Source organism: Bradyrhizobium sp. DOA9 (assembly GCF_000617845.2).
GTDB lineage: Bacteria > Pseudomonadota > Alphaproteobacteria > Rhizobiales > Xanthobacteraceae > Bradyrhizobium.
The window spans coordinates 5382130-5491162 of sequence record NZ_DF820425.1 but is presented as its reverse complement, the minus strand read 5'-3'; the positions used below and the strand labels follow the sequence as shown (position 1 = coordinate 5491162).

119 protein-coding genes (2 of these 119 running past the window's edge) are annotated in these 109033 nt (G+C 65.5%); 64 read left to right on the top strand and 55 right to left on the bottom strand.

Going from position 1 to position 109033, the window contains the following annotated elements; translation table 11 throughout:
• The 5 genes in view from mdcE to BDOA9_RS25790 are tightly spaced (at most 9 nt apart) and all read left to right on the top strand, a layout consistent with a single transcriptional unit that may run on beyond the window.
• Nucleotides 1–359, top strand: partial view of a biotin-independent malonate decarboxylase subunit gamma gene (gene mdcE / locus BDOA9_RS25810; protein ID WP_025036852.1) — the end only. The gene continues 364 nt to the left of window position 1, outside the view; the window shows 359 of its 723 coding nt (coding positions 365–723); the start codon falls outside the window, past its left edge; the stop codon is at nt 357–359.
• Nucleotides 334–1014 carry a malonate decarboxylase holo-[acyl-carrier-protein] synthase gene (mdcG, locus tag BDOA9_RS25805; RefSeq protein ID WP_025036851.1) on the top strand — a complete coding sequence of 227 codons (681 nt, stop codon included), beginning with the start codon at nt 334–336 and terminating at the stop codon, nt 1012–1014. The genes mdcE and mdcG overlap by 26 nt, the downstream gene beginning before the upstream one ends.
• The gene (gene mdcB, locus BDOA9_RS25800; RefSeq protein WP_025036850.1) at nt 1011–1892 is read left to right on the top strand and encodes a triphosphoribosyl-dephospho-CoA synthase MdcB; all 882 of its coding nucleotides are present in this window, start codon (nt 1011–1013) and stop codon (nt 1890–1892) included. Before mdcG ends, mdcB begins: the two co-directional genes overlap by 4 nt.
• The gene (locus BDOA9_RS25795) at nt 1889–2839 is read left to right on the top strand and encodes an AEC family transporter (RefSeq protein ID WP_025036849.1); all 951 of its coding nucleotides are present in this window, start codon (nt 1889–1891) and stop codon (nt 2837–2839) included. The genes mdcB and BDOA9_RS25795 overlap by 4 nt, the downstream gene beginning before the upstream one ends.
• A gap of 9 nt (nt 2840–2848) precedes the next feature.
• Complete coding sequence (locus BDOA9_RS25790) at nt 2849–3784, top strand: malonate decarboxylase subunit epsilon (RefSeq protein WP_025036848.1); 936 nt, start codon at nt 2849–2851, stop codon at nt 3782–3784.
• Nucleotides 3785–4004: 220 nt separating this feature from the next.
• Here the strand turns inward: BDOA9_RS25790 and BDOA9_RS25785 are convergent, their stop codons facing one another.
• The 3 genes from BDOA9_RS25785 to BDOA9_RS25775 form a co-directional block, all read right to left on the bottom strand.
• Entirely contained in the window at nt 4005–4382 is a 378-nt protein-coding gene (locus BDOA9_RS25785; protein WP_025036847.1) for a response regulator transcription factor, read from the bottom strand.
• A gap of 101 nt (nt 4383–4483) precedes the next feature.
• Nucleotides 4484–5152, bottom strand: a complete 669-nt coding sequence (locus BDOA9_RS25780; RefSeq protein ID WP_025036846.1) for a response regulator transcription factor — start codon at nt 5150–5152, stop codon at nt 4484–4486.
• Nucleotides 5149–7026, bottom strand: coding sequence for a PAS domain-containing sensor histidine kinase (locus tag BDOA9_RS25775; protein WP_244521523.1), 1878 nt, complete (start codon nt 7024–7026; stop codon nt 5149–5151). The genes BDOA9_RS25780 and BDOA9_RS25775 overlap by 4 nt, the downstream gene beginning before the upstream one ends.
• 452 nt (nt 7027–7478) lie before the next feature.
• On the opposite strand from BDOA9_RS25775, the gene BDOA9_RS25770 reads away from it, so the two are divergent.
• From BDOA9_RS25770 to BDOA9_RS25755, 4 genes are read left to right on the top strand one after another with little or no spacing between them, the layout of a single operon-like run.
• Nucleotides 7479–8330 carry a helix-turn-helix domain-containing protein gene (locus BDOA9_RS25770; RefSeq protein ID WP_025036844.1) on the top strand — a complete coding sequence of 284 codons (852 nt, stop codon included), beginning with the start codon at nt 7479–7481 and terminating at the stop codon, nt 8328–8330.
• Nucleotides 8327–8581 (top strand): hypothetical protein, encoded by a 255-nt coding sequence (locus tag BDOA9_RS25765; protein ID WP_025036843.1) that lies wholly within the window; start codon nt 8327–8329, stop codon nt 8579–8581. Before BDOA9_RS25770 ends, BDOA9_RS25765 begins: the two co-directional genes overlap by 4 nt.
• Nucleotides 8582–8594: 13 nt before the next feature.
• Nucleotides 8595–8924 (top strand): hypothetical protein, encoded by a 330-nt coding sequence (locus BDOA9_RS25760; RefSeq protein WP_152033471.1) that lies wholly within the window; start codon nt 8595–8597, stop codon nt 8922–8924.
• 31 nt (nt 8925–8955) lie between these two features.
• Entirely contained in the window at nt 8956–9564 is a 609-nt protein-coding gene (locus BDOA9_RS25755) for a cysteine hydrolase family protein (protein ID WP_025036841.1), read from the top strand.
• Between the two features lie 44 nt (nt 9565–9608).
• Here the strand turns inward: BDOA9_RS25755 and BDOA9_RS25750 are convergent, their stop codons facing one another.
• The 6 genes from BDOA9_RS25750 to BDOA9_RS25725 all read right to left on the bottom strand — a co-directional run bounded on the left by BDOA9_RS25750 (nt 9609) and on the right by BDOA9_RS25725 (nt 15382).
• On the bottom strand, nt 9609–10391 hold the full coding sequence (locus BDOA9_RS25750; RefSeq protein WP_025036840.1) for a Crp/Fnr family transcriptional regulator: 783 nt from the start codon (nt 10389–10391) through the stop codon (nt 9609–9611).
• A gap of 130 nt (nt 10392–10521) precedes the next feature.
• Entirely contained in the window at nt 10522–11676 is a 1155-nt protein-coding gene (locus tag BDOA9_RS25745; RefSeq protein WP_025036839.1) for a DUF305 domain-containing protein, read from the bottom strand.
• A complete protein-coding gene (locus BDOA9_RS25740) occupies nt 11673–11852 on the bottom strand; it encodes a hypothetical protein (protein ID WP_025036838.1) in 180 nt (59 codons plus the stop codon). The genes BDOA9_RS25745 and BDOA9_RS25740 overlap by 4 nt, the downstream gene beginning before the upstream one ends.
• A gap of 164 nt (nt 11853–12016) precedes the next feature.
• The gene (locus tag BDOA9_RS25735; protein WP_025036837.1) at nt 12017–13621 is read right to left on the bottom strand and encodes an alpha-amylase family glycosyl hydrolase; all 1605 of its coding nucleotides are present in this window, start codon (nt 13619–13621) and stop codon (nt 12017–12019) included.
• Nucleotides 13602–14195: a hypothetical protein gene (locus BDOA9_RS25730; protein ID WP_025036836.1), complete on the bottom strand. Its 594-nt coding sequence runs from the start codon at nt 14193–14195 to the stop codon at nt 13602–13604. Before BDOA9_RS25730 ends, BDOA9_RS25735 begins: the two co-directional genes overlap by 20 nt.
• Before the next feature lie 11 nt (nt 14196–14206).
• The gene (locus tag BDOA9_RS25725) at nt 14207–15382 is read right to left on the bottom strand and encodes a zinc-dependent alcohol dehydrogenase (protein ID WP_025036835.1); all 1176 of its coding nucleotides are present in this window, start codon (nt 15380–15382) and stop codon (nt 14207–14209) included.
• A gap of 165 nt (nt 15383–15547) precedes the next feature.
• Here BDOA9_RS25725 and BDOA9_RS25720 point away from each other — a divergent pair, with 165 nt between their 5' ends.
• Nucleotides 15548–16330 (top strand): SDR family NAD(P)-dependent oxidoreductase, encoded by a 783-nt coding sequence (locus BDOA9_RS25720; RefSeq protein WP_025036834.1) that lies wholly within the window; start codon nt 15548–15550, stop codon nt 16328–16330.
• 375 nt (nt 16331–16705) lie between these two features.
• Here BDOA9_RS25720 and BDOA9_RS39045 read toward each other — a convergent pair whose 3' ends face one another.
• Nucleotides 16706–16882: a hypothetical protein gene (locus tag BDOA9_RS39045; RefSeq protein WP_192859610.1), complete on the bottom strand. Its 177-nt coding sequence runs from the start codon at nt 16880–16882 to the stop codon at nt 16706–16708.
• A 70-nt stretch (nt 16883–16952) separates the two neighbouring features.
• Nucleotides 16953–17348, bottom strand: coding sequence for a response regulator (locus BDOA9_RS25715; protein ID WP_025036833.1), 396 nt, complete (start codon nt 17346–17348; stop codon nt 16953–16955).
• Between the two features lie 87 nt (nt 17349–17435).
• Between BDOA9_RS25715 and BDOA9_RS25710 the strand changes: the two genes are divergently transcribed.
• The 6 genes from BDOA9_RS25710 to BDOA9_RS25685 all read left to right on the top strand — a co-directional run bounded on the left by BDOA9_RS25710 (nt 17436) and on the right by BDOA9_RS25685 (nt 23685).
• The gene (locus tag BDOA9_RS25710) at nt 17436–18443 is read left to right on the top strand and encodes a chemotaxis protein CheB (RefSeq protein ID WP_025036832.1); all 1008 of its coding nucleotides are present in this window, start codon (nt 17436–17438) and stop codon (nt 18441–18443) included.
• 11 nt (nt 18444–18454) lie between these two features.
• Nucleotides 18455–18721, top strand: coding sequence for a hypothetical protein (locus tag BDOA9_RS25705; RefSeq protein ID WP_025036831.1), 267 nt, complete (start codon nt 18455–18457; stop codon nt 18719–18721).
• Nucleotides 18722–19056: 335 nt separating this feature from the next.
• Nucleotides 19057–22227 (top strand): CheR family methyltransferase, encoded by a 3171-nt coding sequence (locus tag BDOA9_RS25700; RefSeq protein WP_025036830.1) that lies wholly within the window; start codon nt 19057–19059, stop codon nt 22225–22227.
• On the top strand, nt 22227–22985 hold the full coding sequence (locus BDOA9_RS25695; protein ID WP_025036829.1) for a Crp/Fnr family transcriptional regulator: 759 nt from the start codon (nt 22227–22229) through the stop codon (nt 22983–22985). Before BDOA9_RS25700 ends, BDOA9_RS25695 begins: the two co-directional genes overlap by 1 nt.
• Before the next feature lie 185 nt (nt 22986–23170).
• Nucleotides 23171–23350 carry a hypothetical protein gene (locus BDOA9_RS25690; RefSeq protein ID WP_025036828.1) on the top strand — a complete coding sequence of 60 codons (180 nt, stop codon included), beginning with the start codon at nt 23171–23173 and terminating at the stop codon, nt 23348–23350.
• A 134-nt stretch (nt 23351–23484) separates the two neighbouring features.
• The gene (locus tag BDOA9_RS25685) at nt 23485–23685 is read left to right on the top strand and encodes a hypothetical protein (RefSeq protein WP_025036827.1); all 201 of its coding nucleotides are present in this window, start codon (nt 23485–23487) and stop codon (nt 23683–23685) included.
• Between the two features lie 119 nt (nt 23686–23804).
• Here BDOA9_RS25685 and BDOA9_RS25680 read toward each other — a convergent pair whose 3' ends face one another.
• A complete protein-coding gene (locus BDOA9_RS25680; protein ID WP_025036826.1) occupies nt 23805–24089 on the bottom strand; it encodes a hypothetical protein in 285 nt (94 codons plus the stop codon).
• 264 nt (nt 24090–24353) lie between these two features.
• Between BDOA9_RS25680 and BDOA9_RS25675 the strand changes: the two genes are divergently transcribed.
• Genes BDOA9_RS25675 through BDOA9_RS25655 form a run of 5 tightly spaced genes read left to right on the top strand, consistent with a single transcriptional unit; the run spans nt 24354 to nt 27047 of the window.
• Nucleotides 24354–24563 (top strand): hypothetical protein, encoded by a 210-nt coding sequence (locus BDOA9_RS25675; RefSeq protein WP_025036825.1) that lies wholly within the window; start codon nt 24354–24356, stop codon nt 24561–24563.
• Nucleotides 24563–24763, top strand: coding sequence for a hypothetical protein (locus tag BDOA9_RS25670; protein ID WP_042336768.1), 201 nt, complete (start codon nt 24563–24565; stop codon nt 24761–24763). The genes BDOA9_RS25675 and BDOA9_RS25670 overlap by 1 nt, the downstream gene beginning before the upstream one ends.
• A 60-nt stretch (nt 24764–24823) precedes the next feature.
• Nucleotides 24824–25900: a flavodoxin family protein gene (locus BDOA9_RS25665; protein WP_025036823.1), complete on the top strand. Its 1077-nt coding sequence runs from the start codon at nt 24824–24826 to the stop codon at nt 25898–25900.
• Nucleotides 25897–26799, top strand: a complete 903-nt coding sequence (locus BDOA9_RS25660; protein WP_025036822.1) for an NAD(P)/FAD-dependent oxidoreductase — start codon at nt 25897–25899, stop codon at nt 26797–26799. Before BDOA9_RS25665 ends, BDOA9_RS25660 begins: the two co-directional genes overlap by 4 nt.
• A 59-nt stretch (nt 26800–26858) precedes the next feature.
• Nucleotides 26859–27047, top strand: a complete 189-nt coding sequence (locus BDOA9_RS25655; protein ID WP_025036821.1) for a hypothetical protein — start codon at nt 26859–26861, stop codon at nt 27045–27047.
• 23 nt (nt 27048–27070) lie between these two features.
• Here BDOA9_RS25655 and BDOA9_RS39040 read toward each other — a convergent pair whose 3' ends face one another.
• Nucleotides 27071–27328, bottom strand: a complete 258-nt coding sequence (locus BDOA9_RS39040) for a hypothetical protein (RefSeq protein ID WP_025036820.1) — start codon at nt 27326–27328, stop codon at nt 27071–27073.
• Nucleotides 27329–27613: 285 nt separating this feature from the next.
• Between BDOA9_RS39040 and BDOA9_RS25645 the strand changes: the two genes are divergently transcribed.
• On the top strand, nt 27614–27988 hold the full coding sequence (locus BDOA9_RS25645) for a hypothetical protein (protein WP_025036819.1): 375 nt from the start codon (nt 27614–27616) through the stop codon (nt 27986–27988).
• A gap of 4 nt (nt 27989–27992) precedes the next feature.
• Here BDOA9_RS25645 and BDOA9_RS25640 read toward each other — a convergent pair whose 3' ends face one another.
• Both BDOA9_RS25640 and BDOA9_RS25635 read right to left on the bottom strand, forming a co-directional pair.
• Nucleotides 27993–29333 carry a polysaccharide deacetylase family protein gene (locus BDOA9_RS25640; protein ID WP_025036818.1) on the bottom strand — a complete coding sequence of 447 codons (1341 nt, stop codon included), beginning with the start codon at nt 29331–29333 and terminating at the stop codon, nt 27993–27995.
• 158 nt (nt 29334–29491) lie between these two features.
• Complete coding sequence (locus BDOA9_RS25635; protein WP_152033470.1) at nt 29492–30298, bottom strand: polysaccharide deacetylase family protein; 807 nt, start codon at nt 30296–30298, stop codon at nt 29492–29494.
• An 80-nt stretch (nt 30299–30378) separates the two neighbouring features.
• Here BDOA9_RS25635 and mgtE point away from each other — a divergent pair, with 80 nt between their 5' ends.
• The 4 genes from mgtE to BDOA9_RS25615 all read left to right on the top strand — a co-directional run bounded on the left by mgtE (nt 30379) and on the right by BDOA9_RS25615 (nt 34236).
• A complete protein-coding gene (gene mgtE, locus BDOA9_RS25630; RefSeq protein WP_025036816.1) occupies nt 30379–31800 on the top strand; it encodes a magnesium transporter in 1422 nt (473 codons plus the stop codon).
• A 231-nt stretch (nt 31801–32031) separates the two neighbouring features.
• Entirely contained in the window at nt 32032–32349 is a 318-nt protein-coding gene (locus BDOA9_RS25625; RefSeq protein ID WP_025036815.1) for a helix-turn-helix domain-containing protein, read from the top strand.
• Between the two features lie 167 nt (nt 32350–32516).
• Complete coding sequence (locus BDOA9_RS25620) at nt 32517–33335, top strand: aldo/keto reductase (protein WP_025036814.1); 819 nt, start codon at nt 32517–32519, stop codon at nt 33333–33335.
• Nucleotides 33336–33384: 49 nt separating this feature from the next.
• Nucleotides 33385–34236 carry a hypothetical protein gene (locus tag BDOA9_RS25615; RefSeq protein WP_025036813.1) on the top strand — a complete coding sequence of 284 codons (852 nt, stop codon included), beginning with the start codon at nt 33385–33387 and terminating at the stop codon, nt 34234–34236.
• 811 nt (nt 34237–35047) lie between these two features.
• Here BDOA9_RS25615 and BDOA9_RS25610 read toward each other — a convergent pair.
• Nucleotides 35048–35761: a DUF599 domain-containing protein gene (locus BDOA9_RS25610; RefSeq protein ID WP_025036812.1), complete on the bottom strand. Its 714-nt coding sequence runs from the start codon at nt 35759–35761 to the stop codon at nt 35048–35050.
• Nucleotides 35762–35917: 156 nt separating this feature from the next.
• Here BDOA9_RS25610 and BDOA9_RS25605 point away from each other — a divergent pair, with 156 nt between their 5' ends.
• The 4 genes from BDOA9_RS25605 (at nt 35918) to BDOA9_RS25590 (ending at nt 38729) form a co-directional block, all read left to right on the top strand.
• Entirely contained in the window at nt 35918–36580 is a 663-nt protein-coding gene (locus tag BDOA9_RS25605; RefSeq protein WP_025036811.1) for a glutathione S-transferase family protein, read from the top strand.
• 308 nt (nt 36581–36888) lie between these two features.
• Entirely contained in the window at nt 36889–37092 is a 204-nt protein-coding gene (locus BDOA9_RS25600) for a hypothetical protein (protein WP_152033469.1), read from the top strand.
• A gap of 155 nt (nt 37093–37247) precedes the next feature.
• Entirely contained in the window at nt 37248–38246 is a 999-nt protein-coding gene (locus BDOA9_RS25595; RefSeq protein WP_025036809.1) for a hypothetical protein, read from the top strand.
• A 42-nt stretch (nt 38247–38288) separates the two neighbouring features.
• A complete protein-coding gene (locus BDOA9_RS25590) occupies nt 38289–38729 on the top strand; it encodes a DUF1489 family protein (protein ID WP_025036808.1) in 441 nt (146 codons plus the stop codon).
• On the opposite strand, the gene panC is transcribed toward BDOA9_RS25590, so the two are convergent.
• Complete coding sequence (gene panC, locus BDOA9_RS25585) at nt 38726–39577, bottom strand: pantoate--beta-alanine ligase (protein WP_025036807.1); 852 nt, start codon at nt 39575–39577, stop codon at nt 38726–38728. The two genes, BDOA9_RS25590 and panC, sit on opposite strands and share 4 nt — an antisense overlap.
• 285 nt (nt 39578–39862) lie before the next feature.
• Between panC and BDOA9_RS25580 the strand changes: the two genes are divergently transcribed.
• The 4 genes from BDOA9_RS25580 (at nt 39863) to BDOA9_RS25565 (ending at nt 43665) form a co-directional block, all read left to right on the top strand.
• Entirely contained in the window at nt 39863–40786 is a 924-nt protein-coding gene (locus BDOA9_RS25580) for a division plane positioning ATPase MipZ (RefSeq protein ID WP_025036806.1), read from the top strand.
• Nucleotides 40787–41128: 342 nt separating this feature from the next.
• A complete protein-coding gene (locus BDOA9_RS25575) occupies nt 41129–41989 on the top strand; it encodes an alpha/beta fold hydrolase (protein WP_025036805.1) in 861 nt (286 codons plus the stop codon).
• 129 nt (nt 41990–42118) lie between these two features.
• Entirely contained in the window at nt 42119–42868 is a 750-nt protein-coding gene (locus tag BDOA9_RS25570) for a hypothetical protein (protein ID WP_025036804.1), read from the top strand.
• Between the two features lie 71 nt (nt 42869–42939).
• Nucleotides 42940–43665 carry a DnaJ domain-containing protein gene (locus tag BDOA9_RS25565; protein ID WP_025036803.1) on the top strand — a complete coding sequence of 242 codons (726 nt, stop codon included), beginning with the start codon at nt 42940–42942 and terminating at the stop codon, nt 43663–43665.
• Nucleotides 43666–43895: 230 nt separating this feature from the next.
• Here BDOA9_RS25565 and BDOA9_RS25560 read toward each other — a convergent pair whose 3' ends face one another.
• A complete protein-coding gene (locus BDOA9_RS25560) occupies nt 43896–45761 on the bottom strand; it encodes a D-alanyl-D-alanine carboxypeptidase (protein ID WP_025036802.1) in 1866 nt (621 codons plus the stop codon).
• Between the two features lie 387 nt (nt 45762–46148).
• Between BDOA9_RS25560 and BDOA9_RS25555 the strand changes: the two genes are divergently transcribed.
• Nucleotides 46149–46487: a phasin family protein gene (locus BDOA9_RS25555; protein WP_025036801.1), complete on the top strand. Its 339-nt coding sequence runs from the start codon at nt 46149–46151 to the stop codon at nt 46485–46487.
• A 70-nt stretch (nt 46488–46557) separates the two neighbouring features.
• Here the strand turns inward: BDOA9_RS25555 and BDOA9_RS25550 are convergent, their stop codons facing one another.
• Nucleotides 46558–47910: a TadE/TadG family type IV pilus assembly protein gene (locus BDOA9_RS25550; protein ID WP_025036800.1), complete on the bottom strand. Its 1353-nt coding sequence runs from the start codon at nt 47908–47910 to the stop codon at nt 46558–46560.
• Nucleotides 47911–48387: 477 nt separating this feature from the next.
• On the opposite strand from BDOA9_RS25550, the gene clpS reads away from it, so the two are divergent.
• On the top strand, nt 48388–48720 hold the full coding sequence (gene clpS, locus BDOA9_RS25545) for an ATP-dependent Clp protease adapter ClpS (RefSeq protein ID WP_025036799.1): 333 nt from the start codon (nt 48388–48390) through the stop codon (nt 48718–48720).
• Nucleotides 48721–49005: 285 nt separating this feature from the next.
• Nucleotides 49006–51414 (top strand): ATP-dependent Clp protease ATP-binding subunit ClpA, encoded by a 2409-nt coding sequence (gene clpA / locus BDOA9_RS25540; protein ID WP_025036798.1) that lies wholly within the window; start codon nt 49006–49008, stop codon nt 51412–51414.
• Between the two features lie 49 nt (nt 51415–51463).
• Here clpA and BDOA9_RS25535 read toward each other — a convergent pair whose 3' ends face one another.
• From BDOA9_RS25535 to BDOA9_RS25520, 4 genes are all read right to left on the bottom strand, one after another.
• Nucleotides 51464–51925: a PEGA domain-containing protein gene (locus tag BDOA9_RS25535; RefSeq protein WP_025036797.1), complete on the bottom strand. Its 462-nt coding sequence runs from the start codon at nt 51923–51925 to the stop codon at nt 51464–51466.
• 119 nt (nt 51926–52044) lie between these two features.
• Entirely contained in the window at nt 52045–53466 is a 1422-nt protein-coding gene (locus BDOA9_RS25530; protein WP_025036796.1) for an MFS transporter, read from the bottom strand.
• A gap of 129 nt (nt 53467–53595) precedes the next feature.
• The gene (locus tag BDOA9_RS25525) at nt 53596–54621 is read right to left on the bottom strand and encodes an aldo/keto reductase (RefSeq protein WP_025036795.1); all 1026 of its coding nucleotides are present in this window, start codon (nt 54619–54621) and stop codon (nt 53596–53598) included.
• A gap of 122 nt (nt 54622–54743) precedes the next feature.
• The gene (locus tag BDOA9_RS25520; protein ID WP_025036794.1) at nt 54744–55649 is read right to left on the bottom strand and encodes a LysR substrate-binding domain-containing protein; all 906 of its coding nucleotides are present in this window, start codon (nt 55647–55649) and stop codon (nt 54744–54746) included.
• Between the two features lie 228 nt (nt 55650–55877).
• On the opposite strand from BDOA9_RS25520, the gene BDOA9_RS25515 reads away from it, so the two are divergent.
• Both BDOA9_RS25515 and BDOA9_RS25510 read left to right on the top strand, forming a co-directional pair.
• On the top strand, nt 55878–57200 hold the full coding sequence (locus tag BDOA9_RS25515) for an aspartate aminotransferase family protein (protein WP_025036793.1): 1323 nt from the start codon (nt 55878–55880) through the stop codon (nt 57198–57200).
• A 20-nt stretch (nt 57201–57220) separates the two neighbouring features.
• Nucleotides 57221–58123 (top strand): amino acid ABC transporter substrate-binding protein, encoded by a 903-nt coding sequence (locus tag BDOA9_RS25510; protein ID WP_025036792.1) that lies wholly within the window; start codon nt 57221–57223, stop codon nt 58121–58123.
• Between the two features lie 5 nt (nt 58124–58128).
• Here the strand turns inward: BDOA9_RS25510 and BDOA9_RS25505 are convergent, their stop codons facing one another.
• Entirely contained in the window at nt 58129–59085 is a 957-nt protein-coding gene (locus BDOA9_RS25505) for an AraC-like ligand-binding domain-containing protein (protein ID WP_025036791.1), read from the bottom strand.
• 188 nt (nt 59086–59273) lie between these two features.
• On the opposite strand from BDOA9_RS25505, the gene BDOA9_RS25500 reads away from it, so the two are divergent.
• Together BDOA9_RS25500 and BDOA9_RS25495 are read left to right on the top strand one after the other, a co-directional pair.
• Complete coding sequence (locus tag BDOA9_RS25500) at nt 59274–60290, top strand: carbon-nitrogen hydrolase family protein (RefSeq protein WP_025036790.1); 1017 nt, start codon at nt 59274–59276, stop codon at nt 60288–60290.
• Nucleotides 60291–60318: 28 nt separating this feature from the next.
• Nucleotides 60319–61359: a phenylacetaldoxime dehydratase family protein gene (locus BDOA9_RS25495; protein WP_025036789.1), complete on the top strand. Its 1041-nt coding sequence runs from the start codon at nt 60319–60321 to the stop codon at nt 61357–61359.
• Nucleotides 61360–61363: 4 nt separating this feature from the next.
• On the opposite strand, the gene BDOA9_RS25490 is transcribed toward BDOA9_RS25495, so the two are convergent.
• Complete coding sequence (locus BDOA9_RS25490; RefSeq protein WP_025036788.1) at nt 61364–62002, bottom strand: HAD family hydrolase; 639 nt, start codon at nt 62000–62002, stop codon at nt 61364–61366.
• Between the two features lie 88 nt (nt 62003–62090).
• On the opposite strand from BDOA9_RS25490, the gene BDOA9_RS25485 reads away from it, so the two are divergent.
• From BDOA9_RS25485 to tsaA, 4 genes are all read left to right on the top strand, one after another.
• On the top strand, nt 62091–63044 hold the full coding sequence (locus BDOA9_RS25485; protein ID WP_025036787.1) for a lytic transglycosylase domain-containing protein: 954 nt from the start codon (nt 62091–62093) through the stop codon (nt 63042–63044).
• Between the two features lie 231 nt (nt 63045–63275).
• Nucleotides 63276–64016, top strand: coding sequence for an AzlC family ABC transporter permease (locus BDOA9_RS25480; protein WP_025036786.1), 741 nt, complete (start codon nt 63276–63278; stop codon nt 64014–64016).
• Nucleotides 64013–64363, top strand: coding sequence for an AzlD domain-containing protein (locus BDOA9_RS25475; protein WP_025036785.1), 351 nt, complete (start codon nt 64013–64015; stop codon nt 64361–64363). Before BDOA9_RS25480 ends, BDOA9_RS25475 begins: the two co-directional genes overlap by 4 nt.
• A gap of 32 nt (nt 64364–64395) precedes the next feature.
• Nucleotides 64396–64887 (top strand): tRNA (N6-threonylcarbamoyladenosine(37)-N6)-methyltransferase TrmO, encoded by a 492-nt coding sequence (tsaA, locus tag BDOA9_RS25470; protein ID WP_025036784.1) that lies wholly within the window; start codon nt 64396–64398, stop codon nt 64885–64887.
• Nucleotides 64888–65005: 118 nt separating this feature from the next.
• Here tsaA and BDOA9_RS25465 read toward each other — a convergent pair whose 3' ends face one another.
• The 4 genes from BDOA9_RS25465 to BDOA9_RS25450 all read right to left on the bottom strand — a co-directional run bounded on the left by BDOA9_RS25465 (nt 65006) and on the right by BDOA9_RS25450 (nt 68150).
• Entirely contained in the window at nt 65006–65434 is a 429-nt protein-coding gene (locus BDOA9_RS25465; RefSeq protein ID WP_025036783.1) for an HIT family protein, read from the bottom strand.
• Between the two features lie 53 nt (nt 65435–65487).
• A complete protein-coding gene (locus BDOA9_RS25460) occupies nt 65488–66729 on the bottom strand; it encodes a GNAT family N-acetyltransferase (protein WP_025036782.1) in 1242 nt (413 codons plus the stop codon).
• A gap of 200 nt (nt 66730–66929) precedes the next feature.
• Nucleotides 66930–67676: a glycerophosphodiester phosphodiesterase gene (locus tag BDOA9_RS25455; protein WP_025036781.1), complete on the bottom strand. Its 747-nt coding sequence runs from the start codon at nt 67674–67676 to the stop codon at nt 66930–66932.
• Nucleotides 67677–67682: 6 nt separating this feature from the next.
• Nucleotides 67683–68150, bottom strand: coding sequence for a RidA family protein (locus BDOA9_RS25450; protein ID WP_025036780.1), 468 nt, complete (start codon nt 68148–68150; stop codon nt 67683–67685).
• 228 nt (nt 68151–68378) lie between these two features.
• Between BDOA9_RS25450 and BDOA9_RS25445 the strand changes: the two genes are divergently transcribed.
• The 3 genes from BDOA9_RS25445 (at nt 68379) to BDOA9_RS25435 (ending at nt 70343) form a co-directional block, all read left to right on the top strand.
• Nucleotides 68379–69224: a cell envelope integrity EipB family protein gene (locus BDOA9_RS25445; RefSeq protein WP_025036779.1), complete on the top strand. Its 846-nt coding sequence runs from the start codon at nt 68379–68381 to the stop codon at nt 69222–69224.
• Nucleotides 69225–69442: 218 nt separating this feature from the next.
• Nucleotides 69443–69844 (top strand): RidA family protein, encoded by a 402-nt coding sequence (locus tag BDOA9_RS25440; protein WP_018646938.1) that lies wholly within the window; start codon nt 69443–69445, stop codon nt 69842–69844.
• A 58-nt stretch (nt 69845–69902) separates the two neighbouring features.
• Entirely contained in the window at nt 69903–70343 is a 441-nt protein-coding gene (locus BDOA9_RS25435; RefSeq protein ID WP_025036778.1) for a MerR family transcriptional regulator, read from the top strand.
• Here the strand turns inward: BDOA9_RS25435 and BDOA9_RS25430 are convergent.
• Together BDOA9_RS25430 and BDOA9_RS25425 are read right to left on the bottom strand one after the other, a co-directional pair.
• A complete protein-coding gene (locus BDOA9_RS25430; protein WP_025036777.1) occupies nt 70320–70730 on the bottom strand; it encodes a nuclear transport factor 2 family protein in 411 nt (136 codons plus the stop codon). The two genes, BDOA9_RS25435 and BDOA9_RS25430, sit on opposite strands and share 24 nt — an antisense overlap.
• A gap of 68 nt (nt 70731–70798) precedes the next feature.
• Nucleotides 70799–71206 carry an ACT domain-containing protein gene (locus BDOA9_RS25425; RefSeq protein WP_025036776.1) on the bottom strand — a complete coding sequence of 136 codons (408 nt, stop codon included), beginning with the start codon at nt 71204–71206 and terminating at the stop codon, nt 70799–70801.
• Nucleotides 71207–71350: 144 nt separating this feature from the next.
• Between BDOA9_RS25425 and BDOA9_RS39035 the strand changes: the two genes are divergently transcribed.
• Nucleotides 71351–71506 (top strand): hypothetical protein, encoded by a 156-nt coding sequence (locus tag BDOA9_RS39035; RefSeq protein WP_192859609.1) that lies wholly within the window; start codon nt 71351–71353, stop codon nt 71504–71506.
• A gap of 16 nt (nt 71507–71522) precedes the next feature.
• On the opposite strand, the gene BDOA9_RS25420 is transcribed toward BDOA9_RS39035, so the two are convergent.
• Nucleotides 71523–72812: a DNA polymerase IV gene (locus BDOA9_RS25420; RefSeq protein WP_025036775.1), complete on the bottom strand. Its 1290-nt coding sequence runs from the start codon at nt 72810–72812 to the stop codon at nt 71523–71525.
• Entirely contained in the window at nt 72809–73120 is a 312-nt protein-coding gene (locus tag BDOA9_RS25415) for a DUF3572 domain-containing protein (protein ID WP_025036774.1), read from the bottom strand. The genes BDOA9_RS25420 and BDOA9_RS25415 overlap by 4 nt, the downstream gene beginning before the upstream one ends.
• Before the next feature lie 241 nt (nt 73121–73361).
• Between BDOA9_RS25415 and BDOA9_RS25410 the strand changes: the two genes are divergently transcribed.
• Nucleotides 73362–73727 (top strand): response regulator, encoded by a 366-nt coding sequence (locus BDOA9_RS25410; RefSeq protein WP_008566616.1) that lies wholly within the window; start codon nt 73362–73364, stop codon nt 73725–73727.
• A gap of 14 nt (nt 73728–73741) precedes the next feature.
• On the top strand, nt 73742–75115 hold the full coding sequence (locus BDOA9_RS25405) for a PleD family two-component system response regulator (protein ID WP_025036773.1): 1374 nt from the start codon (nt 73742–73744) through the stop codon (nt 75113–75115).
• 274 nt (nt 75116–75389) lie between these two features.
• Here BDOA9_RS25405 and BDOA9_RS25400 read toward each other — a convergent pair whose 3' ends face one another.
• The 3 genes from BDOA9_RS25400 to BDOA9_RS25390 form a co-directional block, all read right to left on the bottom strand.
• Nucleotides 75390–76058, bottom strand: a complete 669-nt coding sequence (locus tag BDOA9_RS25400) for a transposase (RefSeq protein ID WP_025036772.1) — start codon at nt 76056–76058, stop codon at nt 75390–75392.
• A gap of 47 nt (nt 76059–76105) precedes the next feature.
• Complete coding sequence (locus BDOA9_RS25395; protein ID WP_025036771.1) at nt 76106–76414, bottom strand: transposase; 309 nt, start codon at nt 76412–76414, stop codon at nt 76106–76108.
• A gap of 160 nt (nt 76415–76574) precedes the next feature.
• A complete protein-coding gene (locus tag BDOA9_RS25390) occupies nt 76575–77180 on the bottom strand; it encodes a TetR/AcrR family transcriptional regulator (protein ID WP_025036770.1) in 606 nt (201 codons plus the stop codon).
• Between the two features lie 131 nt (nt 77181–77311).
• Between BDOA9_RS25390 and BDOA9_RS25385 the strand changes: the two genes are divergently transcribed.
• Complete coding sequence (locus BDOA9_RS25385; protein ID WP_025036769.1) at nt 77312–78544, top strand: MFS transporter; 1233 nt, start codon at nt 77312–77314, stop codon at nt 78542–78544.
• A gap of 24 nt (nt 78545–78568) precedes the next feature.
• On the opposite strand, the gene BDOA9_RS25380 is transcribed toward BDOA9_RS25385, so the two are convergent.
• A complete protein-coding gene (locus BDOA9_RS25380; RefSeq protein WP_025036768.1) occupies nt 78569–79477 on the bottom strand; it encodes a LysR substrate-binding domain-containing protein in 909 nt (302 codons plus the stop codon).
• Nucleotides 79478–79584: 107 nt separating this feature from the next.
• Here BDOA9_RS25380 and BDOA9_RS25375 point away from each other — a divergent pair, with 107 nt between their 5' ends.
• Nucleotides 79585–80958 carry an FAD-binding oxidoreductase gene (locus BDOA9_RS25375; RefSeq protein WP_025036767.1) on the top strand — a complete coding sequence of 458 codons (1374 nt, stop codon included), beginning with the start codon at nt 79585–79587 and terminating at the stop codon, nt 80956–80958.
• A gap of 83 nt (nt 80959–81041) precedes the next feature.
• On the opposite strand, the gene BDOA9_RS36895 is transcribed toward BDOA9_RS25375, so the two are convergent.
• The 8 genes from BDOA9_RS36895 to topA all read right to left on the bottom strand — a co-directional run bounded on the left by BDOA9_RS36895 (nt 81042) and on the right by topA (nt 90106).
• On the bottom strand, nt 81042–81371 hold the full coding sequence (locus tag BDOA9_RS36895; protein WP_340162398.1) for a DUF3551 domain-containing protein: 330 nt from the start codon (nt 81369–81371) through the stop codon (nt 81042–81044).
• Nucleotides 81302–81532 (bottom strand): DUF3551 domain-containing protein, encoded by a 231-nt coding sequence (locus BDOA9_RS25370; protein ID WP_025036766.1) that lies wholly within the window; start codon nt 81530–81532, stop codon nt 81302–81304. Before BDOA9_RS25370 ends, BDOA9_RS36895 begins: the two co-directional genes overlap by 70 nt.
• Before the next feature lie 358 nt (nt 81533–81890).
• The gene (rpmG, locus tag BDOA9_RS25365; protein WP_007603295.1) at nt 81891–82058 is read right to left on the bottom strand and encodes a 50S ribosomal protein L33; all 168 of its coding nucleotides are present in this window, start codon (nt 82056–82058) and stop codon (nt 81891–81893) included.
• A gap of 207 nt (nt 82059–82265) precedes the next feature.
• The gene (locus BDOA9_RS25360) at nt 82266–83591 is read right to left on the bottom strand and encodes an LLM class flavin-dependent oxidoreductase (RefSeq protein WP_025036765.1); all 1326 of its coding nucleotides are present in this window, start codon (nt 83589–83591) and stop codon (nt 82266–82268) included.
• Nucleotides 83592–83766: 175 nt separating this feature from the next.
• A complete protein-coding gene (locus BDOA9_RS25355; RefSeq protein WP_025036764.1) occupies nt 83767–84519 on the bottom strand; it encodes an NUDIX hydrolase in 753 nt (250 codons plus the stop codon).
• 27 nt (nt 84520–84546) lie between these two features.
• The gene (locus BDOA9_RS25350; protein ID WP_025036763.1) at nt 84547–84987 is read right to left on the bottom strand and encodes a DUF983 domain-containing protein; all 441 of its coding nucleotides are present in this window, start codon (nt 84985–84987) and stop codon (nt 84547–84549) included.
• Entirely contained in the window at nt 84981–87329 is a 2349-nt protein-coding gene (gene rnr / locus BDOA9_RS25345) for a ribonuclease R (RefSeq protein ID WP_025036762.1), read from the bottom strand. The genes BDOA9_RS25350 and rnr overlap by 7 nt, the downstream gene beginning before the upstream one ends.
• A gap of 20 nt (nt 87330–87349) precedes the next feature.
• Nucleotides 87350–90106 (bottom strand): type I DNA topoisomerase, encoded by a 2757-nt coding sequence (gene topA, locus BDOA9_RS25340; RefSeq protein WP_025036761.1) that lies wholly within the window; start codon nt 90104–90106, stop codon nt 87350–87352.
• A 324-nt stretch (nt 90107–90430) separates the two neighbouring features.
• Between topA and BDOA9_RS39500 the strand changes: the two genes are divergently transcribed.
• Nucleotides 90431–90574, top strand: coding sequence for a hypothetical protein (locus tag BDOA9_RS39500; protein WP_244521521.1), 144 nt, complete (start codon nt 90431–90433; stop codon nt 90572–90574).
• A 131-nt stretch (nt 90575–90705) separates the two neighbouring features.
• Here BDOA9_RS39500 and BDOA9_RS25330 read toward each other — a convergent pair whose 3' ends face one another.
• On the bottom strand, nt 90706–91173 hold the full coding sequence (locus BDOA9_RS25330; RefSeq protein ID WP_025036759.1) for a winged helix-turn-helix transcriptional regulator: 468 nt from the start codon (nt 91171–91173) through the stop codon (nt 90706–90708).
• A gap of 122 nt (nt 91174–91295) precedes the next feature.
• Between BDOA9_RS25330 and BDOA9_RS25325 the strand changes: the two genes are divergently transcribed.
• Both BDOA9_RS25325 and BDOA9_RS25320 read left to right on the top strand, forming a co-directional pair.
• Complete coding sequence (locus BDOA9_RS25325; protein ID WP_025036758.1) at nt 91296–92069, top strand: SDR family oxidoreductase; 774 nt, start codon at nt 91296–91298, stop codon at nt 92067–92069.
• 176 nt (nt 92070–92245) lie between these two features.
• On the top strand, nt 92246–92428 hold the full coding sequence (locus BDOA9_RS25320) for a hypothetical protein (protein WP_025036757.1): 183 nt from the start codon (nt 92246–92248) through the stop codon (nt 92426–92428).
• Nucleotides 92429–92481: 53 nt separating this feature from the next.
• On the opposite strand, the gene BDOA9_RS25315 is transcribed toward BDOA9_RS25320, so the two are convergent.
• Nucleotides 92482–93087, bottom strand: coding sequence for an FMN-dependent NADH-azoreductase (locus BDOA9_RS25315; protein ID WP_025036756.1), 606 nt, complete (start codon nt 93085–93087; stop codon nt 92482–92484).
• Between the two features lie 83 nt (nt 93088–93170).
• On the opposite strand from BDOA9_RS25315, the gene BDOA9_RS25310 reads away from it, so the two are divergent.
• A complete protein-coding gene (locus BDOA9_RS25310) occupies nt 93171–93611 on the top strand; it encodes a winged helix-turn-helix transcriptional regulator (RefSeq protein WP_025036755.1) in 441 nt (146 codons plus the stop codon).
• A 162-nt stretch (nt 93612–93773) separates the two neighbouring features.
• Here the strand turns inward: BDOA9_RS25310 and dprA are convergent, their stop codons facing one another.
• Nucleotides 93774–94916, bottom strand: a complete 1143-nt coding sequence (gene dprA / locus BDOA9_RS25305) for a DNA-processing protein DprA (RefSeq protein WP_042336758.1) — start codon at nt 94914–94916, stop codon at nt 93774–93776.
• Nucleotides 94917–95007: 91 nt separating this feature from the next.
• Between dprA and BDOA9_RS25300 the strand changes: the two genes are divergently transcribed.
• Nucleotides 95008–96252, top strand: coding sequence for an amidase (locus tag BDOA9_RS25300; protein WP_025036753.1), 1245 nt, complete (start codon nt 95008–95010; stop codon nt 96250–96252).
• On the opposite strand, the gene BDOA9_RS25295 is transcribed toward BDOA9_RS25300, so the two are convergent.
• From BDOA9_RS25295 to BDOA9_RS25280, 4 genes are all read right to left on the bottom strand, one after another.
• On the bottom strand, nt 96244–97449 hold the full coding sequence (locus tag BDOA9_RS25295) for a patatin-like phospholipase family protein (protein WP_025036752.1): 1206 nt from the start codon (nt 97447–97449) through the stop codon (nt 96244–96246). The two genes, BDOA9_RS25300 and BDOA9_RS25295, sit on opposite strands and share 9 nt — an antisense overlap.
• Nucleotides 97450–97661: 212 nt before the next feature.
• Nucleotides 97662–98258 carry a glycerol-3-phosphate 1-O-acyltransferase PlsY gene (gene plsY / locus BDOA9_RS25290; protein WP_025036751.1) on the bottom strand — a complete coding sequence of 199 codons (597 nt, stop codon included), beginning with the start codon at nt 98256–98258 and terminating at the stop codon, nt 97662–97664.
• Nucleotides 98259–98305: 47 nt separating this feature from the next.
• Nucleotides 98306–99607: a dihydroorotase gene (locus tag BDOA9_RS25285; protein WP_025036750.1), complete on the bottom strand. Its 1302-nt coding sequence runs from the start codon at nt 99605–99607 to the stop codon at nt 98306–98308.
• A gap of 5 nt (nt 99608–99612) precedes the next feature.
• Nucleotides 99613–100560 (bottom strand): aspartate carbamoyltransferase catalytic subunit, encoded by a 948-nt coding sequence (locus BDOA9_RS25280; protein WP_025036749.1) that lies wholly within the window; start codon nt 100558–100560, stop codon nt 99613–99615.
• A 162-nt stretch (nt 100561–100722) separates the two neighbouring features.
• Between BDOA9_RS25280 and BDOA9_RS25275 the strand changes: the two genes are divergently transcribed.
• From BDOA9_RS25275 to BDOA9_RS25260, 4 genes are read left to right on the top strand one after another with little or no spacing between them, the layout of a single operon-like run.
• Nucleotides 100723–102132, top strand: a complete 1410-nt coding sequence (locus BDOA9_RS25275) for an NADase-type glycan-binding domain-containing protein (protein ID WP_082847872.1) — start codon at nt 100723–100725, stop codon at nt 102130–102132.
• Complete coding sequence (locus tag BDOA9_RS25270) at nt 102129–102893, top strand: M15 family metallopeptidase (RefSeq protein WP_025036747.1); 765 nt, start codon at nt 102129–102131, stop codon at nt 102891–102893. Before BDOA9_RS25275 ends, BDOA9_RS25270 begins: the two co-directional genes overlap by 4 nt.
• Nucleotides 102894–102914: 21 nt before the next feature.
• On the top strand, nt 102915–104558 hold the full coding sequence (locus tag BDOA9_RS25265) for an acyl-CoA dehydrogenase family protein (protein WP_025036746.1): 1644 nt from the start codon (nt 102915–102917) through the stop codon (nt 104556–104558).
• A gap of 22 nt (nt 104559–104580) precedes the next feature.
• On the top strand, nt 104581–105345 hold the full coding sequence (locus tag BDOA9_RS25260) for a CPBP family intramembrane glutamic endopeptidase (protein ID WP_025036745.1): 765 nt from the start codon (nt 104581–104583) through the stop codon (nt 105343–105345).
• A 129-nt stretch (nt 105346–105474) separates the two neighbouring features.
• Here the strand turns inward: BDOA9_RS25260 and BDOA9_RS25255 are convergent, their stop codons facing one another.
• Together BDOA9_RS25255 and ruvX are read right to left on the bottom strand one after the other, a co-directional pair.
• Nucleotides 105475–106398, bottom strand: a complete 924-nt coding sequence (locus tag BDOA9_RS25255; protein WP_025036744.1) for an AEC family transporter — start codon at nt 106396–106398, stop codon at nt 105475–105477.
• Nucleotides 106399–106402: 4 nt separating this feature from the next.
• Nucleotides 106403–106888 (bottom strand): Holliday junction resolvase RuvX, encoded by a 486-nt coding sequence (gene ruvX, locus BDOA9_RS25250; RefSeq protein WP_025036743.1) that lies wholly within the window; start codon nt 106886–106888, stop codon nt 106403–106405.
• 47 nt (nt 106889–106935) lie between these two features.
• Here ruvX and BDOA9_RS25245 point away from each other — a divergent pair, with 47 nt between their 5' ends.
• Nucleotides 106936–107151 carry a hypothetical protein gene (locus tag BDOA9_RS25245; RefSeq protein ID WP_025036742.1) on the top strand — a complete coding sequence of 72 codons (216 nt, stop codon included), beginning with the start codon at nt 106936–106938 and terminating at the stop codon, nt 107149–107151.
• On the opposite strand, the gene BDOA9_RS25240 is transcribed toward BDOA9_RS25245, so the two are convergent.
• A complete protein-coding gene (locus BDOA9_RS25240) occupies nt 107138–108028 on the bottom strand; it encodes a LysR family transcriptional regulator (RefSeq protein WP_025036741.1) in 891 nt (296 codons plus the stop codon). The two genes, BDOA9_RS25245 and BDOA9_RS25240, sit on opposite strands and share 14 nt — an antisense overlap.
• Before the next feature lie 96 nt (nt 108029–108124).
• Here BDOA9_RS25240 and BDOA9_RS25235 point away from each other — a divergent pair, with 96 nt between their 5' ends.
• Nucleotides 108125–109033 carry the 5' portion of an NAD(P)H-dependent flavin oxidoreductase gene (locus BDOA9_RS25235; RefSeq protein ID WP_025036740.1) on the top strand. Its footprint extends 69 nt past the window's final position, so the window shows 909 of its 978 coding nt (coding positions 1–909); it begins with the start codon at nt 108125–108127; its stop codon lies off the right edge, out of view.

The following is a 109033-nucleotide window of genomic DNA, read 5'->3' as shown; positions in this document are numbered from 1 at the left end:
GCGCTCTGCTCGCGACGGGACTTGCAACCCGCGTACTGATCGGATTGCCCGGTGCATACCCTGCAGTGATGGACCTGCCGTCGATGGCGAAGGTCACCAAGCTGTCGATGGAAGCGCTCGAGGAGAAGGCGAAGTCGACGCCGGTGTTCGCGCCGGGGCTGTCCAATCTCGTGCAGATGGGCGCGGTTCACATGACATGGAGCAATGACGTCTCGCTCGCCGATCAACTCAAGGTGCTGCTGGCCGACCTGCCGGCCGCGCGAGACCAACGGGATGCGCTTGGCAAGGCGCGTGGTGGCCGGCTGAAGGCCGCCGATATTGCGGAGCGTGTTCGTGACCTGGCCCTGCAAGCACTGTGAGCGTTCGCCGGGTCGTCACGACCTCGTTTTCGTCAGCCCGGCGGGATGGCGCGCGATGCTGGAAGCGCGCGGCGATCTCGCTGCCGATGCGTTGGTCGCACGTTGGCCTCAAAGGGGCTGGCCGGCGATCAGGCGGCGCGCCCTGCCATGCGAGGATGTCGGTCTTGCCCTGGGCCTGCCATTGCCGCCCTCGGCCGGCAAGAAGCGGATCTCCCTCCTGGTTGATATCGACCACGTCCTCTCGGTGGCGAGGCCGCCGTCGCTGCCGCAGGCGCGCGCTTACGCGCCGCGCAACTGGTGGCCGACGCTCGATCGGCTCGACCGGTTGAAGCTTCGTCACTCGGTGGACACGCGCGTCTTCGGCAGCCTGGCCTGGCAATCACTGACCGGGCTCGACTACGTGACGGACCGATCGGACCTCGATGTGCTGTTCGAGTTCAGCGGTGAAACCGACATCGATCGTCTCGTTGCCGATGTGGCTGCGATCGAGAACGAAGCGCCGATGCGGATCGATGGCGAGCTGATGCGCGCGGATGGTGCTGCCGTGAACTGGCGCGAGATCCACGGCGACGGCAGCGAGCTTCTGGTGAAAAGCACCGAGAGCGTGATTCTCCTCGGCAGGAATCGATTCATTGCCGGAGCGAGGGGATCATGATCACCGCGGCCGTGCGAGGTTTTGAAGGGTCGGTTCAGCGTCGAACGCGCATCACGCCCGACGTCTCCGCCATCGGCGCCATCGCCACCCGCTGCCTCGTCGAGGAGCTGGAGACCTGGCCGAAGCCGGGGCTCGTGAGTCATGTCGACAATGGCAGTCACGACGACATGGACGCCGGCACGTTCCGGCGCAGCGCCGGGGCGATCAGGCCCCATCTTCAGCGCCTGGCCGATGCAGGCGCGAGAGGCTGCGGCATGGGGCGGCTGCGGATCATCGGCCTCGAGGCCGAGCGCGCGATGTTCGCCGCGACCGCGGGCGTCAACACGCATCGCGGTGCGATCTTCGGGCTTGGTCTGCTGTGCGCCGCGGTCGGCGCGAAAGCCGGCGGCTTGGTCGATCCGACACTTTCGCTCGGCGATACCGTGGCATGTCTGTGGGGCGATAGCATCCTCGGTGGACCGGTGTTGCTGCACAGCCATGGCAGCGTCGCACGCCGCCGCTTTCGCGCGGGCGGTGCGCGCATCGAGGCCGCGGCGGGGTTTCCCAGTGTCTACCGGATCGGTCTGCCGGGCCTGCGAAGAGCCAGGGCTGTCATGCCGGAGGATAGGGAAGCCGCCCGGGTCGAGGCTTGCTTTGCGCTGATCGCCTCCGTCGAGGACACCAACCTCCTGCACCGCGGCGGGCTCGATGGACTTCGCTTTGCGCATGAGGAGGCGCGTCGATTCATCGCTTCAGGCGGGGTTTCCGCGCCGGGCTGGCGTGAGCGAGCGCAAACGATCCATCAGAGCTTCGTCGCCCGCCGTCTCAGCCCGGGCGGATCGGCCGATCTGCTGGCAATGACGCTCTTCGTCGACGCCCATGAGGCGTTGAGCTCATGACGTCGAACGTCATATTGATGGCGCTGGTGCCAGTCTTGTTCGTGCTGCTGCTCGGGTTCGCCGCAGGCAAGGCGCGGATCGTCGACAATGGCCATGTCGAAAGCCTCAATGCGCTGGTGATGGATTTCGCGCTGCCGGCCTCGCTGTTCGCGGCGACCGCATCGGCGCCGCGCGACCGGATCACCGATCAGGTTCCAGTCTTCCTCGTGTTCGGCGTGACCATGCTGGTCATCTATCTCGCCTGGTACTGGTTCGAGCGCACATGCTTCGCGGTGGCGCGGTCCGATGCAGCAGTGCAGGCTCTGACGGTCGGCTTCCCAAATCTTGCCGGCGTCGGTCTGCCAATCCTGTCGACGCTGCTGGGGCCTGCCGGGGTGGTCCCGGTTGCTGTCGCGCTGGCAACGGGATCGATCCTCGTCAGCCCCCTGACCCTCGTGATCGCCGAGATGAGCGCCAGCAAGGCCCGCGGCACCGATGCGCGGGCAGCACCGCTCCTGACGGCCATCGGCCGCGCGTTCGCCAAGCCTGTCGTGTGGGCGCCTGCGCTCGGCGTCGCACTCTCGTTGTCCGGCCTGCATCTCGATCCACTTGTCCATGCCTGCCTCGTCCTGATCGGCAATGCGGCTGCGGGCGTCGCGCTGTTCTTGACCGGACTCGTGCTGTCGGCCCAGTCGCTGCGGATCGATTGGCGCGTCGTTGCGGCGACGGGAGCTGCGGACATCCTGCGTCCGTTGCTCGCAGTCGCGATCGCCCATGGCCTTCAGCTCGGTCCCGAAGTCGCGAAGACGGCGATTCTGCTTGCGGTATTACCGTCGGGCTTCTTCGGGATCCTGTTTGCGGTCAACTACCGGCTGGATTCCGCGACGGCGGGATCGATGGTCATTGCGAGCACCGGCGTCAGCGTCGCGACCCTGGCGATTGCGATCGCAACGCTGTTCTCTCACTAGGCGGCGACCATGACACTGGCGATACTCTGTTCGGGGCAGGGCAGGCAGCACCGGAACATGTTCGACCTCACGGGCGATGCGCCTGAGGCCGCACATTTGTTCGAGCGTGCGGCGGCATTGCTCGGCAGGGATCCGCGCGAGTTGGTCCGCGCCGAAGGCGATGAGACTCTGCATCGCAATCGCGCTGGCCAGATTCTCTGCACCCTGCAACCGCTCGCGGCGGTGAGCGCGCTCGCAGATGCAATTTCACGTGGCGTCATCATTGCCGGCTATAGCGTCGGCGAGGTCGCTGCATGGGGCGTCGGCGGCCTGTTCGATGCGACCGCCACGCTCGATCTCGTGGCGCGCCGGGCCGAGGTCATGGATGCGGCCACGCGCGCCGGCGACGGATTGATCTTCGTCCGCGGTCTTTCGCGAGAGGAGCTCGAACGCCTTTGCGAGCGCCACGACGCGGCGATCGGCATCGTCAATCCGGGTGGTGCCTTTGTCATTGGTGGTGGCCGCGAGGCTCTGAGCGGGGTTGCCGGCGAGGCGAGGGCGATGTACGCCGCAAGGGTCGTCGCACTGCCGGTCGAGGTCGCCTCCCACACCAAGTGGCTCGCCGGAGCATCGTCGGCGTTTCGCGAGGCGTTGCGCCAGATGCAAGTGATGTTCCCGCCAGCGGAGGGTGTGCGCATTCTGAGCGGTATCGATGCCGCGCCGGTCCTCTCGGCCGAGAGCGGCCTCGACAAGCTCGCGGCGCAGATCTCGCACACGGTGCAATGGGCCGATTGCCTGCAAGCCTGCGTCGAAGCGGGCGCGACGGGCTTTCTCGAACTCGGGCCGGGGCATGCGCTGAGCGGAATGGCGGTCGAAATCGCACCTACGCTTCCGGCGCGCGCGCTGGATGATTTCAGGAGCCTTCAGGGCGTGCGCGCCTGGGTTGCGCGTCATCTGAGCGCCTAGGCTAGAGCATGATCCGGACCCGAAGGGCCGCGCTAGCGCAAAGTGCGTAGCGATCTTCCGCAAAGATCATGCTCAAACAATAACCCAAAGCGCGATGAGGATTCATCCTAATCGCATCGCGCTTAGGCTGAGCGCGCTGTCGAAAAATGGGGCCGTCGTTGGGGAGGGGACGGCGCAAGTCGCATCCAGGCGTCATCGGGGCGACATTGGGGCGTATGGGCTACGGCGCCTGGCCTGCCAGCGCCTGTTCGAGGTAACGGATGATCTCGTCGCCGCTGGAAGGCTTACCGAGGTAGCAATGCGCGCCCGCCGCCATTACGCGCTGACGCATGGATTCGCTCGGAAATGCCGTCATGAAGATGATGGGGAAGCGCCTGCCGGAGGCGATCAACTGCGCCTGAAGCTCATCGCCGGCGATGACCGGCATCTGGATGTCGGCGATCATGCATGCCGGATCGTCATCCGGGGCCTTCCGCAGAAAGTCTACGCCGGACTCGTAGGCCTGGGCATCATAGCCGAGCGAACGCACCAGGCTCGCAAGCGATGCGCGAACGCCTTCGTCGTCATCCACGATCGCGATCACCGGGGTTTTGGCCATTGGCACACAATCCTGACCGCGGTGTTCCGCAAGGAGGGCAGCTCCCTTTGCGCGGTCGATGGCGTCTTATGCACCGGGGGGCGGTGCCGCCGGAATTATACTCAGGTGTGATCCGTAGTCCTGCGGGCTTGGGATACCCTGAGCGCCTCGGCCTTGCGGACGAGATCGGCCAGCGACCGGACCCCCATCTTGCGCATGACGTTCCCGCGGTGGATCTTGACCGTGATCTCGCTGAGGCCAATCAGGGCGGCGACCTGCTTGTTCATCAGGCCGGCGGTGACATGGCCCATCACCTCGCGCTCGCGCGCCGTCAAGGTCTCGTACTGGACGCGGATGTCCTCCTCGGTCGCAGCTTCGGCGCGCTGCTGCGCATCGCGTTCGAGCGCGGCCGTCACGGCATCGAGCATGTCCTGATCGCGAAACGGCTTGGAGAGGAAGTCGACCGCGCCGGCTTTCATGGCACGCACCGACATCGGAATGTCCCCATGGCCCGTCATGAAGATGATCGGATGGCTGATGCCCTGCCGTACCAGCTGGCTCTGGAGATCGAGCCCGCTGACGCCGGGGAGGCGGACGTCCAGCACGATACAGGCGGGGCCGTCGGGCAGCGAGCCGCCGAGCAGTTCCGCCGGCGAGCCGAACAGGCGCGTCTCGAGGCCGACGGATCGGAACAGGCTATCGAGCGAGGCGCGGATGCCGGCATCGTCGTCGACGATGATGACGGTAGCGCTGGAGGGGGCCGGCGGCGGAGCCTGGTTTGGTCGTGTCATGGCGAATAATGGACTTGGCTATATGGCAATGTCAGGTGGAACGTCGCTCCCGAACCCGGGGGGCTGGCCACCGACAACCGGCCGCCGTGAGCTTCCACCGTCGTTCGGCAGATGGCAAGCCCCATGCCCATCCCGCCCTCTTTCGTCGTGAAGAACGGATCGAACAGGCGCGGCAGGTCATCAGGATGAATTCCCGGGCCGTTGTCCTGGACCGTGACGGCGATGCTCTCGCCGTCGGCGATGTCGGCGCGCAGTGTGATGGTGCGGGAACCGGCCCGGCCCGCCATGGCTTGGCCGGCATTCACCAGAAGATTGACCAGGACCTGCTGCAGCTGGATCCGGTCGCCGCGAACCGGCGGCAGGTCGTGCCGCGACTCGACGACGAGGACGACATCGTCCTTGGCGAGCTCGCGCGCGACGAGGGCCGTCGCCTCCTCGATGACCTCGCCGATCTGCAGCATATCCTGCTGGGGCGAAGCCTTTTTCAGGAAGGTCCGGATGCGGGTCACGATTTCGCTGGCGCGGCGGCCCTGGGCAACGACATGGCCAATCGTCGTCGCGACCTCCTCGAGATCGGGGACGTCGCGTCGCAGCCACCGCAAGCCTGCTTCGCCGCTGGTGACGATCGCCGCCAGCGGCTGGTTCACCTCGTGTGCAATGGACGCGCTGAGCTCGCCAAGGGTCGCGACACGCGCAGCATGGGCCAGCTCGGCTTGCGCCGCGAGAAGTGCATCCTGAGCCTGCCTGCGCTCGGTGATATCGACCACGAAGATGAGCACGTTTTGATCCCGGTCGGATCTTGGCGGAAATGTGATCGTGAACAGCACGGGCACCTTGCGCCCGTCGAGACGCACGAGCTGGGTTTCTCCTTCGTGGAACCGCTGTCCTTCGGCGAATGCGACCAGCGCCTCGAGGAAGCTGCGACCGTTTTCGTCCAGCAGCTTGTCCACGTTCTCGATGAAGGTCGCAGAGCTGCTCGCCCCTGCCATCTTCTGCATGGCCGGATTGACGTCGGCAATCCTGGCGAGGCGGCGGGCATGAGCGACGAAATCGGGATTTCGCGCCAGATGGTCGCGCAGATCCACCCCTTCGGTCTGCAGCGAATCCAGCGCCGTCCGCAGTCCGCTCCAGTCCTCCTCGACGACGCCGATCCGGCTTGCGTCGAACATCCGGCGGTATCGCTGCTCGCTCTGCACCAGCGCGTTGTGCGCCGCCACGCGGTCCGTGACGTCCGTATGGGTTTCGAGCACCCCGACGGGTGCACCGAGATGATCATGCTGGAGGGCCCATCGGGCATCGACGGTGAGCACGGCGCCGGCCTTGGTCCGTTGCTCCACCCTGCCTTCCCATCGTCCGGTATCAAGCAAACCGGCCTCGATGGCTTCCCGCCGGTCGGGATAGCTCGTTCGGAGCAGCTTGTCGGCGAGTTGCCCGAGCGCCTCGTCGGCCGACCAGCCGTAGGTCTGCTCCGCGGTCTTGTTCCAGAACGTGATCACGCCGCCGCGATCCCTGACGAAGATCATGTCATGCGAGAGATTGAGCAGGCGTGCCTGCGCCGCAAGGCGCGTCGTCGCCGCGTGATTTTGCAACACCAACAAGGTCGTGATCCCGATCGCAGCAAGGCTCACCAGCGCGCGAAGGGCTGGCGAGCCGATCGCCTCGAGATAGTGCGACAGCAGATAGGCGGTGATGGTCAGGACGATGCAGCCGGTCGCGGCGACGATGATGTCAGTGCGCCGGTTCGTCCTCGCCGCAAGCAGGATAGCGATGACATAGAGGACCGCGACCGCACCCTCGAGCGGCGTCAGCACGTCAATCATGAAGACCGCGAGGGCGAGGGCTGCGGACGAGAACCGCAAGCCGGCACGGCTCATGGTTGAACCCGTGGGCCGATCAAGATCTGTCATTGTCGCAAGCGGAGTTTCCTCTCATCCCAACGGTGTTGATGCCGCGGTTTCAGCGTCCCCACAATATCCGGACGGGGCAATTTTTGTGCTCTTCTGGAAGACTGCGCGGGACGTCGTAACCGGCGCGGGATCCGGAGGTCAATTCCGGCCGGAACAAGGCTCTGCGACGGTTCTGCCGATCGCGGCGCGTCAAACTACCGCAGGCGTGGCCAGGGGGCCGTCCCCGCGCGTCCGGTCGCGCTCTCGCCGGGGTAGATGCGCCGCGATCATACCTAGGTATGACGTGGTCAACCCGAGACCTTATCCATGCACCCGCGCGTAGAATGGAGCGCGCGGATCGCCGGACTACTCTGCTCGCATCGCAATCGGCCAAGTCGCTCAGGCTTTGCCGGCGCGTATTGGGACAAGGAGATTCGACGATGTTGCTGCAGATGTCACGTCCGCAAAACGCCAAGGATCATGTCGCCACCGCGATCGATGTCTCGTCAATCGATGGCGCGCGGCTGGGGCCGCCGAGACGTACCCGCCGGTCCGGCGAGGAGGCTATGACGCTCTCTCTCGTTCATCTCGATGTTGCGCTGGCCATCCAGCCGCCTGCGTTGGACGTGTGCGGCCCCGCCGACAGTGCGCCGAGCTTCAGGGTGTCCGCGAAACGTCTTGCGCGCGCCCCGGCAGGATCGGATCGGGAGGTGGCTACAGAGGGATTGACCGATCCGGTGATGCGGCGTCTCTCGGATGCACTTGCAGCCACCAGAGCCATGCAACATCCAGATTCCGCCATCCTTGTCGATGCATTGCGTCTGGCCATTCTGACCCGTAAGGCGAGCGGGCGGACGACGGGCGGACGAGAGCAGCCCGAGCCGGCCTGCGACCATGAAGGCCAGGCCTGCCGGACGGTCCGATCGTTGCAGAAATGGCGCCTCAAGCGCGTCATGCAATATATCGACGATAATCTGGCCGCGAAGGTCACCTTGCAGAATCTGGCCGCCGTTGCCGGCCTGAGCCGGATGCATTTCGCTGCGCAGTTCCGGGCGGCCGTCGGACTCAGGCCGCACGAATATCTGCTGAAGCGGCGGATCGAACGCGCTCAGGATTTGCTGCGGCATTCGGATGTCTCGCTCGTCGACATCGCCCTGACCGTCGGGTTTCAGACCCAGGCTCACTTCACGACGGTGTTCAAACGCTTCGTGGGAGATACGCCGTATCAATGGCGGAGCGCGTATCTTGCTCAATTCCTGCCGCTGCCGCGCCCCGAGGCGAGGCCGTCATGAACAGCGTTGGTCTTCAGGCCTTGTTGCTGCAGCTGCTCGGCATCCACTCGGGGACGGCGCACCACGAAGTCATGGGATTGTTCGAGATCGCTCGCGGTCTCGGAGCCTCCTATCGTTTCGCATCTTCGGCCCCCGGGGCAGGCGCCTTCTACGGTCGTATCACCCTAAGCTTCTGCAGGCTCATTGCTGCTGGCATCGCGCGCTATGCAGCGCTGCCAGCGGCGATCGAAGAAGCGGGCACGCAAGGCTGAGCCCGTCGGGCTCATGACGCGCGGGCCGGTGCAAGGCTCCGAAGGCTTAGGAACTTACGATTGCATTTCGGGTTTTGGTGCGGGGCCTGCAATCAAAGGACGCATCATGCGGCGGAAGGCGAAGGTCGAGAACTTTGATGCTCCGGCCGGAGGATGGGGCTCGCTCAACGCTCTTGCCCACAGGCTCACGCAGGAAGAGGTTGCGGTTCTCGGCAGCGAGATCCTGCTCGTGCACGACAAGTCCGACGGATATGTGCGCGTGAGCTGCTCCTTGGCCAAGCTGTTCAAGGGCGTTCCGCCCCAGATCATCGACGCGCGAGAGGCGTCGATCTCTGCGTCATGAACGAGTGCCACATGATCGGGGGTCGAGAACAATGAGGGACAGCACGTCGGATGTCGCCGACATCATCGGCGCGGTTCACTTGTGCATCGACATGCAGAGCATTTTCGCGCCCGACGGCCTTTGGGCGACGCCCTGGATGGAGCGCGTCCTGCCGACGGTCGTCTCGGTCGTTTCGCGCCATGCGGAGCGAACGATCTTCACACGCTTCATCACTCCGCAGGATCCGGAGGATCGCCCGGGGCAATGGCAGAGCTATTTCCGCCGCTGGCGCCAGGCGACGCGCAGGCATCTGCCTGCATCGGCTCTGGAGCTCGTGCCGGCCTTGGCCCGGTTCGTTCCGCCGGCGGCCGTGATCGACAAGCCGGCCTATTCCGCGTTCAGCAATCCCGGTCTTGCGCGCCTCTTGGTCGAGAAGAACGTCGGCACCGTCGTGATATCGGGGGCGGAGACGGATGTCTGCGTGCTCTCGACCGTCCTGAGCGCCGTCGATCTCGGCTTCAGGATCGTCATCATCGAGGACGCGCTGTGCAGCTCCTCCGACGTCGGTCACGATGCGCTCATGACGATGTATCGCACGCGCTTCCACGGTCAGGTCGACCTGGTGACCGCAGAAGAGCTGGCCGAGGTTTGGCGGGAGTAGGGAACTACGATCCGAGTTCACTGAGCCGCATCCCATGAGGCGGCTCAAGCGACCGCGACGTCGGCCGCCACTGGTCTCGCATGTAGCGGCCGAGCATCGTCCGCGTCGGATCGCATGCTCAGATAGGCCGGATCGAAGCCGGCGAGCCGGACCAGGCCCGGCCAGTCCGTGATGGTCAAGGTCTTGCCCTGCCATTGCAGCAGGTTGCAGCGGCGCAGCTCCTGGATGGTGCGGTTGGCATGGACCGGGGAGATGCTGCAGGCCGCGGCGAGGTCGGACTGGGTGAAGGGCGAGGACAATCTGAAGTCCCTGGCGAGCCCGACGGTCTGCAGGCGAACGGTGATCTCGCAGAGCAGATGGGCCACGCGCGTCAATGCGTCCCGGCTGCCGAGGTTCACCGTCCAGTTGCGCTGGATGGCGTGATCGGCAAGCAGCATCAACAGCAGGGCGTGCGACATCGCCGCAGAACGCGCCGCGAGCTCGCGAAAGAAGCGGTGCGGCACGAGCGCGACGATTGCGGGGCCGAGTGCGGTCAAATTGCCCTCGATGCGCGGGCGATACAGGCTTTGCAGGTTGGCGATGTCGCCGGGCACGCAGATCGCGGTGATCTGGCCATCTGCGCTCTCGTCATTCTGCCAAGACAGATATCCCTGGAGCACCAGGCAGCATTGCGTTGCCTGATCGCCGTGCCGCAGGATGGTCTGATGCGCGCCGAAATGCGCGATGCTGCTCGGCATGTCCGCAAGCAGCTCGAGATGTTCCGGGGTCAGTTCGACGAGGCTCGTCAGGCGGTCGGCGAGCTTCGAGAAAGCAAATCCTGCCTGCATTTGATCTCCGACGGCCCCCATCAGCTTCAAGTGTGGCCGATAACGACGACGGATTGCATTAACGTTTGATAGGTTCGTCTGGGGGATCGGCGAGGCCGCAGGCCGCTCGCCGATCCAAGCCTCCTCGCGCTCAGTTGACGTTGTCACCGAGCATGTTGCGGACGCCTGTGGTGACGGCGGCGAGGCCGCGCGTGCCGTGCATCAGCGCGATCTCGCCCTGCTGTCCGTGGCGGATGGCGTGCGCCATGATGCGCAGCCGAGGGTCGCCTCGGCTGTGCCACATCCGGTCGGCCATCCTGACCGCACCGCGGTGATGCCGGCTCATCGCCGCGACGAACAGCGTGTCGAACTGGTCAGGCGGCGCGGTCTTGACCTGGCGCATCGCGGCCGGTGTCAGGAAGCCCGGCATCGCCGCACGCTCCTCAGTGCTGCAATCGGGCATCTCCGTGTCGAACCAGCTCAGCCACCAGTTCTCGAAGATCCTGACCTCACCGGTCTGGCTCGCGACCATCAGCATCGCGAGCTTGCGCAGATGGGGATCCTGCGCGCGCTCGGCAGCCGTCCGTGCCAGCTCGATGCCCTGGGCATGATGCGCGGTCATGTGTCGGATGTAGGCCTGGTCCTGATCCCTGTCGCGGCCCATCCACGGCAGCTCGTAACCATGACCGCCGAACATTGCGATCGCCCCGAGCACCGCGACCACGGCGAGCGCGCCCGTCATCCACATGTTGGTGAACCGCACGTCGCGCACAGGCGCAGTCCCGCGCCGCCAGCGCAGGCGCGCGAACAGGGGATACATCACGGCCGAGGAGCCATGGACCAGCAGGCCGATCCAATAGGGTTGTTGCAGCGTGAACAGCGGCTGCCAGAACGGAAACAGCGGCACCAGCACGAACCATTCCATGCTTGATGAGAACACGGCCCAGGGCAGCGCCAGCACCAGGATCGTCATCGGCCGCAAGTCGGCCGTCCAGCGTCCGAGCACGCCGAAGAAAACCAGCGCCCAGGAAAAATCGGCCCATTGGTGAAAGGCGATCCCGGCCAGGATCGCGCTCCAGGACGGCTCGGAGCCGATCGCCCAGTCGCGCGCAGGAATTGCGGCAACCGTCATCCAATCGACGGCGGCATCGCGGCCGATGCGGGCAGCGAAGAGTTGGCTGACAATGGTGGAGAAGGTGCTGCTGATCAGGCCGAGTGCGGCCGCGGCAATCCAGCGCGAACGCCGCCGCTCGCCGGTGGTGCGCCGCGCCCCACTCGCGAGTGCTGGCCGCGGCTCCGCGTTCACGTCAGCTGCTTGAGCTTCTTCAGCGGATTGAGCTCGCTCGGCTTGTCCTGTTCGGCGCGCCCGCGCTCGGCTTGCGCCTTGCCGTCATCGTGCAGATCCTGGTCGCCGATGATCTCGCCGACGGCCTGCTTGGTCTTGCCGGCGATCCGCTGCTGCAGAGCTTTGGTCTTGCCCATGAGCTGCCTCCGATATGTCCCGCCGTTGAGCTCACGCCGCTACCCCGGCGCCTGAAGGGGGCGTGGGCGCCGGGGCTGCGGTCTTGCAAATTGCCTCCGGCGGCGGGGGGAGACGCCGGAAGCCTTGATGAGACTCTTCGAAACGCGGATGGTTCCTGCTGACGTCACCGGGGTTCGAGCGCGATGATCACGCCTTCGTTGCCTCGGAGCAGGACGGATGCGTCCGGCACCGTCTCGGTTCGCCGATCCAGATGCGTCGACATCAAGAGACGGCCGCTTCCTTGCCAGTGGAATTTCCGCGGCTCGGCCGCGATATTGAGGGCGACCAGAATCTCGTGGCGGCCATCCCTGCGCTTGTAGGCCAGGACATCGTTCTGCGACCGCAGCGGTTCGTATTCGCCCCGTTGCGGGCCGGCGTGTTCGCGCCGCAGTGCCATCAGCGCACGAAACAGCGCGAGCATCGAGCGCTCGTCGCGCTGCTGCCCAGCGACATTGGCCGCACCATCGGACGGCTCCAGCGGCAACCATGGGCGGCCCGTGGTGAAGCCGCCATCGGGGCTGTCATCCCACCGCATCGGTGCGCGTTCGGGATCGCGGCACAGGCCATAGCCGGGCACGAGCTTCTCGAAGGGATCGCGAACGCGATCGGGCGGGATCGGCACGCGCTTGCGGCCGATCTCGTCGCCCATGAAGAAGAACGGCGTTCCCCGCAGCGTCAACAGCAGCATCGCCAGCACGCGCATCTGCGCCTCGCCGATCTTGCTCGCGATCCGCTGCTTGTCATGGCCGCCGATGACCCACACCGGCCAGCCATCGTCGGGGATGGCGTTGAGATAGGCGTCGATCGTGGCCTGCAGCGAGAGGGCGTCCCATTTGGAATCGAGCAGGGCGAAATTGAGCGGCAGATGCAGGCGCGGCCGGTCGTTGCCGTAGAAATGGCCGATGCGGTCGGTCTTGCCCTGGACCTCGCCGCACAGCATCCGCCCGGGATAGGCATCGATCACCTCCCGGATGAACTCGATGCAATCCATCGTCTCGGGCCGGTCGTCGGTGAACACCGGCGTCTGCCGCTGCGGCGGCGGCTTGCCCTCGGCGTTGGGGTTCGGCGGGTTGTCGCGCAACAGCTTGTCCTTGATCAGGACCGCGCTGGCGTCGACACGAAAGCCGTCGACGCCGCGGTCGAACCAGAACCGCATGGAATCGGCGATCGCCTCGCGCACTTGCGGGTTGCGCCAGTTGAGGTCCGGCTGCTCGACGAGGAAGGAATGATAGTAATATTGCCGCCGCGCCTCGCACCATTCCCAGCCGCTGCCGCCGAACCGGCTCAGCCAGTTGTTGGGCGGCCCGCCGTTCTCGGCCGCATCGGCCCAGATGTACCAGTCGGCCTTGGCGCTGTTGCGCGAGCTCGCGCTCTCGACGAACCATGCATGATCGTTCGCGGTGTGATTGGGGACGAGGTCGAGGATGAGCCGGATGCGAGCGGCGTGCAGCGCCTCGAGCAGGCGATCGAATTCCTCGAGTCTGCCGAAGGCCGGGTCGATCGAACAATAGTCGGAGATGTCGTAGCCGAGGTCGCGGAACGGGCTCTTGTAGATCGGCGTCAGCCACACCGCGTCGACGCCGAGCCATTTCAAATAGTCGATGCGCGACATCAATCCGGCAAGGTCGCCCTTGCCGTCGCCGTTCGAGTCCTGAAAGGAGATCAGCGCGATCTCGTAGATGACGGCGGATTCCCACCACGCAGCTTCATCACGGGACGCGACGCTCATCACCTTGCTTCACCTCGTTTGTCTCGGCATGTGTCTTGAGATGTGTCTTGGCATGGGCTGCGATTTGCCTTGCCGCAGTGCGGACGCTCTCGATACCCTTCGGGAAACCACTGCGGTTCGGATAGAGCTTGCGCCGTGCGTCGCGCGGCGGGCGGCGCGGCTTGGTGTCCTGCGCGGCGCGGTAGTCGAGCACGGCGATGCCGCCGACCATCAGCAATGCCAGCGCGATATTGCCCTTCTTGGGATTGTCCGACGTCAGCCCGGACAGCAGCGCGGCGGCATCGAGCCCGTCGCCGCCGACACGGGTCCACAGGCCGGCGTTCTTGTCGACCGAGAGCGACATGATCCCGGACATGATCTCGCGCACGCCGAAGGCGCGGACCATCGTCTCGCGGCCTTCCATGCCCAGCGTTTCCGTGACGCGCCTCGGTGCGAACAGCTCGACCACGCCAAGTCCGATGCTGAACCAGCCGAGCGCACGCGCGAGCTGGTCCGCCGGCTGTTTCAGGCTGGGTCCGCCCTTGACGATCTCAGGGTCGCCCTTGGTGCGCACGATGTTGGAGAAATGAAACATGGCTGGCTCCTTCAGGGCTTCAGAACGACCTTGACGCAGGACTCGCGCTTGTCGCGAAACACCTGGTACATCTCCGGTCCCTGGGCGAGCGGGACGGTGTGGGTGATGACGAAGGACGGGTCGATCTCGCCTTCTTCGATGCGGCGGAGCAGGTCGTCGGTCCAGCGGTTGACGTGGGTCTGGCCGGTCCGCATCGTCAGGCCCTTGTTCATGAAGGCGCCCATCGGGAGCATGTCGGACAGGCCGCTGTACACGCCCGGCACCGAGATGATGCCGCCGGGACGGCAGACATAGATCATCTCGCGCAGCACGTGGGGCCGGTCGCTCTCGGCCATCACCATCTGCTTGGCGCGGTCGAGCAGGGTGTCGGGCAGCGATGGCATCACATGCGCCTCCATGCCGACGCAGTCGATGCATTTCTCCGGGCCCCTGCCGTCGGTCAGCTCCTGGAGCCGCTCCACCACGCTCTCGGTCTCGAAGTTGATGGTGGTGGCGCCGCCGGCCTCGGCCATGCTGAGCCGCTCGGGCAGGCAGTCGATCGCGATCACCCGATTGGCGCCGAGCAGGATGGCGCTGCGGATCGCCATCTGCCCGACCGGGCCACAGCCCCAGATCGCGACCGTGTCGGTCGGCTCGATGTCGCATTGCGCTGCGGCCTGCCAGCCGGTCGGGAAGATGTCGCTGAGGAACAGCAATTGCTCGTCGGGAATGCCCGCGGGCACCTTGATGTGGGTGGCGTCGGCAAAGGGAACGCGCAGATATTCGGCCTGGCCGCCGGGATAGCCGCCGGTCAGATGAGTGTAGCCGAACAGCCCCGCGGTCGTGTGCCCAAACACCTTGTCGGCCAGGTGACGCTTACGGTTGGTGGTCTCACAGACAGAGAAATTGCCGCGCTTGCACTGCTCGCATTCACCGCAAATGATCGTGAAGGGCACGACAACGCGGTCGCCCTTCTTCAGCTTGCCATTGACGCCCGAGCCGACCTCGACGACTTCGCCCATGGTCTCGTGGCCCATGATGTCGCCGGGCAGCATGCCCGGAATGAAATTGTGGAAGAGGTGCAGGTCGGAGCCGCAGATGGCGCAGCTCGTCACCTTGATGATGGCATCACGTGGGTCCTGGATCTCCGGATCGGTGACGGTGTCGCACCTGATGTCCTCCTTGCCGTGCCAGACCAGCGCCTTCATCGTCCGTCCTCCGGGTTGAGCCACGTGGCATCTAAGTCCAGGCACGATCGATGGTTGCTATCGCTGCGCGCAAATTCTTCGCACCGCGCAAGTTGGAACGAGAGGGCAGGGCAGCGATTGAGCGTGATAACCGCGATCTCAGGATCTCATCGCAAGGATGTGCCTATGCCCGCCAATCAACTCGCCGTCGTCACGGGTGCTTCAACCGGTATCGGTCTGGAACTCGCCAGGTGCTGCGCGCAGGCCGGATTCAATCTCGTCATCGCCGCGGACGAGCCTCAGATCGAGCGCGTGGCGGTCGATCTGCGCCGCCACGGCGGCAGCGTGGAGCCGGTCGAGGCCGATCTTGCCACCACCGAGGGTGTCGACAAGCTGTGTGCGGCGGTCGGCGACCGGCCGATCGATGCGCTGCTGGCCAATGCCGGAATCGGCCTCGGCAAGGCATTTCTCGATCAGGACTTTGCCAGGGTGAAACACCTGATCGACACCAACATCACCGGCACGCTGTATCTGATCCACCGGGTCGGCAATGAGATGCTTCGCCGCAAGGCCGGCCGCATCCTGATCACCGGCTCGATCGCCGGCTTCATGCCGGGCAGTTTCCAGGCCGCCTACAACGGCAGCAAGGCATTCCTCGATTCCTTCTCGTTCGCCCTGCGCGAGGAGCTGCGCGACAGCGGTATCACCGTCACCTGTCTGATGCCGGGTCCCACCGAGACCGAGTTCTTCCGTCGCGCCGACATGATGGACACCAAGGTCGGCACCGAGAAGAAGGACGGCGCCTACGATGTCGCCAAGGCCGGCTTCGATGCGATGCTGCGCGGGGAAGCGGACATCGTCGCCGGGCTGAAGAACAAGATCCAGACCACGGTCGCGAACGTCACGCCCAACGAGATGCTGGCCAAGCAGCACCGCAAGATGGCCGAGCCGGGTACGGCAAGGTCGTAGGCGACGCGCTCGCGATTGTGGAGCGGCGCGAGCCTGGTGCGGAGAGAAAGCAGACCCCGATTCACATAGCCTAATGCGCCGTGGCCCTCAAGCCGTCAAATTGCAACGGCTGAAACACGAGGGGGCTGTGATGGCGATGGATCGTATCGAACAGGCCTTTGTCGCGACTGCGGTCACGGGTTTTGTCGTGATGATGGTCGCAATCGTCTGGATGATGATGAGCTGAAGTGGGGGAGCTTGCCGTCTTGCGCATCGCGCTACCTTACGCCGCAGTCATCCTGTGCCTGGCCGTAACCGCCTGGCTCGCTTTCGCGCATGTCTTCTGATTGCGATCGACTAAGACCAAGTCAGCAGTCTTGACCGGATTTCCGGTCGTCATCTCCGGTCGTCCTGGCGCCGCGACATGTCTTGCGCTTCCACGATCTCGTCGCGCAGGCGTTGCTCGGTGACGAGATGATCGCTCTTGCGCAGCAGTGCCATCGCCTTGCGAACCAGATCGTGGGAATGCTTCACGAGCTGCTTGTCGACGGTAGGATTGGGTGTGTAGATCATCGAGCATTCCCCTGAATCTTGCGAAGGAGCCGAAGGAACACGCGTCGTTGCGTGGTCAAACCCCGCGTGATCAAGCTCTCGGCTCGGCGATGAGCCCAGCCAGCTTCTGTGCCATCGCCGGAAGATCGATCGGCTTTTCCAGCAGCGGGACGTCCTGAAACTCCGGACCGAGCGTGATCTTGTCGTATCCCGTGGTGAAAATGAAGGGTACGTTCCGTGCCTTCAGTTCGCGGGCGATCGGAAAGATCATCTCGCTTCGAATGTTGACGTCGAGCACGGCGGCATCCAGGACACCGCCGTCGTTCAGGAGCTTGAGCGCGTCTTCGAAATGACCAACGGGACCTGCGATCTCCGCGCCCATGGCGCGGAATGTCTTGCCGATGTCATCGGCGAGGAAATACTCGTCCTCGACGACGAAGATGCGACGCCCTGCGAGTGGTCCGCGCTGATGCGACGATGCCGCCATGGTGTCTCAGCCTCCAAACGCGTAGGAACATAAGCCGGCGATCCGCCTTGGTGCAAACTGCAAACGATGCAATCGGAGGCCGGTTCCATGAGCAACCGCGACATCATTGTCATCGGGGGCTCGGCCGGAGCGACCGCGCCGCTGAAGCAGATTTTGGGCCGCCTGCCCGCAGACTTGCCCGCGGCGGTCTTCGTCGTGCTGCACATTCCGGCCCAGGGCATCGGCATTCTCTCCACCGTCGCCAGCAGCGCCGGGCCGCTTCCGGTGCGCCAGGCCCAGAACGGCATGAAAATCGAGGCGGGTCATGTCTATCTGGGTGCGCCGGACCATCATCTGCTGCTGTCCGGAGATCACATTTTCCTCGGCCGAGGACCGCGCGAAAACATGGTGCGGCCGGCGGTCGATGCCCTGTTCCGCTCCGCCGCCCTCTATCACGGGCCGCGGGTGATCGGCGTACTCCTGAGCGGACTGTTGTCGGACGGCGCGGCCGGACTCAATGCCATCAAGCGCTGCGGCGGAATGGCCGTGGTCCAAGACCCCGCGGACGCGATCTCCGACGAGATGCCGCGGCGCGCCATGGAGGCGACCACGGTCGACCTCTGCGTTCCCGGCGCCGCCATGGGCGACGTGCTGTCCGAGCTGGTCAAGGAGCAGGCCGGCGCCGCGCTGCCGATCCCGCCCGAGATCAGGCTCGAGGTCGAGATTGCGGCCGGAGAGCGGATCGGAAGCGACAAGCTCCTCTCTGTGGCCGATCCTGTCGCCCTGACCTGTCCAGCCTGCGGCGGGGTGCTCTCGGAGGTCAAGAACGCTCGCCCGATGCGTTTCCGCTGCCAGGTCGGCCACGGCTTCACGGCCGATGCGCTCGCCAAGGAGCAGGAGGGGCGCGTTGACGAAGCCCTGCGCGTGGCGCTGCGCATCATCGAGGAGCGCGCCGAGCTGGTGCAGCGCATGGCAGCGGACGGCCGTCGCAGCGGGCGGGCTGCCGTGGCGGAGATGTACGAGGCTCGGTCACGCGAATACCGCGAATATGCCGACATGATCCGGCGTGTCGTGCTAAAATCGCTCGATCCTCCCACCGGCGAACGGGAGGCTTGAAGGCTTTGGCTATGGCCATCCCCCTTGCCGACCGCACCGCGCAGCTCGAGGCCGAGCAACGCCTCCTGGTGAAGGCCGATCAGGACATCGAGGAGGGCTGGAAGCGCATCCGCGATCAGGAAGATCGGGTGCGCGAGCTCATGGCGGGCGGACACGACACGCGCCAGGCCGAGCGGCTGGTCAGCCTGCTCAAGGAGACCTTGGTCGAGTGGGAGCGCCACCGCGTCCTGATCGAGGAGCGGGTCGCGTATCTCCGGCAGGAGGTCGCGCTTGGATAGCGGGGGGGGGCGGTCTCCTGAACGCTGCGCTCAGCTCGAACAATAGATCGAGCTGCCGCTCCACGTAGCGGCGCCGGCGATCGTTCTCGGCCAGCAGGCGGCGGGCGTCCGCGGTCGCGCGTTCGGCGCGCTCGGTCAGCGCGGCGAGTTCCTCGGAGATCGGCATGGCTGGTCCTCCGGTGCGCGGGGGAGTATGGCCCTTGCCGCCCCGAGCTGACAACGCGGAAAGCCCGGGGACATTTCTGTGTTTAATGTGTTGGGATAATATCGATTTCTGCTATTTGCAGGAGCCGGGCGCCCATTGGTCCCGGCAGCGAACGAGAGCCAGCAGAGCCATGCATGACGTCGGCGACCAGCCGGTCGATGGAGAGCGCCAGGTCAAGACTCCTCTGATCATCGGGGTCGGCGCCTCGCCCGGCGCGCTCGACAGCATCGAGCGGTTCTTCGGCAAGCTGACCGTCGGCGCCGATCAGGCCATCGTGCTGGCGCTTCAGCATCACGAGGCTTACGACGAGCCGCGGTTGCGCGGCATCCTTCAGGCGTCCAATGGCGGCAAGCTCGCGGATATCGGCGACGGCCACCCGATCGAAGGCGGCACTGTCTATCTTTGCCCTCAGGCGATGATCACCACGATCCAGAGCGACCGGTTCGCGCTACGCAAGGCGGAGCAGGCGCCCGGCGAGCGCGCCACGATCGACAGCTTCCTGGTCTCGTTGGCGGAAGAACGTGCCGAGCAATCGATCGGCGTGATCCTGGCCGGTACCGGCGGCGACGGCACGCTCGGCACCGCGGCCCTGAAAGACCACGGCGGACTTGCCATCGCCGAAAAGCTCCCGGGGCCGGAAGAGGCCGAGCATCTCCGCGACGGCAACACGCCCGCCGCCATCGCCGATTATGTGCTGCCGCCGGAAGACATCCCTGAGCACATTCAGGTCTATGCCCGCCATCTCAGGCGCCTGGAGGAAAAACAGGGCTTCGACGAGGTGCTGGCGGCCGCCGCGACCTCGCTGTCGCGCATCGCCGACATCCTGCGCAACAAGACCGGCAATGACTTCCACGGCTACAAGCAGAACACCTTCCTGCGCCGCGTGCAGCGGCGCATGCAAGTGGTCCAGATCGATGACATCGGCGCCTATGTCGACTACTTGCGGAACGACAAGGACGAGACCCAGCACCTCTTCAACGACCTCCTGATCGGGGTCACCGAATTCTTCCGCGACAAGCGCGAATTCGAGGTGCTGGAAGGCCAGATCGTCCCGAAGATCTTCGAGGGCAAGGGCGCCGGCCAACAGGTGCGTATCTGGGTGCTCGGCTGTGCTACCGGAGAGGAGGCCTATTCGATCGGCATCCTCCTGCGCGAGCACATGGCGCGGATGGATTCGGTGCCCCAAGTCCAGATCTTCGCCACCGACATCGACGGGCGGGCGCTGGCGACCGCGCGCGTCGGGCGCTATCGCACCAATATCGAGGCGGACATGACCAGCGAGCGCCTGGCGCGCTGGTTCGTGCGCGAGGGCGATACCTATTGCGTGGTGAAGGAGCTGCGCGAGATGTGCATTTTCTCGCAGCACAACGTCATCAAGGATGCGCCGTTCTCCAAGCTCGATCTCGTCTCCTGTCGTAATCTGCTGATCTATCTCAATGCCGAATTGCAGAACCGGGTGATCCCGCTGTTCCACTTCGCGCTGCTGCCGGAGCGCTATCTGTTCCTCGGCAATTCCGAGAACGTGACGCGGCATCCCAAGCTGTTCGCGCCGGTCGACCGCCGCGCCCGGATATTCAAGAAGCTGGAGACGGGAACGCGGCTGCCGCCGGAATTTCCGATCGCGACCGCAGCCGGCCGGGTGCCGGTCGAGGTGCCGTCGGCGCGTGCATTCGGCCCCGACGTCGGCCTGGAGCGGCGGGCGCAACGCATCGTCGAGCGCTATGCGCCGGCATATGTCATCACCGACGACCATTTCCAGGTCCTGCATTTCTCCGGGCGCACCGGCCGCTATATCGAGCCGACGGCAGGCGCCGCCACGCTCGACCTGCTGCAACTCGTGCACCGCGATCTCCGTCTGGAATTGCGCACCGCGCTCAGCCGCGCTGCCGAAACCAACGAGCCCGTTCATGCCGAGCAGGTACCGCTCGGGGTCAACGGTCACCGCGTCCTGGTCGACATTACAGTCGAGCCGATCCAGGAGGGAGGGGGCGGCCATCGCAATTTCGTCGTTCTGTTCAAGGACGGCCCGGCACGAGGCGCCGAAGCCGATAACGGCAATCCCAATTCGCTGGTGCGTACCGAGCACGTCGAGCGCCTCGAAAATGACCTGCGCGCCACGCGCGAACGCCTCCAGGCAACCATCGAGGAGCTCGAGAGCACCAACGAGGAGCTGAAATCCTCCAACGAGGAATACCAGTCGCTCAACGAGGAGCTTCAGTCGGCGAACGAGGAGCTGGAGACCTCGCGCGAGGAATTGCAATCGGTCAACGAGGAGCTGACAACCGTCAACGGCGAGCTGGCGCACCGCGTCCAGGAGCTGACGCGCGCCACCAGCGACCTCAAGAATTTCCTCGAGAGCACGCAGATCGCAACGGTGTTCCTCGACAATGACCTGCGCGTGATGAACTTCACGCCCGCGATCACGCAGCTCCTCCACCTGGTCGAAACCGATACGGGCCGGCCGATCAGTCATATCAAGGCGCGCATCCCGATCGAGGAGCTCTACGAGGACGTCCGCAGCGTGTTGCGCACGCTCGCGAGCGTCGAGCGCGAGCTCAGCGCGCCGGACAGCGGCACCCGCTACATCGTGCGCATCCTGCCCTATCGCAGCATCGACAATTTCATCGCGGGCGTCGTCATCACCTTCATCGACGTCACCGCGATCACGCGCGCCGAGGAGCGGCAGCGTCTTCTCCTTGCCGAGCTTCAGCACCGCGTCCGCAACACGCTCGGCGTGGTGCGCTCGATCGCCCGCCGCTCCGCGGAATCCAGCACCACCGTCGAGGAATATGCCTCCCATCTCGATGGGCGTCTCAACGCGTTCGCCCGCACCCAGGCGCTGGTGACGCGCGATCCCGAAGGCGGCGTCGATCTCGAATATCTCGTGGTCGAGGAGCTGCTCGCCTACAATGCCCGCGAGGGCGAGCAGATGCGCGTCTCCGGTCCCAAGGTGCGCTTCCAGCCCAAAGCCGCCGAAACCTTCGCGCTCGCCATCCACGAGCTCGCGACCAATGCGCTCAAATACGGCGCCTTGAGCCAGCCCAGCGGGCGCGTCGAGGTGGCCTGGCGCGTCGATGAGAGCACCGAGCCGGCGGAGCTGGTGTTCGAGTGGCGGGAGCGCGGCGGGCCGCCCGTGACCGCGAGGCCACGGAAGGGATTCGGGACCGAGCTTCTGGAGCGCACGCTGGCGTTCGAGTTGAAGGGGCAGACCACCCTGGCGTTCCACCCTGCCGGGCTGCAATGCACCATCACCATTCCGCTGAGCAAGCGCGCCTTCCACACACCGGTGGTGGCCGCCTGATGCCGTTGTCGACAGCAGATCGCAGCCTGCTGGAGCCGGCCATTCGGCGGCTGAGCGCGCTGCGGCCGTTGTCGAGCGAGGCCCGTGCATCGCTGGAATACGCCATGCTCGAGGGCCTGCAGCGTGCCGGATCGGGCGAGGATCTGATCGTCGAAGGCGATTCCGTCGACGCCGTCCGTATCCTGTTGTCGGGCTGGCTCGGCCGCTACAAGACGCTGGAAGACGGAAGGCGACAGATCGTCAACTTCATCTTCCCGGGGGAAAGCTGCGACGCACGTGCCTACCTGCTTGCGGAGATGGACCATTCGATCGTGGCGCTGACGCCTGTAGTCTATGCCGAGATCAAGCGCGCCCGGTTCGAGAGCCTCCTGGCCAGCAACCCCACGCTTTCGGAAGCGTTCTGGTGCGAGACGCTGCTCAACAGTGCAATCCAGCGGGAATGGGCGATCAATCTCGGCCGCCGCGTGGCACTGGAGCGCGTCGCGCACCTGTTCTGCGAAATCGTCGAGCGCCTGCGCCCGGTGGGAATGGTCGACGGCAATTCCTGCCTCATGCCGGTGACGCAAATGGATCTCGCCGATGCCACGGGGCTTTCCGTCGTTCACCTCAATCGGACGCTCCAGGAGCTACGGAGCTCGGGGCTCATCGTCTTGCGTGAGCGGACGCTGACCATCCCGGACCTCGATGCACTCAAGAACGCGGCGCTGTATTCGCCGAGCTATCTGCGTCTGTATCGAGGGACTGAATCGGCGCTATGAGGGAGCGTTTGCGGCGCGGAAAGCCACGTCGATCCCTGTTCCGGCCACGGCTGACGGTTGAAGAGCGCTCCGCAAAGGTTGCGGTCGCTTGATCCAGGTTAACTCACGAAAGCTTTTTGAGCCACTGGCTGGATTTGAGTAACCTATGCAAGTGCACGCTCGGCAGGCTGGGCGCATCATGACGCATGCCCGACCTGCTTGCCCGCGCGACACGCGCCATCGAAGAAAGCCGCGCTCTCCGAGAGCGGCACAGGCATGTCATCGGTCGCTACGATGAAACCGTCAAGGATTTGCGGGTGGCCGTCATGGAGAGTGCCATGCTGCGCTCCGAGATCAAGGCGCGCCGGGATAACGAGGAATCGTAACTCCGGTGTTTTCGCAGAAGCAGGCAACCGTTCCCTCGCCGGAACGTTGAATCGTTGCCAGGCAACGAGGCCAGGCTCGATCCACCACGTCAGAACGCAACGGCGCGCTCGGCTCAGCACCAGGGAGACGCCTGATGACGACGCGACATCGCTTCAAGCCCGTCGACACGCTGGAGGCGCGGCTCGCCGCCGAGGCGGAGCGGCTGCGCCAACACGCCAGCACGCTTCCGCATGGCCCGGCGCGCGACGAGGTCTTGCGCAAGGCGCGTCAGGCGGAAACAGGGTCTCAGATGAGCGAATGGCTGAGGTCGCCGGGCCTGCAGCCGCCGAGCTAGAGCATGATCCGGAAAAGTGTGCAGCGGTTTGCCGAAAAGATCATGCTCAAACAATAACCTAAAGCGCGATGACGATTCATCCTCATCGCATCGCGCTTTGGTCCCAGCGATGCCCGTCGTCAGCGCCGCTTCGCGGCTTTGCTTCGCCGGTTGTAGGGCGAGCGGTTGACGGGCCGCAGCGAAATCCCTTCGCGTTGCGCCTTGCTGCGGATCGCCGCAACGGGGCGCTGCAGCTTGATGCTCATCACGCCGGTCGGCGTGTTGCCTTTCGCAAGCTGCTTCAGCTTGCTCACGTCCGCAGGCGTCCACGGCTGGCGCGCGCGGCGCTTGTAGACGGGATTTGCCTTGCGCGGGCCCTTGCGGCCGATCGGCGAGCCCGGTCGTTTCCATGCTGCTTTTGCCATGATGATCCTCCTTCGACTCGTCCTTGAACATACGAATCGGCATTTCGGTTCCGGCGCAGTCCGGATCGATCGCGCTTTGCGCAAAATCGCGCAGCGTTAACTTATGGAAATGCTGGAACCGCGAATTGCAGCGGAAGCTACAATCGTTGCCGGGCTGAGCCGCCTCAACCGGCACGGGACTCGAGTGACGAGCGAACCTGGGCCCCGGCGCCCGATCCCCCGCCGGGGCCGATTTCCTCCCAACCGAATTTTCGCGAAAGCAAAATGACCGCCAAACGCAACCGCAGGAAACAGACCCAGACGCTTCAGGAGCGGCTGGCCGCCTTTGCCGAAAGCGCCCGCGAGCGCGCGCTCAGCCTGCCGCCCGGCAGGGAACGCGAGATGCTGCTGCGTCGCGCCAAGCAGAACGAAGTGACCTTGAACCTGACCGATTGGCTCAGCGCGCCCGTCGTTCCAAGGCGAGGACAATCATAGTGGCAGGCATCAAGCACTACCGCGCGTTCCAGATTGATCCGGACGGGCACGTGTTCGGATGCATCAATCTGGTCTGTGACGACGACGAGCAGGCCAAGCGCGAAGCCGCTTCGCTCGTCCTCGTGCATCGCATCGAGCTGTGGCGGCTCGATCAGCGGATCGCCAGGTTCGATGTGCCGCAGGAGCTTGCTCGCCGATAAGTGTTTGGAACCGCGCGCTGGGCGCCGGGTTGGTCGTGACCGACCTCGCCAGGAGCCAGCATGACGGACGCCGACATTCGCAAGGGGATGCCGCCCGTCAAGCTGTCGCGCGAGCAGTTCGAGCAGCGCTACAGGCGTCAGTTCGTCGATCCCGCGTTCGCCTCGCTCGGGCGTGAGCTCGACGCCATCATCGCGGCGGCCTGGGACGCCTACAGCCATTCGCGCAAGGCACCATTGACGCGGAAGGCCGGCGCAGGCTTCGCCGACCCCGACTACGATCTCGCCGTCGACTGGCTCGACGCCCGCGCAAAAATCCTGGAAGCGCAGCGGCGCCACGACGATGCCGACCAGGCGCCGCGCATCCTGATCGTCAACGGCTCGGCCCGCAGCGAGCACACCTGTCCCGGCGAGATGTCCAAGACCTGGCGGCTGGTCAAGCTGGCCGAGCCCGTCTTCGTCGAGATGGGATTTATCGTCGACATCCTCGATCTGTCGCGCCTCGCCTCGGAATTCGGCAAGACCATTCATCCCTGCAAGTCCTGCGTCGGCACCGCGATGCCGCTGTGCCATTGGCCGTGCAGCTGCTATCCGAACCACTCGCTGGGCCAGACCCACGACTGGATGAACGAGATCTATCCGCTCTGGGTTGCCGCCCACGGCATCCTGATCGTGACGCCCGTGAACTGGTATCACGTCCCCGGCGGGCTCAAGGCGATGATGGACCGCATGGTCTGCGCCGACGGCGGCAATCCCGATCCGACCTCGACCCACGGCAAGAACGCCGCGGAAGCCAAGGCGATCGAGCTGAACGGCTGGCCCTATCCGCGCCATCTCGCCGGCCGTCATTTCGGCATCGTCGTTCACGGCGACGCGGTCGGCGCCGAGGGCGTGCGCCGGACCTTGTCCGACTGGCTGACCGACATGCAGCTGATCTCGGCGGGCCGCTACGCCGAGCTCGACGGTTATGTCGGTTACATGGAGCCATACGCCACCTCGCATCGCGAGCTCGACGAGGACCGCGAATTCCAGCAGTCGGTGCAGAATGCGGCGCGCGCGCTCGGCAATGCGGTCCGGCTGGCGCGGAGCGGGCGCCTCGATGAGCCCGGGGCCGGCCTTGCGGATCCGAATCCCAAATGACCGGCGCGCCACCGATCGAATGCCTGATCGTCGGAGGCGGCCCGGCCGGACTGATGGCCGCGATCTATCTGGCGCGCTTTCGCCGCCGCGTCTGGGTCGTGGACGCCGGCGCGAGCCGGGCGGCGCTGATCCCGCGCAGCCACAATGTCCCGGGCTTCGTCCACGGCCTGTCCGGCACGGAGCTGATCGAACGGATGTCGGCCCAGCTGAACGAGCTCGCCGTCACACGCGTGGCGGCCGAGGTCACGGCGTTGCAGCGTCACGAACGCGGTTTCGAAGCGAGCTGGAATGGCCGTGCGCATGCCGCGGCCACCGTCATTCTCGCCTGCGGGATCGTCGATACGCATCCGCCGTTCGACGCATGGCGCGCCGCCGTCGCGGACGGCCTGCTGCGCTACTGCCCGGTTTGCGACGCCTTCGAGGCGACCGGCCGCCGCATCGGCGTCATCGGCCCGCTCGCGCGCGCTGCGGGCAAGGCACTCTTCCTGCGCGGCTATTCGCGCGACGTGACGCTGCTCGCAATCGGGCAGGGTGACGATCGGTCGGCAGCGTCGGGGCTGACTGAAGCGGGCGTCGAGGTCGTGTTCGCGCCCGACCTGCGTTTGCGGCGGAGAGGCGAGGGCGTCGAAGCCGTCTTCGCCGACGGCAGGACGGCACAATTCGACACGGTCTATCCCGCGATGGGCGCCGAGGTGCGCTCGCAGCTCGCGATGGCGCTCGGCGCCGACCATACCGGGGAGGGCTATCTGGAGGTCGACGATCACCAGCGCACGTCGGTCACCGGGCTCTACGGCATCGGCGACGTCGTCACCGACCTGCACCAGATCTCGGTCGCGTTCGGCCATGCCGCCATCGCCGCCTGCACGATCCACAACAGCCTGCCGCCGCGATTTGCGTGATGGGAACGAAGCGCAGGCTCTCCGTCTTGAACTGGGCGGATCCGCGAAGGGAAGAGCCCATGCTGGAAGAGAAGCTCAAGGAAGCGATCGTCGGCGAGTTGCAGCGTCAGGCCGCCGACCGGCCGCAATCGCTGAAGGTCCAGGGCGCGGGCGAGGCGACGGGCTCGGAGGAGCTGACCGTCAACGGCAAGATCGACCTCGGCGCGCTGGTCATGGTGATCGCAGGATCGGTCGCCGGCGGGCCTTAGAGCATGATCGACGACCGGCGCCCTCAGCCATACTCCTCGCCGATGCCGTATTCCCGGTAGATCTCCAGCGGGTCGAGCTCCGGAAACAAGCGGCATTTGGCCTGGGCGAGATGCAGGCTCACCGCTGCCGGCTCCTTGCCGTTCGCGAGCAGCTTGCGGATGTCGTCCATATGCGCGTTCGGCTGGTGCTTCGGCTCGAGCTGCTCCAGCGCGACCAGGGCGGTCGCGAGTGCCTCGGTCAGAACCCAGTCGTCATGGCCCGTGATTCCCTTCTTCGACATCGGAAGAACCCCACATCTGGCGGCGGTCGCAGTTTACCGCGCCTTCGACCAAACCGCCATTGAGCCGTTGCGGGCCCTTCGCGTCGGCAAGACCGGGGGCCAAGCTCCGGCTTGCCTTATGGCCGCGTCAGGCTAAAAGGCCGCAAGTTGCGGGGGCGGCAGTATCTTTGTTGAAACAATCTTGGCGTAGACGGGCCGCATCCAGGATCGCCGTTCCGGTCTGGGTCCCGATCCCGCACTTCGCAACATCGTCAAGTTGCGCCCCCCCTCAAGGTTCGAGCCAGCATGGTCTTTCTCAGCTTCGTCTATCGCTTCCTCACCAATTTCGCCTTCATGGCGGTGGTCTATTTCAGCCTGAACTTCATGGAGAAGTATCCGAACCGGGCGATCCTGGCGATCCTGGTGCTGGTCTATGCCGCCATGCGCGCGGTCTCGACGCTGCGGGCGTTCTACTTCTTCCAGAAGATCGAGAAGCTGGAGGCTGAGACCAGGCGTCTTCAGGCGCCGATCAACGACGGCTCTGGCAGTACCAGCGCACGCAAGCAGGTGATCGCCGACGTCGCGCGGCTGCGGCGCGACGGCGAGCTCAAGTCCTACATGGACCTGTTCTTCCTGGCGCTGATCGTGCTGCTCTGCGTCGCCGCGATCATGCGGCAATAGCGGCCTAAGCGCGCTTTTTCAGGCTGGCGACGCGGGTCGGACGGGGCGCCGCGCTCTTGGAAGCCGCGCTCTTGGAAGCGGCGCCCTTGGAGGCGGTGTTCTTGGGTGCGATGTCGACGGGCTGCGCGGCATGATCCGCTGCCACCGGCGCCGCCTGGGCGGTATGTCGCCCCTGCACCCTGGCCGTCTTGCCCTTCGCAGCTCTGCCCTGTGCAGCCTTGTCCTTGGCCGGATGCGGCCTCTCGGCGGCCATCGCGACCCGGGTCGCCGCGCGCCGCGACAAGGTCGTCGTCAGCAGCACCTCGACCGAGCCTTCCGGAATCGCGAACAGGTCGCGGCCGGGCACGGGCAGGGTGGATGCGAGGTCGATCTGGCCTTTGCTCCGGTGCGGCAGCAGCGACTGATGCTCGGCCTGCGCATTGAGGTCGGCGAGCCCGGGCGCCGGCAGTGTCCCGGTCTGCGTGAACACGAAATGCGGCACGCGCGGCCAGCGCGCGATCGGCGTCGTCTCGGATGGCGGATGCAGCAGCCATTCGACCTGCGTCGTCGGCGTCGCCGGCCGCTCGGCTGTTGCGGGCACGACATGCACGATGCGATAGCCGCGCGCCTTGAGGTCGCGGATGATCTTGGGCAGCGCCGCCACCGTGCGGGCCTGAATGTCGTGCAGCAGCAGGATGCCCTTGCCCTTGGCCTCCAGCCGCTGGATCGCGAGCTGGTAGACGCGGTCGGACGACACGTGCCGCCAGTCATCGGCCGGGAAGTCGGCGCTCCAGACCTGGATGCCCCGCGAGATCAGATGGCTCTCGACGCCCTCGGCGCGCATCAGTCCGGGAATGCGGAAGAACGGGGCGAGCTGCGAGGGATCGGTCATCGCGGCCGCGGTCCATTCGATGCCGCCATTGATCTCCGCCTCGGCCTTCTCGATCGGCATCCGGTCGAAGGTCAGCGGATGGTCCATGCTGTGCGTGCCGACGGTGTGGCCTGCCCCCACCAGCTTGCGCACGCCGTCCGGATTGGCCTTGGCCTGGTTGCCGACGATGAAGAAGGTCGCCTTGATGCATTCGTCGGCGAGGATCTTGAGCACCTGGTTGGAATATTTCGGGATCGGACCGTCGTCGAAGGTCAGGACGACCTCATGGTCCTTCAGCGGCAGCGTCTCGCGGTACTGCATGGTGCCGATCAGCGGATGCTCGCGCGGATCGACCACGAGGGTGCGGGACGTGCCGAGCGCGTCGGGATTGCCGGGACAATCGGCCGCGCGCGCGGCCGGCGAAGCGATGGTCAGAATTCCCAGACAGAGGACGATCCACGATCGCGTCCGCACAACAACGCTACTTCCGATCATGAACCTCGTCTGCCCCCGTGCAACTGGCGCTTAGAATAGGTCGGAGCTGACCCAAAACGGTTCAGCCGTAGCCGTCCTCATCTTTGCACGGGGTAGCATGAACAGAGTGTTAATTGCCCCCAAATCACCCCATTTTGCCCGGGCGTGACATTCCGGCATCAGCGCGTGTCGGCGCTCCTTTGCGATTTGCCCGCCGGGACGATGTGAACCACCCGATAGCCGTTCTCCCTCAGATACCGCAGAAAGGCCGGCATCATTGCGGCCGTCTGGGCCTTGTTGTCGTGAAAGAGGATGATGCCCCTGCCGCTCGCGGCGAGGCGCTCGGTGACGAGCTTCAATTGCTGCTCCGGCGTCATCTCCTCCCAGTCGCTGGCCCATAGATCGGCCCCGAACACAGCGATGCCGCGCGACTGGAGCAGGTCGAGCAGCGCTTGTGTCGACTCGAAATAGGGAAAGCGGAAGAACGGCGTCGAGGGTGTCGTCGTCGAGGCTCCGTGCAGCGCCATTTCGTCTGCGGCAATGCCCCGGTCGATGTCGGCAATGGCCTTCTCGAACGGAATATGCCCCATGAACGGATGCGTGAAGGAGTGATGGCCGACGGTGTGGCCCTCGCGCGCGATGCGCTTGACCATGTCCGGATACTGCGAGGCGTGCTGGCCGATCAGGAAAAAGGTCGCGCGCACGCACTCTTGCGCGAGTGCCGCCAGCACCTTCGACGTCGTCGGCGGATGCGGCCCGTCGTCGAAGGTGAGCACGACCTCGCGATCGGCCAGCGGCAGCGTCTGCGGAAAGCTCTTCAGGCCCACGCGCGGAAAGGTCTTGGCGTCGACGCTGAGCACGCGCGAGGTGCCGAGCGCGTCCTTGCGCGGGCACTCGGCGGCATCACACAAGCTTACGCCGAGAAGGGCGGCCAGCGCCGCACCTGACATGATCGACGTCCATTCCAGTCGAAAGATCTTTGTCATTGCGCCCGCAGTTGCCTTGTGGGTATTGGCTTGCCGTCAGCCAGATCACCCGTTCCAACCTGTCAACGTCGAGGCGCGCCATGGATGAACATATGGACGGTGCCCCATCCGCCTCCGATTCGGTACTCGACCACGTGCCGATGCGCAATGAGGACGGCGATATCAGGCGCGAATTCGTCGAGGAAATCGCCCGCGCGATCGAGGAGAGCGACAGCGCGGCGCTGCGGGCCTGTGTCGCGGAACTGCACGAGGCCGATCTCGGCGATCTGATCGGGGCCCTGGAGCCCGACCAGCGCGTCCGCCTGGTCGAGCTCACCGGCCGCGATTTCGACTTCTCGGCGCTGAACGAGGTCGATGAGACCGTGCGCGAGGAGATCCTCGAGGAGCTGCTGCCGGAGACGGTCGCCGAGGGCGTCCGCGAGCTCGAATCCGACGATGCGGTCGAGCTCCTGGAAACCCTCGGCGCCGAGGAGCAGGAGGAGATCCTGGAGAAGCTGCCGCTCAAGGAGCGCGTCGCGCTCGAGCGCAGCCTGCTGTATCCGGAGAACTCAGCCGGCCGCCGCATGCAGACCGAGTTCATCGCCGTGCCCCAGGATTTCACCGTGGGCCAGGCGATCGACTACATGCGCGAGACGCCGGATCTGCCCGACCGCTTCTACGAGATCTACGTCGTCGACAAGGACCAGCACTGGCAGGGCGCGGTGCCGCTCGACGTGCTCCTGCGCACGCGCCGGCCGGTGGCGCTGACCGAGCTCACCGACGAGGACCGCCGCCGCGTCTCCGTCCTGGAGGACCAGGAGGAGGTGGCGCGCATGTTCGGCAAGTACAATCTCGTCGCCGCCCCCGTGCTCGATACCCAGGACCGCCTCGTCGGCGTCATCACCGTCGACGACGTCGTCGACGTCATCGAGGAGGAGGCGGACGAGGACCTCAAGGCGCTCGGCGGCGTCACCAGCGACGAAGAGCTGTCGGATACGTTCCTCACCATCGCCCGCGGTCGTTTCAACTGGCTGCTGGTGAACCTCGCCACCGCGTTCCTGGCGTCCTCCGTGCTTGGCCTGTTCGAGGGGCAGCTGGAGAAGATGGTCGCGCTCGCGGTGCTGGCGCCGATCGTGGCGAGCCAGGGCGGCAATGCCGCGACCCAGACCATGACGGTGGCGGTGCGGGCGCTGGCGACGCGCGAGCTCGGGTCCTCGAACGCCTGGCGCGTGGTAATGCGCGAGGCCCTGGTCGGCCTCGTCAACGGCCTCGCCTTCGCCGTGATCACGGGCATTGCCGCGGTGGCCTGGTTCAAGATCCCGGGCCTCGGCATCGTCATCGGGCTCGCCATCATCTGCAACCTCGTGGCCGGCGCGCTCGGCGGCATCCTGATCCCGATGGCGCTGGATCGCGTGCGGGCCGACCCGGCGGTGGCGTCGGGCACGTTCGTGACCACCGTGACCGACGTCATCGGCTTCTTCTCCTTCCTCGGGATTGCGACGCTCTGGTTCGGGTTGAAGTAGCGAACGGCGCACGCTCTCTCCACGTCATTAGCGAAGCAATCCAGAATCCCTCCGCGGCGGCAGTCTGGATTGCGACCCTTCCGGCCGGTCGGAACTCGCAATGACGGGGGCGATCAGCAGGGGCCCCCACTTTCATGCTCGGGGCGCGCTGCGCCGCGTCCGGGGCACGAGACCTCCTGTCTTTAATCCGAACTTAAGCGACCTGCCGCATCATCGCCCTCGCTTGGGGGAATGGGCATGCGGTTGCGGCTGAAGGCGGACGGACGGATCGTCGAATTGCGGGATGGGCAGGAATTTCCGGTCCAGCCGCGTTCGGGTCAGCCGACGGCCGATACGGTGCCGGCCGATACCGGCCCGCTCGCGGTGCGGGATCTGCGCCGGCGCGCCTGCCTGACCCAGATGGAGTTCGCCGCCAAGCTCGGCGTTCCCGTCGAGACCATCCGCAACTGGGAGCAGGGCAAGCGCGCCCCGCGTGGCCCGGCCCGCGCGCTGCTCGCGGTGATCGCGCATGCGCCCGACACCGTGTTCCAGGCGCTCGCCAAGGCCTGAAAAAAAGGCCTGACAAAAAGGCGTGACATCAAGGCGTAAGCCTCGTGCGAACCTCCTGTTAGCATTGCCCTGAATATCCGTCCCGATAGCACCGACGTCCGTTGGCAACCAACACGGACGAGGTCCATAATGTCGACCGGGGCTGCCGCAACGGAAGAGGATTCCTCATGCTGTTCGTCGAGGCCAATGGCGCAAGGATTCCGGCGATCGGTCTCGGGACCTGGGAGCTGAGCGGAAAGCCCGCCGCGCGCGTGGTCCAGCAGGCGCTGCGGCTCGGCTATCGCCATATCGACACCGCGCAGGTCTACGACAATGAGCGCGAGGTCGGCGACGGCTTGCGCGCCTCCGGCGTGCGCCGCGACGACGTCTTCCTCACCACCAAGGTCTGGACCAACCATTTCGCGCCCAACGATCTCGAGCGCTCGGTCAAGGAGAGCCTTGCCCGCCTGCGGCTTCCCTCTGTCGACCTGTTGCTGCTGCACTGGCCCAATCCCCATGTGCCGCTGGCGGAGACGCTGGGCGCGCTGTCGCATGCGAAGACGATGGGCCTGACCCGCCACATCGGCGTCTCCAATTTCACCGTGGCACTGATCGAGCAGGCGGTCGCGCTGTCGGCGGAGCCGCTGGTCTGCAACCAGGTCGAATATCACCCCTATCTCGATCAGGCGAAGGTGAGGGCGGCCTGCGACCGGCATGGCCTTGCCCTCGTCGCCTACAGCCCGATCGCCAAGGGCCGCATCAAATCCGACCAGACGCTGGCCGAGATCGGCCGCGTCCACCAAAAGACGCCGGCGCAGGTCTGCCTGCGCTGGCTGGTGCAGCAGAATGTCGCCGCGATCCCGCGGACCTCGCGCATCGAGCGCCTGTCGGAAAACATCGAGATCTTCGATTTCGAGCTGTCGGAAGACGAGATGAGCCGGATCGCCGCGCTTGCCAATCCGAAGGGACGCCTGACCGATTTTGGCTTCGCCCCGAAATGGGATTGAGAGGGACCCGGGGTATGTTAGGACCGCGGCGGCAACCCAAGATCGGTCGATGGAACTGCGGAAGATCATACGGACGGACATTGCCGCCTCGGCAATCGCCCACCTGACGCTGGTGGCGCTGATTATCGTGATCAGCGAGGTCCGTCCGTTTCACAGCCAGCCGCCCGAGACTGTCACGGTCGACATCGTCACGCCGGAGCAGGTGAAGCAGGAGGAAGCCAAGGCCGAGGAGAAAAAGGAAGAGGCGAAGCCGCCGGAGCCGCTCCTCGATCTGAAGCTGCCGAAGCCGGATCTCGCCGATAAGGCGGAGGCGTCGAAACCCGCGGCCAGGCCGCAGGCGGCCGCACCATCGCCGTCACCATTGCCATCGCAGCAGGCCTCGCCCGAGCCGCAGCAGAAACAGCCGCAGGCCGCGAAGCAGCGTGAAGCCAACGCGCAACCGCCGCCGCAGACCGCGACGCCGCCGGCCTATCAGCCGGCGCAGCCGGACGTCACCATCAAGTACGGCGTCATGCTGGGCCTGCCGCCTGAATTGCCGGTCGAGCCGCAAGGCGCCAAGGACGACGGCGGCGATGCCAACGACTCGATCGCTGCGAAGCTTCCGCCCGAAGTCATCGCGGAGCTTCGCCGTCATTTGCGCACCTGCGCCAAGCTTCCGGCCGGAGTCGCGCCGACCGACAACGTCAATGTCAAGCTGCGCACGGTGTTCGCCACCGATGGCACACTGGCGCGCGAGCCCATCCTGATCCAGGCGCCGCCGTCCGCAAAGGGCGTGGCCATCGTCAAGTCCGCAACGAGCGCGCTGCAGAACTGCCAGCCCTACAAGATGCTGCCGGCCAATTTGTACGAGGAATGGAAAGTGCTGGACCTGCCGTTCAGCCCGAAGGATTTCGGGGGCTAGCGAGCCGTAGCTCCCGTGGCCTGGATGGAGCGCAGCGCATCCGGGGCCGCTCGGTATTTTATGCTGTCGCGGATTACGCTGGCGCTCTATCCAGGCTACGGGACCCGCGCTGTGTCGCCCTCTGTCAATCCGCGCGTGCAAAAATATTTTGCTTTACCGAAATTCGGTTTTACCGTATGTGTTGCCCATCCTGGCTCACCCAAGAGGGGCGATCGCGCGTCGTCACGATATGCGAGCCGGGCTTGCGATGGACGCAGCAGCGTCGTGCGCGAGAGGTGCGGGCAGGGCGGGTAGTCCCTGTGAGCCCGTGGCCACGTGCGGACGAGCGATGCTGGTGCGTGCGGCAAAACCGTGTGGTCCTGGCCGTCGTTGCTACGGTCAAGCTGTCTGCGGAGATGTGCGCGAGCCCAACCGGGCGGACGGCATCATTCAAATTCGCGGGGCGAGGGAGGCCAGAAGGAAAGTTCGGCTCCCGGGAGAGCGCGGCATAAGCCGTCCGACCATCGCGCAGGGAAGGCCGAGTGATCGGCACCACCTGTATGCTGCTGTGCGGTTTTCCTGCGTGTGCATTTGCGCAGCAGACCGCGGGTGCGATGTCGGCACCCGGCCTTCCCTGCGCCCTCTTGGTTCAAGAGGGTGGAGTAACCAGGCAAAGCTCGGGCGAAGCAGCCGCGAGATCGGGAAGGCATGTCTGCGTTGCCGTAGGATGGGTAGAGCCCTTGCGAAACCCATCATGCTTCCGCGAGGTGGATGGTGCGATGGGCTTCGCTGCGCTCTACCCATCCTACGAGTGCACGCCGAGAGAGCCGCCTCAATGACCACGCTTCCGCGCCTCTTCGCCGTCCACCTCCGGTGCCATCGCGATCCAGGCACTGGACGCGAACTGCCGGCGCCAGGTCACGACCACCACGGCTGCCGTGGTCACGAACAGCACCCAGGGGCTGACGAACCAGCCGAGATAGCCGAGCGCGAAGAAGAAGGCGCGCTGGCCGCGGTTGAAGTGGCGGCCGGCGGATTCGAACAGGCGCGAGGTGCGGATGACGTGAGCCTCGGCCTCGGGCGTGTCGCGCTGCGAGGCCGGCGGCATGCCGCCGAACAGGATCGCGACATAGTTGAACAGGCGATAGGCCCAGGCGAACTTGAAGAAGGCGTAGACGCAGATCAGCACGAGGCCGACGCATTTCAGCTCCCACAGAGCGGGCGAGGTGCTGAGGTCGATCGGCAGCTTGCTCAGAATCATGATCGCGTCGTTGGTGGCGTGCAGCAGCGCCAGGGCGCCGCCGAGCGCGAACAGGCTGGTGGAGGCGAAGAAGGCGGTGCCGCTCTGCAGCGAGGCCATGATCTGCATGTCGACCATCCGCGTCTCGCGCTCGAGCAGCCGGCGCACCCAGACCTCGCGATAGCGGTTCATGCGCGCCGACAGGCTGTCGCGGCCATAGGCCGAATGCTCCAGCGTCAGGGCATAGGCCAGCCATTCGATGATGAAGAAGCCGACGGCGGTGATGTCGACCCAATGCCTGCTCATGTCGGTCTCATGTCTGTCTCATGTCTGTCTCATGTCTATCTCTTGGCAAGGATCGCAACGATTGCCACGCATGACGGGACGCAGCAACGATTGATTGGCGGCAGGCGATGGCGTTAAAAGCGGCGGCAACCGCAGGACTCAACGAAGGACCAGTACATGGCTGCGCTCAAACTCGCGATCGGCAACAAGAACTACTCGTCATGGTCGATGCGGCCCTGGCTCGCGCTCCGCGCCAACGACATCCCGTTCGTGGAGACGCTGATCCCGCTCTACACCGACGATCCCGCCGACAAGGAGCAGATCCTGTCCTTCAGCCGCGCCGGCAAGGTGCCGGTGCTGGTCGACGGCGACGTCACGGTGTGGGATTCGCTCGCCATCATCGAGTACATCGCCGAGCGCTATCCGGAGAAGAAGCTGTGGCCCGACGATGTCGCAGCGCGCGCGCATGCCCGTTCGGTGTGCGCCGAAATGCATTCAGGATTCGTGCCGCTGCGCAGCGAGTGCGGCATGAACCTGCATCGGCCGATCCGTCCCGTGGCGCTGTCGGCGGGCGCCAAGGCCAACATCGCGCGCATCGAGGAGATCTGGCGCGAGTGCCGTACCCGCTATGGCGCGAACGGGCCGTTCCTGTTCGGCCGTTTCGGTGCCGCGGACGCCATGTACGCCCCGGTCGTGCACCGCTTCCGCACCTATGCGATCGAGGTGGCGCCGGACACCAAGGCCTACATGGAGACGATGATGGCGCTGCCGGCGTTCCAGGAATGGACCCGTGACGGGCTGGCCGAAACGCTCGTCATCGCCAAGTTCGAGGACGCCTGAGCGCAAGGTCTGACGGCGGTGGCCGGCCGCGCGCCGGCCGGCGTTCCTGGAGCCCGGAATGGGCGGGGGCCGTTTGGGGGCGGGGGGCTGCGACACCGCCTGCGACATGCCCGGGGGAAAGTGCCGCCCGGGCGGTATCATCGGCCCGCCGGCTCATCGGCTATCATTCTGAAATAACTGCAAAATTCGAGCGCATGCCATGCCGGCTTGGCGCTGGCCAAATCGGCGCGACGCGTGCTATACAACGGCCCGGGTTTCCGGCCGGCCATCGCAGTGGGACACTGGGCGCGGCCGGCGCTGTTTGAGTGATGGAGAGGGTGTTGAAGCACAAATTCCCCGTGGGAACGCGCGTCCTGTTCACGGCCAGCAATGTCGCGCGTCCGGCTGCGAGCGGCGCGTATGAGGTCATCCGTCTGCTGCCGACCGACGGCGACGACTGCCAGTACCGGATCAAAAGCTCGACCGAAGCCTTCGAGCGCGTTGCCAAGGAAAGCCAGCTCGCGCTCTCCTGAACGCCGACGCCGCCGGCGCATAGGCGCCTCCCGGGAATTGTATTCTGCCGCCGTCAAAAGGCCCGCTTCACCTTCACAAGGTAAGCGGGGGCAGTTGCCGGCTCGCGGTACTCGCTTGACCATCCGCTCTTTGCTCGCGTGAGGGGACATCGCGCATGAACTGGGCATGGGCCACTTCGCTCGACCAAATCTGGCGTTCGCCAGCCTTTCCGACGTGGATGACGCTGGCGGCTGCCGGATTCTTCGGATTGATCCTGCTGGTCGCGCTGCTGCGCGCCGACAGGTCGGTCGCCAACGGGGCGCTGACCGTCATTACGCTGCTATCCATCGCGATCGCCGGCGCAGCCACGATGCGCCTCTATGGACCGGACGCGCCGTCCGCTCCGGCCGAGGCGCGCGCGCAAGCTGCAGTGAGCGCGAGCCTGCCCGCGTTGTCCTGCCTCGACGATCTCGCCGGCGATGCCGTCGGCGCCGGCTGCGAGAAGGCGCTGTTCGGCGCGCCTGATGCTGCGGCTGCGGCCGTATCCTATACCGCCGCCAGGATCGACCGGCTGACCGCGCTCGGCGATGTCGCCGCGGCCGAGAAGAGCCTGACACCGGACATGAAGGTGCTGCGCAAGTCGATCGAGCGCGATCGCTACGGCCTCGTTGCGCATGTGCTGGTGGCACGCGACGGCTGCACGCAGTTCGACTGCGCCGCGTTCCGCTCGCTGACCGACCAGCAGCAGGTCGCCGCCAACATGGACTCCCATCTCTACGACACGCTGGTGGCGCGCTATGCGCCGATCTGGAACGCGCCCGCTGCGGCGCCGGCGATGCCGGCCAACGCCGCGCTCGCCGGACTGCCGCCATCGACGCCGACGGGCAAGCCGACCAATGCCGAGTTCCCGAGCGCGTCCTCGACACCGCCGGTGAGCATCATGAATCCGGAGCCCACGGCGTCGGCGCGCCAGGGAGCGCCGGCCGCGAACGCGGCGGCAGCACCGCGTGCGCCGGCCGCTGCCTCCGCACAGGCCGCAGCACCCGCGGCATCAAGCCCGCAGGGTGCGAAGAAGCCGCCGGCCCAGAAGGCTGCGCGTGCGCCTGCAGCGCCGGTTCCGCTCACGCCGCCACCGGGCTCGACAGCTGCTCCCGCGCCTGCGGATAACGAGTAGATCGGCATTCCAAATGCGCGGCTGCCCGGCTAATGCTTGGGCATGCCACTCCATCTGATCAAGCTCGCCGTCGGCTGCGACTCCGTCAAGGAATTGAAGGAGTGGGTGGCTGAACGGATGCAGACCGCCAAGAAGAACGGTCTGCCGCAACATCACATCCACATCACCCGCATGGTCCCCAAGCGCGACGCCGAGATCCTCGCCGGCGGTTCGCTCTACTGGGTGATCAAGGGCGAGATCGCCGCGCGCGAAAAGATCATCGGCATCGAGCCGTTCCGCGACAAGGACGGCATCGGTCGCTGCCGGATCGTGATGCAGCCGAAGGTGATCTCGGTGTCGCCGCGGCCGATGCGCCCGTTCCAGGGCTGGCGCTATCTGGCCGACGATTCGGTGCCGGCCGATCTCGGCAAGTCCGCGGCCGGCTCGATTGCGGCGATGCCGGAGCCGATGCGGCGCGAATTGCGTGACCTCGGCCTGCTCTAAACGGCGATGTTGTCGATCAGCCGGGTGGTGCCGAGCCTGGCCGCGACCAGGATCCGCAAGGGGCCGTCCTTGCGCGAGGTGACCGCTGCCAGCGTCTCGGCGTGGCGCAGCTCGAAATAGTCGAGCGCAAAGCCGGCCGCCTTGATCATCGCGGCGCCGCCCGCTATGGCCGGCGCGATCGCATCGCCGGCACGGATTCTCCCGGCGCTCTCTCTCATGGCGCGGTAGAGGACGATGGCGGTCTGGCGCTCCTCCGGCGAGAGGTAGACGTTGCGCGAGGACATCGCGAGTCCGTCGCGCTCGCGCACGGTGCGGGAGCCGATCACCTTGACGCCGAGGTCGAGGTCGCGCGCCATCTGCGTCACCACCCGCAATTGCTGGAAGTCCTTCTCGCCGAAGATTGCAACATCCGGCCGGACTTGCGTGAACAGCTTGCCGACGACGGTGGCGACACCGCCGAAGAAGTGCGGACGGAAGCGGTCCTCCAGACCGGCCAGCGCCGGCCCCTCCGGCACGATGCGCGTGGCAAAGCCCTCCGGATACATGGCCGCGACGCCGGGATGCCAGACGATATCGACGTCCTCCGCCGCGAGCTTTGCGATATCGGCCTTCCAGGTGCGCGGATAGGCACCGAAATCCTCGGTCGGGGCGAACTGGGTCGGGTTGACGAAGATCGACACCACGACGCGGCTGGCGCGCCGCCTGGCGAGGCGAACCAGCGACACATGCCCGTCATGGAGCGCCCCCATGGTCGGGACCAGCGCGATCGTGGCCTTTCGCTTGCGGAGATCGTCGACGGCGCGTCGCAGGGCAGGGACCGTGCGGGCGATCAATGGGCGTGCTGACATCGGGACTCGAATGGATTGGAAAGCGGCGCGGGCGCGGGCCTCGCGCCCGGCTGGCTAACCTTAACAAGCGGAGATCGTGGACGCCATGCATCCGGATGCGGCACAGCATCCCGCGCAAGGCCGCACAGAACGTTGCGATATTGTGGGCTGGATCACAGACGAAAGACGGCGCCGCGATACATCGTGAGGAACGGCGCATTGCAATTTGCATGACCTGTCACGCATTTCACTTGACCGCTGACGCGGTCAACTCGAAGATATTCGCAAGGGGTGTTGAGGATCGCCATGCTTGTGCAGGCTAGCCAAGGCCAATCCGGCTCGGCGCATGTGGTCGTGCTGGGCAACGAGAAGGGCGGCTCCGGCAAATCGACCACCGCCTTGCACATCGCCGTTGCACTCCTGAAGGCCGGCCAGCGCGTCGCCACCATCGACCTCGACTGCCGCCAGCAGAGCTTCACGCGCTACATCGGCAACCGGTCTGCCTGGGCCCAGCGTACCAAGCTCGACCTCGAGCTCCCGGTGCATCGCTGCATCAAGCTCGGCGAGACCATGCAGATTGCGGAGAACGAGAACTCCGAGTTCCAGCAGTTCATGGAAGCCGTGTCGGCGGTCGAGAGCAGCTTCGACTTCATCGTGATCGATACGCCCGGCACCGACAGCTATCTGATGCGGCTCGCGCATTCGATGGCCGACACCCTGGTCACGCCGATCAACGACAGCTTTCTCGATTTCGACGTGCTCGGCACGGTCGATCCCGCGACTTACGCGGTGACGGGCGAGAGCCACTATGCCGAGATGGTGCGCGATGTCAGGCGCAAGCGACGCCAGCTCGACGGCGCGACCACCGACTGGATCGTCGTGCGCAACCGCCTGTCCATGCTCGGCTCGCGCAACAAGCAGCTCGTCGCCGAGGGCCTGAAGGATCTGTCGCTGCGGCTCGGCTTCCGCTACGTCGACGGCTTCGCCGAGCGCGTCGTCTATCGCGAATTCTTCCCGCGCGGCCTGACCGCCCTGGACGAGATCGACGAGGCCACGCTCGGCATGCGGCCCAATCTCGGCCATCTCACCGCGCGGGAGGAGGTGACGAGCCTGCTCCGCCAGCTCAAGCTCCCGCTCGACGAGCGCGGGCGCCGCCGCGCGGCCAACCGGGCCGAGTGGTTCAACCAGGTGGACAAGCCGCTCGAGGTCCACGATATCCTCGGCGCCTGACGCCGCGGTATTGCGCTACTTCCGGGCGATCCGAGCCCCTTCTGCCCGGGGAACCCGCCTGGCGCCACGCGCGTTTTCACCCTGCATTTACCGAGAGTCGAACCCGATCGAGACCGGTTGCGTCGAATAGGGACCTGCACCCTGACGTAGCGGTAAGTGAATGGGGTGCTCACGAAACGAGTGCGACGCACAATGAAAGGGCTGCCGGCTCACAACATTTAGCCTTCCTGTCACGCTGCTGTGACATATATTAGGGATAGGCGACAAGGGGACGAAGAGCCCCGGAAGAACACGATTTTCAACAGGGATTCAGGTCGCTTAGACCTGAGGCTGAGGACGAAAATGAAGCGTGGAATTGCCGTTCTGGTTTCGGTCAGTGCCCTCTGCGGCATCGCCTATTTCACGGCGAGCAAGTGGGCGATCAGGCACGAGACCATCACATTCTACGACGCCTCTCGCGACAACCGTCCCGTGCCCGTGTCCATCGCGGTGCGCCGCGACAAGGAGATGCAGGCCAATGCCGGCATGATCAAGCTGCCCGTCGCGGTGATCAATCACGGCAACACCGTCAAGAACACCGAGTACGGCTTCCTCGCCAATATCTTCGCTGCGCGCGGCTACATGGTCATGAGCCCGCAGCACGATCTGCCGACCGACCCTCCGATGGTGACCAAGCCCGGCGAGCTCTATGTCGGCCGGCTGCCGCAGATCCTTCGCGGCGTCGCCAACATCCATCTCGCTGTGCAGGAGATGAAGAAGGTTCAGCCCAACGCCGACTACGACAAGGTGACGATGGTCGGCCATTCCATGGGCGGCGACATCACCATGTACTTCGCCAAGCAATATCCGGACGAGGTCAAGAAGGTCGTCACGCTCGACAATCTGCGCGTGCCCTTCGTCACCGCCGGCAAGTTCAAGATCCTGTCGTTCCGCTCCCAGGACCCGCAGTTCAAGGCTGACGCCGGCGTTATTCCGACCGACGAGGAATGCGAGAAGGCGGGCATTCAGGTCGTGAAGACCGAATTCCAGCACAACGACATGCGCGATACCGGTCCGGATGTGGCGAAGAGCTCGATCCAGAGCATGCTCGACAAGTTCCTCAGCGCGACCGAAAGCGAGGTGGCGCCGGTCGACACGCAATCCGCCCCGCCCAAGATCCTCGAGCCGGGCCCGGTCGCTCTGATGGCACCCGCCAAGAGCTGACTGACGGCAGCTGACCGCTCGGCTGCACCGATCGTCGAAGCCTCCGCGGCGCCCGCCCGCGGAGGCTTTGTGCATTGACCGGGCCGCATGCGCTGACCACATTAACTGCTGACGCAAGGTGTAGCTGCGATGTCGGGCGAACCCATCAAACCGCGCGGCCGCGATGCCGTTTCGGCGCGAGCAGACGGCGCGCTGCCGCAGGCGGAAACCTCAACCTCGGAAGACATCGCCGCGTTCGTCGCCAAGGCGCGGGCGCTCTCGCCGCATGCGCCGGGCGCGAGGGGACGGCTGATCTTCGCGCTCGATGCGACGATGAGCCGGCAGCCGACCTGGGACATGGCGTGTGCGCTCCAGGCCGACATGTTTCGCGAGACCGCAGCGCTCGGCAGTCTCGACATCCGGTTGGTCTATTATCGCGGCTTCAACGAGTGCCGCGCCACGGGTTGGATCTCCGACAGCGCCAAGCTGGCGACACTGATGAGCAAGATCGATTGCCGCGGCGGCGATACCCAGATCGGCAAGGTGCTGAGCGAGGCCAGGCGCGAGGCAGTCGCATCCGGCGTGCGGGCCGTGGTCTTCGTCGGCGATGCCATGGAGGAAGACATCGACGAGGTCTCCGCCAAGGCCGGCGAACTCGGCATGCTCAAGGTGCCCGTATTCGTGTTTCAGGAGGGCCGTGACGCGGCCGCCGAACACGCCTTCCGGGAGATCGCGCGCCTGACGGGCGGTGCCTGGTGCCGGTTCGATCCTGGTGCGGCGGCGCAGCTGCGCGAGCTGTTGCGGGCAGCTGCGGCCTATGCCGCCGGCGGACGCGAGGCGCTGCTGAAACTGGCTGGAAGCGTGAGCGGCGCGGCGAAGCTGATCAGCCAGATGAAGTAGCGATCGGGCCGACGCGGCTTGCGGCGGTGGACCGCCATGCTTTTTGGCAAGAGGACGACTATATTCCAGCCATGACCCTGATCGCCGGCGCTGTCGCCGTTATCACGCTTTACCTGCTGCTCCAGACATTCCGCTCCGCCAATCCGGCGGTGCTGGCGCGCACCCTGAAGTTCGGCGGCGGCGTGCTGGCGCTGGCGGTTGCGGCGTTCACCGGCTTGCGGGGTGAGCTGGCGGTTGCGATCCCGCTCGGAATTTTCGGCGCCGGGCTGCTCGGCTGGACGCCATTGGCGAATGCGGGCTTCGGCAATGTCGGCGGGCTGTTCGGCGGCGGTGCGACGCGCCCGTCCGGGCAGGCCTCGCGGGTGCGCTCGCAATTCCTGGACATGCGGCTCGACCACGATTCCGGCCAGCTTTCCGGCCAGATCGTCGCGGGGCCCCACGCCGGGCGCAATCTCGATGAGTTCGATCTTGCCGGCTTGCTGGCAATGGTCCCGACGTTCGATGCCGAGAGCGTGGCCTTACTTGAAAGCTATCTGGACCGCCGGTTTCCCGCTTGGCGTCAGAACGCGCAGGGCGATACGGCAGGGCGGCAGCGCCGCACGGCGGCGAGCAGCAAAATGACGGCGGAGGAAGCCTATCAGATCCTTGGCTTGCAGCCGGGAGCGGGGCGCGACGACATCAGCCGGGCCCACAAGTCCCTGATGAAGAAACTCCATCCCGACCAGGGGGGCTCGACGTATCTCGCTGCCCGGGTAAACGAGGCCAAGGATACTCTGCTTCGCACGCATAACGGCTAACTCCGGCACTACGCTACAAACGCCCGTACCGCGTGAGCTCCGATTGCTCTGTCTGCCGTCGCCCGCCCTTGTCGGCGTGGTCGATCCCTTGAGTAAAGTTTTAACCGTAAATCCTTGACGAGAGGTTGTCGTGGAACGGCCTTGTCGTGAACGGCCTCGGCATCACCGCATCCCCGAAACGAAAATGCCCGCGCATGGCGCGGGCATTTGATTTGGAGCGGAGACGGCGATCAGTTGCGAACGGTGATGCAGGAGATCTCGGCGCGCTTCAAGGTGCGGCAGACGGCTTCGGCCTGGTCGCGCTCGAGGCCGGCGAAGCGGGCGCGGTAGAGCTTGCGATTGTCCTTGGCGACGACGGGCTCGGTGAACGGGTCCGCCTTGCTGAGCAGGCCGCGGGCCGAGTTGCGGGCCGCATCGATGCGTTGCTGAGCTTCGTTTTCGCTCTCGAGCGCGCCGACCTGGACGATCCAGCCGCTGTGGGTGATGGCGGGCTTCGCCGTCGCACTCATTTGCATCGGCTGTGGCGCCGGGTCGGCGGACGCGAGCCTTGGAGCGGCGGGAGCGGGCGCGGCAGCGGTTGCGGCCGGCAGCACGCCGAGGATGCCGTTGCCGGTGCCGAACCCGGCCGGCTGCCGCGGCAGTTCGGTGCGGGCCATCTCGGCCTTGGGCGCTTCCGGCTGGCTGACTGCTTCCGGCCTGTTGATGAGATCTGCCCTGGCGACGACGGCGCCGGAGGTTTCTGCGACGTCGGAACGAGCCGGGACGGTGCTGGTGACCGGCGGCGCGACGACCTGGACACCACCCTGGGCTGGAGCCGCGGAGGCGACCTTCACGGCGCCGGCCTTGACCTGCACCGTCTTGACCCGAACCGGCTTCATCGGCTCGGACGAGCCGGGGATGATGGAAAGCGGCTGGCTCGAGATCACGCCATTGGTGAGCGGCGCCGGCTCGATCTTGGATTCGGTCGGACGAACCTCAGGCTTGCTGGCTTCAGCTTTGTGCTGGGCCGGCGGCATCGCGGCGGTGGCCGCCGCAAGGGTCGACAGGCGGGCGGCGAGGCGCGACGGAGCGGCTTCGGGGGCAGGGGCTGCCGCGGCCTGGACCTGCGCGGGGGGGCGTGCCGGGGTGTCGGATGCGTCGGCGACATCGGTATTGGCATCGGCGCCGTTGCGCTCGGTAACGGCGACGACGGTGCGCACGGTCGCGCCCTTTTCGAGGTTCTCCGCGAGCAGGTTGCGCATGATGGCATCGCGCGAGCCGCCGCTGCGGCCGCCGAGCACCACGCCGATCAGGTGGCGGTTGCCGCGGCGCATCGAGCTGACGAGGTTGAAGCCGGAGGCGCGGGTGTAGCCGGTCTTGATGCCGTCCACGCCCTCGACGCTGCCGAGCAGGTGGTTGTGGTTGCGGATCGACTGTCCGCGCCAATTGAACGTCGAGGTGGCGAAATAGCGATAGTAGCGGGGGAAGCGCTCCTGGATGGCGCGGCCCAGCGTGGCTTGATCGCGCGCGGTCGTGACCTGCTCGTCGTTGGGCAGTCCGTTGGCGTTGCGGTAGACCGTCCTGGACATGCCGAGCGAGCGTGCCTTGCGCGTCATCATCTGGGCGAAGTCGTCCTCGTCACCGGCGATCGCTTCCGCGATCACCACAGCCGCGTCGTTCGCCGAGCGGGTGACGAGGCCCTTGATCGCGTCCTCGACGCGAATGGTCTGGCCGGCACGCAGATTCAGTTTGGTCGGATCCTGGTCGGCGGCGTGCTTGGACACCGGCATCTCGGTGTCGAGCTTCATCTTGCCGGATTCGAGGCGCTCGAACAGCAGATAGAGCGTCATGATCTTGGTCAGCGAGGCCGGATGGCGGATCGCATCAGGGCTCGTCGCCTGGAGCACTGCGCCGGAATTGCCGTCGATAATGATAGACGCGAATTTCGAGCTGGAGCTCTCGGACACATCGCGCTGCACCCGGTGGTGCGCATAATGTCGACGATGGCGCCGCGCCTCGGCTGCGTCGATGGTGAAGATGACTGCGGTGGTGACCGTAAGAAGCCCGAAAACGCCAACCCGCGCCCAGCGCGAGGCAGACAAGTTTTTACGAAGCATGGAACCCCGTCCCCGTTTCTGACTAGATCACCGGCTCGTGAGGCGAAATTGTGCCCAACGGACCCGGGATCATTACCTGCTCGGGCTGTCCCTCCGCTGGTGTTCGCCGCGGGGGACGTTGGGCCCAAGCCGCTATTCTGGCTAAGGTGATGTTCTCAAACGGCATTTGGCCGCTCGCGGAAGTGAACACGTCCAGGGAATCAGGGTAGGGTGGGCCGGTTTCCAAAAGCTTAAGGAACCCTTGCGGGAAACCCCGGGAATCTCTGCGATTTGCGCCGGATTTTGTGCGACGCACAAGATTCTTGACTTTTTTGTGCGTTGCACTAATTTTGGGCGGAGTTAGGGAGCCGGGGCTTCCCGACGCGAGCCAGGGATAAGGATTCCGACATGTTCAAGGTTGAAGACTTCCAGAACTACGGGAAAGAGCAGTTCGAGCAGTGCGTAGCCTCCGCGACCTCGGTGCAGCATGGCCTCCAGGCGATCGCCAGCGCCTATGGCGACTACACCAAGAAGTCGTTCGAAGACACCAAGTCCTTCGTCGAGAAGCTTTCCGGCGTGAAGTCGCTGGACAAGGCCATGGAAGCGCAGACCGATTTTGCCCGTTCCGCCTACGAAACCTTCGTTGCGGAATCGCAGAAGATCGCCGGCCTCTACGGCGACCTCGCCAAGCAGGCGTTCAAGCCGGTCGAGACCATCGTGTCGAAGTTCACCCCGGCGGCCCAGTAACATCTCGAGACATTCTGGAATCGAAAAGCCCGGCTGAACCAGCCGGGCTTTTTGTTGCGCTCAGGATCGGTCAGCGCGCCACGCGCAGCTTCGACAGCGAAGTGCCGATGTCCTTGAACACCGAGACCGTCTGGCTCGCCGAGGTGACCAGATAGAACTTGTCGCTGCCGCTGGCACAATATTGCAGCACGCTCGAGGTCGGATCGCCGCCCGTGTTCACCTGCACCGCATAGATCGTGATGTTGTTGGGCTGGGCCTTGGCGTTGTCGCAGAGGATCTTCTGCCGGGCGTCGATCTGCGAAGCACCGCTGTACCAGCGGTTCTGCGTATTGAGACCGTCGGAGAGCAGGACGATCGCATCCTTGTAGGTGTAGTTGGTGTCCTTGGCCGGCGCGTTCATGGGGTCGCCGCTCGAGAGCGTCATCCAACCCCAGGCGATTCCGATACTCTGGTTGGTGTTGCCCGTGGGCTTCAGGGCGTCGATCCGGGCCTTGAGCGCGGACCAGTCGTAGCTCAAGGCCATGATCGGCTGCAGGTAAGACGAACTGCCCGTGTTGCAGTAGGAATACTGCTCGGCCGGGAAGAGCGTGCTCACATTGGCGCTCGTTGGCGGGGTGTTCTTGGTATCGTAGTCCTGATCGCGGTCGGTCACGCAACCGTTCCAGGTGTTGTGGTTGGCCGGCGTCCACTTCCAGTTATTGCAATTCCAATTGTTGCCCGCGGCGCAGCTCCAGCTGCCGTTGGCGGCGTCCCAATCGCTGAAATCGATCCAGGACTGGTTGTAATTGCTGCTGCCGACGTTGACGTCCTTGGCGAACGGAACGATCGAGATGTAGACGTCGCCGTTGGTCTTCGCGAGCGCGCTGAGCTGGTCAACCAGGTTCTTCGCGGCCGTCTGCATCGCGGCCATCTTGCCGTCTGACGCCATCGATCCCGTGACGTCGAGCACCAAGGCCACGCGCATGCGTGTCAGGCCCCAGGCGCTGGTGGATGAGGTGCCGACGTCGAGCGTCGGGAAGCCGGCGATCTTCATGAAGCTGGTCGTGTAGGTGCCGGTTCCAGTCAGCTGGATCGTCGAGCCGATGCTGGTGCTCGCGTTGTAGGTCGCGGCGACGCTGACCGACGGGAGGGTCGTGGTGTCCGTGAACAGGGCGTTGAAATAGGATTGCGCCTTGGTGGAGATCTGTGACGTGGAGATGGTGCCCGACGACAGGTCCCTGGAAAGCATCAGCGCAGTGGAATCGAGAGCTGACTGCATCGCGGTGCGGGCCTGGGCGGCGCGGCTGTAGTCGATCGCCGCGCCGACGAAGCTCAGCACCGGAACGAGCGCAATGGCGAAGATCACCGCGATATTGCCTTGCTCGGCCGCTGCAAAACGGGCGAGTTGCCGACCAAGGCGGCTGACGAGGGGCAGACCAGACATGACGATCCCCGAAACCTGTGTTTTGCACGATTTCGCGGCATGCCATTGAATGGCAGGTAAATTGGACCGTAGAAAAACGGAGCGTTTTGCGGAAAACCGTCCCAACCGGGTTAACGGCCGGGTTCCTGGTCAACACGTTCTAAACGTGCCGAGGGGAAATTTTTGTCAAATCGCTCCGGATTGATTAACCTGAGCAGGATCGCCCGGACCGGGAATCGGGACTGCTGCGACCGCATGGGCCGGATTCTCGCGTGCTTGCGGCCGGCCGGGGGCAGGGCCATATTGCTGGCGAGCGATCCGGCCTGAACCGGATTTGTCGGGAGCGGCGATCCAAAGGCGGCGCCTGCGCCGGGCTCCGAAGGCGGGGTCGCGCAGTGACCGCCATCCGCTTCCGTGGGGAATTTGAACGCCTGTGCCATGCTGCAATTGACTTCCAGCCTTGATCTGTCCGCGCCAGCCGCTGCCGACGCGCCTCGTATGAGCAATGACGACAATCGTCCGGGCACTCCCTCGGGTCCGAGCACGTCGGTCATCACCAAGGTCAAGCCGAAGACCAAGCGGCCAAACCTGTACCGCGTGCTGATCCTGAACGACGACTACACGCCGATGGAGTTCGTCGTTCATGTGCTGGAGAAATTCTTCAACAAGGACATCGAAGCCGCGACCAAGATCATGCTGCACGTCCATCATCATGGCATCGGGGAGTGCGGCGTATTCACCTACGAAATCGCCGAGACCAAGGTGACGCAGGTGATGGATTTCGCCCGCAAGCACCAGCACCCGCTGCAATGTGTGATGGAAAAGAAGTAGACGCCTTTCGCCGCGTTTGAACCCGGTTCGCGTTTAAGCCGCAATGTCATTGTCGCGTGAGGGCTGCGCGCTGTCGGACGCAGCCGGCAAAACTACGGAATCCTGCGCCGGCGCCGATCCCGCCCAAATCGGAACGGGTTTTGCATCGAAAATACCGCAGGTGTGTCGCCGCCGAGTCGCGGAACCGGTCTTTCGCCGCGGTCTTGTATAACTATATGTGACAAAGGTTGTTGTTGCCTGACCGGGCGATGGCGATCATGATGGTGGGGGCCATAGAGGACGCGAATGCCGACTTTTTCCCAAAGCCTTGAACAATCCCTGCATCGTGCGCTGGCGATCGCTAACGAGCGTCATCACCAATACGCGACGCTCGAGCATCTCTTGCTCTCCTTGATCGACGACTCCGATGCAGCTGCCGTCATGCGCGCCTGCAGCGTCGATCTCGACAAGCTCCGTACGAGCCTCGTCAACTACCTTGAGACCGAATTCGAGAACCTGGTGACGGATGGCGCCGACGATGCCAAGCCGACCGCCGGTTTCCAGCGCGTGATCCAGCGCGCCGTGATCCACGTGCAGTCGTCCGGTCGCGAAGAGGTGACCGGCGCGAACGTGCTGATCGCGATCTTCGCCGAACGCGAGAGCCACGCCGCGTATTTCCTGCAGGAGCAGGACATGACGCGCTACGACGCCGTCAACTACATCAGCCATGGTATTGCCAAGCGGCCTGGCGTCTCCGAGGCGCGGCCCGTGCGCGGCGTCGACGAGGAAACCGAGACCAAGGGCAACGAGGACGCCAAGAAGAAGGGTGAGGCGCTCGAGACCTATTGCGTCAACCTCAACAAGAAGGCGCGCGACGGCAAGATCGATCCGGTGATCGGACGCAACTCCGAGATCAACCGCGCGATCCAGGTGCTGTGCCGCCGGCAGAAGAACAATCCGCTGTTCGTCGGCGAAGCAGGCGTCGGCAAGACTGCGATCGCCGAAGGGCTCGCCAAGCGCATCGTCGACAGCGAGGTGCCGGAGGTGCTGGCGGCCGCGACCGTGTTCTCGCTGGACATGGGCACGCTGCTTGCCGGCACGCGCTATCGCGGCGACTTCGAGGAGCGCCTGAAGCAGGTGCTGAAGGAGCTCGAGGCGCATCCCAATGCCATCCTGTTCATCGACGAGATCCACACCGTGATCGGTGCGGGCGCGACGTCGGGCGGGGCGATGGACGCCTCGAACCTGCTCAAGCCGGCGCTGGCCTCGGGCACGATCCGCTGCATGGGCTCGACCACCTACAAGGAATATCGCCAGCACTTCGAGAAGGACCGCGCGCTGGTGCGGCGCTTCCAGAAGATCGACATCAACGAGCCGACGGTCGAGGATGCCATCGCGATCCTCAAGGGCCTCAAGCCGTATTTCGAGGATTATCACCGGCTGAAGTACACCAATGAGGCGATCGAGGCCGCGGTGCAGCTGTCCTCGCGCTACATCCACGACCGCAAGCTGCCGGACAAGGCGATCGACGTGATCGACGAGTCCGGCGCGGCGCAGATGCTGGTCGCCGAGAACAAGCGCAAGAAGACCATCGGCATCAAGGAGATCGAGACCACGATCGCCTCGATGGCGCGGATCCCGCCGAAGAGCGTGTCGAAGGACGATGCCGAGGTACTGAAGCATCTCGAGCAGACCCTGAAGCGCACCGTGTTCGGCCAGGACAAGGCGATCGAATCGCTCGCCGCCTCGATCAAGCTGGCGCGTGCCGGCTTGCGCGAGCCGGAGAAGCCGATCGGCTGCTACCTGTTCTCTGGCCCCACCGGCGTCGGCAAGACCGAAGTCGCAAAGCAGCTCGCGGCGTCGCTCGGCGTCGAGCTGTTGCGCTTCGACATGTCCGAGTACATGGAGCGGCACACCGTGTCGCGTTTGATCGGCGCGCCTCCCGGCTATGTCGGCTTCGACCAGGGCGGCCTGCTCACCGACGGCGTCGACCAGCATCCGCATTGCGTGGTGCTGCTCGATGAAATCGAGAAGGCGCATCCCGACCTCTACAACGTGCTGCTCCAGATCATGGATCACGGCCGGCTCACCGACCACAACGGCAAGCAGGTCAATTTCCGCAACGTGATCCTGATCATGACCACGAATGCGGGCGCTTCGGATCTCGCCAAGCAGGCGTTCGGCTTCACGCGCTCGAAGCGGGAAGGCGACGACCATGAGGCGATCAACCGGCAGTTCGCGCCGGAATTCCGCAACCGTCTCGATGCCATCGTCTCGTTCGGCCATCTCAGCGTCGAGGTGATCGGCACCGTGGTCGAGAAGTTCGTGCTTCAGCTCGAGGCGCAGCTCGGCGACCGCGACGTCACCATCGAGCTGTCCGAGCCCGCCAAGGCCTGGCTGGTCCAGCACGGTTACGACGAGCAGATGGGCGCACGTCCCATGGCCCGCGTGATCCAGGAGCACATCAAGAAGCCGCTGGCCGACGAGGTGCTGTTCGGCAAGCTCAAGGGCGGCGGCCACGTTCGCGTCGTGCTCGTCAAGGACGAGGCCGACGAGACCAAGGAGAAGATCGGCTTCGAGTTCGTCGAGGGCCCGGTCACGCCGAAGCAGGAGAAGCTGCCCGGCGCCCGCAAGCGTCCGCCGGGCAAGTCCAAGCCGGGTGGCCCCGGCGGCTCGAAGGGGCCGACCTCGAAGGGACCGCTGGTCAAGGTCTGATCGGCATGTGATGAAATCGAAAAGGCCGGCTGCAAAGCCGGCCTTTTTGCTAGGTGCCGGTGTCTGGCGGAGGCGGCGCCGGCGCTCGCGGCTTCCTGGGAGCCGGCGGCCGCGCGCTGCGGGGAGGGGCAGCAGGTTGCATCGTCACGATGACCGGGTTCGGCTTGTGATCGGTCGCGGCCCCGGTCGCCGCGTCGACGCCCATGCCGATGACACCGCCCAGCAGGAGATTGCCGGCAAAACCCGCGGCTCCACCCGTCTGGACGTCCCGGCTGAGCGGAACGATTTGCGGCTCATAGCCTTCCTTCTGGAAGGTGATCGAGATGTCGGCGTTCCGCTTGACGACCACCGAGCAAGGCGTCGTGCAGGTGGTTGGAACGTCCATTCCGCTGACGACGGCTTCCACGCCTGAAGGCGTTGACGAAATGCTGATGTTCTCCGTCGTGCCGCGCGTGACCGACGCGCAGCCGCCCAGCATGACGCTGAGCGCCACAATTCCCAATGAACGCATGAAATGCCCCTTGTCCCACCGCCACTATGCGCAACCGGAGCGGGAGGGCAATAGGCTATTGCTCCGGATAGTTAAGCCACGCAGAGGTTGTGCACGACAATGCGCGAATCCGGCATCTGCTAATCCCCGCGCAGGCGCTGATCGTCCTGCACGCGAACCTGCTCGGCACCGCGCGCGCCGGCCGGCGAAAGCCGCAGCATGCTCAGCACCGCGCCGCAGAGCGCAAATCCAACGCCGACAAGGAGCGCCAGCCTGGTCCCCTCAACGGGATACTGTCCGAGCAACAGCGCCACCAGCGCCGCTCCGGTGGTCTGGCCGAGCAGGCGCGCCGTCCCCAGCATCCCGCTGGCGCCGCCGGCACGATCGCGCGGCGCGGCTGCGATCATGGTGCGGTTGTTCGGAGTCTGGAACAGGCCGAAGCCGGCGCCGGCGAGCGCCATCCGCCAGATCACGTCGAGCGGGGTTGGCGTTGCCGGCAGAAAGGCCAGCGCGGCAAGGCCACAGGCGAATACCGTGAGGCCTATGCCGCCGAGCAGGCCGGCCGGATAATGCTCGACCAGGCGGCCGGCGAGGGGCGCCGCGAACGCCAGCGCGATCGGCCAGGGCGTGATCAACAGGCCCATATGCACGGCCGAATAGCCGAAGCGGCTCTGGAGGTAGAAGGGAATCGCCACGAAGGCCAGCATCTGCCCACAGAACGACGCGATCGAGGTCGCAATCGACAGCGCGAACACCGGGATGCGCAGCAGATCGACCGGCAGGAGCGGCGAGGTCATGTGCGTCTCGCGATAGATCAGCAGCCCGCCGGCAACGAACGCGATGCCAAACTGTATGAGGCAGGTGATCGCAGCCGCGCCGTGCCCGACGCTGTCGACCGCCGCGATGCCGACGCCGAACGTGATCGCCGACAGCGCCGCACTCTGCCAGTCGAAGGAGCGGCTCGCGGGCTTGGTGTGCGGCAGGCTGCGCAGGCCCAGCACCAGCGTCACCGCGCCGAGCGGCACGTTGATCGCGAACAGCCAGGGCCAGCTTCCGACCGCGAGGATGCCGGCGGCGAGCGTCGGGCCGATCGCGGCCGAGAAGGCGACCACGAGCGCGTTCAGCCCGATGCCACGGCCGAGCTGGCTGCGCGGGTAGGTGAATCGCACCAGCGCCGCGTTGACGCTCATGATGCCGGCCGCGCCAAAGCCCTGGAGGATGCGCGCGATCGTCAGCATCGGCAGCGTGTGGGCCACCGCACAGAAGGCCGAGGCCAGCGTGAACAGCGCCAGCCCGACCAAATAGACGCGGCGATAGCCGACGATCTCGCCGAGCGACGCCAGCGGCAGCAGCGAGATCGTGATCGCGAGCTGGTAGCCGTTGACGATCCAGATCGAGAAGGCCGGGCTCGCATCGAGGTCGGCCGCGATCGTCGGCAGCGCCACATTGGCGATGGCGCTGTCGACCACCGCCATGACGATGCCGAGCGCAATGGTCAGCACCGCCTGGTTGCGTTGCGGCTGCGGCAGGCCGTCGGCATGCTCGATGGTGACTGTCGACATCGTGAGCGGCGTATCGTTGGCGAATCGGACCCAGCCTTGGGCCGAGTATTGCGCCAACAGGGCAGGGCCGCGATAGTTCCGGAACCGCGCTGCCGGCGCCGTCGCCTCAGCGCGCTCGATGCAGCTGCCCTAGACCGCGGGCGGATTGCGATCGCTGAAGGTCACGCGCTGATGCCAATAGGGATAGGGCAGCGTCACCGTGCTTGCGGCATCGAGCTTTGCGACCTGGTCCTTGGTCAAGGACCAGCCGACCGCGCCGAGATTTTCGCGCAGCTGGGCCTCGTTGCGTGCGCCGATGATCAGCGTCGAGACCGTCGGACGCTGCAGCAGCCAGTTCAGCGCGATCTGCGAGACGCTCTTGCCGGTCTCCTTCGCGATCTCGTCGATCGCATCGACGACACGGTAGACATGCTCGTCCGAGACGGGCGGGCCGAACTCGGCCGTCTTGGGCAGGCGGCTGACCTCCGGTTTGGGCTGACCGCGGCGGATCTTTCCGGTGAGGCGCCCCCAGCCGAGCGGCGACCAGACCACGGCGCCCAGCCCCTGGTCGAGGCCGAGCGGCATCAATTCCCATTCGTAGTCGCGCCCGATTAGCGAATAGTAGGTCTGGTTGGCGACGTAGCGCGGAAAACCGTGCTTGTCGGCGACGCCGAGCGACTTCATCAGGTGCCAGCCAGAGAAATTCGAGACGCCGACATAGCGGATCTTGCCGGCCCGCACGAGCACGTCGAGAGTCGAGAGCACCTCTTCGGGTGGCGTGAAGGCGTCGAAGCCGTGGAGCTGGAACAGATCGATATAATCGGTGCCGAGCCGGCTCAGCGAACCGTCGATCGCCGCGAGCAGATTCTGGCGTGATGAGCCGATGTCGTTCGGGCCGTCGCCGAAGCGGAACGTCGCCTTGGTCGAGACCAGCACCTTGTCGCGGCGCCCCTTGATGGCTTGCCCGAGCACCCGCTCGGACTCGCCGAGCGAATAGACGTTCGCGGTGTCGAACATCGACACGCCGGCCTCGAGGCAGATGTCCAGAAGGCGCCGCGCCTCGGTCGCGTCCGTCGTGCCCCATGCCGCAAGGCGGCCGACGCCCCCGAACGTGCCCGTTCCCAGGCTCAAGGCAGGCACCATGAGGCCGGACCGGCCCAAGCGTCGGTATTCCATCGACATGCTCCCTGGCGGGCCGCGGGTTGATCATGGCGGCCTTGGTGCCGAGTTTAGCGGAAACGGGTGCCTTGTCCTATCACGCGCTCACATGGCGGCTCTGCTTGCCTAGTCCGTATTTGCTAGGTCACGCTCGTGGTCTGCAAGTTTGCAGCCGAGATCTTCGCGCGCAGCCAAGCCTCGAACGCGCTGACATGGCTACGTCCTTTCGCTTCAGCCGAGCGCACCAGATAGTAGGAGACCGTCTCCACTTCGAAGTTGGGTTGGCGGAACGGTACGACGAGCGCGCCCTTGTCCAGCTCCTCGGCGGCGAGAATCTCGCTCTCCAGCACGACGCCAAGACCCTCGACGGCTGCATCGATCGCCATGGTGGAGCGGTCGAACCACAATTCGTGACGCGCCTTGATGCTCGCGCCTGTGACCTTGCGCAGATAATCGGTCCAGGTCAGCGCGTTCGAGGAATGGATCAGCGTGGCGCGGGCGAGATCGCCGGGCTCGCGCAGGTCGAGCTGCTCGATCAGCCGCGGGCTGCAGAGCGGGCGCAGGCGCTCGGCGAGGAGCGGCTCAATCTGCCTGTCGTTCACGACCGGTGGGCGCCCATAGGCGATCGCGAGGTCGAAGCGGATGGTTTCGAGATCGCGCAGATCGGCGATGGTCGACAGCCTGATCCCGATCTCCGGATGCTGGCCGATGAAATTGCCGATCCGCGGTTGTAGCCATTTGGCGGCAAAGCTCGGTCCGCTGGCGATGAACAAATGATCGCGCTGCGATTGCGGCGCCACCAGCCGCGTCGCACCCATGATCGTGCCGAACGCGCGCTCGATCTCGCCGGCATAGAGGCGGCCGGCGTTGGTGAGCACGGCACGGCCGGCGTGCCGCGAGAACACGCGCACGCCGAGAAAATCCTCGAGGTTCTGGATGTGATGGCTGATCGCGGAAGGCGTGACCCCGAGCTCCTCTGCAGCGCGGCTGAAGCTGCCGTGGCGGGAAGCGGCTTCGAACGCCGACAGCGCCTTCAGCGGCGGCATGCGCGGGCGCCCCGTTGAGCTTGCTTCATCGGCTGCTGAGTTTTTTGAACTGGCGCCCATCATGTCTGCCCGGTTACGAATGTCTCCGTTGCACGGGCAAGTTTCGTACCGCGAACGCCCCGACGCAACAGCTTCGTGCCCACAATCTGCCCCGAGACCGGTGAGCGGACTCCGCATCGCCACGCCGTGCCCCGCGCGCGGCAGATGCCGCTTGCTCAAGGAGACGCCATGACTTCAGCGCTGAAACAAGCCGCCGACGAGTTTCTCGTGCGGTACGGCGGAGACGTGTTCCCGAACCTTTTCACGACCGCGAAGGGGACCATCGTCACCGACAGCGACGGGCGCGACTATCTCGATTTCACTTCGGGGCAGATGTGCGCGACCATCGGCCACAACCACCCTGCCATTGTCGCGGCGGTGGAGCGGGCCGGGAAGAAAGCGTTCCATCTCTTCAGCGGGATGATCCCCGAAGTGGTGGCCGAACTCGCCCAGGTGCTGGCGACGGATTGGCTGCCCGGCGATCTCAAGCGCTCGATCTTCATCAACACCGGCTCGGAGGCGACCGAAGTCGCGCTCCGAATGGCCAAGATGTACACCGGCGGCTATGAGGTGCTTGTCCTCGGCGGCTCCTGGCACGGCATCACCGGCGGCGCCGCCTCGGTCTCGATGGCGAGCGACCGCAAGGGCTATGGCGTGCCGCCGCCCGGCGTGTTCGTCATCCCCGAGCCGAATGCCTATCGTCCCTACATCGACAAGGGGAGTGAGGAAGCATCGGCGCTCGCCAATCTCGAGCTGGCGCTGAAGATGTTCGACATGCAGTCGAGCGGGCGGGGCGCGGCGATCATCGCCGAGCCCGTGATCAGTGCCGGCGGCGTGCTGGTGCCGCCGAAGGCTTTCATGGAGACGCTGCGCAAGGCGGCCCACGATCGCGGAATGCTGCTGATCTTCGACGAGGCTCAGACGGCGTTCGGACGCATCGGCAAGAAGACGGGGTCGGAATATTTCGGCGTCGTCCCCGACATCATGACCATGTCGAAGACGCTTGGTGGGGGCCTTCCGCTCGCGGCGGTCTCGACCACCGAAGCGATCGAGAGCAAGCTGCACGAGGATCACTTCACCTATTACACCAGCCACGTCTCCGATCCGCTGCTGGCCGAGGTCGGGCTCGCAGTGCTGAATGTGATCGCGGAGGAGAAGCTGGTCGAGCGTGCCAATGTCATGGGCGCCTATCTGCGCGGCCGCTTCGAGGGTCTTCAGCAGAAATACGAGCAGATCGGCGACATCAGGGGCATGGGGCTTCTGCTCGGCGTCGAGCTGGTTACCGACCGCAACAGTCGGCGCGCGGCGCACCAGCTCGGCGGCCTGACGACGAAGAAGTGCTTTGAACATGGGCTGAGCATGAACATCCGCCGCCGCCCCGAGCGCGGATCGGTGTGGCGCATCGCGCCGCCGCTGACCGTCTCGACCGAGGAGATCGACCGCGCCGTCGAGATCCTGGATCGGTCCTTGCGGGAAAGCCTCGACGAGTTGTCGCGAAATCCCACCGCTTGATCAACAGTCCGGAGGCCGACATGATCCGCAGATACGCGCCGACGCTTGCCATTGCCGCACTTTCGCTTGCGCTGTTGGACGTTCCAACAGCGCAAGCGGCCAGCTCGACCCTCGACAAGATCAGAGAGGTCGGCAAGATCACCCTCGGCTATCGGGAGGCTTCCATCCCGTTCGCCTATCTTGGATCGGACCAGAAGCCGACCGGACTCTCGCTCGATCTCTGCTCCGCGGTGGCCGACAAGATCAGGATCGTGCTGCAGCGGCCGGAGCTGGGGATCGACTACGTCCCGGTGAATGCGTCCAATCGCATTCCGCTGCTCCAGAACGGCACCATCGACGTCGAGTGTGGCAGCACGACCAACACCGCGGAACGCCAGAGGCAGGTTTCGTTCTCCGTTGCGACCTATGTGGCATCGCCGCGCTGGCTGGTGTCTGCGACGTCGGGCGTAATGGAGCCGAAAGGGCTCGACGGGCAGACGGTCGTCATCACGCAGGGCTCGTTGAACGTTGCGGTCGCAAAGCAGGTTCTCGACGAGCAGAAACTGAACGTGACGCTCATCCAGGCCAAGGATCACGCCGAGTCGCTGTTGATGCTGGGAACGGGGCGCGCCGCGGCGTGGTTCGAGGACGACATCCTGATCGCCGGGCTCGTCGCGAACGCGTCCGATCCGAAGGCCTTCCGGATGCTGGGCGCGACCTATGCGCCGTCCTATTACGGATTGATGACCCGCCGGGAAGATGCCGAGTTCAAGGCCCTGGTCGACACCGCGATCAAGGAGAACATGGCCTCCGGCGCATTCAACCAGCTCTATGCCAAATGGTTCGAGGCGCCGATTCCGCCGAAGGGGCAAAATCTCCGGCTTCCCATGAGCGAGGCGATGAAGGCGCGTGTCGCATCTCCGAGTGATGCGCTGGCGCCTTAGCGGCATCAATGCCGCATCTGGCTCTGCCGGAAGTCGCGCGGCGACGTGCCAAAATGCTCGCGGAAGACGCGGCCGAAATGCGAGAGGTCGTTGAAGCCCCAGGCGAAGGCGATCTCGCTGATGTGGCGATGGGCGAGCACAGGCGAAGCGAGATCTCGCCGGCATCGGGCGAGGCGTTCGGCAAGGACATGGCGCTGGAAAGAGGTGTCCTCGTCCGCGAGGAGATCGTTGACGTAGCGCGGCGAGATGCCGAGCGCGGCCGCGGTCTCCGCCAGCGACAAATCGGGATCGGCGAGATGCGCGCGGATGTGCGCCTTCAATCGGTAGAGCAGGGCCGAGCGATGGGTCGAGGAGGGCAGCGAGGTCTTGCCGAGCCGCTCGCTCAACGCCATCGCAAGGAGATCGACGGCTTGCTCCGACAAGGCCGCGGCGTGGTCAGGCGCGAGCCGGTCCGCATTCTGGCAGAGCCGGAAAATGAAATCATAGGCGAGCCGCTCGAGCGGTGCGTCGGCGCCAAATGACATTGCAGTCAGCGTCTCGGTGCCGCCGAGCCGCCGCTGCAGCATCTCGCGTGGCACCTTGAAAATGGTCTGCGTAAAACTGTCGTTGAACTTCAGCTCGTATGGGCGCGTGGTGTCGTAGAGCGCGAACTCGCCGGGCCGGATCACGGTCTCGCGGCCGTCCTGCACCACGCCGCCATCGCCGCGATTGCCGAGCGCGATGAGAACAAAATCCTGATCCGAGCGCGCGATGCGCGAGGGCGTGCGGAACACGTGTTGGCGGTCGGAGCAGACATCGGAGCAGACGGCCTTGCCCAGTGAGGCTTGCGTGACCGAGCCATGGAAAGCGCTGCCGAGGTCGGACTTGCAGTCGAGCCCGACGAAGACGTCGCAGACGATGTCCTGCCAGAGAGCGAGCCGCCGGTAGCCGGGGCTGCCGTCCGTCGTGAACTGGATTGGCATTGGCAAGCCTCCCTTTCACACCCTGCAAAATCGCCTGGGATCCAGCCTGACCGGACGCAAATCCCGTACCGGTCGGAAGCGCGTCCGGTCGAGTTTTTGTGCCGCATTGGTCGAGCGGCCGGCCGCCCGGCTTGGCCAAATAGACTGCATCGGACGTGGCTTCCGATCAACCGGCAATGGAGGCGGGAATGGGCATCGAACATCCGAAATACAAGGTTGCGGTGGTGCAGGCGGCGCCGGCCTGGCTCGATCTCGACGCCTCGATCGACAAGTCGATCGCCCTGATCGGGGAGGCCGCGGAAAAGGGCGCCAAGCTGATCGCCTTTCCCGAGGCCTTCATCCCCGGCTACCCCTGGCACATCTGGCTGGACTCGCCGGCCTGGGCGATCGGGCGGGGCTTCGTGCAGCGCTATTTCGATAACTCGCTGTCCTATGACAGCCCGCAGGCTGAGTGCCTGCGCGAGGCCGTGCGCAAGGCAAGGCTCACCGCCGTGATCGGCCTGTCCGAGCGCGACGGCGGCAGCCTTTACCTCGCGCAATGGCTGATCGGCCCTGACGGCGAGACCATTGCAAAGCGCCGCAAGCTGCGGCCGACCCATGCCGAGCGCACCGTCTATGGCGAAGGCGACGGCAGCGACCTCGCCGTGCATGCGCGGCCCGACATCGGCCGGCTCGGCGCGCTGTGCTGCTGGGAGCATCTGCAGCCGCTGTCGAAATACGCGATGTACGCCCAGAACGAGCAGGTGCACGTCGCGGCCTGGCCGAGCTTCTCGCTCTATGATCCGTTCGCGCCGGCGCTAGGGGCCGAGGTCAACAACGCCGCCTCGCGCGTCTATGCGGTGGAAGGCTCCTGCTTCGTGCTCGCGCCTTGTGCGACGGTGTCGCAGGCCATGATCGACGAGCTCTGCGACCGGCCCGACAAGAATGCGCTGCTGCATGCGGGCGGTGGCTTTGCGGCCATCTACGGCCCCGACGGCAGCCAGATCGGGGAGAAGCTGGCGCCCGATCAGGAGGGCCTGCTGATCGCAGAGATCGATCTCGGCGCCATTGGCGTTGCCAAGAACGCCGCCGATCCCGCTGGACATTATTCGCGGCCCGACGTCACACGGCTGCTGCTCAACAAGAAGCGGTACCAGCGGGTCGAGCAATTCGCGCTGCCGGTCGACACCGTCGAGCCCATGGACATTGCGGCGGCGGCAAGCTGATCGCCGCGATCACGGGGAGGGCATGGCCATGGAATCCGCAATTCCTGCGCATCTCGAAACCACACGCACGCGCCACAAGCGCGTGCCGGACGATTACCAGCCGCCATATCCGTCCTTCGTGGCGCGCTACAAGCCTTCGGTCAGCCGGGTCGTGATGGCTTACTTCGGCGTCCAGTGTGGCGGCGCGGCACCGGCGGCAGCAATGGACGCGTTGAACGAACTCGCAGGACTGTTCGCGATGGATGGCGGTCCGTCGCATTGGGACCGGGCGCGTTATGCCGATCAGTCCGGCTTCGAGAATGTTGTCACGGTCGCCTATTGGGACGATCTCGCACGCTTTGATGCCTGGTTCGGGCGGGCGCGCGAAATGTGGACCGGCCGGATGCGCGAAGGCGTCGGTACCTTCATCGAGGTGCTGCGTCCCATTGTGGCCCGTCACGAGACGCTGTTCTCCTCGCCCGATCGGCCCGAAGGTATTGCCGTCGTCGCGGAGGGCATGAGCGGCGAGGTGCAGGAGCATGCCTATTGGGGCGGGATGCGTGACCGTATCCCGCTGTCGCAGATCGATGCGATGACGCCTGGTGGCGCGCCTGAGCTGATCTGCGACGGCGCGCGGTTGCGCGTGAAGTCTCATGACAATCTCTGCCTGATCCGCTCCGGGCAGGATTGGAGCGATACCGAGGCGTCCGAGCGCAAGCTCTATCTCGACGACGTCGAACCGGTGCTACGCGAGGGCATGGACTTTCTGCGCGACGATGGCCTCGCGATCGGTTGCTATGCCAACCGCTATATGCGGGTGCTGGCGGCCGACGGCAGCGTCAGCGAGAAGTCCTACGGTCAGAGCTGGTGGAAGAGTCTCGCGGCGCTCGAACGCTGGGCGGAGTCGCATCCGACCCACGTCAAGATCTTCGGCGCGGCTATGAAATATCTGTCGACGCTCGGGCCGTCCGCCAAGCTGCGGCTCTATCACGAGGTGACGGTAGCAGCCGCCGATGAACAGTTCTTCGAATATCTGAACTGTCACCCAAAGACAGGCATGCTGGCAGCGGTGGAGACCGTCGGAGGCTGATCGACTAAGTCAGACAATGGCCGAGCAATTCCGGATGCGCCGCGCAGATGTGGTGCGCGCCGGCATCGCGTAGCTCGGCTTCGCTGCCATAACCGTAGAGCACGCCGATGGCGGTCATGCCGTTGGTGCGGGCGCCGACCACGTCGTGGCTGCGGTCGCCGATCATGATTGCGCTGTTGGCATCGACCCTGGCCTCGTCCAGCGCGTAGCGGAGCAGGTCGCGCTTGTCGACACGCGTGCCGTCGAGCTCGGAGCCGAACACGCGTTCGAAATACGGGTTCAGGCCGAAATGATCGACGATGCGGCTGGCGTAGACGGCGGGCTTGCTGGTCGCCACGAACATGCGCTGACGTGTCGCGGCGAGCGAAGATAACGTGTCCGCAATTCCGCTGTAAGCCTCGTTCTCGAACAGGCCGATATCGCTGAAGCGCTCGCGATAGAGCAACAGTGCGCGGTCGGCGAGCTCATCGGCTCCGGTGAGCTTGCGAAGGCTGGCAAGCAGCGGAGGGCCGATGCACCAGGTCAGCTCGTCCTCGCTCGGTACCGGAACTCCGAGCCGTTCCAACGCATATTGGATCGAGCGGGTGATCCCGGGCTTCGGGTTCGTCAGCGTGCCGTCGAGATCAAAAAAGATTGTCACCATCTGGCCGGGCCGGTGTTGATATTGCCGTCTGTTGCTAGTTGGCTCTGGTTCCAAGTCAAGGTCCGATTTGTCCGATCGCGTCAATACCATGCGAATAGCCCGGGTGATTGCTGTCCTGTGCCAAGTCCTCCTGCTGTCGCCAGCGTTCGCGGAGCAGGTGCCGCCCAGCGATGCGCCACCGAAGGCCGAGGAACCGGAGAAGCCGGTTGAAAAACCGAAAGAGGTCCGCGAGAGCGACACGCGCGAGTCGATTTGCCTGATCGTGGAGGCGGCCGCGCGCGACAACAGCCTGCCGCTGGAGTTCTTCGCGCGCGTGATCTGGCAGGAGAGCCGCTTCCAGGCCGATGCGATCGGGCCCATGACGCGCAGCGGCAAACATGCGCAGGGGATCGCGCAGTTCATGCCGGGCACTGCCAGCGAGCGCGGGCTGCTCGATCCGTTCAATCCGGTGCAGGCCTTGCCGAAATCGGCCGAATTCCTGAACGAGCTTCGCAACCAGTTCGGCAATCTCGGCCTTGCCGCGGCCGCCTACAATGCCGGCCCCCGGCGCGTGCAGGAATGGCTCGCCGGCACCGGGCCGATGCCGGAGCAGACCCGCAATTACGTCTATGCCATCACCGGCACGAGCGTCGATGCCTGGGCCAAGGCGGGGAGCACCGGCAAGGGAGAGCCGAGTTCGCCGCCGACGAGCTGCCGGGATCTGATGGCGCTGCTCAAGCGGGCTCCCAATCCGTTCGTCGCCGAGCTCGAGCAGCATGTCGAGCTTGCAGCCGCAAAGATCTGGGGCGTCCAGCTCGCGGCCGGCTTCGACCGCAACAAGGCGCTGGCGATGTATTCCCGGGCCGTGACGAAACTGAGCACCGTGATCGGCGAGCGCGATCCGAGCCTGCTCTCCTCGGTGATGCGCAGTCGCGGCACGCGCGCGTTCTACCAGGTCCGCATCGGCGCGGATACGCGCGCCGAGGCCGATGATCTATGCAAACGCATCCGCAAGGAGGGCGGCGCCTGCTTCGTGCTGAAGAACCGCGGTGTGGCGGGGTAGGGAGCGCTCCTCTCGGCTCGTCATTCCGGGGCGATGCGAAGCATCGAACCCGGAATCCCGAGATTCTCAGGCGCGCAAGTGCGCGCCGTAGTTCGGCTCTTCGAGCCGCCCCGGAATGACGGCGGTGGGGATGGCCTCGCGCATGCCAGCCCCGCCGCGGCCTTTCTTGACGTGCGCCGCCGTCTCGCCCGTTATGCGGGCGCGATTCCTCACTCGGCCAAAAAAGCTCCCGTGGCGCTTCCTCCGCTCGATTCCCCTCAATGGCAAAGTCCCTGGCGCGCCTTCGTGTGGGGACTGCGCTCGATCACGCAGACGATCCTCACCATCGTGCTGTTCGTGACCTATCTCGGCATCGGCGCGCTCGCTCACGACACCCATTTCAGCCTGCTCTGGGCGCTGTGCTCGACGCTGTTCGTCTGGGCAGGTCCGGCGCAGATCATCCTGATCACCACGCTCGGCTCGGGCGCCACCATCATCCAGTCGGCGATTGCGGTCACCGTCAGCGCCATCCGCCTGTTTCCGATGGTGGTCTCGGTGCTGCCGCTGATGCGCACACCCACGACCAAGCGGCGCGAGCTGATTTTCGCCGCCCATCTCACCGCCGTGACGCTGTGGGTCGAATGCCACCGCTTCCTGCCGCAGGTGCCGCGCGAGCGGCGGATCGCCTTCGTCCACGGGCTCGGCTGCGGACTCGTCTCCGTGTGCCTCGTTGCCAACACGGTCGGCTATTTCCTCGCCGCCAACCTGACGCAGACGCTCGGCGCGGCGATCCTGCTGCTGACGCCGCTGTCGTTCCTGTTCTCGACCGCGCGCAACAGCCGCGAGGTTGCCGATGTCGTCGCGCTCGTGCTGGGCATCGTGCTCTATCCGCTGGCGGCGAAGATGAACTCCGGTCTCGACATCCTCGTCAGCGGCGTGGTCGCCGGGACGATCGCTTATGGCGTGCATTGGTGGCGGGAGGTGCGCGCATGAGCTTTGCGCAAGCAATCGGCGACTGGCACGCGCTGGCCGTCCTGTTCGTCGCCGGGGTCGTTCCCAACCAGATCTGGCGCATGCTGGGCCTTTGGTTCGGCGGCGGCATCGACGAGGGCTCGGAGCTGCTGGTCTGGGTCAGGGCGGTTGCCACCGCGATCCTGGCGGGCGTCATCGCCCAGATCGTGGTCCAGCCACCAGGCGCGCTGGCCAGCGTGCCTGACGTCCTGCGCTATGGCGCGGTCGGCGCCGGGCTCATCGCTTTCCTGCTGGCCCGCCGTTCGATTTTCGCGGGTGTGGTCACGGGCGAAGTCTTCATGCTGGCCGGCAAGTGGTGGTTGGGCTAAAACCGCCGGCGAACAGCCAGGGAACAGGACATATGGTTCGCGAACAGGAGCTCCGCGAGGGCGAGGTCGCCATCGAGCTGCCGCCGCCGCAAGATGCCGGCCTCGTCTTCATCGGCCGTATCCGCACCCCCTGGTCGTCGCGGCTGGAGACGCCGCGGCAGGGGCGTCAGGACGGCCCGGTCTGTCGCCTGGAGATCTTCGAGCCGTTCGTGCCGGCCATCAAGGGCGTCGACTTCTACAGCAACCTCGAGGTGCTCTACTGGCTCGACCGCTCGCGCCGCGACATCATCCTGCAGAGCCCGAAGAACAACGAGAAGACCCGCGGCACCTTTTCGCTGCGCTCGCCGGTGCGTCCCAATCCGATCGGCACATCGATCGTCAAACTGGTCGGCATCGAGGGCAATGCCATCCTGGTGCGCGGCCTCGACTGCATCGACAACACGCCGCTGATCGACGTCAAGCCCGACCGCTGCGAGTTCACGCCGCTGGCCGCGCCGCAGAAGGGGGATGTCGAGGCGGAGTGAGGAGGCGCCGCTCCAACCCCGTCATTGCGAGGAGCCCTTGCGACGAAGCAATCCAGACTGCCTCCGTTGAGCGATTCTGGATTGCTTCGCTACGCTCGCAATGACGGAATGTGTGGCGTCAGCCCGCCTTCAACGCCGCCATCAGCTTCGCCGCGTGCTCTTGCAGCACCTTGTCGTCTTCCTTGCGGCTCGCCGGCGGCAGCATGGCGACGCCGTCGTGGCGCGGCATCACGTGCATGTGCAGGTGAAACACCACCTGACCGCCGGCGGGCTCGTTGAATTGCTGCACGGTGATGCCGTCGGCGTCGAACGCCTTCATCGCGGCGGCCGCGATCCTGTGCGCGCCGCGGGCGACGTGGGCGTAGTCGTCGGGCTTGATGTCAAGGATGTTGCGGGCAGGGGCCTTCGGGATCACCAGCGTGTGACCGGGCACGCGCGGCATGATGTCGAGGAAGGCGAAGACGTGCTCGTCCTCGTACACTTTGTAGCAGGGCAGCTCGCCGCGCAGGATCTTTGCGAAGATGTTGTTGCTGTCGTAGGCGGTCATGGCGGCGGCTCCTCGGACGATTTGCGCTTACTGTCACCAGCCATGGCGAGGCGTCAAGGCGCCTCGTCGGCCCCTTTGCGGAACGGGCCGAGCTCGGCGAGCTCTCGTCCCGCTTCCGCGACATAGGCGCGCTCGCGCTTGAGGTAATCGTCGATGGCGCGGCGCAGGCCGGGATCGGCGATGAAATGGGCGGAATATGTGGTGCGCGGCAGGTAGCCGCGCGCGATCTTGTGCTCGCCCTGCGCGCCGGCCTCGACATGCTTCAGGCCGCGTTTGATCGCGAAATCGATCGCCTGGTAGTAGCAGACCTCGAAGTGCAGGAACGGGTGATGCTCGACCGCGCCCCAGTTGCGGCCGAACAGCGTGTCCGAGCCGATGAAGTTGATCGCACCCGCAACCCAGCGATTGTTGCGGCGGGCCATCACCAGCAGCACGTCCTCGCTCATGGTCTCGCCGATCAGCGAGAAGAACTCGCGCGTCAGATACGGCCGGCCCCATTTGCGCGAGCCGGTCTCCATGTAGAATGCGAAGAAGGCGTCCCAGGCATCCTCGGTGATGTCCTTGCCGGTGAGCCAATGGATCGTGATGCCGGCGGCCAGTGCATCGCGCCGCTCGCGCTTGATCGATTTGCGGTGGCGCGAGTTCAGCGTCGCCAGGAACTCGTCGAAGCACGCAAAACCCTCATTGTGCCAGTGGAACTGCTGGTCGGTGCGCTGGAGGAAGCCGAGCTCGGCGAGCAGCTTCCATTCCGACTCCTGCGCGAAGGTGACGTGGACGGAGGAGGCCTTGCTGACGCCGCACAGCGCGATGAGGCCACTCGCCAGCGCCTCGGTGATGCGCTCGCGGTCGACGCCATCGCGGACCAGCAGCCGCGGCCCGGTCGCCGGCGTGAAGGGAACCGAGACCTGGAGCTTCGGATAGTACCGCCCGCCGGCGCGCTCATAGGCATCCGCCCAGCCGCGATCGAAGACGTATTCGCCCTGGCTGTGCGATTTCAGATAGCAGGGCACGATTCCGGCGACGCGGCCCTCCAGCTTGGCCACGAGGTGCCGCGGCGCCCAGCCGGTTCGGATCGTGGCCGAACCCGATTTCTCGGCCGCGGAGAGAAAGGCGTGGGAGACGAACGGGTTATAGGCGGGTCTTGAGAGGCCGAGGGAATGGCCTGGAAGAGCGGGTGAAGTTCCAGCGCCGACCCCATTGCACCGTCCGCCAGGATTGGCGCAGGCGTCCCAATCCTCCGGTGACACGTCGCCAATCGAAGGTACGGCCTCGAGCGTGATTTCCGATGATGCCATCGTGCCCAAGATCGTGCATTGCAGCAGCGACTTCAAGGGGTGGGGAAGGGTCGCTCCCGCGCCCCGGACGCAGCGCAGCGCTTCTTCAGCGATGCGCTGCAGAGCCGGGGCCCATGTTGCAGCGGATTCCTGGAGAGATGGGTCCCGGCTCTGCGCTGCAACGCTCACGTGTCGCAGCTTGTCAGGGACACGGGCAAGCCCTAGGGCACGAACCCCTCGAAGATCATCTGGTCCGCGTAGCGAGCGACCCGGCTCCGCTGCTCCGGCGTGCGGACGGTCCAGCCGAGCAGGGCGCAGCCGAACAGGTTGCGGGCAATCCAGGGCGCGGGGGCCGGCAGGTGGTCGACCTTGAAGGCGACGAAATGCGGCTGGGTCTGAAAGCCATGGCGCAGGTAAAGCATGCTGTCGCGCTGGTCCTGGGTGAGCTTGGCCCAGTACTCGTCCTCATAGCTCCGCTGCGCGACGATGCCGCGCGGACGGTCGGGCAACAGCTCGCGCAACGCCAGCACCTGGTCGGGATCGAACGACATGCCGACGGCGGGACCGTCATAGGACGCGAGCACCTCGGCCATCCGCTTCACCAGCTTGCGGTCCCCGCCAAAATGGCTCTTCACCTCGATCACCAGGGGCACCCGTCCGGCGACCATGGCGCAGAGGTCGGAGAGCGACATCATCCGCTCGTCGGTGTCCTTGAACCTGACGGCCTTGAGCTCGGCCGCGGTCTTTGAGACCACCTCGCCGGCGGCCTCGGTGAGTCGACCGAGGGCATGGTCGTGATGGACCATGGCCTCGCCGTCGGCCGAGAGCTGGATATCGACCTCGATCGCAAAATTGCCCGATATCGCAGCCTGGACCGCGCCCGGCATGTTCTCGACGATGCCGCGCGAAATGTCGTGCAGGCCGCGATGGGCGACCGGCCGGGCTGTCAGCCAATCCGGAGCGCGCATTTGGCGTCAGGCGACCTCGAACACGCCTTCGACCTCGACCGCCGCATCCGCGGGCAGCGAGGCGACGCCGACGGTGGTGCGGGCATGGCGGCCCTTGTCGCCGAAGGCGGCAACCATCAGGTCGGAGGCGCCGTTCAGCACCTTGGGCCCGTCCAAAAAGTCCGGCGCCGAGTTGATGAAGCCGCCAAGGCGCACCACGCGCACGACCTTGTCGAGATCGCCGAGTGCCGCCTTGACCTGCGCCAGCAGGTTGACCGCGCAGCCGCGCGCGGCAGCAGTGCCGTCCTCGATCGAGACGCCGGCGCCCAGCTTGCCCTTGGCAATGAGCTTGCCGGCGGGGTCGAAGCAGACCTGGCCGGAGACGAACAGCAGGTTGCCGGTGCGCACGAAGGGCACGTAATTGGCGACGGGGGTGGGGGCCTCGTGCAGCTTGATGCCTTGCTCCGCCAGTTTCTGCTCGACCGTGCCCGCCATGTCCGACCTCGTTGTCCAAAAATCCTCGCTCCGGCGCGACTGCCGGCCGGGCGCGCCCTGTTTCGCCCATCGTGCCGCCACATGCAAGCAACCGGAGGGGGCCGCATTTTGTTGAAGCAGGCCTCGAGCTTCAACGTGGAGGGGCAACTTTACGTGAAACGGCCTCAGTTGCGGCGCAATGGAACGGTCATTAAAATGTCGAATCTGCGCTTTCCTCAGGGAACAGACATGGTGCACCTTTTACGGACTTCGCTTGGTGTGATGGCGCTCGCCGCGGCCAGTGTCGGCCTTGGCGGCGGGGCTCAGGCCGCCAACGGTCCGTTTCTCGCGCATCAGGCGCTCTATGACCTCAGCCTGGTCAAATCGCGCAGCAATTCGGTGAACAGCGCCCGCGGCCGGATCCTCTACAATTTCACCGGGAACGCCTGCGAGGGCTATACCTCGGAATTCCGCCAGGTCTCCGAGCTCGACAGCGGCGAGGGCAAGGTCACGCTCAGCGACCTCCGCTCCAACTCCTGGGAGGACGCCGCCGGCAAGAGCTACCGTTTCAAGATCGAGACGCGCATGAACGAGACGGATGCCGGTCGGGTCGACGGTTCGGCCGAGCGCGACGGCGACCACATCAACGTCAAGCTGAAGCTGCCGGCGCCGAAGACGTTCACGCTCGACGGCAAGATCGTGTTCCCGACCGAGCAGATCCAGCGCATCATCGCCGCCGCGAAGGAAGGCAAGTCTCTGCTCGAGCTCTCCGTCTATGACGGCTCCGACGACGGCCAGAAGGTCTACAACACGCTGACCGTGATCGGTCAGCCGATCCCCGCCGACCGTGCCACCTCGTCCGATCCGTCGACCGCGGACGAGCACATGAAGTCGCTGAAGCGCTGGCCCGTCACCGTCAGCTATTTCGACCGCGACGCCCAGCAGAAGGAAGGCGAACAGACCCCGGTCTACGCGATGGCGTTCGAGCTCTACGAGAACGGCGTCTCGCGTCAGCTGGTGCTCGACTACAACGATTTCGTCATCTCCGGCGCCATGGGCAAGTTCGACGTCAAGGACAGCAAGCCCTGTAATTGAGGGCCATGCTCTCTCCTCGCGAGCAGCGCCGTGGGGTGGGCAAAGCGGAGCGTGCCCACGCATTCTCCCGATAATCATTGATGGATGGTGGGCACGGCGCAAATGCGCCTTTGCCCACCCTTCGAGATCCCTCTTCGTCGCTTCGCAATGACGGGCTGGCTCTCCGCTCACTCTCCAGCTACGCTCCTTCCCAACCAGAAACCTCGGGGAGCCAGCCCATGCCCAAGCTCGACCATCTCCGCCCCAGCGGCCTGCATCACAATCCAGCCTATTCCCACGTCGTCACCGCGACGGGGGCGCGCACGATCTACATTTCCGGCCAGGTCTCGACCGACGAGGAGGGGCGGATCGTCGGCGAGGGCGATATCGCCGCGCAGACGACGCAGGTGATGCAGAATCTCGGCCTCGCGCTGAAGGCGGCGGGGGCGAGCTATTCCAACATCGTCAAGATCACGACCTTCGTGGTGAACTACAAGCCGGAGCTGCGGCCCATCATCGGCAAGGCCCGCTCGGCCTTCTTCGAAGGCATGGAGCCGCCGGCCTCGACGCTCGTCGGCGTCTCGGCGCTTGCCGCACCGGAATGGCTGATCGAGATCGAGGCGGTCGCGGTCGCGGATTAAGGAGACTCGCAGGATGGATTGAAGCCTTGCGAGGCGATTTCGAACCAGAGGGAAAACCATGTCGCGTGAGCTTCGCATCGGAGATATCGCCAGCCGTACCGGCCGCAGCATTCACACCATCCGTTGGTACGAAACTCAAGGCTTGGTCCCCGGCGTTACCAGGGATCGCGGTGGACGGCGCGTCTACAGCGATTTTCACGTCGGCTGGCTCGATTTGATGGAGCGCCTGCGCAGCACTGGCATGTCGGTCAAGCAGATGCGCGAATATGCGGCGCTCGCGAAGCGGGGCGAAGCAACGCTGCACGAGCGTCACGCGCTGCTCTCAGCCCATCAGCAGCGCGTGCAGGACAACATCCACCGTTGGTCGCAGGCCTTGGCGCTCATCGACGCCAAGGTCGAATTCTACAATGAGTGGATCGTCGGCGGTGAACGACCCGCGGTGTCGCCGCATGGACGCCTCAAGGCTGTGCCGGCCTCATTGGCCGTCGGGCGCCCTTAGCACCCTCTCGACCAGCGCGGTGTCCATGTACTCGGTCAGCTCGCGCAGCTTTCCGTCCGCCAGACGCATGACGAAGCAATAGGTGTTGGCATAGGGTTCGCCGGCAATAGTCGTCGTGTCGCCGCGGCACTCGGCGACGACGTACTCGCCTTCGGCAATGATGCGGGACGTCGTGAGGCGGTTTGGAGCGGTGAATTGTCGGTAGAGAGGCTTCATCAGGCGCTCCAGCACGGCGGCCTTGCCGACATATTCGCCGGACCAGGCCGTGGAACCGGTGATCCGCCAGACGAAGTCATCCGCCATCGCGGCGATGAACGGGTTGGGGTCGCGGCGAGCACGCGCATCCATGATGTCCTGAATGAGTCTCTTGTTCTCGGTCGCTGTCATGGGCTGTCTCCTTGAATCGGGGCCAGCCATCTCTCTACAAGCTAGAGCGTGCTCTAGATCAAGCGCAATCAGTCGCGTTTCGGCATGAACCCGTCATGCAGGAGAGCCATCGCTTCATCGGCCCGGTCGACCGGCACGAAGAGATGATCGTGATGAAAGGCCGACACGGCGTTCACGCTGATGCCGGCTTCGGCCAGGCGGGCTGTGACCGCAGCCAGGAACCCCACTGCATCGAGCGCGGAGTTGACCGTCAAGGTGATGAGGCGCGAGGGACATTCGTGGTGAAGTCCGGCACGTTCGGCCTCCTGCTGCAGCACCACCAGCGTTGTCCCTTCGCGTTCGCGGAACGTCAGCATCGGGCTGATGCCGGCTGGAATGCTCGCGCCCGGCGCAAGGGAGCAAAACGCGAAGACGCCGTCCAGGATCTCCGGCTTCATGTTACTCAGCAGCGCATCGAGATCGCGTTCGGCTGTCACCTTGCAACTCCCAAACCGAGGTCAACATACCTTTGTATATCTCCTCCAATCCTTCTCATGCGCCGACCTTACACTGGTACAATTGAGCGACGGCGGGAGATTCTTACAATTGGAGTCCACTCGGGTCACTGCGAAGAGGCTCAAATGAACGTCGTCATTCGAAAGCTCAACGGCTTGTGGCACCTCATCGTCGGGTCTTGTCAGATCCGAACGCCGTTCCAGGAAACTCAGGATCGGCAGTTGGTCGTTCAGTATGCCAGGCGGGCCTATCCGGGAGCACGGATTTTCGAACGCGACTGAGTCGGGCAGGATTGGATCACTCCTGCGACTTCTCCGGGCCCTTATAGGCGATGCCGCGGATCACCGCGGCGCTGCCGAACTTCTTACGCAGGCTGTCCACCGCGCGTTCGGCGTGGGCGGCGCGGCGGTCGAGCATGTCGGTGTCGTCGATCGCCGAGCCCTCGCGCAGCGCGCTGACGCCGGCGCCCATCAGACGAAAGGCGGTGCCGTCGATTTCCTTGGCCAGCATCTCGCGGCAGATCGAGAATATCTTTGCGGCGAGCTGCGTCGGGGCGGCGATCGACTGCGAGCGCGTGCGCTGGCGAAAGTCGGCGGTTTTCAGCTTCAGCGTCACGGTGGAGCCGGCGAGCTCGCTGCTCTTCAGGCGCGACGACGTCTTCTCGCAGAGCCGCCACAGGATCTTCTCCAGCGTCGCGAAGTCGCGGATGTCGGTCTCGAACGTGGTCTCGCTGGAGATCGTCTTGGCGCCGCGGTCGGGCTCGACGCGGCGGTCGTCGATGCCGCGCGCGAGCCGCCACAGCCGGCGGCCGTCGCTCGGAAACTGCCGCATCATCTCGATCTCATCGGCCTTCTGCAGATCGGCGATGATGCGGAAGCCGCGCTGCACCAGGCGCTCCTGCGTGGCGGGGCCGACGCCGAAGATGAAGCCGACCGGCTTTTCCGCCAGCATCACGCGCGCTTCCTCCTGGTCGAGCGCGGCAAAGCCGCGCGGCTTGTCGAGGTCGGAGGCGATCTTGGCCAGGAACTTGTTGCAGGACAGGCCGACCGAGACGGTGATGCCGATGTCGCGCTCGACCTCGCGGGCAAAGCGCGCCAGCACTTTTGCGGGGATCATGCCGTGCACCCGCTCGGTGCCGGAGAGGTCGAGAAAGGCCTCGTCGATCGAGAGCGGCTCGACCAGCGGCGTCAGCGCCTGCATGGCCTCGCGCACCTCGCGGCCGACGCGGACATACTTCGCCATATCCGGGCGGATCACGGTCGCATGCGGGCAGGCTTCCAATGCCTTGAACATCGGCATCGCCGATCGCACGCCATAGGTGCGCGCGATGTAGCAGGCCGCCGACACTACGCCGCGCTTGCCGCCGCCGATGATGACGGGCTTGTCGGCGATCCCGGGATTGTCGCGCTTCTCGACCGTCGCGTAGAAGGCGTCGCAGTCGATATGGGCGATGGTCAGGCCGGCGAGCGAACGGTGGCGAACGAGGCGAGGGGAACCGCAGGCGGAGCAGCGCCGCACCCCCACATCGAGGTCGGCCAGACAATCCCGGCAGAAGCAGCGGGGCCTGGCCGGCTCTGGAACGCTCACGGCACGTCGCGCTCCCAGGAGGGGTCGCCGAGCGCATCGCCGAGGACCTGCCGCGCCGCGGCAACGTTGGTCGGATGCAGTTCCGCAGAGCTGGCAAAGGCCTTCACGGTGTCGTCATCGCGCAGCACGAAATCGAGCACGCTGAGGAGGAAATTCGGGTCCGAGGCGGCGTTGCGCAGGGTCTCCGGACCGACCCCCGTCTCAGCCAGGAACAGACCCAGCCGCTCAGGCTCGCTCGCGACGAAGGACAGGGCCTGAATCGCAACGATTTCAGCGACTTCGCGGGGGTTGTGAACAGGCTTTTTCACGGGGACGGTTTGCCTTTCCGTTAACTTTCGGTCTCTAATTTGGAATCATCATGCCCGAGTCTCGTGCTCAAGTCTTCCGGCCCCGACAAGCAACTGGAAACCACATCGCAGAAAGTGGAGCCTCGGGCTTAACGAAACTCAAGCGAATCTGCGGCTAGTTTGAATCCAGTTTTCGAAACGCCGGGAAGCGGCGTCTGAGGCGTCACATGCACCGGTCCTTCGGACCAATCAGGAGGGCGGGATGGCTAAGACCGTCCTGATCGTGGAAGACAACGAGCTCAACATGAAGCTCTTCCGCGACCTGTTGGAGGCGCACGGATACCAGACCTCCGGCACCAGCAACGGCTACGAGGCGCTCGACCTCGTGCGCAAGATGCGGCCCGATCTCGTGCTGATGGACATCCAGCTGCCGCAGGTCTCCGGCCTCGAGGTGACGCGCTGGATCAAGGACGATCCGGAGCTGCGTGCCATTCCCGTCGTCGCGGTCACGGCGTTCGCGATGAAGGGCGACGAAGAGCGCATCCGCGAGGGCGGCTGCGAAGCCTACTTGTCCAAGCCGATCTCGGTCGGCAAATTCATTGAGACGGTCCGGCGTTTTATCGGATAGGAAGTGAGTACACAGTGTCCGCGCGTATCCTCGTCGTCGACGACGTTCCCGCCAACGTCAAGCTGCTAGAGGCCCGCCTTTCCGCCGAATATTTCGACGTGATGACCGCCGCGAACGGCACCGAGGCGCTGGCGATCTCGAGGCGCGCCGAATGCGACATCATCCTGCTCGACGTGATGATGCCCGACATGGACGGCTTCGAGGTCTGCCGCCGTCTCAAGACCGATCCGGCCACGCACCACATTCCCGTCGTGATGGTCACCGCCCTCGACAGCCCCGCCGACCGCAATCGCGGGCTGGAAGCCGGTGCCGACGACTTCCTGACCAAACCCGTCTCCGACGTCGTGCTGATCGCGCGCGTGCGCTCGCTGACGCGGCTGAAGATGATGACGGATGAGCTGCGCATGCGCGCCATCACCTCGCTGGAGATCGGCATGCAGGCGCCCGAGCGCAGCGCCATCGCCGACACCGGCAAGGGCGGCCGCATCCTGCTGGTCGACGACCGCCAGTCCTCCTATGAGCGGCTGGCGACGATCCTCGCCGCCGAGCACACCATCGATGTCGAGCCGAACCCGACGGAGGCGCTGTTCCACGCCGCCGAGGGCAATTACGACCTCTTGATCGTCTCGCTCGACCTCAACAATTTTGACGGCCTGCGCCTGTGCAGCCAGGCGCGCTCGCTGGAGCGCACGCGCCACGTGCCGATCCTCGCCATCGCCGACCCCGAGAACTCGACGCGGCTGCTGCGCGGGCTCGAGATCGGCGTCAACGATTATCTGCTGCGCCCGATCGACAAGACCGAGCTCTTGGCGCGCGCCCGCACCCAGATCCGCCGCCGCCGCTACACCGATCATTTGCGCGACAACGTGCAGAACTCGATCGAGATGGCGATCACGGATGCGCTCACCGGCCTGCATAATCGCCGCTACATGGAGAGCCATCTGGCGACGCTCGCCGAGCAGGCCGCAACCCGCGGCAAGCCGCTGGCGCTGATGATCCTGGACATCGACTTCTTCAAGTCGATCAACGACAATTACGGCCACGACGCCGGCGACGACGTGCTGCGCGAGTTCGCGGTGCGCGTGCGCAAGTCGATCCGCGGCATCGACTTGGCCTGCCGCTATGGTGGCGAGGAGTTCGTCATCGTGATGCCCGAGACCGATCTCCACGTCGCCGGCATGGTCGCCGAGCGCCTGCGCCGCTCGATCGCGGGCGAGCCGTTCGCGATCCACAAGGGCGCCAAGCGCATCGAGGTCACGATCTCGATCGGCCTCACCACGCTGGAGCAGAAGGGCGAGGCGGTCGCCGACGTGCTGAAGCGCGCCGACACCGCGCTGTATCGGGCCAAGCACGACGGCCGCAATCGGGTAGTGTCGCACGCGGCGTGAGGGCCGCCTGCACAAAGTTGCGAAAACAACCCCATGCACAGTAGCCGGCGCGAGCGGGATCAATGGGTTATGCGGGTGGCGCGATGGCTTGCGCCGGCGGCAGCGTCATTTGACCCGTCGGGCAAAACAGGAGCATATTGGTAGGGTGGCGATATGGTCTTGACGCCTAGTCAGGTGCCGTTGCTCTCGCGACATCTTCCGCTGTCGTCCCTGCGAACTGTCACTGCAATTGTCGTGTCTCACTTCAGGGGTGCCGTCCAGTGCACTAAATAGATCAGTCCTCCTCCACGCCGGGCTTCGGCCCGCGCTTGGCCGGCTTGAGGATCCGCCCGGTCTGGCGCTCGATGCGGGCGAGGAAGCGATCGTCTCCGAGCGGGCGGCCGATGCTCTCGGCCGAACGCAGCGCGCCGAACAGATCGGCTTCGGGTTCGCTTGCCAGCAGATCGGAGAACTCGGGAAAACGATCGTGGATCGGTGCCAGTGCGGTCAGGCCATCGTCCTTGCCGCGCAAATGCGCGCGCGTGCTCGACCAGCGCCAGTCCTGCGCCCGCGGCACCAGGCGCGCCCGCACCGGATTGAGCGACACGTAGCGCAGCGCCGCCGCAAGATGCTCTTCGTCCATGGCGACAGCACCGAAACGGCCTTGCCAGAAATGTCCGGTGCGCTTGCGGCGTGCCTGGATGGCCCCGGCGTAGCTGCGGTGCACGCGCGCAAGCGCCCGGCGCAGCCCATCGGGATCGGACGGCACCAGGATGAGGTGCACGTGGTTGGGCATCAGGCACCAGGCCCACACCTCGACGTCGGCGGCTTTGCAGTTCGCCGCGAGCAGGTCGCGATACAGCGCATAGTCGCCGTCCTCGAAGAACGTGCGGGCGCGGCCATTGCCGCGCTGGGTGACATGGTGGGGGTGACCGGGGATGACGACACGAGCAAGACGAGCCATGCCGCATCATTGCCCGCGAAACCGGGCGGCGTCAATTTAGTGCACTGTCACCGTAATATCCAGAAATGTCCGGTGCGCTTGCGGCGTGCCTGGATGGCCCCGGCGTAGCTGCGGTGCACGCGCGCAAGCGCCCGGCGCAGCCCATCGGGATCGGACGGCACCAGGATGAGGTGCACGTGGTTGGGCATCAGGCACCAGGCCCACACCTGGACGTCGGCGGCTTTGCAGTTCGCCGCGAGCAGGTCGCGATACAGCGCATAGTCGCCGTCCTCGAAGAACGTGCGGGCGCGGCCATTGCCGCGCTGGGTGACATGGTGGGGGTGACCGGGGATGACGACACGAGCAAGACGAGCCATGCCGCATCATTGCCCGCGAAACCGGGCGGCGTCAATTTAGTGCACTGTCACCGTAATAGCGTGTTTTGGCGGCCCGAGGTGGGAGCCTGCGGCGGACGTCATGCCCGGGCTGGCGCGAAGATTGCCGACGATCGAGGCAGTCTGATTGGGACGGCGGCGTTTATTGCGGCGTGGACTTGCGTCCCTTCACCGGCGTCGCATCACCACCCACATCCACGCCCGCATTGCGCAACAGCACCTTCGCCGCTTCCTTCGCGGCGCGCGCCATCGCGGGGTCGTCGCGCACGAGGTCCTGGGCGATGGAGCCGTCGACCAGCAGCACGAGCTGCGTCGCCAGCGCGTCCGCTTCCGCAACGCCGAGCTCGGTCAAGCGGTCGCGAAACCAGAGGCGGCGGCTTTCCTTGAAGGCGATCGCGATCTTCTTCACCGCGCGGTCGGCGGGGCCGAGCTCGGCGACCGCATTGACGAACGGGCAGCCGCGAAAATCCTTGGCCGCAAAGCGCCGCTCCAGCGAATCGAAGGTGGCGAGAATCTGCTCGGCGGGCGGCTTGTCGGAAGGGCGCTGAGCTACGAAGCGGCGCTCGAGATAGGCCGCGATCAGCGCGTCCTTGGATGGGAAGTGGTTGTAGAGCGTGCGCTTAGAGATGCCGACCTCGGCCGCGATGGTGTCGACGCCGATGGCGCGAATGCCCTGCAGGTAGAACAGCTTGTCGGCGGTCTGAAGGATCCGCTCTTTCATCGTCTGTGGGGCAGGCGGGGGAGCCATGCGGAGCTCAACGTCCTGTTTCGCTTGACAGCACCGGCCATCTATAGCCTAAGTACACAGGTCTGTGTACCCAAAAACATCGGCAAAAGCAGACGACGGCACGCGTGCCGCGCCCAAAAGGGAGAAGAAGAATGCCCCTGCTGCAGGTCCTGCGTCCGACCTTGCCGATCCTGATCGGCGCCTCGATCATGCTGACGCTGAGCATGGGGCTGCGGCAGTCGCTCGGCATCTTCATGCAGCCGCTGACGCAGGACATCCACATTTCGATCTCGGATTTCACGCTGGCGCTGGCCGTGCAGAACCTCGCCTGGGGCTTCCTGCAGCCGCCGGCCGGCGCACTCACCGTGCGCTACGGCTTCCGCCCGATCATGATCGCGGGCGCCCTGATGTACATCGGGGGCCTCGCGCTGATGGCAACCGCAAACGGACTTCTCAGCATCATGATCGGCGCCGGCGTGCTGATCGGGACCTCGCTCGCCTGCACCGCTGCCGCGATCGCGATGTCGGTGGCGGCGCGCGCGGTGCCTGAGACGGTGCGCTCGACGGTGCTCGGCATCGTCTCCGGCGCGGGCTCGCTCGGCGCGCTGCTGTCGGCCCCGATCGGGCAGATGCTCAACGAGGGCTTTGGCTGGCGCGTCGGGCTCGCCGGCTTCGTCATCATGTCGGTGCTGATGATTCCGGCCGCGTGGTACGCTGGGCGCGTCGACCAGGTCCCGCTGCCGAAGCCGGCCGCCGACGAGATCGACGACGCCACGGCTGTGACCGCGGCGAGAACCGCGTTCGGCAATGCCTCCTTCGTGGTGATGACCTGCGCCTATCTCGTCTGCGGCATGCAGCTCGTGTTCCTGACGACGCACCTGCCGTCATATCTCGCCATCTGCGGCCTCGACCCGATGCTGAGCGCGCAGACGCTCGGCATGATCGGCGGCTTCAACGTGCTGGGCTCGCTGTTCTTCGGCTGGGCCGGCCAGCGCTGGAACAAGCTGGCGCTGCTTGGCGGGATCTACATCCTGCGCTCGCTCGCGCTGGCCTGGTATTTCATGCTGCCGGCAAGCCCGTTGTCGACGCTGCTGTTCGGCGCGATCATGGGCTTCCTGTGGATGGGCGTCGGCCCGCTGGTCGCGGGCGCGGTCGCCGAGATGTTCGGCCTGCGCTGGCAGGCGATGATCCAGGGCCTCGCCTTCATGAGCCACCAGATCGGCAGCTTCCTCGGCGCCTACGGCGGAGGGCTGCTCTACGACGCGCTCGGCTCCTACACCATGGCCTGGCGCATCGGCGTCGCGCTCGGCCTTGCCGGCGGCATCGTGCAGGTCGCGTTCGCGCTGGTCAGGCCGTCGCAGCCGCCGGTGTTGCGGACGGCGTAGGCGAGGGCGAGCTTTGGAACCGGATCAGGTGCTCGACCGCAACCACTGCGAAAAGACCCGAATGGTCCGCGCGCGCGGATGGCTTGGCCTGCTGACCACATAAAAGCCGTAGCCGGGCAGGTTCAACGAGAATGCCTTCACGAGCGTGCCGGCGGCGAGGTCGTGTGCCACGAGTACATCACTAAAGATCCCGACGCCCTGCCCACTGATCACCGCCTCGATGGCGTGCAGTTCTTCCCGGAAACTCAAGTGCTGCAGGTCCTTGTATTGGGGCACCTCGCGCCATCTCCGCTGGGCCGCAGCGAGCCATCTCTGCCACGTCGGTGGCTCACGATCGGCCGGCGACCAATAGGAGTGGATCAGAACATGCTTTGCGAGGTCGACTGGTTTCTTCAGGCGTCCCGTTGAAAGCAAATCCGGACTGCAGACCGGCCAGAACGTATCGCTGAAGAGCTCATCGACGATCCCGTCGGTCGGCGGTACGCGGCTGGTCGCATAGCGAATGGCAACGTCACTATCTCCGGCCTGCAGATCGAGCACGGTGTCAGTGCCGATCACTTCCAGCGGCACGTCGGGATGCAACTTCCGCCACAGGGGCAGGCGGGGCACGAGCCAGCGGCTGGCGAACGCATTGGTCGTCGTCACCCGGAGGGGCTGCTGGTCACCTTCCTGCTTGACGGACGCAATGGCAGCGGCAAACGCCTCGAGCCCGCCGCGAATAGCGGGAAACAGCCGCGCGCCCGCGTCGGTCAACGACAGCGGACGTGGTCTGCGCCGGAACAGGGCACGGCCGCAATATTGCTCGAGCAAGCCGATCTGGTGGCTGATCGCGGTCGGCGTGACGCCGAGTTCTGCCGCGGCTTTCTTGAAGCTCAGATGACGAGCGGCCGCTTCAAAAGCGCGGAGTTCGATCAGAGGCGGCAGCTTGTGCATGCGGCCAGTGTAGGTGAAATCAATTCATCGTCACCTGAATTCTTCGGATTTGCTCCGAGACCGCCCGCGATCGAGGATATGGCAGGTCAAGCTGAGGAGCCCATGACATGGCCATCGCATCTGTCGCCAGCGCTGCCGCCGAACTTAGTGCCTCCTTCGGAGGAGAACTGCTCAAACCAGCGGACGAAGGCTACGACGAGGCGCGCAAGGTTCACAACGGGCTGGTCGACAAACGGCCAGCATTGATTGCCAGGTGCCGCAGTGTAGCCGATGTCGTGGACGCCGTGGCACTTGCTGCCAAGCTCGGCCTCGAGGTCGCGGTTCGCGGCGGCGGCCACAATGTGGCCGGGCGCGCAACCATCGACGGCGGGATCATGATCGACCTCTCACCCATGAAGGGGGTCCGGGTCGACGCTGTCGGCAAGACCGGCTGGGCGCAGGGCGGGGTCACCTGGGGCGAGTTCAATCGAGAAACGCAGCTTCACGGACTTGCGGTGACCGGCGGCGTGGTCTCGACCACCGGCATCGCGGGCCTGACGCTCGGCGGAGGACTGGGGTGGCTGATGGGCAAGTACGGCCTCGCACTGGATAATCTGCGGGCTGTCGAACTCGTCATGGGCGATGGCAAGATTGTGCGGGCCAGCAAGCAAGAGCAGCCCGATCTGTTTTGGGCGGTGCGCGGCGGCGGCGGAAACTTCGGGATTGCCACTAGCCTCGAATACGACCTCCATACGGTCGGGCCGATCATCACCGGCGGTCCGATCGTCCACCCTATCGAGCGTTCCCGCGACGTGCTGGAATTTTTCCGGACCAGCACGCGATCGCTCACGGACGAGCACATGCTGTTCGCATCCCTGACCCATGCGCCCGACGGGTCCGGCAGGGAGGTCGCGGCCCTGGTCACCAGCCACTGCGGTCCAGTCGCCGAGGCCGAACGAGCGATGCAGCCGCTGAAACAGTTCGGGCCTCCGATTCTGGATGCAGTCGGACCGATGACCTATTGCGAGCTCAACCGGATGCTCGACGCCAACTATCCGAAAGGCGCCTTCAACTATTGGAAGTCGAACTTCCTCACGGAGCTGAGCGATGGTGCGATTGCGACGATGATCGAATGTTTCGCCCGCTGCCCGACTCCGATGGGGCAGCTGCTGCTCGAGCACATCCACGGTGCCGCGGCCCGCGTGGGTGCCGGGGATACGGCATTTGTGCATCGGCAGGAGGGCTACAATTTCCTGATCCTCGCGCAATGGACGCAGGCCAGCGATACCAGCCGCAGCATCTCGTGGGCACGCGCGACCTATGAAAGGATGCGACCCTTCTTTGCGTCCGGACGCTATGTCAATTATCTCGATGACGACGAGACAGACGATCCCGTCGCCGCTGCCTACGGGCGGAACTACCGGCGCCTGCAGCAGATCAAGGCGAAATACGACCCTACGAACTTCTTCCGGATGAACCAGAACATCCGGCCGCTCGCCTGACCAGCGGCTGCCGATTTCTCGCTGTCATCAGGATGTAGCGATGGTTGGATCGGCACTCGGCCGGGGCCGATCATCCGCTGGCCCTAGCGGGGACGCGAGCTGCGGCCTGGCTGGAGCGGTGGTTGCACATAAGGATTATCCAGGCACATCGCCGACTGGCCTGCAGCGCTCGCTCTGCACTCGTCCCATGAACGATACTGGCAGGAAATCCATGTCATGCCGCCCCATTCCCACCTCTGAAGGCATACCGGAGCGTTGCCGGCGAACCGCTGTGCTGCGGCTAGCCTCGGCGCGCACATCGGGAGCAATGCGAAGAGGAGACAGGCAAGCGTGCGCACCACGATCAGCGCTGCCGGGGCGGAGCCGGCTGCTTGAACCTCACGCGCGGGTTCACATCGCAATACATGTTCCATCGCCCGGACGCCGACGCCAGGCATTGCTCTCGCGTCGAGTACATGCATTCGCCGGGATAGCCGAGGTGGCCGCCAAAGACGCACCAGGGATATTCACGCTCAGCCTTTGCTGCGGAAGAAAATCCGATGACCATGACGACGATGAGCAGGGCGGTGCGCATGCGATTCTCCCATCATGTCAGCCGAGCGGTTACGCAAGAGGTTCGCTCGCGAAAGATAGCCGCTCGATGATCGTGGCTCAACAATTATGGCTCAAGCGGGTTCCTTTCTCGCGCCCGAGTGTCGCAGGCAGGCGCTCGCGGAGGCGTGCGACGCGTGCTGTCGCCACATGCAGTCATTGAGCAGCCTTTTGCGACATTCCGCAGAGACGATGGGAGCATATCAGCTTGGTCTCGTTCTCTCGATGCAGCGCGGCACCTGATCGCTTGCCCCTGCGATGCGCGAGCCGAAACGACAACGGGGCCCGTCAGGGCCCCGCAAAACGCTTCAACGCTGCGCCTATCGTCTTACTTGATCGTCTTACTTGATCTTGGCTTCGCGGAATTCAACGTGCTTGCGCGCGACCGGATCGTACTTCTTCTTGACCAGCTTGTCGGTCATGGTGCGCGAATTCTTCTTGGCGACGTAGTAGAAGCCGGTGTCGGCCGAGGACACGAGCTTGACCTTGATGGTGACCGCTTTGGCCATGTTCTGAACCTCAGGAATGAAAGGAATCTGGAGCCGGCCAAACGGCCCGCGTTGGCCGGCAACCTAGCCAGAAACGGCTCGAAGTCAAGGTTTCGAAGCGTTTTCCAGCGAAGTGGGCACCGGTTCGCGTCGAGAAAACGCGCCAAAAACAACAACCTGGAGCCCCGGTAGGGGCTCTAGCCCGCAAAACCACCCAAATCGGCCCGATCAGGCCTCGAAGAACCGGTTCTTCGGCCGCCGCAGGCCCAGATTCTCCCTCAAAGTGGCCCCTTCATACTCTTTCCGGAAAATCCCGCGCCTCTGCAGCTCGGGGACGACCTTGTCGACGAAATCGTCGAGGCCGGCGGGCAGGAACGGGAACATGATGTTGAAGCCGTCGGAGCCGCGCCCGACCAGCCATTCCTCCATCTGATCAGCGATGGTTTTGGCGGTGCCGACGAAGGACAGCCCGCCATAGCCGCCGACGCGCTGGGCGAGCTGGCGCACGGTGAGCTTGTCGCGCGCGGCGAGATCGACCAGACGCTGGCGGCCGCTCTTGCTGGCATTGGTCTCGGGGATCTCGGGCAGCGGCCCGTCGGGATCGAAGGTCGAGGCATCGGTGCCGAGGATGACGGAGAGCGAGGCGATGGCGCTGTCATAATGCACGCGGCTGTCGAGCAAGGCGCGCTTTTCCTTGGCCTCATCGACGCTGTCGCCGACCACGACGAAGGCGCCAGGAAGAATTTTGAGGTGTTCGGGGTCGCGGCCGATTGTCTCCATGCGGCCCTTGATGTCGGCGTAGAGCTTCTGCCCGTCGGCGAGGCTGCCGCCGCCGGTGAACACGGCTTCCGCAGTCTCGGCCGCGAGCTGCTTGCCGTCCTCCGAGGCACCGGCTTGCACGATCACCGGCCAGCCCTGCACGGGGCGGGCGATGTTGAGGGGCCCCCGCACCTTGAAGTATTTGCCCTTGTGGTCCAGCGTATGCATCCTGGCGGGATCGAAGAAGAGACCGCTCTCGACGTCGCGCACGAAGGCATCGTCGGCGAAGGAATCCCACAGGCCGGTGACGACGTCGTAGAACTCGCGGGCGCGCCTGTAGCGCTCGGCATGCTCCATGTGATCGTCGAGGCCGAAATTCAGCGCGGCGTCCGGGTTCGAGGTGGTGACGATATTCCAGCCGGCGCGGCCGCCGCTGAGATGGTCGAGCGAGGCGAAGCGGCGCGCGACGTGGTAGGGCTCATCGAAGGTGGTCGAGCCCGTCGCAATCAGGCCGATGCGTTCGGTCACGGCTGACAAAGCCGACAGTAGGGTGAATGGCTCGAACGATGTCACCGTGTGGCTGCGCTTGAGCGCGTCGATCGGCATGTTCAAGACGGCGAGGTGATCGGCCATGAAGAAGGCGTCGAACCTGCCGGCCTCGAGCTTTCGGATCAGCGTCTTGATGTGCGAGAAATTGAAATTGGCGTCGGGCCAGGCCCCGGGATAGCGCCAGGCGCCGGTGTGGATGCTGATCGGGCGCATGAACGCGCCAAGCTTGAGTTGCCGTTGTGCCATCGCCCGGTGTCCTTTTTCATTGTCGTTCGGAAAGACATAGGTGCGGGCGGGAACTCCGCCATCGGGATGGCCGAGAAGAATTTTTTGTTTTTGGCAGCTCCTTCAGCACGTCATTCCGGGGCGCCGCGCAGCGGCGAGCCCCGGAATGACGAGATGAGGGATCGGCGCGCTGAGGCTAGCCCAAAACATCCTTCTGCATCTTGCCGCCGTAGAAATGGAAGAACGGCACCGGCGCGTCGTGGCGGAGCGGGCCGGTGGCGAGGCGGTTGTCGAGCTCGTTGAGCACGTTGCGCGTCATCGGATGCAGGTCGGCGAGCGGTTTTGAGCCGAGCTCGACCCAGACCAATTCGACCAGCTCCGCATCGGCGTGGATCACGCCCTCGACGCGATGGGTGATCGCGGAGGCATCGGCGGTGAAGAAGCGCGTGTCGAAGCGCTTGACGCGGCCGGGCGGGGTGATCGCGCGCGCGATCAGGAACAGGCCGGAGGGATCGGGCAGCAGGCCGGCATCGGCGAACGGCTTCCAGGGGCCGTCGAGCTTCGGCACCTTGCCTTCGGCCTTGCGGCCGAGGCAGAGGCCGGTCTCCTCGCAGGCCTCGCGGATCGCGGCAATGGCGAGCGATTTCGCGCGCGAGGCCGGCGTCTTCGGGCTGCCCTTGGCGAGATTGGCCTCTAACTCGGCAGTGATGGGAGCGGCGCAAGGCACGCGATAATCGGCCTTGTCGACGCGCCCGCCGGGAAACACGAACTTCCCGGGCATGAACACCACCTTGTCGTGACGCTTGCCGACCAGCACTTTCGGAACGGCCCCGCTGCGGTCGACCAGGATCAGCGTCGCCGCATCCTTCGGGCGGAAGTAGGGATGATGATCGGCTTCCTTTTCCTCGTGGACCTTTGCCTTTTCCGCAACCTGCGCAATATCCGTCATGTCCTCACCCGAACTCTTCTTATTTGCCTACACCGGCGGAATACCATCCGGAGGGTTGTCGTCAAACCCGTGCATGCGCAGAGCCCATTGCAAGCCGACCACAGCTCCCTTCACGGGCTGCAGCAGCGCAAGCGAGGCGACGAAGGTGAAGGGCAGATAGGCCGCGAAGCTGATCCAGACCGGCGTGGTGTAGTTGGTCTCGATCCACAACACGGCGGGCACCACGATGTGGCCGACGATGACGATGACGAGATAGGCGGGCAGATCGTCGGCGCGATGCGGGGTGAAGTCGAGGCCGCATTCGGCGCAATGATCGGCGGTCTTCAGGAAGGCGCGGAACAGCTTGCCTTCGCCGCAGCGCGGGCAGCGGCCGCGGAAGCCGCGTTTCATCGCAGCAAAGACATCGCGCTTCTCAATGAGGCCGCTCTCGCGCGTCCAGATCTTCGGGGCCGTGCTCATCGTCACCACGCTTTGCCCTTCTTGCCCTTACCTTTGTTCTTGCCTTTGGCATTCTTTCCCTTGCCGGACTTTTGCTTCTCCGGCTTGCGTTTTCTATCCGGGCTGCGTCCGGGATGCGGCTTGGACGATTTGCGCTGCGGACGGAGCGGCCTGCGCTCGCGCTGGCCCTTGTCGCTCTCGGACGACAGCAGCTCGAAGCGCAGCGCGCCCGCGATCGGAGCGGCCTCGATCAGGCGGACGTCGACGACGTCGCCGAGCTGGTACATGGTGCCGCTGCGGGTGCCGACCAGGGCATGGCGGCTCTCGTCATAGTTGAAATATTCCGTGCCGAGGGATCGGATCGGGATCAAGCCGTCGGCGCCAGTTTCAGCCAGTTTGACAAAGAGACCGGCGCGGGTGACGCCGGAGACGCGGCCCTGGAAGCTGGCGCCGATGCGGTCGGCGAGGTGATGGGCGATCAGCCGGTCGACGGTCTCGCGCTCCGCCTTCATGGCGCGCCGCTCGGTCAGCGAGATATGAGCGGCGACCTCGCTCAAGCTTTCCGGCGTCTCGCTGTCGGGCAGGGCGCCTTCGCCAAGGCCGAGCGCACGCACCAGCGCGCGGTGCACGACGAGGTCGGCATAGCGGCGGATCGGCGAGGTGAAATGGGCATAGCGGCGCAGGTTCAGGCCGAAATGGCCGTAATTCTCCGAGGAATATTCCGCCTGCGCCTGCGCGCGCAACACCACCTCGCTCACCAGCGGGTAATAGTCGTGGCCTTCGAGCTGGGCCAGCACGCGGTTGAACGTGGTGGGGCGCAGCGCGCCCGACTTGGCGAAGGGAACGTCCAGCGTCTCCAGGAATTCCGCGAGCGCGTGGACCTTTTCCAGCGTCGGCTCGTCGTGCACGCGGTAGATCAGCGGCAGCGATTTCTTCTCCAATGTCTCCGCTGCGGCGACATTGGCGAGGATCATGAACTCCTCGATTAGCTTGTGCGCGTCGAGACGCTCGGGGACCACGACGCGGTCGACAGTGCCGTCGCTCTTCAAGAGGATCTTGCGCTCGGGCAGGTCGAGATTGAGCGGATCGCGCTCGTCGCGCGCGCGCTTGGCACAGGCATAGGCGGCATAGAGCGGTTTGAGGATCGGATCGAGCAGCGGACCGGTGGTGTCGTCAGGCCGGCCGTCGATCGCGGCCTGCGCCTGCGCGTAAGCGAGCTTGGCCGCCGAGCGCATCAGGATGCGATGAAAACTGTGCGAGCGCTTGCGGCCGTCGGGGCCGAGCACCATGCGCACCGCCAGCGCGCCGCGCGGCTCGCCCGGTACCAGCGAGCAGAGATTGTTGGAGATGCGCTCGGGCAGCATCGGCACGACGCGGTCGGGGAAATAAACCGAGTTGCCGCGGTCGAGCGCATCGCGGTCGAGCGCCGTGCCGGGGCGGACGTAGAAGCTGACATCGGCGATGGCGACGTTGACGATGAAGCCGCCCTTGTTGTTCGGATCCGGATCGGGTTCGGCATGCACCGCGTCGTCATGATCCTTCGCATCCGGCGGATCGATGGTGACGAGCGGAACGTCGCGCCAGTCCTCGCGGCCCTTCAGATTGGCGGGCTCCGCCGCCTCCGCCTCGCGCTCGGCGGCGGAGGAGAATTGCAAGGGAATGTCGTGGGCGTAGATCGCGATCAGGCTGATCGCCTTCTCGGACTTGACCGAGCCGAGCTTCTCTTTCACCCGGCCGGAGGCGAGGCCGAAGCCGCGGCTGCGGACGATGTCGACGCTGACGAGGTCCCCGTCCTCGGCGCCGCCGGCATCGGTCCTGGCGATGTTCAATTCACGGTCGGCCATCTTCTTGTCGACGGGGACGAGCCGCCCGCCGCCTTCGGGGAGCTCGCGGAACACGCCGAGGATGCGGCTCTTGGCCTTGTCGATGACCTTGATGATGCGGCCGCGATAGGCGGGACCTTCGTCATCATCGCTGCGCTCGACGCGCAGCAGCGCGCGGTCGCCGATTCCGGCGGCGGTGCCGGGCCTCGGCCGGCGCGGCATCTCGATGAGGATCTTTGGCGGTTCGCCGTTCTCGACCTCGTCCCATTCGGCGGGAGAGGCGATCAGCTCGCCGTCGGAATCGCGGCCGGTGATGTCGGCGAGCAGCGTCGGCGGCAGCGCGTCCGGCTCGGAGACCTTGTGGCGCTTCTTCTTGATGATGCCGTCGTCGGCGAGCTCGCGCAGCAGACGCCTGAGCTCGGCGCGATCGGCGTTCTTGAGGCCGAACTCGCGCGCGATGTCGCGAGTCCCGACCTTTCCCGGATTTGCCTTGATGAAGGCGACGATGGCTTGCCGGTCGGGAAAGCCACGGTCTGTCTTTGGTTTCACTTAGCCTCTAATTCTTGATCTCAGGTCTTGCCGGCACTCTTCTTGGCCGGAGTACTCGCTGGATTCTTGGTGGCAGCTGCCTTGGTCGGCGACGTTTTTGCGGTCGACGGCACGGCGGCGCGCGCCTTGCTGGTGGATTCGGATTTGGATTTGGCCGCGGCTTTCTTCGCAGCCGGCTTCTTTGGCTTCGGCCCGGCGTCCTCGCCGTCCGCCGCCTTCTCTGATGCTTTCTTGGCCTTGGCCGGCTTTGCAGCCTTCTTGGCCTTGCCGCCGCCTTTCGCCGCGCGCTCGTCGATCAGCGCGATCGCCTGCGGCAGCGTGATGGTGTCCTTCTCGAACTCGGCGGGGATGGTCGCGTTGACGCCGCCGGCGGTGACATAGGCGCCGTAACGGCCGCTCTTCACGGTGACGGTGCCGAGGCTCGGATGATCGCCGAGCGCCTTGCCGGGATCGGCGCCGAAGCGGCGGCTCGGGCCCTTGGCGACCTTCTCCGCGATCAGCGTGACCGCGCGGTTGAGGCCGATGTCGAACACCTCGTCGCCGGCCTCCAGGCTGGCATAGGTCTTCTCGTGCTTGACGAACGGCCCGAAGCGCCCGAGGCCGGCCGTGATCGGCTGCCCGGTTTCCGGGTGCTTGCCGATCTCGCGCGGCAGCGACAGCAGCTTCAGCGCAAGCTCGAGATCGACGTCGCTGGGCGAGGTGCCCTTGGGGATGCCCGCGCGCTTCGGCTTCTCGCCTTCCTCGTAATCCTTCTGCTCCCCGAGCTGGATGTAGGGGCCGAACCGGCCGGCCTTGACCCAGACATCGCGACCGGTCTCGGGATCCTGGCCGAGCGAACGGTCAGCAGTCGCTTCGCCGTCGGCGGCGAGCTGACGGGTGTAGCGGCATTCGGGATAGTTCGAGCAGCCGACGAAGGCGCCGAACTTGCCGGCCTTGAGATTGAGCCGGCCGGTCCCGCAGTTCGGGCACTGCCTGATATCGCCGCCATCGGCGCGGGGCGGATAGATGTGCTGGCCCAGCATGTCGTCGAGCACGTCGAGCACCTGCGCGACGCGCAGATCCTTGATGTCGTCGACGGCGCCGATGAAGCCGGTCCAGAAATCCTTCAGCACCTGCTGCCAGGAGATCTCGTTGTTGGAGATGCGGTCGAGCTGCTCCTCGAGGCTTGCCGTGAAATCGTATTCGACGTAGCGGGCAAAGAAGCTCTCGAGGAACGCGACCACGACGCGGCCCTTGTCCTCGCCGTGCAGGCGCTTCTTCTCCAGCTTGACGTAGCCGCGGTCCTTCAGGACCTGCAGGATCGAGGCATAGGTCGAGGGTCGGCCGATGCCGAGCTCTTCCATACGCTTGACCAGCGATGCTTCCGAGAAGCGCGGCGGCGGCTCGGTGAAATGTTGGGTGACGGACAGGGACTGCCGCTTCAGGGCGTCGTTCGGACTCATCGCGGGCAGGCGGCGGGAATCCTCGTCCTCCTCGTCGTCGCGACCTTCCTGATAGAGCGCGAGGAAGCCGTCGAACTTGACGACCTGGCCGGTGGCGCGCAGCTCCAGCGTGCGGGAGCCCGCCTTCGCGGTGATGTCGACGGTGGTCCGTTCGAGCTCGGCAGATTCCATCTGGCTCGCGATGGTACGCTTCCAGATCAATTCGTACAGCTTGGCCTGATCGGCATCGAGCCTGCGGCTCATGCTGTCGGGGCGGCGGGTGAGGTCGGTCGGGCGGATCGCTTCGTGCGCTTCCTGGGCGTTCTTGGCCTTGGCCTGGTACTGGCGCGGGCTATCCGGCACGTAGGCGTTGCCGTAATCCTCGCCGATCACCTTGCGCGCCTGGGTGATCGCTTCGGGGGCGATCTGCACGCCGTCGGTACGCATATAAGTAATGAGTCCGGTGGTCTCGCCGCCGATGTCGATGCCCTCATAGAGACGCTGGGCGATGCGCATTGTGTGCGCCGGCGCAAAGCCATATTTGCGGCTGGCTTCCTGCTGCAGGGTCGAGGTGGTGAAGGGTGCCTGCGGATTGCGCCGCGCCGGCTTGGCGTCGACCGCGGTGACGGCGTAGGAGGCGAGTTCCAGCGCCTTCTTGAAGTCTTCGGCTTCCGCGCCGGTGCCGATGTCGAGGCGCTGGATCTTCTTGCCGTCGGCGCCGACGAGGCGGGCCTCGAAGGCATCGCCCCGCGGCGTCAGCAGGGTTGCGATCAGCGACCAATATTCGCGCGGCACGAATTTCTCGATCTCGAGCTCGCGGTCGCAGACGAGGCGCAGCGCCACCGACTGCACGCGGCCGGCCGAGCGGGCGCCCGGCAGCTTGCGCCACAGCACGGGGGAGAGGGTAAAGCCGACCAGATAGTCGAGCGCCCGGCGTGCCATATAGGCGTCGACCAGTGCGCCGTCGATCTGGCGCGGATGCTTCATCGCCTCCGAGACGGCCTGCTTGGTGATGGCGTTGAACACGACGCGCTCGATCTTCTGATCCTTCAGCGCGCGCTTCTCCTTCATCACCTCCAGCACGTGCCAGGAGATGGCCTCGCCCTCGCGATCGGGGTCGGTCGCGAGAATCAGGCGGTCGGCGCCCTTCAGCGACTTGGCAATATCGTTGAGCCGGCCGGCCGCCTTGGGGTCGACCTCCCAAATCATCTTGAAATTGGCGTCCGGATCGACGGAACCGTTCTTCGCCGGGAGATCGCGGACATGGCCGAACGAGGCCAGAACCTCATAGGACGAGCCCAAATACTTGTTGATCGTCTTGGCTTTCGCCGGCGACTCCACGATAACGATATTCATGTAGTTCCAGTAACTTACGGGGAAATCTTGGGCCGAAAGCGAAAGGATTCGGGTCGGCCGTTTCGACCCGAACATGGGTGGTGAGCGGGCCCCTGTCAAATCGCGGGGTGTTGAAAGCTGCCGCGATGGGAAAAGTTTCATATCGAAAAAGTTGCAAAATACCACCTTGGAGTTGCGGATGATGTGGGCGTAATGTCCTGTCGGGGCATGGATTCGGGTGGGGTTCTGGTGACCAGGCCGGGAAAGAAACGGGCGCGCGCCGGATCCGGCGTGCGGGTGGGCTCGCGTCACGAGGAACCGGGGGAGGGCGGTGCGGACGAGGCCGTGGCCTTCATCGCTGAGCAGACCGGGGCCTTACGCAAGCTTGCTGAGCGCCACAAGCTGGACGTGCTGCATTATCTCTTAGGCATGACGCAGCTCGAGGCCGACGAGCACCTGCGGCTCCGGACCAAGCGCAAGCTGTCGTGAAGGGGCAGTTGGGTCCGCTGCTCTAAACCCCGTCATTGCGAGCGCAGCGAAGCAATCCAGAGTCTTTCCGTGGAGGCAGTCTGGATTGCTTCGCTCCGCTCGCAATGACGGTGTGGACGCACTTAGGCTTATCACGCCGACCTTCGTCGCGGGGCCGGCCGCGGCTTTAGCGTGGTGTCGGCCGGGCTGAGCAGGCGGCCGTCCTCGGCGCGCATTTCCAGCTTCTTCACCGGCCGTCCTTTCTCGCGGTCGACCAGGATGGTCGCGATCTCCTCGGGACGGTCGTCGAACTCCTCGCTCCATTGCCGCAGCGCGACCAGGATCGGGAAGGTGCCGCGGCCCTTCGGCGTCAGCACATATTCCTGATAGGCGCTGCCGTCGGAGGCGGGGGCGGTTTCCAGAATGCCGTGATCGACCAGCGATCGCAGCCGCGCCGCCAGGATGTTCTTGGCCATGCCGAGCTTGTTCTGAAACTCGCCGAAGCGGCGAACGCCGAACAGCGCCTCGCGGATGATCAGGAGCGACCACCAGTCGCCGAGCGCATCCAGCGACCGCGCGATCGGGCAGGCATCGCCGGCAAAGCTCGTCCGTTTCACCATTTCCGTTCGTCCCATCGCGTTCGCACGATCCAAGCGCCGATCACGCGCTTGTGTGGTTGCATCATAAAACCAAATGGCCTAGATGGCAACATAGTTTCATCATGCAACTAATGGAGGCGAGCGTGAGACTGAAGGACAAGACGGCCCTGATCACCGGCGGCAATAGCGGCATCGGACTGGCGACGGCAAAACTGTTCGTGGCCGAGGGCGCCAAGGTGGTGATCACCGGGCGCAACAAGGAGACGCTGGCGGCGGCCGGCAAGGAGCTTGGGCCGAACGCGCTCGCGCTGCCGGCCGATGCGACTGACATTGCGGCGACGGAAGCTGCGATCAAGCAGGGCGCAGAGAAATTCGGCAAGTTCGATATCGTGTTCGCCAATGCCGGCATCGCCGGCGGCACGCCGCTGGGAGCGGCGACGCCAGAGGTGTTCGAGAAGGTGATCAGCACGAATCTGACCGGCGTGTTCTTCACCGTTCAATCCGCGCTGCCCTATCTCAACGACAATTCCTCGATCATCCTCAACGGCTCGGTGATCTCGGTGCTCGGCATTCCCGGCTACTCGGCCTATGGCGCGGCGAAGGCCGGCGTGCGGGCGATGGCGCGGATCATGGCCTCGGAGCTGTCGTCGCGCGGCATCCGCGTCAACGTCGTCGCGCCCGGTGCGATCCGCACCCCGATCTGGGGGCCCGCGACCGCAACGCCCGAAGCCGAGAAGGCGTTCGAGAAGCGGATTGCGCTGTCGACGCCGCTCGGCCGCCTCGGTGAAACGGATCACGTGGCAAAGACGGTGCTGTTCCTCGCCTCCGACGATTCCGCGCATGTGCAGGGCCAGGAAATCTTCGTCGACGGCGGCGCGGTGGCCTCGCCGAGCGGCGCGCCGATCTATCGCGGCTGATCAAGTGAAGTGAAAATTGAATCGGTCGGCGCCGCCATGTCGGTTGCGCCGGCCGGTTCCGTCGCGTTGTGCGACCTATTTTCTAAACCTTTGCGTGAGTGTTGAACCATCGCTTGCGTTGCACAGACCTTTTTACGGGCAGGGGGTCACAAGACCCGATTTCATGGGAGCCCGTGATGCCGAAGGCAGCTCGCATTTTTTCGTCGATTTCAGCACCGCGTATTTTCACCGAACGTTCCGCCATTCCCGCCAAACGCTCCGACACCTCCGAGTTTATCGGGGTGGCCCTTTTCTCCGGCATCGGCCTGTTCGTTTCGCTGGTTGCCGTCATCCTGGGCATGCAGGGCGCCTGGTTTTAGCGAGGTCAGCCGCCGCCGGAGTACGGCAGCGGCTGGTATCGTCGGTGCGAGTGTTAAGCAGCGCGCAAATTGGCGGCCGCCTGGAGCGCGCCTGCAATCGCCTTTTCGCGGTGCTCCGGCCCGACCTGGATGCCATCGGCGCTGATGAATTCGGGATCGATCCCGATGAAGCCGAACACGCTGCGCAAGTAGGTTTCGAGATGCTCGAGCGCCGCGGCCGGCGAGCCTGCACCGTAATAGCCGCCGCGCGAGATGGCCAGGATCACGCGCTTGCCGCCGGCAAGACCCTGCGGCCCATTCGCCCCGTAGCTGAACGTCTTGCCCCGGACGGCGATGCGGTCGATCCACGCCTTGAGCTGGCTGGGAATGGTGAAGTTGTACATGGGAGCGCCGATCACGACGATGTCGGCAGCCAGGAATTCCTCCAGCGCGGCCGCGCTCGCGGCAAGGTCCGGTCCGAGTTCCGCCGGCGCAGGCGCGCCTTGCGCGGCGGCGAGGTGCGCGCCGGAGAGGTGCGCGAACGGCGTCTCGGTCAGGTCGCGATAGACGATCTCGAGCGAGGGCGTCGCCTGCTTGAGACGGTCGACGATGGCGGCGGACACCTGCCGGCTGACGGAGTGCGGGCCGAGCACGCTGGAGTCGATATGGAGGAGTTTCATGTGGGGTCACCCTGGTATAAGTTTGTAACCAGCACTACATGAGTGACTATCGAAATCCCCGCAAGAACGCACTTTTTTGAGCCATGGGCACATCATTGAAACCTGCGAACATCGAAATGCCTGTTCCGCCGAGGCTGGATCCAAGGCCGGATCAAAGGCCCTTGCCGGATCCCAACCACGCGGACTGCCGCGGCGTCGCCTCCGTGTTGTCCCGCGTCGGCGACAAATGGAGCGTGCTCGTCATCATGATGCTGAGCGACGGGCCAAAGCGCTTCAATGAGCTGAAGCGCATGATCAACGGCATCTCGCAGCGGATGCTCACGTTGACGCTGCGTGGCCTCGAGCGCGACGGCCTCGTCACGCGCACGATCTTTCCGACCATCCCTCCGCGGGTGGACTATGAGCTGACCGATCTGGGCCGTGGTCTCGAGCAGCCGGTGAAAGCGCTTGGCGAGTGGGCCATCGCGCATCTGGTGCAGATCGAGGCGGCACGAGCGCGCTTCGACGAGCGTAACGGGGGTTAGACTAGCGTTGCTACCCCCAATCCGTCATTCCTGGGCCCGAGCGAAGCGAGGGAGACTGGAATCCATTTGGCCGCGGATCAAGTGGATGAATGGATTCTCAGATGCGCAATTGCGCATCATAGCTCGCGACTTCGTCGCGCCCCGGAATGACAAGTGGAGACGCTATAGCAGCGACACCAATCCGCCGCCGTGACGTTCGAGCTTGCCGGCGAGCTCGAGCTCCAGCAGCACGGTGCGCACGATCGCAGGCGAGGCGCCGGACATCCGGACGAGGTCGTCGATTGAGATCGGGACCGGGCCGAGCAGGGCGGTGATCTGGTCGCGATCATGGCTTTGCGGATCGCTCTCGAACGGCTCGCTGTTGGGCTCGCCCGCGGGGTGCATCAGCGGCCGCTCCATGATCGGCTGAACCGCGTTGATGATGTCGGCGGCTTCGGTGACGAGCGTTGCGCCCTGCTTGATCAGGTCATTGGTGCCAGCGGCGCGCGGATCGAGCGGCGAGCCCGGGACTGCGAACACCTCGCGGCCCTGTTCGGCCGCCATTCGTGCCGTGATCAGTGAGCCCGAGCGGTGCGCGGCCTCCACCACGACGACGCCGAGCGAAGCGCCCGAGATCAGCCGGTTGCGCCGGGGAAAGTCGCGGGCGCGCGGCTCGTGGCCGAGCGGCATCTCGGAGATCGCAGCGCCCGAATGGTCGAGGATCGCAGCGAGCAGGTCGCCATGCTCGGGCGGATAGATGCAGTCATGGCCGCCGGCGAGCACCGCGATCGTGCCGGTCTCGACGCTGGTGCGATGCGCGGCCTGGTCGACGCCGCGGGCGAGCCCGGAGATGACCACGAAGCCGGCTTCGCCGAGCTCGCGCGCGAGCTGGCCGGCAAATTTGAGTCCGGCGCCGGACGCATTGCGCGAGCCGACGATCGCGATCATCGGCCGCATCAGGGTCTTGGTGTCGCCCCGCAGGGCGAGCAGCGGCGGCGCGTCGTCGATCATCGCCAGCCGCGCCGGATAGCCGTCCTCGCCGGGCGCGCGCCAGGCGATGCCGAACTTGCGGCTCGCGGCGAGCTCGGCCTTCGCTTCGTCCGCGCTGCAGATGCGCCCCGATCGCGCCGCGCCGCCGCGGCGGGCGAGATCAGGCAACCGTTCCAGCGCAGCGCGCGGGCTGCCGAAATGATCGACCAGCGAGCGGAAGGTGCGCGGCCCGACATTGTCGGAACGGATCAGCCGCAGGCGGTCGATCCGCTCGGCCTCGGTCAGCTCCACGCTTCTGTTGATGGCGTCCACGGCGTCTCCTTGCAGGGACAGCATGGAACAACCAGAGGGCGTTGCGCAACAGTCACGTGTGCTTGCGCGGCTTCGTCGCGATGCTAAAAGCGATCGCAATAAGAAGGATGTTGCCATGATCTCACTCGCCGACCTCCAGCGCCGCATCGAAGCGGGGGAGCTTTCGCCCGATGACGCCATCGCCCAGTCGCATGCGGCGATCGAGGCCAGGGAGAGGGACGTCCAGGCTTTCGTCCGGCACGACAATTCCGCGAGGGCGCAAGCCTCGGGGCCGCTGCGCGGCATCGCGGTCGGCATCAAGGACATCATTGACACCGCTGACATGCCGACCGAGATGGGGTCGGAGATCTATCGCGGTTGGCAGCCGCGCGCTGATGCGCCGGTCGTGATGATGCTGAAGCGGGCGGGGGCCACCATCATCGGCAAGACAACGACCACGGCATTTGCCTCGCGCGATCCGACGCCGACGCGCAATCCGCACAATACGGCGCATTCGCCCGGCGGCTCGTCCTCAGGCTCGGCGGCGGCCGTCGGCGCCGGCATGATCCCGCTGGCGCTGGGTACCCAGACCGGCGGCTCGGTGATCCGCCCCGCGGCCTATTGCGGGACGGCCGCGATCAAGCCGTCGTTCCGGATGCTGCCGACCGTCGGCGTGAAGTGCTATTCATGGGCGCTCGACACGGTCGGCTTGTTCGGCGCGCGGGCGGAGGATCTTGCGCGCGGTCTCTTGGCGATGACCGGGCGAACGGAGTTCTCCGGCATCGGCCCGGCGAAGGCGCCGCGCATCGGCGTGGTCAGGCAAGAATTCGCGGGCGCCGTGGAGCCGGCGGCCGAAGAGGGGCTGCAGGCTGCGATCAAGGCGGCGACGCGCGCCGGTGCCAGCGTGCAGACCATCGATCTGCCCGAGGCGGTGCAGGAGGCCTGGCGTATCCATCCGATCATCCAGGACTACGAGGCGCATCGCGCGCTCGCCTGGGAGTTTTCGGAACGCCACGACGAGATCGCGCCGATGCTGCGCGCCAGTCTCGATGCGACGGTCGGGCTGACGCCGAAAGACTATGACGAGGCGCGCCGCATCAGCCGTCGCGGCCGCCGCGAGCTCGGCGAGCTGTTCGAAGGGTTCGATGTGCTGCTGACCTATTCGGCGCCGGGCACGGCGCCGGCCAAGGAGCTCGCTAGCACCGGCGACCCCCGCTACAACCGGCTGTGGACGCTGATGGGCAATCCTTGCGTCAACGTGCCGGTGCTCAAGGTCGGCGGCCTGCCTGTCGGCGTGCAGGCGATCGCGCGGTTCGGCAACGATCCGCTCGCGCTCGCGGCGGCCTGGTTCCTGGAGGATGCGCTGGCGAAATCAGGCTAGCGCAGGTTCGGAAGGCGCGAGGGCCTGAGCGGGCGCTGAGGGCGCTGCGCCGGCGACCGCACCTTGCCCGAGCCAGCGCTCGGCGGCTGCGCGGCCGCTCCGGTGCAGCAGGCGAATGAAGCCGCGGCCGAGATCGGTGGACGAGCGTTGTGCCAGGCCGTCAACTGTGTCTTCAGCCGCGATCCTGGAGAGCCGCAGTGGAGAGGCCATGTGCGACTGCGCCCATTCGATCGCGGCTATCTCGGCATTGAGCCCGGCGTTGGCCGCGATCTGGTCGAGCCGGCGGTCGATCGCGGCGAGCGTGATCGGCACGTAGCTGTCGCGCGTCGGCGTGACCTGGACCAGCAGGACGTCAGGCGTTTCTGTTTCCTGCGCCAGCCGCAGCAAAGGCGGATTGCCGCCAAAGCCGCCGTCCCAATAGGCTTCGCCCTCGATCTCGACGGCGCAGTGGACGAGGGGTGGGCAGGTCGAGGCCAGCGCGACATCGGCGGTGATGGCGTCGTTTCCAAAGATCTGCTGCTGCCCGTCGCGGATCCGCGTTGCCGCGATCAGCAGCTTGGGGCATCGCCTGTCGCGCAGGACGGAAAAGTCGATGTCGCGGGAGACCGCCTGCCGCAGCGGATCGAGGTCGAACGGATCGAACTGGCCGGAACGCAGGGTCGGGCCGAACGCGACCGAACTTCCAGCCGGCGAGAAGCCGCCGATCAGCATCAGCGAGCGGAACGAGGCCTCGTGCATCAGCCGGACCCAGAACCGGCTCAGCCGCGACCTCGCGCCTTCGCGGCCGCCTTCGGCCAGGCCGCAAGCGAGCAGCAGCGCATTGATGGCGCCGGCGCTCGCGCCGCTGATGGTGTCGATCTCGATATCAGTCTCTTCGAGCAGCCGCTCCAGCACGCCCCAGGTGAAGGCGGCAAAGGTGCCGCCGCCCTGCAGCGCCAGCGAAAGTCTTCGCTGCGGCCATTGCTCGGAACGCGCCCGCGCTGGCGCGATCGGTGCAGCCTTGGTGACGACAACATCGAGCGGAGCGTCAGGCTTGACTACGGGCTCCGGCCGCGGCGCGGGCCGTGCAGCAGGGGCAGGCGCGCGCGGCGGCGCGTCGGACCAGATATTGGTCGCCGAGAGCAGCCGGCTTGCTGCAGTGCCGGAAGCACCGAACGAACCGATCCCGTCATTCGCGCCGACAATCTTCTCGCTCATTCTGAGCAACCGCCTAACGCCGTTTCCCGTGTCAGGATGACAGGCATGGAACCCGTTCGCTACAGCCTGTCGTGACTCGCAGGACAATTGCGAACAGGATTTGGCATATAATGCGGAAGGGTTGCGGCGGTATCCGTACTTTTTCCGACTTCAGATTCTTGTTTGACGCGTTTCCTTGACGCGAACCGGCATCCACTTCGCTCGGAAACGCTCTAGGCTTTCTCGCCGATCCGGCTTTCCTTGCCGGCTTGCAGACGCTTGATGTTCTCGCGATGCGCGTAGAACAACAGCAGGGTCAGCACGGCAGCGAGTGCCGACAATGCGAGATGACCGAACCACCACAGGAACATCGGCGTGATGAATGCCGCCACCAGCGCCGAGAGCGAGGAATAGCGGGTGGTGAAGGCGGTGGCCAGCCAGAGCAGGCAGAACACCACGGCGCTCGGCCAGAACAGCCCGAGCAGGATGCCGATATAGACCGCGACGCCCTTGCCGCCCCTGAACTTCAGCCAGACCGGGAAGAGGTGACCGAGGAACGCGCCGAGGCCGGCCACCATCGCGGCATTGGGGCCTGCGATGGTGCCGGCGATCATCACGGCGACGGTACCCTTGAGCGCGTCGAACAGCAGGGTGCCCGCCGCAAGGCTCTTGCGTCCGGTGCGCAGCACATTGGTGGCGCCGATGCTGCCGGAGCCGATCGAGCGGATATCCTGGGTGCCCGCGAGCCTGGTCAGGATCAGCCCGAACGGAATCGAGCCGAGGAGATAGCCGATGACGAAAGCCACCGGCAGAAACGCTTCAAGCCCCATGGCGGCATCTCCAAAGGCCCATCCGCCGCGTCGAACGAATCCGCAGCTCAGACATGTTCATACACCGTTCGTCCGCCGACAATGGTGCGCACCACTCGGCCTGTAAAGCGAGCCTCGTCGAACGGGGTGTTCTTGCAGGGCGACTTGAGATCGGCGGGATCGACCACCCAGGGGACGTCGGGGTCGATCACGATGACATCCGCAGGGCTGCCGGCGCGCAGGGTTCCGCCCGACAGGCCGAGCAGCTCGGCCGGGCGGGTCGACATCGCGCGGATCAGCGTCTTCAGCTCGATCTCGCCATTGTGCACCAGCCGCAGGCCGGCCGGCAGCATGGTCTCGAGTCCGACGGCGCCGGGCGCGGCTTCCGCGAACGGCAGGCGCTTGACCTCGACGTCCTGCGGATTGTGGTCGGACATGATGACGTCGAGCAGGCCGGAGCCGATCGCCGCCACCAGGGCGCGGCGGTCGTCCTCGGTGCGCAGCGGCGGCGACAGCTTCAGGAACGAACGGTAAGGACCGATGTCGTTCTCGTTCAGTGCCAGATGGTTGATCGAGACCGAGGCGCTGACGGCGAGGCCGGCGTCGCGGGCGCGCTGGAGGATGTCGAGAGAATCGATGCAGGTCAGCGAGGCCGCGTGGTAGCGGCCGCCGGTGAGGGCGACGAGGCGCAGATCGCGCTCCAGCATCACGGCTTCGGCGGCGCTCGGGATGCCCACCAGGCCGAGTCGCGAGGCGAACTCGCCCTCGTTCATCACGCCCTCGCCGACGAGATCGGGGTCCTCGGTGTAATGCACGATCAGCGCGTCGAAATCGCGCGCATAGGTCAGCGCGCGGCGCATCACCTGCGCATTGGTCACGCTTCTGGCGCCATCGCTGAAGGCGACGGCGCCCGCGGCCTTGAGCAGGCCGAACTCGGTCATCTCCTGGCCGTGCATGCCCTTGGTGAGGGCGGCCATCGGCTGGATGTTGACGATCGCGGTGTCCCGGGCGCGGCGCATCACGAAATCGACCGTCGCCGAATTGTCGATCACCGGCGAGGTGTCGGGCTGGCAGATGATGGTGGTGATGCCGCCGGTTGCGGCCGCCTGGCTCGCCGAGGCGAAGGTCTCGCGGTGGCTGAAGCCGGGCTCGCCGACGAAGGCGCGCATGTCGATCAGGCCGGGTGCGACGATCTTGCCGGAGCAATTGACGATGTCGGTGCCCTCGGGGACGCCGGCCGCGCCAATGCCGCGGCGGGTCTCGCGGATGCTGCCGTCGGCGATCAGGACGTCGCCGATACCGTCGAAATCCCTGGAGGGATCGACGACGCGGGCATTGGCCAGCAGGATGGGGCGGCGATCGATCAACATCGGCATCACGCGTTCGGCAGGTTACGGGCGAGCGCTTCCAGCACCGCCATGCGCACGGCGACGCCCATCTCCACCTGTTCGCGGATCAGGGATTGCGCACCGTCGGCGACCGCGGTGTCGATTTCGACGCCGCGGTTCATGGGGCCGGGATGCATCACGAGCGCGTCCGGCTTGGCGTAGGCGAGCTTCTTCTGGTCGAGTCCGAAATAGTGGAAATATTCGTTCGACGACGGTACGAAGGAGCCGTTCATGCGCTCGCGCTGCAGCCGCAGCATCATGACGATGTCGGCCCCGTTGAGACCCTCGCGCATGTCGCGCGCGACCTCGACGCCCATCCGCTCGATCCCCGGCGGCAGCAGCGTGGAGGGACCGACGACGCGGACGCGGGCGCCCATGGTGTTGAGCAGGATGATGTTGGAGCGGGCGACGCGCGAATGCAGCACGTCGCCGCAGATCGCGACCACGAGCCCCTCGATCCGGCCCTTGTTGCGGCGGATGGTGAGCGCGTCGAGCAGCGCCTGGGTCGGATGCTCGTGCGCGCCGTCGCCGGCATTGATCACGGAACCGTCGACCTTGCGGGCCAGCAGTTCCACCGCGCCGGAGGCGTGATGGCGCATCACCAGGATGTCCGGGTGCATCGCATTGAGCGTCATCGCGGTGTCGATCAGCGTCTCGCCCTTCTTGATCGACGAGGAGGCGACCGACATGTTCATGACGTCGGCGCCGAGGCGCTTTCCCGCAAGCTCGAACGAGGACTGGGTCCGGGTGGAGGCCTCGAAGAAGAGGTTCACCTGCGTCCGTCCGCGCAGGACGGTGCGCTTCTTGTCAACCTGGCGGTTGAGCTCGACATATTCTTCGGACAGGTCGAGCAGGCCGGTGATGTCGGCCGCGGAAAGGCCCTCGATGCCCAGCAAATGCCGGTGGCCGAGGACGAAGGTCGATTTCGATGTCATTAAAAGCAGAGCTATAGGGGCGGACGGCGGGGGGAGCAAGCTTCAAATCCCGCCGCCGGACTTATCCACGGCGCTTTGCGGCGGGAGGGCATAGCCCCGCCTGTGTTCGGGGCAGCCGCTTTGCGCTAGACTCATGCCATTCGTTGCGTCACGGGCCGGATCATGACGGGCACGCGGTATTTTAATCGACTGGCGCGCAATGTTGCTGCGCTCGCGACCGCGTGCATGGCGGGCCTTGCGACACCGGCTTGGGCCGAAAAACGCGTCGCGCTCGTGATCGGCAACGATCTCTATCCGAACCTGGCGGCCGACCGGCAATTGAAGAAGGCCGCCAATGACGCGACCACCGTGGCCGACGCGCTGAGGTCGCTCGGGTTCGATATCGTGCTCGGGACCAATCTCGGCCGCCAGGGCATGATCGACCGGCTCGCCGACTTCACGGCGCGGCTCGAGCCGGGCGATACCGCCGCCGTTTTCTATGCCGGACACGGCGTTGCGATCGCAGGCGTGAACTACCTGGTGCCGAGCGACGTTCCGACCGTCAACGAGGGCGCCGAAGCGCGGGTGCGCGGGGCCTCGATCGCCGAGCCCGACGTGATCGCGGAGCTTCAGGCCAAGGCGGTGCGGGTCGCCTTCGTCGTCATCGATGCCTGCCGTGACAATCCGTTTCCGCGCGCCGCGGGCCGCTCGATCGGGAACACGCGCGGGCTCGCCGACGCCCGGCCCGCGCGCGGGATCTTTACGCTCTATTCCGCAGGCATCGGCCAGACCGCGCTCGACCAACTCGGCAGCAACGATACGGCGCACAATTCGGTGTTCACGCGCATATTCGTCGAGCAGCTCAAGCGGCCCGAGCTGCATCTCGGCGATCTCGCGGTCGAGGTCCGCGAGCGCGTGGCGGCGCTGGCGCTGACCGCGACGGATGGCGGAGGACAACCGGCACCGCACGAGCAGACGCCCGCCTATTACGACCAGACGCTCGGCGGGCGCATCTTTCTCTGGAATGCGGGATCGTCGAACGGGGAGCCGAAAGTGGCGGGCATGCTGGTGAAGCCGCCGGCAAAGCCTGCCGTCGCGGAGCGCGCCACCATGCGTCCGCCGCGTCCGGCCGCCCCGGGCGAAAGCTGCGCTCGCAGCGGCTTCGAGACCTATTGCGTCAGCTCGATGCTGAAGCCGCAGTTCGGCAATTCATACGGCGCTGCGAATTTGTTCGACGCCTCGACGGGGACGGCCTGGGTGGAGGGCGCCTCGGGCAACGGCATCGGCGAATGGATCACCATCGAGTTCGAAGCCCTGCGGCGGGTCAAATCGATCCACGTGCAGAACGGCTACCAGAAGACCCCCGACATCTTCGCCAAGAACAACAGGGTCCGCCAGCTCCGCGTGCTGTTCTCGGGCGGCGAGTCGCGGATATTCATCCTCAACGATGAGCTGTCGGCGCAATTGCTGACATTGCGGACGCCGGTGTCGGCCTATTGGATGCAGTTCATCATCGACGACGTCTGGGCCGGCAACAAATATCCGGACACCGCGATCACGAAGCTTCTGGTCAATTCGGATCCGGTGCAATGATTGTAAGGGGCGGGATCGCAGCGCTTGTCGCGCTGCTTGCACTCTCGTTCCTCGCCCCTGCGAGGGCGCAGACCTTGCCCGGCGACTTCGTCTATCTGCGCGACATCGATCCGACCATCATCCAGGACATCCGTTACGCCACGTCGAACAATTTCGTCGGCCGTCCGCTCGCCGGCTACGATGCCGGCGAATGCGTGGTGAAGCGCGAGGTGGGGCTGCGGCTTAAGGCGGTGCAGCAGGAGCTGTCGGCGCAAAATCTCTCGCTCAAGATGTTCGACTGCTACCGGCCGGCGCGTGCCTCGCTCGACATGGTGAAGTGGTCGCAGAACGGCCGCGAGAGCGCTGCGGAGCGGCGCTACAATCCGAACATCCCGAAGACCGAGCTGTTCCGACTCGGCTACATCGCGAGCCGCTCGCAGCATTCGACCGGTGCGGCGCTCGATCTCACGCTGGTCGATCTCAAGGCCGACAATTCCGCCAAATATGATCCAGCCAAGACCTATGCCGATTGCACGGCGCCGGTCGAGGCGCGGGCGCCGGAGGGCAGCGTCGACATGGGCACAGGCTACGACTGTACCGACGCGAAGGGCCATACCGCCGCGACCTCGATCAGTCCGGAGCAGCGTGCCTGGCGCAGGCGGCTGGTGGCTGCGATGGCCAGGCAAGGCTTTGTGAACTATTCGAAGGAGTGGTGGCATTTTTCCCTGCCGGGGGCGGGCGGGGCGGCCTATGATTTCCCGATCCAGCCGCGGCGGAACTGATTCCGCGCCGAGGACGAGAAGATGATCCAGCCCGCATTTGCCACACACGAGGTCTTCAACCAGTCGCCGCCGTTCGAGGACGTCGATCTTTTCGCCGTGGACCGGCCGCTGGTCGAGGCAGTCAAGGCCAATGGCGGCGCTTCGGCGGAGCGGGAACTGTCGGAGTTCGGCCGGCATTGGGGCTCGGCGGCGATGGCCGATCGCGGGCGCATCGCGAACGAGAACACGCCGAAGCTGCGCAGCTTCGATGCCAAAGGCAATCGCCGCGACCAGGTCGAGTTTCATCCCGCCTATCACGAGCTGATGGCGCACAGTGCGCATGCCGGCGTGCACAATTCCACCTGGACTGGGGATGGCAAGCCGGCGGGCGATGGCGCCGAGGTCATTCGCGCCGCAAAGTTCTACATGGCTGCGCAAGTCGAGACCGGCCACCTCTGTCCGATCACGATGACGCGCGCCTCCGTCGGTGCGCTGGCGATGCAGCCCGACTTGCTCGCGCGGGTGATGCCGGTGCTGTCGACCAGGAGCTACGACCCGAGCTTTGCGCCGTGGTGGGAGAAGCGCGGCATGACGCTCGGCATGGGCATGACCGAGAAGCAGGGCGGCACCGACGTGCGCGCCAACATGACGCGTGCGGTGCGCGAGGCGGACGGCTATCGCATCACCGGCCACAAATGGTTCATGTCGGCGCCGATGTGCGATGCGTTCCTCGTGCTGGCGCAGGCCGAAGGCGGGCTGACCTGTTTCTTCATGCCGCGCTTCGCGCCGGATGGTTCGGTCAACGCCATCCAGTTCCAGCGGCTGAAGGACAAGCTCGGCAACCGCTCCAATGCCTCGTCCGAGGTCGAGTTCACAGGCGCCTACGCCGAACGGGTCGGCGAGGAGGGCAAGGGTATCCGCACCATCATCAAGATGGTGCAGATGACGCGGCAGGATTGTGCAATCGCCTCCGTCGGGCTGATGCGCTCGGGGCTTGCGCATGCGCTGCACCACGCCCGGCACCGCAGCGTGTTCCAGAAGCATCTGGCCGATCAGCCATTGATGCAGGCCGTGCTGTCGGACATGGCGCTGCATGTGGAGGCGAGCACGGCGCTGGTGATGCGGCTCTGCCGCGCCTTCGACCGGACGCCTCATGAGGCGGCGGAGGCGGCCTATATGCGGCTGCTCACGCCCGCGATCAAATACTGGACCTGCAAGAGCGCGCCGCCATTCCTGTTTGAGGCGATGGAGTGCCTCGGCGGCAACGGCTATGTCGAGGACGGCATTCTGGCGCGCCATTATCGGGAGTCGCCGGTCAACGCGATCTGGGAGGGCTCGGGCAACGTGATGTGCCTCGACGTGCTTCGCGCGCTCTCGCGTGAAGGCGAGGCGGCGACGGCGGTGCTGCAGGCGCTGGCGGCCGAGACCAAGGGCTTGCCGGGGGCGGGCGAGGCGGTCAGCTTCATCGGCAAGACGTTTCGGCGCGCCGACGGCGAGCGCGTGGCGCGGCTTGCAGTCGAGAAGCTGGCGCTGCTGGCTGCGGCGGCTGCGCTCAATGGCGTGTCGCTGCAGCATGCGGAATTGTTCGCCGCGACGCGCCTCGCGACGAACCATGCCAGCATGTACGGCGCGGTCGAACTCGACGGCGCCGACATGCGCGCGCTGTTGGATCGGGCGTTGCCGTAACTCTCCCAAAGAAAGCCTCCTGATGGACTCCCTCAATCCCGATCATCCGCCGCTGACCGAGACGCCGACGACGCCGCGCGTCTGGAAGTTCTGGGGCACGGCGCTGTGGGGCCTCTTCATCTTCGTCGCGATGTTCGTCGGGCAGATCGGTGCCGTAATTGTGCTGGCGGCGCTGCGCGGCCTTCCCATGGACCTCGCCTCGCTTCAGCTCGTCGGCCGTGAACCCCAGACGCTCGCGCTCTCGGTCATCATGGGGCTGCCGGCGACGCTGCTTGCGGTCTGGCTCGCCATTCGCATCAAGAAGGCGTCCTTCGTCGATTATCTCGCGCTGCATTGGCCGTCCTGGAAGCAGCTGCTGCTCGGCATCGTCGGCCTCATCCTGATCGTGCTGGTCTGGGAGACGATGTCCCGCGCACTGGGCCGCGAGGCGACGCCCGGCTTCATGACCGATCTGTTGAAATCGGGCCGCGACAAGGGCGCGGCGCTGCTGCTGCTGGCTGCCTTCGCGGTGGCGGCGCCGATGTCGGAAGAGGTGCTGGCGCGGGGCTTCCTCTATCGCGGCTGGTCGGAAAGCTTCCTGCGCGCGCCCGGCGCCGTCCTGCTGTCCTCGCTGGTGTGGACGATCGTGCACCTGCAATACGACTTGTACTTCCTGGCGGAGGTCTTCTGCATCGGCCTGTGGTTCGGCTACATGCGCTACCGCACCAATTCGCTGTGGCTCACGATCGCGCTGCACGCGCTGAACAACCTCACCGCGGTGGTGCTGACGATGTGGCTGGGGAGCTAGAGCCTTCACACTTCGTCATTGCGAGGAGCCCTTGCGACGAAGCAATCCAGAGTGTCTCCGCGGAGGGATTCTGGATTGCTTCGCTGCGCTCGCAATGACGGCGGAGAGAGTTGCGCTCGTAATGACGAGCTAAGCCACCAGCGCGATCGCGATCGGCATCGTGATCGCTGCCAAAATCGTCTGCAGCGTGATGATCTGTGCGAGCAGCGGCGCGTCGCCGCCCATCTGGCGGGCCAGCACATAGGCGCTGGGCGAGGTCGGCACCGCCGCGCAGATCGCGACGATCGCAAGGCTGTTGCCCGACAGGCCGAACCAGGCGGCCAGCACCAGTGCGAGCACGGGCATCAGGACCAGCTTGAACGCCACGCCGATGGTTGCGGCGATGCTCGGACGCAGCAGACCCGCGAGCTGCAATCCCGCGCCGGTGACGAGCAGGCCGATGGCGAGCGAGGAGCGGCCGAGCGCGTCCGCCACCTCGTGCCAGAGTCTTGGCAGCGGCAGATGGACGACATTGATGACGAGGCCGATGGCGCAGGCCCAGATCAGCGGATTGCGGATCACCGTCATGACGATGGCGCGCACCGACTGCTTTTCGGGCGCGGCATAGTGCGCCAGCACCGCGACGCTGAACACGTTGACCAGCGGAATGATCGCGACCATCGCTACCGACGCCAGCGCCAGCCCGACATCGCCGAACATGTTGGCGGAGACGGAGAGGGCGACATAGGTCTGCCAGCGCGTCGCGCCCTGGAAGATCGACGTGAAGGCGGGGCCGTCGATGCCGAGCCGGGACAGGGCCGGACGCAATGCGAGGCAGAGCAGCGACATCGCCAGCGCCGACAGCAGCAGCGCGCCGCCGACGCCGGCAACCGGAACTTTCGTGAGGTCCGCCTTCACCAGCGTCTGGATCAGCAGCATCGGAAACAGCACGAAATAGGTCAGCCGCTCCAGCCCGTGCCATTGCGTGTCGAGCCGCATCAGGCTGCGCTTCAGCACGACGCCGAGCACGATGAGGATGAAGACCGGCAGCAGCGCCGCGACGACGACGGCCATGGGATCAGCCGGGTCCCTTGCGCAGGTTTGCCAGGCGATCGAGCGCGCCTTGCAGGATGAAGATCGCGGCATGCTCGTCGATCACCTCGGCGCGCTTGGCGCGGCTGACGTCCATGCCGATCAGCTCGCGTTCGACCGCCGCGGTCGAGAGGCGCTCGTCCCAGAGGCCGATGGGCAGCGCCGTCAGTCCGGCCAGATTGCGCGCGAAGGCGCGGGTCGATTGTGCGCGCGGGCCCTCGCTGCCGTCCATGTTGATGGGCAGGCCGAGCACGAAGCCGACCACCTTGCGTTCGGTGGCGATCGCGAGCAGCCTGGCGGCGTCCTGCTTAAACTGCTTGCGCTGGATCGTTTCGACGCCGGTCGCCAGCCGCCGGTCCGGGTCGGAGACGGCGACGCCGATGGTCTTGGTGCCCAGGTCGAGCCCGACCAGCGCGCCGCGCGCGGGCCAATGGGTTGCAGCATCGATGAGAGGCAGGATAGGAGCCGGCATGGATTTAGCGCATATCACGCGTCGCGCTGCGGGGTGAACTGGTAACCATGGATGCACTGACACTATTCGGCCTGTTTGCCGTGACGGCGATGCTGGTCTGCTATGCCCTGGAGGATCGCAGCCACTGGTTCGTGCTGCTGTTCGCCGCGTCCTGCGCGCTCGGCTCGGCCTATGGCTTCCTGCAAGGCGCCTGGCCGTTCGGCCTCGTCGAGGCGATCTGGGCGCTGGTTGCGCTGCGGCGGTGGTCGATCAGGCTGCGATGACGTCCTCGTCCTTCTTCAGGCAGGCGGCAAAGCCGCTCAACGCGCTATATTGATGCCCAGCGCGGCGCTGGATGAAGACTGTCTCGACACGTGCATGTGACGGGCCCAGCGTATGCATGGCGACCGCGTCGCTCATCGCGCTGCGTTCCACGACGGTGCGCGGCAGCAGCGTCACGCCCATGTCGGCGGCGACGCAGCCGATCATGCCGTCGAGGGTACCGAGCTCGAAGCGCGCCGCCGACGGCCAGCCGAATTCGACGAAGATCTGTTCGAGCCGCTGGCGATAGGTGCAGCCGGTGCGGAACACCAGCGCGGTCGGGCCCGACTCCGGTGTGCCGGCGCGCAGCTCGGCGAGCGAAGCCCAGCGCCGCGCGCTCACCAACACCAGCTCTTCGCGGAACGCGCTCGTCGCGGTGAGGTCGTCATGCGTGATCGGTCCTGCGACGAAGGCGCCGTCGAGCGTGCCGTCGAGCACGAGGGCGACGAGCTCGGCGGTCGGCGCGGTGCGCAAGGACAGGCGCACGGCCGGGAAGCGGCGGTGGAAATCGGCGAGCAGCGGCGGCAGCCGCACCGCAGCCGTGGTCTCCATCGAGCCGATCGCGAGCGGGCCTTTCGGCTCGCCATCGTCGCGCGCGGCGAGCAAGGCTTCGCGCGACAGCGCCGCCATCTTCTGCGCATAGGGGAGGAGGCGCTTGCCGGCACCGGTCAGCGTCATGCCGCGCGAGTGCCGCTCGAACAGCGGCGTGCCGATCTCCGCCTCCAGCGCCTTGACGCGCTGGGTGACGTTCGACTGCACCGTGTTGAGCTCGTCGGCAGCGCGGGTAATGCCGCCGGTGCGGGCGACCGCGGCGAAGGTCTTGATATCGCTGAGTTCCATGGGTCGTTTCGCTTTTCAGATGGCAGCGTTCGCAACAATTCAATTTTCGAGAATGCTAGTCGCGCCTAATCTCGCTGTCCAGATCGGGGAGGAGCCATGCCGATGACGACGTCGCTAACCACGCTGCTGGGGATCGAGCATCCGATCCTGCTGGCGCCGATGGATGTCATTGCCGGCAGCCGTCTGGTCGCCGCGGTGAGCCGCGCCGGCGGGTTCGGCATTCTTGGCGGCGGCTATGGCGAGCGGGCGTGGCTGGAGCAGGAGACGGCGAAGCTTGCCGACCTCGGTGCACCGTTCGGGGTCGGATTCATCACCTGGAGCCTTGCTAGAAAGCCCGAGCTTCTCGATCTCGCGCTCGCTGCAAAACCAGATGCGATCATGTTATCGTTCGGCGATCCCGCGCCGTTCGCGCCCAAGATCAAGTCTGCCGGCGCGCGCCTGATCTGCCAGGTGCAGGACGAAGCGATGGCGCGGCAGGCGCTCGATGCCGGTGCCGACATCCTGATCGCGCAAGGAACGGAGGCGGGCGGTCATGGCGCTTCGCGCACCACCGTCGATCTCGTGCCGGCCATCGTCGATCTCGCCGCGGGGCGCGTTCCCGTGGTGGCGGCCGGCGGCCTCGCGGATGGGCGCGGCCTCGCTGCCATGATGATGCTGGGCGCGAGCGGCGTGCTGCTCGGCACGCGCTTCTATGCCAGCCAGGAGGCCGACGGTGCCGAGGAGGCCAAGCGACGCATCTGCGCGGCGAGCTCCGGTTCGACCGTGCGCGGCATCATCTTCGATCTCTCCCGCAACAATGTCTGGCCGGCGCCGTTCACGGGACGGTGCCTTGTCAACGATCATGCCAGGCGCTGGATCGGCCGTGAGGTCGAGCTGATGCAGAATGTCGCCGCAGTCGCGGCCGAGTATGCGGCCGCCAGGGCGTCGGGCAATTTCGACGTCGCCGCCGTGATCGCGGGAGAGGCGGTTGGGCTGATCCATGATATCCCACCGGCGGCCGAGATC

Bases quoted from the DNA above. Each gene is read 5' to 3' on its own strand.
- mdcB (WP_025036850.1), top strand. From the start codon at position 1,011: ATGATCACCGCGGCCGTGCGAGGTTTTGAAGGGTCGGTTCAGCGTCGA.
- BDOA9_RS25795 (WP_025036849.1), top strand. From the start codon at position 1,889: ATGACGTCGAACGTCATATTGATGGCGCTGGTGCCAGTCTTGTTCGTG.
- BDOA9_RS25790 (WP_025036848.1), top strand. From the start codon at position 2,849: ATGACACTGGCGATACTCTGTTCGGGGCAGGGCAGGCAGCACCGGAAC.
- BDOA9_RS25785 (WP_025036847.1), bottom strand. From the start codon at position 4,382: ATGGCCAAAACCCCGGTGATCGCGATCGTGGATGACGACGAAGGCGTT.
- BDOA9_RS25780 (WP_025036846.1), bottom strand. From the start codon at position 5,152: ATGACACGACCAAACCAGGCTCCGCCGCCGGCCCCCTCCAGCGCTACC.
- BDOA9_RS25775 (WP_244521523.1), bottom strand. From the start codon at position 7,026: ATGAGCCGTGCCGGCTTGCGGTTCTCGTCCGCAGCCCTCGCCCTCGCG.
- BDOA9_RS25770 (WP_025036844.1), top strand. From the start codon at position 7,479: ATGTTGCTGCAGATGTCACGTCCGCAAAACGCCAAGGATCATGTCGCC.
- BDOA9_RS25765 (WP_025036843.1), top strand. From the start codon at position 8,327: ATGAACAGCGTTGGTCTTCAGGCCTTGTTGCTGCAGCTGCTCGGCATC.
- BDOA9_RS25760 (WP_152033471.1), top strand. From the start codon at position 8,595: ATGACGCGCGGGCCGGTGCAAGGCTCCGAAGGCTTAGGAACTTACGAT.
- BDOA9_RS25755 (WP_025036841.1), top strand. From the start codon at position 8,956: ATGAGGGACAGCACGTCGGATGTCGCCGACATCATCGGCGCGGTTCAC.
- BDOA9_RS25750 (WP_025036840.1), bottom strand. From the start codon at position 10,391: ATGCAGGCAGGATTTGCTTTCTCGAAGCTCGCCGACCGCCTGACGAGC.
- BDOA9_RS25740 (WP_025036838.1), bottom strand. From the start codon at position 11,852: ATGGGCAAGACCAAAGCTCTGCAGCAGCGGATCGCCGGCAAGACCAAG.
- BDOA9_RS25735 (WP_025036837.1), bottom strand. From the start codon at position 13,621: ATGAGCGTCGCGTCCCGTGATGAAGCTGCGTGGTGGGAATCCGCCGTC.
- BDOA9_RS25730 (WP_025036836.1), bottom strand. From the start codon at position 14,195: ATGTTTCATTTCTCCAACATCGTGCGCACCAAGGGCGACCCTGAGATC.
- BDOA9_RS25725 (WP_025036835.1), bottom strand. From the start codon at position 15,382: ATGAAGGCGCTGGTCTGGCACGGCAAGGAGGACATCAGGTGCGACACC.
- BDOA9_RS25720 (WP_025036834.1), top strand. From the start codon at position 15,548: ATGCCCGCCAATCAACTCGCCGTCGTCACGGGTGCTTCAACCGGTATC.
- BDOA9_RS39045 (WP_192859610.1), bottom strand. From the start codon at position 16,882: ATGATCTACACACCCAATCCTACCGTCGACAAGCAGCTCGTGAAGCAT.
- BDOA9_RS25715 (WP_025036833.1), bottom strand. From the start codon at position 17,348: ATGGCGGCATCGTCGCATCAGCGCGGACCACTCGCAGGGCGTCGCATC.
- BDOA9_RS25710 (WP_025036832.1), top strand. From the start codon at position 17,436: ATGAGCAACCGCGACATCATTGTCATCGGGGGCTCGGCCGGAGCGACC.
- BDOA9_RS25705 (WP_025036831.1), top strand. From the start codon at position 18,455: ATGGCCATCCCCCTTGCCGACCGCACCGCGCAGCTCGAGGCCGAGCAA.
- BDOA9_RS25700 (WP_025036830.1), top strand. From the start codon at position 19,057: ATGCATGACGTCGGCGACCAGCCGGTCGATGGAGAGCGCCAGGTCAAG.
- BDOA9_RS25695 (WP_025036829.1), top strand. From the start codon at position 22,227: ATGCCGTTGTCGACAGCAGATCGCAGCCTGCTGGAGCCGGCCATTCGG.
- BDOA9_RS25690 (WP_025036828.1), top strand. From the start codon at position 23,171: ATGCCCGACCTGCTTGCCCGCGCGACACGCGCCATCGAAGAAAGCCGC.
- BDOA9_RS25685 (WP_025036827.1), top strand. From the start codon at position 23,485: ATGACGACGCGACATCGCTTCAAGCCCGTCGACACGCTGGAGGCGCGG.
- BDOA9_RS25680 (WP_025036826.1), bottom strand. From the start codon at position 24,089: ATGGCAAAAGCAGCATGGAAACGACCGGGCTCGCCGATCGGCCGCAAG.
- BDOA9_RS25675 (WP_025036825.1), top strand. From the start codon at position 24,354: ATGACCGCCAAACGCAACCGCAGGAAACAGACCCAGACGCTTCAGGAG.
- BDOA9_RS25665 (WP_025036823.1), top strand. From the start codon at position 24,824: ATGACGGACGCCGACATTCGCAAGGGGATGCCGCCCGTCAAGCTGTCG.
- BDOA9_RS25660 (WP_025036822.1), top strand. From the start codon at position 25,897: ATGACCGGCGCGCCACCGATCGAATGCCTGATCGTCGGAGGCGGCCCG.
- BDOA9_RS25655 (WP_025036821.1), top strand. From the start codon at position 26,859: ATGCTGGAAGAGAAGCTCAAGGAAGCGATCGTCGGCGAGTTGCAGCGT.
- BDOA9_RS39040 (WP_025036820.1), bottom strand. From the start codon at position 27,328: ATGTCGAAGAAGGGAATCACGGGCCATGACGACTGGGTTCTGACCGAG.
- BDOA9_RS25645 (WP_025036819.1), top strand. From the start codon at position 27,614: ATGGTCTTTCTCAGCTTCGTCTATCGCTTCCTCACCAATTTCGCCTTC.
- BDOA9_RS25640 (WP_025036818.1), bottom strand. From the start codon at position 29,333: ATGATCGGAAGTAGCGTTGTTGTGCGGACGCGATCGTGGATCGTCCTC.
- BDOA9_RS25635 (WP_152033470.1), bottom strand. From the start codon at position 30,298: ATGACAAAGATCTTTCGACTGGAATGGACGTCGATCATGTCAGGTGCG.
- mgtE (WP_025036816.1), top strand. From the start codon at position 30,379: ATGGATGAACATATGGACGGTGCCCCATCCGCCTCCGATTCGGTACTC.
- BDOA9_RS25625 (WP_025036815.1), top strand. From the start codon at position 32,032: ATGGGCATGCGGTTGCGGCTGAAGGCGGACGGACGGATCGTCGAATTG.
- BDOA9_RS25620 (WP_025036814.1), top strand. From the start codon at position 32,517: ATGCTGTTCGTCGAGGCCAATGGCGCAAGGATTCCGGCGATCGGTCTC.
- BDOA9_RS25615 (WP_025036813.1), top strand. From the start codon at position 33,385: ATGGAACTGCGGAAGATCATACGGACGGACATTGCCGCCTCGGCAATC.
- BDOA9_RS25610 (WP_025036812.1), bottom strand. From the start codon at position 35,761: ATGAGCAGGCATTGGGTCGACATCACCGCCGTCGGCTTCTTCATCATC.
- BDOA9_RS25605 (WP_025036811.1), top strand. From the start codon at position 35,918: ATGGCTGCGCTCAAACTCGCGATCGGCAACAAGAACTACTCGTCATGG.
- BDOA9_RS25600 (WP_152033469.1), top strand. From the start codon at position 36,889: ATGGAGAGGGTGTTGAAGCACAAATTCCCCGTGGGAACGCGCGTCCTG.
- BDOA9_RS25595 (WP_025036809.1), top strand. From the start codon at position 37,248: ATGAACTGGGCATGGGCCACTTCGCTCGACCAAATCTGGCGTTCGCCA.
- BDOA9_RS25590 (WP_025036808.1), top strand. From the start codon at position 38,289: ATGCCACTCCATCTGATCAAGCTCGCCGTCGGCTGCGACTCCGTCAAG.
- panC (WP_025036807.1), bottom strand. From the start codon at position 39,577: ATGTCAGCACGCCCATTGATCGCCCGCACGGTCCCTGCCCTGCGACGC.
- BDOA9_RS25580 (WP_025036806.1), top strand. From the start codon at position 39,863: ATGCTTGTGCAGGCTAGCCAAGGCCAATCCGGCTCGGCGCATGTGGTC.
- BDOA9_RS25575 (WP_025036805.1), top strand. From the start codon at position 41,129: ATGAAGCGTGGAATTGCCGTTCTGGTTTCGGTCAGTGCCCTCTGCGGC.
- BDOA9_RS25570 (WP_025036804.1), top strand. From the start codon at position 42,119: ATGTCGGGCGAACCCATCAAACCGCGCGGCCGCGATGCCGTTTCGGCG.
- BDOA9_RS25565 (WP_025036803.1), top strand. From the start codon at position 42,940: ATGACCCTGATCGCCGGCGCTGTCGCCGTTATCACGCTTTACCTGCTG.
- BDOA9_RS25560 (WP_025036802.1), bottom strand. From the start codon at position 45,761: ATGCTTCGTAAAAACTTGTCTGCCTCGCGCTGGGCGCGGGTTGGCGTT.
- BDOA9_RS25555 (WP_025036801.1), top strand. From the start codon at position 46,149: ATGTTCAAGGTTGAAGACTTCCAGAACTACGGGAAAGAGCAGTTCGAG.
- BDOA9_RS25550 (WP_025036800.1), bottom strand. From the start codon at position 47,910: ATGTCTGGTCTGCCCCTCGTCAGCCGCCTTGGTCGGCAACTCGCCCGT.
- clpS (WP_025036799.1), top strand. From the start codon at position 48,388: ATGAGCAATGACGACAATCGTCCGGGCACTCCCTCGGGTCCGAGCACG.
- clpA (WP_025036798.1), top strand. From the start codon at position 49,006: ATGCCGACTTTTTCCCAAAGCCTTGAACAATCCCTGCATCGTGCGCTG.
- BDOA9_RS25535 (WP_025036797.1), bottom strand. From the start codon at position 51,925: ATGCGTTCATTGGGAATTGTGGCGCTCAGCGTCATGCTGGGCGGCTGC.
- BDOA9_RS25530 (WP_025036796.1), bottom strand. From the start codon at position 53,466: ATGTCGACAGTCACCATCGAGCATGCCGACGGCCTGCCGCAGCCGCAA.
- BDOA9_RS25525 (WP_025036795.1), bottom strand. From the start codon at position 54,621: ATGGAATACCGACGCTTGGGCCGGTCCGGCCTCATGGTGCCTGCCTTG.
- BDOA9_RS25520 (WP_025036794.1), bottom strand. From the start codon at position 55,649: ATGCCGCCGCTGAAGGCGCTGTCGGCGTTCGAAGCCGCTTCCCGCCAC.
- BDOA9_RS25515 (WP_025036793.1), top strand. From the start codon at position 55,878: ATGACTTCAGCGCTGAAACAAGCCGCCGACGAGTTTCTCGTGCGGTAC.
- BDOA9_RS25510 (WP_025036792.1), top strand. From the start codon at position 57,221: ATGATCCGCAGATACGCGCCGACGCTTGCCATTGCCGCACTTTCGCTT.
- BDOA9_RS25505 (WP_025036791.1), bottom strand. From the start codon at position 59,085: ATGCCAATCCAGTTCACGACGGACGGCAGCCCCGGCTACCGGCGGCTC.
- BDOA9_RS25500 (WP_025036790.1), top strand. From the start codon at position 59,274: ATGGGCATCGAACATCCGAAATACAAGGTTGCGGTGGTGCAGGCGGCG.
- BDOA9_RS25495 (WP_025036789.1), top strand. From the start codon at position 60,319: ATGGAATCCGCAATTCCTGCGCATCTCGAAACCACACGCACGCGCCAC.
- BDOA9_RS25490 (WP_025036788.1), bottom strand. From the start codon at position 62,002: ATGGTGACAATCTTTTTTGATCTCGACGGCACGCTGACGAACCCGAAG.
- BDOA9_RS25485 (WP_025036787.1), top strand. From the start codon at position 62,091: ATGCGAATAGCCCGGGTGATTGCTGTCCTGTGCCAAGTCCTCCTGCTG.
- BDOA9_RS25475 (WP_025036785.1), top strand. From the start codon at position 64,013: ATGAGCTTTGCGCAAGCAATCGGCGACTGGCACGCGCTGGCCGTCCTG.
- tsaA (WP_025036784.1), top strand. From the start codon at position 64,396: ATGGTTCGCGAACAGGAGCTCCGCGAGGGCGAGGTCGCCATCGAGCTG.
- BDOA9_RS25465 (WP_025036783.1), bottom strand. From the start codon at position 65,434: ATGACCGCCTACGACAGCAACAACATCTTCGCAAAGATCCTGCGCGGC.
- BDOA9_RS25460 (WP_025036782.1), bottom strand. From the start codon at position 66,729: ATGGCATCATCGGAAATCACGCTCGAGGCCGTACCTTCGATTGGCGAC.
- BDOA9_RS25455 (WP_025036781.1), bottom strand. From the start codon at position 67,676: ATGCGCGCTCCGGATTGGCTGACAGCCCGGCCGGTCGCCCATCGCGGC.
- BDOA9_RS25450 (WP_025036780.1), bottom strand. From the start codon at position 68,150: ATGGCGGGCACGGTCGAGCAGAAACTGGCGGAGCAAGGCATCAAGCTG.
- BDOA9_RS25445 (WP_025036779.1), top strand. From the start codon at position 68,379: ATGGTGCACCTTTTACGGACTTCGCTTGGTGTGATGGCGCTCGCCGCG.
- BDOA9_RS25440 (WP_018646938.1), top strand. From the start codon at position 69,443: ATGCCCAAGCTCGACCATCTCCGCCCCAGCGGCCTGCATCACAATCCA.
- BDOA9_RS25435 (WP_025036778.1), top strand. From the start codon at position 69,903: ATGTCGCGTGAGCTTCGCATCGGAGATATCGCCAGCCGTACCGGCCGC.
- BDOA9_RS25430 (WP_025036777.1), bottom strand. From the start codon at position 70,730: ATGACAGCGACCGAGAACAAGAGACTCATTCAGGACATCATGGATGCG.
- BDOA9_RS39035 (WP_192859609.1), top strand. From the start codon at position 71,351: ATGAACGTCGTCATTCGAAAGCTCAACGGCTTGTGGCACCTCATCGTC.
- BDOA9_RS25410 (WP_008566616.1), top strand. From the start codon at position 73,362: ATGGCTAAGACCGTCCTGATCGTGGAAGACAACGAGCTCAACATGAAG.
- BDOA9_RS25400 (WP_025036772.1), bottom strand. From the start codon at position 76,058: ATGGCTCGTCTTGCTCGTGTCGTCATCCCCGGTCACCCCCACCATGTC.
- BDOA9_RS25395 (WP_025036771.1), bottom strand. From the start codon at position 76,414: ATGGCTCGTCTTGCTCGTGTCGTCATCCCCGGTCACCCCCACCATGTC.
- BDOA9_RS25390 (WP_025036770.1), bottom strand. From the start codon at position 77,180: ATGGCTCCCCCGCCTGCCCCACAGACGATGAAAGAGCGGATCCTTCAG.
- BDOA9_RS25385 (WP_025036769.1), top strand. From the start codon at position 77,312: ATGCCCCTGCTGCAGGTCCTGCGTCCGACCTTGCCGATCCTGATCGGC.
- BDOA9_RS25380 (WP_025036768.1), bottom strand. From the start codon at position 79,477: ATGCACAAGCTGCCGCCTCTGATCGAACTCCGCGCTTTTGAAGCGGCC.
- BDOA9_RS25375 (WP_025036767.1), top strand. From the start codon at position 79,585: ATGGCCATCGCATCTGTCGCCAGCGCTGCCGCCGAACTTAGTGCCTCC.
- BDOA9_RS36895 (WP_340162398.1), bottom strand. From the start codon at position 81,371: ATGGAACATGTATTGCGATGTGAACCCGCGCGTGAGGTTCAAGCAGCC.
- BDOA9_RS25370 (WP_025036766.1), bottom strand. From the start codon at position 81,532: ATGCGCACCGCCCTGCTCATCGTCGTCATGGTCATCGGATTTTCTTCC.
- rpmG (WP_007603295.1), bottom strand. From the start codon at position 82,058: ATGGCCAAAGCGGTCACCATCAAGGTCAAGCTCGTGTCCTCGGCCGAC.
- BDOA9_RS25360 (WP_025036765.1), bottom strand. From the start codon at position 83,591: ATGGCACAACGGCAACTCAAGCTTGGCGCGTTCATGCGCCCGATCAGC.
- BDOA9_RS25355 (WP_025036764.1), bottom strand. From the start codon at position 84,519: ATGACGGATATTGCGCAGGTTGCGGAAAAGGCAAAGGTCCACGAGGAA.
- topA (WP_025036761.1), bottom strand. From the start codon at position 90,106: ATGAATATCGTTATCGTGGAGTCGCCGGCGAAAGCCAAGACGATCAAC.
- BDOA9_RS25330 (WP_025036759.1), bottom strand. From the start codon at position 91,173: ATGGTGAAACGGACGAGCTTTGCCGGCGATGCCTGCCCGATCGCGCGG.
- BDOA9_RS25320 (WP_025036757.1), top strand. From the start codon at position 92,246: ATGCCGAAGGCAGCTCGCATTTTTTCGTCGATTTCAGCACCGCGTATT.
- BDOA9_RS25315 (WP_025036756.1), bottom strand. From the start codon at position 93,087: ATGAAACTCCTCCATATCGACTCCAGCGTGCTCGGCCCGCACTCCGTC.
- BDOA9_RS25310 (WP_025036755.1), top strand. From the start codon at position 93,171: ATGGGCACATCATTGAAACCTGCGAACATCGAAATGCCTGTTCCGCCG.
- dprA (WP_042336758.1), bottom strand. From the start codon at position 94,916: ATGCTGTCCCTGCAAGGAGACGCCGTGGACGCCATCAACAGAAGCGTG.
- BDOA9_RS25300 (WP_025036753.1), top strand. From the start codon at position 95,008: ATGATCTCACTCGCCGACCTCCAGCGCCGCATCGAAGCGGGGGAGCTT.
- BDOA9_RS25295 (WP_025036752.1), bottom strand. From the start codon at position 97,449: ATGAGCGAGAAGATTGTCGGCGCGAATGACGGGATCGGTTCGTTCGGT.
- plsY (WP_025036751.1), bottom strand. From the start codon at position 98,258: ATGGGGCTTGAAGCGTTTCTGCCGGTGGCTTTCGTCATCGGCTATCTC.
- BDOA9_RS25285 (WP_025036750.1), bottom strand. From the start codon at position 99,607: ATGTTGATCGATCGCCGCCCCATCCTGCTGGCCAATGCCCGCGTCGTC.
- BDOA9_RS25280 (WP_025036749.1), bottom strand. From the start codon at position 100,560: ATGACATCGAAATCGACCTTCGTCCTCGGCCACCGGCATTTGCTGGGC.
- BDOA9_RS25275 (WP_082847872.1), top strand. From the start codon at position 100,723: ATGACGGGCACGCGGTATTTTAATCGACTGGCGCGCAATGTTGCTGCG.
- BDOA9_RS25270 (WP_025036747.1), top strand. From the start codon at position 102,129: ATGATTGTAAGGGGCGGGATCGCAGCGCTTGTCGCGCTGCTTGCACTC.
- BDOA9_RS25265 (WP_025036746.1), top strand. From the start codon at position 102,915: ATGATCCAGCCCGCATTTGCCACACACGAGGTCTTCAACCAGTCGCCG.
- BDOA9_RS25260 (WP_025036745.1), top strand. From the start codon at position 104,581: ATGGACTCCCTCAATCCCGATCATCCGCCGCTGACCGAGACGCCGACG.
- BDOA9_RS25255 (WP_025036744.1), bottom strand. From the start codon at position 106,398: ATGGCCGTCGTCGTCGCGGCGCTGCTGCCGGTCTTCATCCTCATCGTG.
- ruvX (WP_025036743.1), bottom strand. From the start codon at position 106,888: ATGCCGGCTCCTATCCTGCCTCTCATCGATGCTGCAACCCATTGGCCC.
- BDOA9_RS25245 (WP_025036742.1), top strand. From the start codon at position 106,936: ATGGATGCACTGACACTATTCGGCCTGTTTGCCGTGACGGCGATGCTG.
- BDOA9_RS25240 (WP_025036741.1), bottom strand. From the start codon at position 108,028: ATGGAACTCAGCGATATCAAGACCTTCGCCGCGGTCGCCCGCACCGGC.